The organism is Paraburkholderia fungorum (assembly GCF_902833645.1).
Taxonomy (GTDB): Bacteria; Pseudomonadota; Gammaproteobacteria; order Burkholderiales; family Burkholderiaceae; genus Paraburkholderia; species Paraburkholderia fungorum.
On record NZ_CADFGE010000013.1, the window covers coordinates 170,623 to 282,208 of the forward strand.

General features: G+C 61.1%; 116 protein-coding genes (2 of these 116 running past the window's edge). 57 read left to right on the forward strand and 59 right to left on the reverse strand.

The window, feature by feature from the left end:
• Together HWX91_RS31975 and HWX91_RS31980 are read right to left on the reverse strand one after the other, a co-directional pair.
• Positions 1-1,395: the 5' portion of a heavy metal translocating P-type ATPase gene (locus HWX91_RS31975; RefSeq protein WP_025496314.1), read on the reverse strand. The gene continues 1,053 nt to the left of window position 1, outside the view; only the first 1,395 of its 2,448 coding nucleotides appear in the window; the start codon lies at positions 1,393-1,395; its stop codon lies off the left edge, out of view.
• 759 nt (positions 1,396-2,154) lie between these two features.
• Positions 2,155-2,358, reverse strand: coding sequence for a hypothetical protein (locus HWX91_RS31980; protein WP_127837895.1), 204 nt, complete (start codon positions 2,356-2,358; stop codon positions 2,155-2,157).
• Positions 2,359-2,517: 159 nt separating this feature from the next.
• Between HWX91_RS31980 and petA the strand changes: the two genes are divergently transcribed.
• On the forward strand, positions 2,518-3,138 hold the full coding sequence (petA, locus tag HWX91_RS31985) for a ubiquinol-cytochrome c reductase iron-sulfur subunit (RefSeq protein WP_025496312.1): 621 nt from the start codon (positions 2,518-2,520) through the stop codon (positions 3,136-3,138).
• A gap of 791 nt (positions 3,139-3,929) precedes the next feature.
• Here petA and ltrA read toward each other — a convergent pair.
• The 8 genes from ltrA to cueR all read right to left on the reverse strand — a co-directional run bounded on the left by ltrA (position 3,930) and on the right by cueR (position 10,716).
• Positions 3,930-5,255, reverse strand: coding sequence for a group II intron reverse transcriptase/maturase (ltrA, locus tag HWX91_RS31990; protein ID WP_042275169.1), 1,326 nt, complete (start codon positions 5,253-5,255; stop codon positions 3,930-3,932).
• A gap of 657 nt (positions 5,256-5,912) precedes the next feature.
• Positions 5,913-6,572, reverse strand: a complete 660-nt coding sequence (locus HWX91_RS31995; protein WP_042275171.1) for a methyltransferase family protein — start codon at positions 6,570-6,572, stop codon at positions 5,913-5,915.
• Positions 6,573-6,895: 323 nt separating this feature from the next.
• Complete coding sequence (locus HWX91_RS32000) at positions 6,896-7,174, reverse strand: glutaredoxin family protein (RefSeq protein WP_028197097.1); 279 nt, start codon at positions 7,172-7,174, stop codon at positions 6,896-6,898.
• Positions 7,175-7,183: 9 nt separating this feature from the next.
• Entirely contained in the window at positions 7,184-7,864 is a 681-nt protein-coding gene (locus tag HWX91_RS32005; protein ID WP_042275173.1) for a peroxiredoxin family protein, read from the reverse strand.
• A gap of 11 nt (positions 7,865-7,875) precedes the next feature.
• Positions 7,876-8,784, reverse strand: coding sequence for a cytochrome c biogenesis CcdA family protein (locus HWX91_RS32010; RefSeq protein ID WP_042275176.1), 909 nt, complete (start codon positions 8,782-8,784; stop codon positions 7,876-7,878).
• Between the two features lie 277 nt (positions 8,785-9,061).
• Positions 9,062-9,313, reverse strand: coding sequence for a DUF2933 domain-containing protein (locus HWX91_RS32015; protein ID WP_028197098.1), 252 nt, complete (start codon positions 9,311-9,313; stop codon positions 9,062-9,064).
• A 58-nt stretch (positions 9,314-9,371) separates the two neighbouring features.
• Positions 9,372-9,659 carry a hypothetical protein gene (locus HWX91_RS32020; RefSeq protein WP_028197099.1) on the reverse strand — a complete coding sequence of 96 codons (288 nt, stop codon included), beginning with the start codon at positions 9,657-9,659 and terminating at the stop codon, positions 9,372-9,374.
• Between the two features lie 610 nt (positions 9,660-10,269).
• Entirely contained in the window at positions 10,270-10,716 is a 447-nt protein-coding gene (gene cueR / locus HWX91_RS32025; RefSeq protein WP_042275178.1) for a Cu(I)-responsive transcriptional regulator, read from the reverse strand.
• Between the two features lie 550 nt (positions 10,717-11,266).
• Between cueR and HWX91_RS32030 the strand changes: the two genes are divergently transcribed.
• From HWX91_RS32030 to HWX91_RS32060, 7 genes are all read left to right on the forward strand, one after another.
• A complete protein-coding gene (locus tag HWX91_RS32030; RefSeq protein ID WP_045707114.1) occupies positions 11,267-11,656 on the forward strand; it encodes a hypothetical protein in 390 nt (129 codons plus the stop codon).
• Between the two features lie 341 nt (positions 11,657-11,997).
• Positions 11,998-12,432 (forward strand): DUF4148 domain-containing protein, encoded by a 435-nt coding sequence (locus tag HWX91_RS40970; RefSeq protein ID WP_052660737.1) that lies wholly within the window; start codon positions 11,998-12,000, stop codon positions 12,430-12,432.
• Between the two features lie 145 nt (positions 12,433-12,577).
• Entirely contained in the window at positions 12,578-13,006 is a 429-nt protein-coding gene (locus HWX91_RS32040; protein ID WP_052660738.1) for a DUF4148 domain-containing protein, read from the forward strand.
• Between the two features lie 179 nt (positions 13,007-13,185).
• Positions 13,186-13,617, forward strand: coding sequence for a DUF4148 domain-containing protein (locus tag HWX91_RS32045; RefSeq protein WP_052660739.1), 432 nt, complete (start codon positions 13,186-13,188; stop codon positions 13,615-13,617).
• Between the two features lie 1,224 nt (positions 13,618-14,841).
• Complete coding sequence (locus tag HWX91_RS32050; protein WP_081833093.1) at positions 14,842-15,522, forward strand: cytochrome b/b6 domain-containing protein; 681 nt, start codon at positions 14,842-14,844, stop codon at positions 15,520-15,522.
• 9 nt (positions 15,523-15,531) lie between these two features.
• Positions 15,532-16,305 carry a molybdopterin-dependent oxidoreductase gene (locus HWX91_RS32055; RefSeq protein ID WP_028197101.1) on the forward strand — a complete coding sequence of 258 codons (774 nt, stop codon included), beginning with the start codon at positions 15,532-15,534 and terminating at the stop codon, positions 16,303-16,305.
• An 86-nt stretch (positions 16,306-16,391) separates the two neighbouring features.
• Positions 16,392-16,628: a hypothetical protein gene (locus HWX91_RS32060; RefSeq protein ID WP_028197102.1), complete on the forward strand. Its 237-nt coding sequence runs from the start codon at positions 16,392-16,394 to the stop codon at positions 16,626-16,628.
• A gap of 98 nt (positions 16,629-16,726) precedes the next feature.
• On the opposite strand, the gene HWX91_RS41165 is transcribed toward HWX91_RS32060, so the two are convergent.
• Complete coding sequence (locus tag HWX91_RS41165) at positions 16,727-16,861, reverse strand: hypothetical protein (protein ID WP_255246785.1); 135 nt, start codon at positions 16,859-16,861, stop codon at positions 16,727-16,729.
• Between the two features lie 99 nt (positions 16,862-16,960).
• Here HWX91_RS41165 and HWX91_RS32065 point away from each other — a divergent pair, with 99 nt between their 5' ends.
• Both HWX91_RS32065 and HWX91_RS32070 read left to right on the forward strand, forming a co-directional pair.
• Positions 16,961-17,326, forward strand: a complete 366-nt coding sequence (locus tag HWX91_RS32065; RefSeq protein ID WP_028197103.1) for a copper resistance CopC family protein — start codon at positions 16,961-16,963, stop codon at positions 17,324-17,326.
• Complete coding sequence (locus HWX91_RS32070; protein ID WP_028197104.1) at positions 17,326-18,276, forward strand: CopD family protein; 951 nt, start codon at positions 17,326-17,328, stop codon at positions 18,274-18,276. The genes HWX91_RS32065 and HWX91_RS32070 overlap by 1 nt, the downstream gene beginning before the upstream one ends.
• 278 nt (positions 18,277-18,554) lie before the next feature.
• On the opposite strand, the gene HWX91_RS32075 is transcribed toward HWX91_RS32070, so the two are convergent.
• The 18 genes from HWX91_RS32075 to HWX91_RS32160 form a co-directional block, all read right to left on the reverse strand.
• Complete coding sequence (locus tag HWX91_RS32075) at positions 18,555-19,079, reverse strand: TlpA family protein disulfide reductase (RefSeq protein ID WP_235429544.1); 525 nt, start codon at positions 19,077-19,079, stop codon at positions 18,555-18,557.
• A gap of 98 nt (positions 19,080-19,177) precedes the next feature.
• On the reverse strand, positions 19,178-19,843 hold the full coding sequence (locus tag HWX91_RS32080; protein ID WP_028197105.1) for a c-type cytochrome: 666 nt from the start codon (positions 19,841-19,843) through the stop codon (positions 19,178-19,180).
• A 444-nt stretch (positions 19,844-20,287) separates the two neighbouring features.
• Positions 20,288-20,812, reverse strand: a complete 525-nt coding sequence (locus HWX91_RS32085; protein WP_028197106.1) for a TlpA disulfide reductase family protein — start codon at positions 20,810-20,812, stop codon at positions 20,288-20,290.
• Positions 20,813-21,099: 287 nt separating this feature from the next.
• Positions 21,100-21,747 carry a thiol:disulfide interchange protein DsbA/DsbL gene (locus tag HWX91_RS32090; RefSeq protein ID WP_028197107.1) on the reverse strand — a complete coding sequence of 216 codons (648 nt, stop codon included), beginning with the start codon at positions 21,745-21,747 and terminating at the stop codon, positions 21,100-21,102.
• 261 nt (positions 21,748-22,008) lie between these two features.
• Complete coding sequence (locus HWX91_RS32095) at positions 22,009-22,320, reverse strand: high-potential iron-sulfur protein (RefSeq protein WP_028197108.1); 312 nt, start codon at positions 22,318-22,320, stop codon at positions 22,009-22,011.
• A gap of 80 nt (positions 22,321-22,400) precedes the next feature.
• A complete protein-coding gene (locus HWX91_RS32100; RefSeq protein WP_028197109.1) occupies positions 22,401-24,029 on the reverse strand; it encodes a multicopper oxidase family protein in 1,629 nt (542 codons plus the stop codon).
• Between the two features lie 93 nt (positions 24,030-24,122).
• Positions 24,123-24,440, reverse strand: a complete 318-nt coding sequence (locus HWX91_RS32105; RefSeq protein WP_028197110.1) for a P-II family nitrogen regulator — start codon at positions 24,438-24,440, stop codon at positions 24,123-24,125.
• A 62-nt stretch (positions 24,441-24,502) separates the two neighbouring features.
• Entirely contained in the window at positions 24,503-25,093 is a 591-nt protein-coding gene (locus HWX91_RS40975; RefSeq protein WP_042275180.1) for a PCYCGC motif-containing (lipo)protein, read from the reverse strand.
• A 279-nt stretch (positions 25,094-25,372) separates the two neighbouring features.
• Positions 25,373-25,576, reverse strand: coding sequence for a DUF2933 domain-containing protein (locus HWX91_RS32115; protein ID WP_042275182.1), 204 nt, complete (start codon positions 25,574-25,576; stop codon positions 25,373-25,375).
• A 53-nt stretch (positions 25,577-25,629) separates the two neighbouring features.
• Positions 25,630-25,953 carry a hypothetical protein gene (locus tag HWX91_RS40980; RefSeq protein WP_028197111.1) on the reverse strand — a complete coding sequence of 108 codons (324 nt, stop codon included), beginning with the start codon at positions 25,951-25,953 and terminating at the stop codon, positions 25,630-25,632.
• A 197-nt stretch (positions 25,954-26,150) separates the two neighbouring features.
• Positions 26,151-26,507, reverse strand: a complete 357-nt coding sequence (locus HWX91_RS32125) for a hypothetical protein (RefSeq protein WP_028197112.1) — start codon at positions 26,505-26,507, stop codon at positions 26,151-26,153.
• Between the two features lie 70 nt (positions 26,508-26,577).
• Entirely contained in the window at positions 26,578-28,437 is a 1,860-nt protein-coding gene (gene dsbD, locus HWX91_RS32130; protein WP_028197113.1) for a protein-disulfide reductase DsbD, read from the reverse strand.
• Between the two features lie 90 nt (positions 28,438-28,527).
• Entirely contained in the window at positions 28,528-28,884 is a 357-nt protein-coding gene (locus HWX91_RS32135) for a copper-binding protein (RefSeq protein WP_028197114.1), read from the reverse strand.
• Positions 28,881-32,087: an efflux RND transporter permease subunit gene (locus tag HWX91_RS32140; RefSeq protein WP_028197115.1), complete on the reverse strand. Its 3,207-nt coding sequence runs from the start codon at positions 32,085-32,087 to the stop codon at positions 28,881-28,883. Before HWX91_RS32140 ends, HWX91_RS32135 begins: the two co-directional genes overlap by 4 nt.
• Positions 32,084-33,640 carry an efflux RND transporter periplasmic adaptor subunit gene (locus tag HWX91_RS32145; protein ID WP_028197116.1) on the reverse strand — a complete coding sequence of 519 codons (1,557 nt, stop codon included), beginning with the start codon at positions 33,638-33,640 and terminating at the stop codon, positions 32,084-32,086. Before HWX91_RS32145 ends, HWX91_RS32140 begins: the two co-directional genes overlap by 4 nt.
• An 11-nt stretch (positions 33,641-33,651) precedes the next feature.
• The gene (locus tag HWX91_RS32150; RefSeq protein ID WP_028197117.1) at positions 33,652-34,947 is read right to left on the reverse strand and encodes a TolC family protein; all 1,296 of its coding nucleotides are present in this window, start codon (positions 34,945-34,947) and stop codon (positions 33,652-33,654) included.
• Positions 34,948-35,035: 88 nt separating this feature from the next.
• Positions 35,036-35,398, reverse strand: a complete 363-nt coding sequence (locus HWX91_RS32155; RefSeq protein ID WP_028197118.1) for a hypothetical protein — start codon at positions 35,396-35,398, stop codon at positions 35,036-35,038.
• Positions 35,399-35,564: 166 nt separating this feature from the next.
• A complete protein-coding gene (locus tag HWX91_RS32160) occupies positions 35,565-36,185 on the reverse strand; it encodes an SCO family protein (RefSeq protein ID WP_028197119.1) in 621 nt (206 codons plus the stop codon).
• Between the two features lie 751 nt (positions 36,186-36,936).
• On the opposite strand from HWX91_RS32160, the gene HWX91_RS32165 reads away from it, so the two are divergent.
• From HWX91_RS32165 to HWX91_RS32175, 3 genes are all read left to right on the forward strand, one after another.
• Positions 36,937-37,134, forward strand: a complete 198-nt coding sequence (locus HWX91_RS32165; protein ID WP_028197120.1) for a hypothetical protein — start codon at positions 36,937-36,939, stop codon at positions 37,132-37,134.
• Positions 37,135-37,338: 204 nt separating this feature from the next.
• Positions 37,339-37,740 (forward strand): phasin family protein, encoded by a 402-nt coding sequence (locus HWX91_RS32170; RefSeq protein ID WP_255246786.1) that lies wholly within the window; start codon positions 37,339-37,341, stop codon positions 37,738-37,740.
• Complete coding sequence (locus HWX91_RS32175; protein ID WP_052660743.1) at positions 37,737-37,928, forward strand: hypothetical protein; 192 nt, start codon at positions 37,737-37,739, stop codon at positions 37,926-37,928. The genes HWX91_RS32170 and HWX91_RS32175 overlap by 4 nt, the downstream gene beginning before the upstream one ends.
• A 133-nt stretch (positions 37,929-38,061) precedes the next feature.
• On the opposite strand, the gene HWX91_RS32180 is transcribed toward HWX91_RS32175, so the two are convergent.
• Positions 38,062-38,268: a hypothetical protein gene (locus HWX91_RS32180; protein ID WP_235429543.1), complete on the reverse strand. Its 207-nt coding sequence runs from the start codon at positions 38,266-38,268 to the stop codon at positions 38,062-38,064.
• A gap of 377 nt (positions 38,269-38,645) precedes the next feature.
• On the opposite strand from HWX91_RS32180, the gene HWX91_RS32185 reads away from it, so the two are divergent.
• Positions 38,646-38,921, forward strand: coding sequence for a DUF4148 domain-containing protein (locus tag HWX91_RS32185; protein WP_028197122.1), 276 nt, complete (start codon positions 38,646-38,648; stop codon positions 38,919-38,921).
• Between the two features lie 203 nt (positions 38,922-39,124).
• Entirely contained in the window at positions 39,125-39,397 is a 273-nt protein-coding gene (locus HWX91_RS32190; RefSeq protein ID WP_028197123.1) for a DUF4148 domain-containing protein, read from the forward strand.
• A 98-nt stretch (positions 39,398-39,495) separates the two neighbouring features.
• On the opposite strand, the gene HWX91_RS32195 is transcribed toward HWX91_RS32190, so the two are convergent.
• The 5 genes from HWX91_RS32195 to HWX91_RS32215 form a co-directional block, all read right to left on the reverse strand.
• Positions 39,496-40,890, reverse strand: a complete 1,395-nt coding sequence (locus HWX91_RS32195; RefSeq protein ID WP_028197124.1) for a heavy metal sensor histidine kinase — start codon at positions 40,888-40,890, stop codon at positions 39,496-39,498.
• Positions 40,887-41,570 (reverse strand): heavy metal response regulator transcription factor IrlR, encoded by a 684-nt coding sequence (gene irlR, locus HWX91_RS32200; protein WP_028197125.1) that lies wholly within the window; start codon positions 41,568-41,570, stop codon positions 40,887-40,889. The genes HWX91_RS32195 and irlR overlap by 4 nt, the downstream gene beginning before the upstream one ends.
• 6 nt (positions 41,571-41,576) lie before the next feature.
• Positions 41,577-44,798 carry an efflux RND transporter permease subunit gene (locus HWX91_RS32205; RefSeq protein WP_028197126.1) on the reverse strand — a complete coding sequence of 1,074 codons (3,222 nt, stop codon included), beginning with the start codon at positions 44,796-44,798 and terminating at the stop codon, positions 41,577-41,579.
• Between the two features lie 75 nt (positions 44,799-44,873).
• Positions 44,874-46,349 carry an efflux RND transporter periplasmic adaptor subunit gene (locus HWX91_RS32210; protein WP_028197127.1) on the reverse strand — a complete coding sequence of 492 codons (1,476 nt, stop codon included), beginning with the start codon at positions 46,347-46,349 and terminating at the stop codon, positions 44,874-44,876.
• Between the two features lie 10 nt (positions 46,350-46,359).
• Positions 46,360-47,691, reverse strand: a complete 1,332-nt coding sequence (locus HWX91_RS32215; protein ID WP_028197128.1) for a TolC family protein — start codon at positions 47,689-47,691, stop codon at positions 46,360-46,362.
• A gap of 349 nt (positions 47,692-48,040) precedes the next feature.
• Between HWX91_RS32215 and HWX91_RS32220 the strand changes: the two genes are divergently transcribed.
• Entirely contained in the window at positions 48,041-48,544 is a 504-nt protein-coding gene (locus tag HWX91_RS32220; protein ID WP_028197129.1) for a hypothetical protein, read from the forward strand.
• A gap of 499 nt (positions 48,545-49,043) precedes the next feature.
• Here HWX91_RS32220 and HWX91_RS32230 read toward each other — a convergent pair whose 3' ends face one another.
• The 3 genes from HWX91_RS32230 to HWX91_RS32240 form a co-directional block, all read right to left on the reverse strand.
• Positions 49,044-49,769 carry a ZIP family metal transporter gene (locus HWX91_RS32230; RefSeq protein WP_028197130.1) on the reverse strand — a complete coding sequence of 242 codons (726 nt, stop codon included), beginning with the start codon at positions 49,767-49,769 and terminating at the stop codon, positions 49,044-49,046.
• 135 nt (positions 49,770-49,904) lie between these two features.
• Positions 49,905-50,240, reverse strand: a complete 336-nt coding sequence (locus HWX91_RS41170) for a double zinc ribbon domain-containing protein (RefSeq protein WP_042275188.1) — start codon at positions 50,238-50,240, stop codon at positions 49,905-49,907.
• A 43-nt stretch (positions 50,241-50,283) separates the two neighbouring features.
• Entirely contained in the window at positions 50,284-53,055 is a 2,772-nt protein-coding gene (locus tag HWX91_RS32240) for a heavy metal translocating P-type ATPase (RefSeq protein WP_081833086.1), read from the reverse strand.
• A gap of 76 nt (positions 53,056-53,131) precedes the next feature.
• Between HWX91_RS32240 and HWX91_RS32245 the strand changes: the two genes are divergently transcribed.
• Positions 53,132-53,278: a hypothetical protein gene (locus tag HWX91_RS32245; protein WP_156034524.1), complete on the forward strand. Its 147-nt coding sequence runs from the start codon at positions 53,132-53,134 to the stop codon at positions 53,276-53,278.
• Positions 53,279-53,618: 340 nt separating this feature from the next.
• Here HWX91_RS32245 and HWX91_RS32250 read toward each other — a convergent pair whose 3' ends face one another.
• The gene (locus tag HWX91_RS32250) at positions 53,619-53,969 is read right to left on the reverse strand and encodes a hypothetical protein (protein WP_028197132.1); all 351 of its coding nucleotides are present in this window, start codon (positions 53,967-53,969) and stop codon (positions 53,619-53,621) included.
• A 165-nt stretch (positions 53,970-54,134) separates the two neighbouring features.
• Here HWX91_RS32250 and cadR point away from each other — a divergent pair, with 165 nt between their 5' ends.
• On the forward strand, positions 54,135-54,566 hold the full coding sequence (gene cadR, locus HWX91_RS32255) for a Cd(II)/Pb(II)-responsive transcriptional regulator (RefSeq protein ID WP_028197133.1): 432 nt from the start codon (positions 54,135-54,137) through the stop codon (positions 54,564-54,566).
• A 67-nt stretch (positions 54,567-54,633) separates the two neighbouring features.
• Positions 54,634-55,593: a cation diffusion facilitator family transporter gene (locus tag HWX91_RS32260; RefSeq protein ID WP_028197134.1), complete on the forward strand. Its 960-nt coding sequence runs from the start codon at positions 54,634-54,636 to the stop codon at positions 55,591-55,593.
• Positions 55,594-55,859: 266 nt separating this feature from the next.
• On the opposite strand, the gene HWX91_RS32265 is transcribed toward HWX91_RS32260, so the two are convergent.
• Complete coding sequence (locus HWX91_RS32265) at positions 55,860-56,231, reverse strand: hypothetical protein (RefSeq protein ID WP_028197135.1); 372 nt, start codon at positions 56,229-56,231, stop codon at positions 55,860-55,862.
• Positions 56,232-57,088: 857 nt separating this feature from the next.
• Here HWX91_RS32265 and HWX91_RS32270 point away from each other — a divergent pair.
• The 4 genes from HWX91_RS32270 to HWX91_RS32285 all read left to right on the forward strand — a co-directional run bounded on the left by HWX91_RS32270 (position 57,089) and on the right by HWX91_RS32285 (position 59,883).
• The gene (locus tag HWX91_RS32270; RefSeq protein WP_028197136.1) at positions 57,089-57,748 is read left to right on the forward strand and encodes a hypothetical protein; all 660 of its coding nucleotides are present in this window, start codon (positions 57,089-57,091) and stop codon (positions 57,746-57,748) included.
• Positions 57,745-58,251 carry a hypothetical protein gene (locus tag HWX91_RS32275; RefSeq protein WP_127837894.1) on the forward strand — a complete coding sequence of 169 codons (507 nt, stop codon included), beginning with the start codon at positions 57,745-57,747 and terminating at the stop codon, positions 58,249-58,251. The genes HWX91_RS32270 and HWX91_RS32275 overlap by 4 nt, the downstream gene beginning before the upstream one ends.
• Entirely contained in the window at positions 58,248-59,483 is a 1,236-nt protein-coding gene (locus HWX91_RS32280) for a tyrosine-type recombinase/integrase (RefSeq protein WP_028197138.1), read from the forward strand. The genes HWX91_RS32275 and HWX91_RS32280 overlap by 4 nt, the downstream gene beginning before the upstream one ends.
• Before the next feature lie 223 nt (positions 59,484-59,706).
• Positions 59,707-59,883 (forward strand): hypothetical protein, encoded by a 177-nt coding sequence (locus HWX91_RS32285; protein ID WP_156034525.1) that lies wholly within the window; start codon positions 59,707-59,709, stop codon positions 59,881-59,883.
• 526 nt (positions 59,884-60,409) lie between these two features.
• Here the strand turns inward: HWX91_RS32285 and HWX91_RS32290 are convergent.
• On the reverse strand, positions 60,410-61,384 hold the full coding sequence (locus HWX91_RS32290) for a ParB/RepB/Spo0J family partition protein (protein WP_028197139.1): 975 nt from the start codon (positions 61,382-61,384) through the stop codon (positions 60,410-60,412).
• Positions 61,381-62,592: a ParA family protein gene (locus HWX91_RS32295; RefSeq protein ID WP_028197140.1), complete on the reverse strand. Its 1,212-nt coding sequence runs from the start codon at positions 62,590-62,592 to the stop codon at positions 61,381-61,383. Before HWX91_RS32295 ends, HWX91_RS32290 begins: the two co-directional genes overlap by 4 nt.
• A 659-nt stretch (positions 62,593-63,251) precedes the next feature.
• On the opposite strand from HWX91_RS32295, the gene HWX91_RS32300 reads away from it, so the two are divergent.
• The 12 genes from HWX91_RS32300 (at position 63,252) to HWX91_RS32355 (ending at position 76,575) form a co-directional block, all read left to right on the forward strand.
• Positions 63,252-64,658, forward strand: a complete 1,407-nt coding sequence (locus HWX91_RS32300; protein ID WP_028197141.1) for a replication initiation protein — start codon at positions 63,252-63,254, stop codon at positions 64,656-64,658.
• A gap of 473 nt (positions 64,659-65,131) precedes the next feature.
• Positions 65,132-65,413 carry a CppA family protein gene (locus HWX91_RS32305; protein ID WP_045707103.1) on the forward strand — a complete coding sequence of 94 codons (282 nt, stop codon included), beginning with the start codon at positions 65,132-65,134 and terminating at the stop codon, positions 65,411-65,413.
• 867 nt (positions 65,414-66,280) lie between these two features.
• Positions 66,281-67,426, forward strand: coding sequence for a TcpQ domain-containing protein (locus tag HWX91_RS32310; RefSeq protein ID WP_081833087.1), 1,146 nt, complete (start codon positions 66,281-66,283; stop codon positions 67,424-67,426).
• A 158-nt stretch (positions 67,427-67,584) separates the two neighbouring features.
• Positions 67,585-69,153 carry a pilus assembly protein PilN gene (locus tag HWX91_RS32315; RefSeq protein WP_127837893.1) on the forward strand — a complete coding sequence of 523 codons (1,569 nt, stop codon included), beginning with the start codon at positions 67,585-67,587 and terminating at the stop codon, positions 69,151-69,153.
• 11 nt (positions 69,154-69,164) lie between these two features.
• The gene (locus HWX91_RS32320) at positions 69,165-69,668 is read left to right on the forward strand and encodes a hypothetical protein (RefSeq protein WP_028197144.1); all 504 of its coding nucleotides are present in this window, start codon (positions 69,165-69,167) and stop codon (positions 69,666-69,668) included.
• Between the two features lies 1 nt (position 69,669).
• Positions 69,670-70,977: a type 4b pilus protein PilO2 gene (gene pilO2 / locus HWX91_RS32325; RefSeq protein ID WP_028197145.1), complete on the forward strand. Its 1,308-nt coding sequence runs from the start codon at positions 69,670-69,672 to the stop codon at positions 70,975-70,977.
• Positions 70,964-72,787 (forward strand): ATPase, T2SS/T4P/T4SS family, encoded by a 1,824-nt coding sequence (locus HWX91_RS32330; protein ID WP_052660745.1) that lies wholly within the window; start codon positions 70,964-70,966, stop codon positions 72,785-72,787. The genes pilO2 and HWX91_RS32330 overlap by 14 nt, the downstream gene beginning before the upstream one ends.
• Positions 72,784-73,836, forward strand: coding sequence for a type II secretion system F family protein (locus HWX91_RS32335; protein ID WP_042275195.1), 1,053 nt, complete (start codon positions 72,784-72,786; stop codon positions 73,834-73,836). Before HWX91_RS32330 ends, HWX91_RS32335 begins: the two co-directional genes overlap by 4 nt.
• A 37-nt stretch (positions 73,837-73,873) precedes the next feature.
• Entirely contained in the window at positions 73,874-74,374 is a 501-nt protein-coding gene (locus tag HWX91_RS32340; protein WP_028197147.1) for a type 4 pilus major pilin, read from the forward strand.
• Positions 74,375-74,404: 30 nt separating this feature from the next.
• Entirely contained in the window at positions 74,405-74,884 is a 480-nt protein-coding gene (locus HWX91_RS32345; RefSeq protein WP_028197148.1) for a hypothetical protein, read from the forward strand.
• Positions 74,885-74,916: 32 nt separating this feature from the next.
• Positions 74,917-76,188 (forward strand): shufflon system plasmid conjugative transfer pilus tip adhesin PilV, encoded by a 1,272-nt coding sequence (pilV, locus tag HWX91_RS32350; protein ID WP_244144172.1) that lies wholly within the window; start codon positions 74,917-74,919, stop codon positions 76,186-76,188.
• 186 nt (positions 76,189-76,374) lie between these two features.
• Positions 76,375-76,575, forward strand: a complete 201-nt coding sequence (locus tag HWX91_RS32355; protein ID WP_127837892.1) for a hypothetical protein — start codon at positions 76,375-76,377, stop codon at positions 76,573-76,575.
• A gap of 1,162 nt (positions 76,576-77,737) precedes the next feature.
• Here the strand turns inward: HWX91_RS32355 and HWX91_RS32360 are convergent.
• Positions 77,738-78,613, reverse strand: a complete 876-nt coding sequence (locus tag HWX91_RS32360) for a spore germination YkwD domain-containing protein (RefSeq protein WP_221306572.1) — start codon at positions 78,611-78,613, stop codon at positions 77,738-77,740.
• On the opposite strand from HWX91_RS32360, the gene HWX91_RS40990 reads away from it, so the two are divergent.
• Positions 78,588-78,980 (forward strand): hypothetical protein, encoded by a 393-nt coding sequence (locus HWX91_RS40990; RefSeq protein ID WP_062859110.1) that lies wholly within the window; start codon positions 78,588-78,590, stop codon positions 78,978-78,980. The two genes, HWX91_RS32360 and HWX91_RS40990, sit on opposite strands and share 26 nt — an antisense overlap.
• A gap of 55 nt (positions 78,981-79,035) precedes the next feature.
• Here the strand turns inward: HWX91_RS40990 and HWX91_RS32365 are convergent, their stop codons facing one another.
• The 4 genes from HWX91_RS32365 to HWX91_RS32380 all read right to left on the reverse strand — a co-directional run bounded on the left by HWX91_RS32365 (position 79,036) and on the right by HWX91_RS32380 (position 82,138).
• Positions 79,036-80,274, reverse strand: a complete 1,239-nt coding sequence (locus tag HWX91_RS32365; RefSeq protein WP_028197152.1) for a TcpQ domain-containing protein — start codon at positions 80,272-80,274, stop codon at positions 79,036-79,038.
• A gap of 147 nt (positions 80,275-80,421) precedes the next feature.
• On the reverse strand, positions 80,422-80,994 hold the full coding sequence (locus tag HWX91_RS32370; protein WP_028197153.1) for a DUF6817 domain-containing protein: 573 nt from the start codon (positions 80,992-80,994) through the stop codon (positions 80,422-80,424).
• The gene (locus HWX91_RS32375) at positions 80,991-81,569 is read right to left on the reverse strand and encodes a 2OG-Fe(II) oxygenase (protein ID WP_052660746.1); all 579 of its coding nucleotides are present in this window, start codon (positions 81,567-81,569) and stop codon (positions 80,991-80,993) included. The genes HWX91_RS32370 and HWX91_RS32375 overlap by 4 nt, the downstream gene beginning before the upstream one ends.
• The gene (locus tag HWX91_RS32380) at positions 81,566-82,138 is read right to left on the reverse strand and encodes a hypothetical protein (RefSeq protein ID WP_045707096.1); all 573 of its coding nucleotides are present in this window, start codon (positions 82,136-82,138) and stop codon (positions 81,566-81,568) included. The genes HWX91_RS32375 and HWX91_RS32380 overlap by 4 nt, the downstream gene beginning before the upstream one ends.
• Positions 82,139-82,303: 165 nt before the next feature.
• Here HWX91_RS32380 and HWX91_RS32385 point away from each other — a divergent pair, with 165 nt between their 5' ends.
• Positions 82,304-82,996 carry a hypothetical protein gene (locus HWX91_RS32385; RefSeq protein ID WP_028197155.1) on the forward strand — a complete coding sequence of 231 codons (693 nt, stop codon included), beginning with the start codon at positions 82,304-82,306 and terminating at the stop codon, positions 82,994-82,996.
• Positions 82,997-83,192: 196 nt separating this feature from the next.
• Here the strand turns inward: HWX91_RS32385 and HWX91_RS32390 are convergent, their stop codons facing one another.
• The gene (locus tag HWX91_RS32390; protein WP_028197156.1) at positions 83,193-84,080 is read right to left on the reverse strand and encodes a hypothetical protein; all 888 of its coding nucleotides are present in this window, start codon (positions 84,078-84,080) and stop codon (positions 83,193-83,195) included.
• A gap of 379 nt (positions 84,081-84,459) precedes the next feature.
• On the opposite strand from HWX91_RS32390, the gene HWX91_RS32395 reads away from it, so the two are divergent.
• Both HWX91_RS32395 and HWX91_RS32400 read left to right on the forward strand, forming a co-directional pair.
• Positions 84,460-84,810: a hypothetical protein gene (locus HWX91_RS32395; RefSeq protein WP_027693564.1), complete on the forward strand. Its 351-nt coding sequence runs from the start codon at positions 84,460-84,462 to the stop codon at positions 84,808-84,810.
• 475 nt (positions 84,811-85,285) lie between these two features.
• The gene (locus HWX91_RS32400) at positions 85,286-86,380 is read left to right on the forward strand and encodes a hypothetical protein (RefSeq protein WP_027693563.1); all 1,095 of its coding nucleotides are present in this window, start codon (positions 85,286-85,288) and stop codon (positions 86,378-86,380) included.
• A gap of 147 nt (positions 86,381-86,527) precedes the next feature.
• Here HWX91_RS32400 and HWX91_RS32405 read toward each other — a convergent pair whose 3' ends face one another.
• From HWX91_RS32405 to HWX91_RS32425, 5 genes are all read right to left on the reverse strand, one after another.
• Complete coding sequence (locus HWX91_RS32405) at positions 86,528-88,264, reverse strand: vWA domain-containing protein (RefSeq protein ID WP_162181298.1); 1,737 nt, start codon at positions 88,262-88,264, stop codon at positions 86,528-86,530.
• A gap of 91 nt (positions 88,265-88,355) precedes the next feature.
• Entirely contained in the window at positions 88,356-88,610 is a 255-nt protein-coding gene (locus HWX91_RS32410) for a hypothetical protein (RefSeq protein ID WP_037022946.1), read from the reverse strand.
• 83 nt (positions 88,611-88,693) lie between these two features.
• Positions 88,694-89,290 (reverse strand): hypothetical protein, encoded by a 597-nt coding sequence (locus HWX91_RS32415; RefSeq protein WP_127837891.1) that lies wholly within the window; start codon positions 89,288-89,290, stop codon positions 88,694-88,696.
• A 106-nt stretch (positions 89,291-89,396) separates the two neighbouring features.
• Positions 89,397-89,897 (reverse strand): hypothetical protein, encoded by a 501-nt coding sequence (locus HWX91_RS32420; RefSeq protein WP_027693489.1) that lies wholly within the window; start codon positions 89,895-89,897, stop codon positions 89,397-89,399.
• Positions 89,898-90,051: 154 nt separating this feature from the next.
• Positions 90,052-90,690 carry a class I SAM-dependent methyltransferase gene (locus HWX91_RS32425; protein WP_127837890.1) on the reverse strand — a complete coding sequence of 213 codons (639 nt, stop codon included), beginning with the start codon at positions 90,688-90,690 and terminating at the stop codon, positions 90,052-90,054.
• A 573-nt stretch (positions 90,691-91,263) separates the two neighbouring features.
• Here HWX91_RS32425 and HWX91_RS32430 point away from each other — a divergent pair.
• From HWX91_RS32430 to HWX91_RS32455, 6 genes are all read left to right on the forward strand, one after another.
• Positions 91,264-92,067 (forward strand): hypothetical protein, encoded by an 804-nt coding sequence (locus HWX91_RS32430; RefSeq protein WP_127837889.1) that lies wholly within the window; start codon positions 91,264-91,266, stop codon positions 92,065-92,067.
• A gap of 60 nt (positions 92,068-92,127) precedes the next feature.
• Entirely contained in the window at positions 92,128-92,373 is a 246-nt protein-coding gene (locus HWX91_RS32435; RefSeq protein ID WP_028197160.1) for a hypothetical protein, read from the forward strand.
• Positions 92,374-92,387: 14 nt separating this feature from the next.
• Positions 92,388-92,786 carry a hypothetical protein gene (locus HWX91_RS32440; protein ID WP_028197161.1) on the forward strand — a complete coding sequence of 133 codons (399 nt, stop codon included), beginning with the start codon at positions 92,388-92,390 and terminating at the stop codon, positions 92,784-92,786.
• A 40-nt stretch (positions 92,787-92,826) separates the two neighbouring features.
• Entirely contained in the window at positions 92,827-93,402 is a 576-nt protein-coding gene (locus HWX91_RS32445) for a hypothetical protein (RefSeq protein WP_028197162.1), read from the forward strand.
• Between the two features lie 86 nt (positions 93,403-93,488).
• Entirely contained in the window at positions 93,489-94,388 is a 900-nt protein-coding gene (locus HWX91_RS32450) for a site-specific integrase (RefSeq protein ID WP_127837888.1), read from the forward strand.
• 69 nt (positions 94,389-94,457) lie between these two features.
• Positions 94,458-94,691, forward strand: a complete 234-nt coding sequence (locus tag HWX91_RS32455) for a helix-turn-helix domain-containing protein (RefSeq protein ID WP_028197164.1) — start codon at positions 94,458-94,460, stop codon at positions 94,689-94,691.
• Between the two features lie 46 nt (positions 94,692-94,737).
• Here the strand turns inward: HWX91_RS32455 and HWX91_RS32460 are convergent, their stop codons facing one another.
• Both HWX91_RS32460 and HWX91_RS32465 read right to left on the reverse strand, forming a co-directional pair.
• Positions 94,738-95,463 (reverse strand): hypothetical protein, encoded by a 726-nt coding sequence (locus HWX91_RS32460; protein ID WP_028197165.1) that lies wholly within the window; start codon positions 95,461-95,463, stop codon positions 94,738-94,740.
• 190 nt (positions 95,464-95,653) lie between these two features.
• A complete protein-coding gene (locus tag HWX91_RS32465; protein ID WP_127837887.1) occupies positions 95,654-96,340 on the reverse strand; it encodes a hypothetical protein in 687 nt (228 codons plus the stop codon).
• Positions 96,341-96,454: 114 nt separating this feature from the next.
• On the opposite strand from HWX91_RS32465, the gene HWX91_RS32470 reads away from it, so the two are divergent.
• From HWX91_RS32470 to HWX91_RS32500, 7 genes are all read left to right on the forward strand, one after another.
• Entirely contained in the window at positions 96,455-96,775 is a 321-nt protein-coding gene (locus tag HWX91_RS32470; RefSeq protein ID WP_102857308.1) for a hypothetical protein, read from the forward strand.
• A gap of 318 nt (positions 96,776-97,093) precedes the next feature.
• The gene (locus HWX91_RS32475) at positions 97,094-97,369 is read left to right on the forward strand and encodes a hypothetical protein (protein ID WP_028197168.1); all 276 of its coding nucleotides are present in this window, start codon (positions 97,094-97,096) and stop codon (positions 97,367-97,369) included.
• Positions 97,370-97,644: 275 nt separating this feature from the next.
• The gene (locus tag HWX91_RS32480; RefSeq protein ID WP_052660747.1) at positions 97,645-98,001 is read left to right on the forward strand and encodes a hypothetical protein; all 357 of its coding nucleotides are present in this window, start codon (positions 97,645-97,647) and stop codon (positions 97,999-98,001) included.
• 163 nt (positions 98,002-98,164) lie between these two features.
• The gene (locus tag HWX91_RS32485; RefSeq protein WP_028197169.1) at positions 98,165-99,118 is read left to right on the forward strand and encodes a YqaJ viral recombinase family protein; all 954 of its coding nucleotides are present in this window, start codon (positions 98,165-98,167) and stop codon (positions 99,116-99,118) included.
• Between the two features lie 85 nt (positions 99,119-99,203).
• The gene (locus HWX91_RS32490; RefSeq protein WP_052660748.1) at positions 99,204-100,211 is read left to right on the forward strand and encodes an AAA family ATPase; all 1,008 of its coding nucleotides are present in this window, start codon (positions 99,204-99,206) and stop codon (positions 100,209-100,211) included.
• Positions 100,212-100,356: 145 nt separating this feature from the next.
• Positions 100,357-101,205 (forward strand): ArdC-like ssDNA-binding domain-containing protein, encoded by an 849-nt coding sequence (locus HWX91_RS32495; RefSeq protein ID WP_081833090.1) that lies wholly within the window; start codon positions 100,357-100,359, stop codon positions 101,203-101,205.
• A gap of 271 nt (positions 101,206-101,476) precedes the next feature.
• Positions 101,477-101,692, forward strand: a complete 216-nt coding sequence (locus HWX91_RS32500) for a hypothetical protein (RefSeq protein ID WP_028197171.1) — start codon at positions 101,477-101,479, stop codon at positions 101,690-101,692.
• 135 nt (positions 101,693-101,827) lie between these two features.
• On the opposite strand, the gene HWX91_RS32505 is transcribed toward HWX91_RS32500, so the two are convergent.
• The 4 genes from HWX91_RS32505 to HWX91_RS32520 all read right to left on the reverse strand — a co-directional run bounded on the left by HWX91_RS32505 (position 101,828) and on the right by HWX91_RS32520 (position 108,551).
• Positions 101,828-105,073, reverse strand: a complete 3,246-nt coding sequence (locus tag HWX91_RS32505; RefSeq protein WP_028197172.1) for a conjugal transfer protein TraG N-terminal domain-containing protein — start codon at positions 105,071-105,073, stop codon at positions 101,828-101,830.
• Between the two features lie 224 nt (positions 105,074-105,297).
• A complete protein-coding gene (locus HWX91_RS32510; protein WP_029673802.1) occupies positions 105,298-105,813 on the reverse strand; it encodes a hypothetical protein in 516 nt (171 codons plus the stop codon).
• 17 nt (positions 105,814-105,830) lie between these two features.
• Entirely contained in the window at positions 105,831-106,826 is a 996-nt protein-coding gene (locus tag HWX91_RS32515; protein WP_102857307.1) for a ParM/StbA family protein, read from the reverse strand.
• A gap of 1,065 nt (positions 106,827-107,891) precedes the next feature.
• The gene (locus HWX91_RS32520; RefSeq protein WP_028197174.1) at positions 107,892-108,551 is read right to left on the reverse strand and encodes a hypothetical protein; all 660 of its coding nucleotides are present in this window, start codon (positions 108,549-108,551) and stop codon (positions 107,892-107,894) included.
• Between the two features lie 160 nt (positions 108,552-108,711).
• Here HWX91_RS32520 and HWX91_RS32525 point away from each other — a divergent pair, with 160 nt between their 5' ends.
• The 5 genes from HWX91_RS32525 to HWX91_RS32545 form a co-directional block, all read left to right on the forward strand.
• The gene (locus HWX91_RS32525; protein WP_127837885.1) at positions 108,712-109,080 is read left to right on the forward strand and encodes a hypothetical protein; all 369 of its coding nucleotides are present in this window, start codon (positions 108,712-108,714) and stop codon (positions 109,078-109,080) included.
• Entirely contained in the window at positions 109,077-109,808 is a 732-nt protein-coding gene (locus HWX91_RS32530; RefSeq protein ID WP_028197176.1) for a DsbC family protein, read from the forward strand. Before HWX91_RS32525 ends, HWX91_RS32530 begins: the two co-directional genes overlap by 4 nt.
• Before the next feature lie 91 nt (positions 109,809-109,899).
• Positions 109,900-110,622 (forward strand): DUF7168 domain-containing protein, encoded by a 723-nt coding sequence (locus tag HWX91_RS32535; protein WP_042275206.1) that lies wholly within the window; start codon positions 109,900-109,902, stop codon positions 110,620-110,622.
• 297 nt (positions 110,623-110,919) lie between these two features.
• On the forward strand, positions 110,920-111,390 hold the full coding sequence (locus tag HWX91_RS32540) for a hypothetical protein (RefSeq protein WP_028197177.1): 471 nt from the start codon (positions 110,920-110,922) through the stop codon (positions 111,388-111,390).
• Positions 111,383-111,586: the 5' portion of a type IV pilus biogenesis protein PilI gene (locus HWX91_RS32545; protein WP_049814032.1), read on the forward strand. 138 nt of this gene lie beyond the right edge of the window; 204 of the gene's 342 nt are visible here — the first part of the coding sequence; the start codon lies at positions 111,383-111,385; the stop codon falls past the right edge of the window. Before HWX91_RS32540 ends, HWX91_RS32545 begins: the two co-directional genes overlap by 8 nt.

A 111,586-nucleotide genomic window follows, 5' to 3' on the forward strand; every position in this document is an offset into this window, starting at 1 on the left:
CATGATCGCGGTTGGCGTGGCCAGTCCGAGTGAACATGGGCAGGCGATGATCAGGACCGTTACCGCATTGATGATCGCGACCTCGATACCGCGGCCGCCAAGCCACCAGCCCAGCAGCGTGACGGCGGCAACGCCCAGCACGATCGGTACGAAAACAGCCGCGACGCGATCGACCTGACGTTGAATGGGCGCCTTGACCGCCTGGGCGTTTTCAACGAGCCGGATGATCCGCGCCAGGGTCGTTTCAGCGCCGATTGCCGTTGTCTCGACCCGCAACAGTCCATCGCCATTGATGGCGCCGCCGATGACCTTTTCACCGGGCGTCTTGACGACGGGCAGACTCTCACCCGTCAGCAGCGATTCATCGAGATAACTGGTACCGGATAGGACCACGCCGTCGATGGGCACCCGCTCGCCAGGACGCACGACAACCACGTCCCCCACCTTGACGGCCGCGACGCGGATAGCGTATTCATCGCCCTCACGCAGGACCCGGGCGGTTTCCGGTCGCAACGCATTGAGAGCCCGGATCGCACTGGTGGTCTGGTGCTTCGCCCTCGCTTCGAGCCATTTCCCAAGCAGGATCAACGTGATCACCACGGCGGCGGCGTCGAAATACAGATCGGGGGCGGTACCGCCCGCGCGGGTCAGCCATAGCCAGGTACTTAGTCCATAGGCCGCCGAGGTCCCGACAGCCACCAGCACGTCCATATTGGCCGCACCGGCCTTCAGCGCTTTCCACCCGGCCCGATAGAAGCGCGCACCGAGCCAGAACTGGACCGGCGTCGCCAGCAGCCATTGCAGCCAGATCGGCAACACGATGTCCATACCAAGAAAGCCGGCCACGGTCGGGATTACTAGTGGCAGCGATAACGCGGCAGCGACCATTACTGGCCATGCTTCTACCCAGGCGCCCCGCTCCACCTCTTCGTGGATTTCCTGCGCGACTGCGGCCTGATAGCCAGCCCGTTCAATTGCCGCGACGAGCTCGTCGGCGGTGACGGCATCCTGCAGTATCCGGATGTGCGCACGCTCGGTGGCAAGATTGACGCTGGCGGCTTCGACGCCCGGTATCCGAACGAGCGCTTTCTCGATACGCGCGACGCACGACGCACAGGTCATGCCGCTGACGTTCAGTTCGATTTCAGCCTCTGCGGCGTGATACCCCGCCCTGTCGATCGCTGCGTTGAGTGCCTGTGCCGCGAGATCGGACCGCGCGTTGATAACGGCCGATCCGGTGGCAAGACTCACACTTGCACGTTTGACGCCCGGGACGTTCTGAAGCGCCTTTTCCAGGCGCACCACGCACGATGCGCAGGTCATGCCCTGAATTGCGACCGTCCAGTCGCGGGTGTCGACACCCACGTCCGTCTCCAATGTCGCTGGTTGACTCATGACTTTCTCCATCACTCCGATTTAAAGTCATCCTAGACGTTGCCGTGGTAGGAAGGTCAAGCGCTATTTCCATCCACTCACGGCAGCGCCCCTCCGACCGCTCTGGCCTCGCCCCCCCCAACATGCATGACATGGATCGCGCCGATACCCGTCCGGCGGAACCTCCAGACACGGTGGTGCCCGAACCTCCTTTGGCAAGGGCTCCGGATCGGCGCAGACCGTGCCGCTGCGGGTTCAGCCGGGCATGATTGCCGCCGGCCAGGTGGTTTGCCCACGCTGATTGGCCCACGCGGCCAGCGTGTGCTTTTGCCGATCCAGCATCCGCGTCCATCCGGTCATCTGCTGTTCTTCCGCGCTTCTGCGATGCCATCCAGTTTCGCCAGTAACACGGATGCCTGCGCGGCAGTGGACCCGCAAATGCCCGGCGTAGCCAGCAATCTATGGATCCGGTTGCGCCAGTATTCGGGTTGCGTAACGGAAGTGTCCCGGCGAACGATAGTGCCACTGCGTGCTAGCCGTTCGAGCTCCAGGACCATCGTCCGGATATGCGGGAGTTCCTGCTGCTTATGCTCATCCGTCATTTCCCGGCCGCCTCCAGCCGATTCTTCCATGATTTTTGCATCCGGCATCTCTTACGGGATCCCGCGCGGGTAGACACTGAAACAACCTGAGACGTCGGTATTGGAGCGCACCGCACAGCGCCGGATATCAAGGCCCCGACATCAATTGACCGGGATGCCGATCGACGGGACACGCCGGTCAATTAGATTGCTGGCGCAGTGCGGCCGAAGCGACCATCGCTAACAGCGCGATAGATCTTTTGCAGGTGTTGTACGAGCCGATCGACTCCAAATATTGACCCGGTGTCCGGAGTGCCATGCGGAAAAGCAGGACATCAAAATTATCTTCACGCTGATTGACGCGGCGACGAACATCTGACACCACGCGGCAGGCCAGGTGCACCTGGGCGGCTCCCGCTCGGGACGGACAGAGTCGTACTCGATCGCGCAAAGAAACATGGTGGCCGGGGCCGTCCGGGCATGGGATGTCGAGTTCCGGACAGAACGGCCCGACAGCATCAGGATCAAAGAACCATGGACAGCGACAGCATGGGGGCGTGCCGTGACAGCAGATCACCGGGAAAGTGTGGACGACAACCGTCGCAGGTGGCTGATCGCAACGTCGGTTGCGGGGGGCATTGCGGGGGTGGCTACTCTTGTGCCTTTTGTCGATTCGTTCGCGCCGTCCGAGCGGGCCAAGGCAGCAGGCGCACCGGTCAACGCAGATATCAGCAATCTGCGTAGCGGCGAAATGATGACGGTCGCCTGGCGCGGCATGCCGGTGTTTCTCGTCAACCGGACCGACAGAATGCTGGCAGATGTGGTCACGGCGGATCCGATGGTCGCAGACCCGGCCACACGACATCCGTTCTCGATGCCCCTGCCGAACTACTGCAGGAACGAGTACCGGTCGCGTTCCGATCATAGGAATCTCCTCGTTGTCGTCGGCGTCTGCACGCATCTGGGCTGCACACCCGGGGCACGATTCCAGGAAGGCCCGCAGTCCAGTCTCCCTGACAACTGGCCAGGCGGTTTTCTCTGCCCGTGCCATGGCTCTACCTACGACCTCGCTGGCCGCGTTTTCAGGAACAAGCCAGCGCCGCAAAACCTCGACGTGCCACGCTTCATCTTTACATCGCCCACAAGCGTTTCGATCGGGCGAGACGAGCAGGGAGAAGCTTGATCCGGCTCGTGCGCTCCGGCTGCGAACCGCGCCGTGCGAAGGGCACCCAATCGGTGTCACTTGCGCGGTCGACTTCCGCGAAAGCGGGTCATCCGCGGCGAACTTCACGGGAGCGCCGCAGGAAGATCGCATCAGATCGCTGAGCATCGCTATGCCTGGCTCCATGCCTGCCGTCTCGACTTCTCACTCGATCTGGGTGTCGCGCTTGAATCCACGCAGGGCTCCTTAAGGTTGTCTTCAGCCTGATCTGCAGGCGAAGGCTTCAACGTCTGGACGACTCATTTCGAAATACTGTGTAGTTGCCGATGAGGACGATTGGAGCATTCAAGCTCGTCTCGGTGTCGTGCCGCGGACAATCGCATCACCTCGCTCGTTGACGGCATCGACTGGCGAGTGGCACAGTACTGTAGCGGCAACTCTTCCGGTTCCGATCGGTGCCATGTCCTGGCGGCAATCTTTCATCGCTGTGTAATCGAAGACGGCTTCCTTTGCGCGTATTCCGTAATCGCGGTCTGCGCGAGGGAGCAGGCCCACCAATGGACACGCGCGAAAACATGTTCCCTGCTGGACAGTCGCCCACGCGACAAGGCCACGCGGGCGGTGTTCGCGGCCACGAATCTGGCAGTAGAGTCGAGATGTGGCGCGGTAGCAGTAGGTTCGGCTTGTCTGTTGCCGCCTCTTTCGTCTGGCGGTGCCCGAATATCCTCGCCTTAACCCCGTTTCCACATCCCGCTCATCGAACCCAGCGTGCAGATCTCCCGCACTGGGCTCTCGGACAAGACATCACGCCTTCACACACGCCAGGCTACGCCCCCACGGGAGCTCAGACGTACGAGACCGAAGTACCCGTAGAGGTGCGAGGACGGATAGGTCCCGCCCCTGCGACGTCTGAGCTTGTACTTGTTGCGTAACCACCGGCGCAACCGCGCAGCGGTGTAGCTGTCGAGCGCACGGTATGCCCGGCTAACGCTCCCTACCTGGAAGTAGTTCGCCCAGCCGCGTAACGTGCGGTTTAACCTGCCCACCAGTTCCGTGGTTTCTTGCCATGCCGTCTTGAGGGCGGTCATTGCATAAATCTTCTCGACCATGCGCCGGATACTCTTCTTCGACGGGCGCATGCCCATACGGGCCTGACCAGTTGTCGCTGAGTACATCCGCCCAAACGTAAAACCCCGGAAGTCGAATTCGCCTTCCGGCACCTTGCAGATTCGTGTCTTCTCCTCGTTCACCGTCAGCTTCAGCTTGCTCATGATCTCACGCAGTCGTAACAAGGCTTCCTCAGCCTTGCCCCGTTTGCACAGGATCACCAGATCGTCCGCGTAGGTCACGATTCGACTGCCAAGACTTCGCTGAAGTCCGAGCCTCTTCCATGCCAGCACAAACCGGCGCATATAAATATTTGCCAGTAGTGGTGAGATAGGTGAACCCTGCGGAATGCCGCGTCTGCTGTCCCTGGCCTCCGTCGTACGTTTCTTCCGCCCTCGGTTATCGGTTTCTTCAACGGGGCATTCCAGCCACATCTTGATCAGATGAAGCACGCGCCGATCCACGATGCGTCGCTCGAGCGACAACATCAATTCGGCGTGTGGAATACTTCCGAAGTAGTCCGCAAGGTCAGCATCAACAACGTCCGTTTGCCCGCGATGCAGCCGTTCCTCCACCTCGATCACCGCTTGCTGGGCGTTTCGCCCCGCGCGGTAAGCGTATTGCTCTTGTGGAAGGTCCGCTTCAAAGATCGGTTCGAGCACCAGCATCGCTGCTGTCATGCACACCCGGTCTCGCAGGGTCGAGATGCCCAAGGGCCTCAGCTTGCCATTGGCCTTCGGGATAAACACTCTTCTGATAGGGTCCGGCCGGTAAGTCTCCTGCCTGAGCGCAAGCGCCAGTTCGCCGAGCCACTTCGACACCCCATACGCTTCGACCTCCGCGAAGTCCTGCCGGTCGACACCCGGCGCGCCCTTGTTCGAGCGACACTGAGCGTACGCATGCGCCAGCACGTCTTCACGATAGATCTTGTCGTACAGCGCGTAGAAGCGATACCCGGCTTCTGCCTTCGCTTTCGCGTGTAACGCCGTCTGCAGCTTCTGAACACTGATCGGAGTTGATAGGTTTCCCAATCTCCAGGTCCCTCACTACGTGTTGCGTTGGTCTTGAACTGAGGCCCCTTCCCTCCACCGGCATTGCCCGGCTTCATCGGTACTACGGGCCTCTCCGTCATCCCAAGGCGCCCGGCCTGTCCCTCACGGGCGTCCGGTTGGTCATCCCTGACCACGCCAAGGGACTTCCCGTGTTGCGTACGCTTTCCTTGTGTACATGCTGTCGCCACTACCCCGGCGCAGCGACTGGGCGTCCAGCCTGCTCATTCACCCAGTCGTATCAGCCTTCCCCGATAGGGTTGTCGGGTCGGCCTGCGCATCGTCCTTTTCGAGGTTTGCTCAGCGTTCACTCGCGTTACGGCCTGCACACTCGCGCTGTCACCAATTCGTGACACGCTTACCCGAAGGCTTCAGCCACTTCGTTACCTCCATGACTGCTCCGGTTGCTTCCGGCTGGAGCGGTTGCCGGGCGGGGCTTACACCCGCTGGAAAGCGCCACCTTTTCACGGCGCACACCCGGAGCGGTCTTTCGGCGCGCAAGGTCGTCCCGATCATCGCCCACTTCGACCCGGTTCACGCCGGGTCTTTTTTTGTGGGTCAGGCCTATCGCGCGGCGCGAAGTAGTCTTCGCCAGACGAGCCTCCGAGAAAAACAACGGGACCAACCACCCCGAACTCGTTACCACTCGAGCGGATTGAGAAATTGTCCCCATTGCCCCCAGTGTGGGAAGAACATCGGTACCCGATGCAGGTAGGCCTCATACTCCGCGCCGAACCGGCGGATCATTTCCCGTTCCTCTTTCCGTGCAAGCCGCACGTAGGCCAGCACGATGACCGGAAACAGCGCGAGCGTGACGACCGTCGGCCAATGCACGATCTGGCCGAAGACGGCCAGCATGATTCCGCTGTACTGCGGATGGCGCACCACGCCATACAGACCGTCGACCTCCATGCGCCCCTCGCGGGTGCTCAGATAAACTGCGCGCCAGCCCACGACAAGAAGTGAAATGCCGAACAGGACAAATACCCCTCCGAGCAACATCTCCAACATCGCACCCGTTTCGCCGTAACCGAGCAGCGTGGCCCAGAGATGACCCGTGAAAGCAGTGCGGGGAATGTCGATGCCAAAGAATCCGGTCAACAGGTAGATGGTGAGCGGAAACCCGTACATCTCGGCGTAGAGCGCAATGATGAACGCCTGGACCAGACCGGCGCCGGTCCATTGACGCCACCCTTTTGGCGCCGCGAAGCGGTATAGAATCCAGCTCGCCAGTACGATCATGATCGCTACCAGCCCCCAGTGCCCGTAGTGTTCGGCAAAGCCAGTCATATCATTCATGTCGGGACTCCCTCTCACGAGATGGCGAGCGAGGCAGCATCATCTCGATAGCCTCTCTCACGGCCGGCGTCTGCTGCTCGCCCGGTTCTCGCGGTTATGCCAGCTTCGGATCGACCGCAATCTGTCACCGCCCGTCGTGCCCGGCTATCCACTTTGCCGGTCGCACTTTCCGATACGCTCTACCTGTCGCCAGAGGCCGCGAAGAGTCGATTCACACGACCGGTCAGGCACCGCCCGAACCGTGAACGGACGCGGCGGTCACAACCTAACCGGCAACCCCGGCACGCAGCACCGCAACCTGGATCCGATCGCCCGCGCGCTCATCAACGTGTGATAGCCACCATCGACAATCTCTGTTCGAACGCCCGTCGAAGCTTTCTCTCGGACGGTCGGCCATAACACAGTGGCTCGTCATCAAGCACAATGCCCGGCGGAAAGAGAATGCCGCACCGGACCGCGAGTGCCTGCCCCTCCGCCGAGTTGGCGGAAAGCGTGGATATCACCAGCGGATACTCTGCCGACAACCTGTTGAGCATGGCCATCGCGATATCGCAGAACATGCAGTCGGCCTTCGTAACCACAACAACGTTCAGTGATTTCATGGGCGCCTCTCAGCTGGTTTTCTGCAAACCGCGTCGCATATCGGCAAGCAGGTTAGCGACCGGCAGGTACATCGTATAGGCGGGTGCGCCGCCGTAGTCCGCCCGCCACTTTATCCGGCCATCCGCACCTATCAGCACAAAGGTATGACCGTCCCGGCTTTGGCCCATCATGCCGTAGTCGTTGGCGTGATATGCCCTCGACACAACAAGATCAGGGTCCGACAGGACCGGCATTGAGAGCCCCGCATCGCTCGCCTTCCGTTTCAGAAGATCGACGGGGTCACTGGCAATCGTGACGATCTGATCAACGCCGAGTGCGTGAAACTCCTGAAACTTGAGTCCGACATCTTTGGCCTGATCCCAGCACGGCTGGCAGGTGACGCCCTCCTGAAAATACAGAAGGACCGTCTTGCCCCGAAAACTGGCCAGATCGAAAGCGCTGCCAGCAGTACTCATCAGCTGGATCGGCGGTGCAATCTGGCCTGGACCAGGATCCCCCACCTGGAAACTGTATTTGCCGGCCAGTTCGTCGCTGGCCGACGCTCCACCATGATCCGGCGCATTTGATCTGGATAGCAGAACGATAGCTGTCACCAGGCCAATGAGTATCGCGGTGGCCACCCCAAGGATGAGTTTTGTCCGAAGATCGATTCGTTGACCATCGAATGGTTTCGCCTGTACCTGTTTCATGTTGTCCTCCGTTATTCCTGCCGGGTTTTTTGAAGGTCGACGTCTTTGTCGTCATGCCGTGCCGGACGCCATTGTGTGCGCGCCCGCAATACGAGCGCCGTCACGGCAACCAGCAGTAGTACCGCAGCCAGCCAGTTCGGAATGACTGAAAGCGCATTGGTCACGAGCTGCCCGATATGCTGAAGCCAGACCGAGACCACCAGCGCCCAGTGACTGGAGGTTGGCATTGAGTGATAGGCAAGTCCGGTCCACAATGTTGCAATGCCTATCACGGCAAGCAGCAGTCCGCTCGCCAGCATCGACGCAGAAAGCGTGCGCTGCAGCGGACCGATACGCCACGTCAAGCTTCTGCTCCGGAAGAGTCGACTTGATCGCCAGTCGTATCGCTCCCAGAGCAGCGAGATCACAAAAAGCGGTGCCACCATGCCGAAGACGTATGCGCCACCCAGACCGGCCGCGAGTACGGCAGACGGCGCCACGCTCGACAACGCGATGACGCCGGCAAGCACAGGGGCGCAGCACGAACTGGCGACGCCCGAGAACATGCCGAGAGAATAGATGCTGATCGGACCGGCGCCGCCGGTGGCGGATCGCCCCGGCATGGGGAGCTGAAGTTTGCCGCCGAGCAACGTGAACGCCGCCATTCCCATCATCAGTGAACCGCCGATCAGGTAGAGCGGTGTGTGCTGCGTGACGAACAGTTCGCGCAGCACCACCGCGCCCATGACCAGCGGCAGGATCACTGTCGCGACACCCGCCGCGAAGATAAAGCTCATCGCTACCAGCTTGCTGCGGTTCTGGAAGGAACTGGCGAAGTACGCCGGCAGCATGACCGAAATGCAACACGGTGCGAACAGCGCGATCATGCCGGCAATGAACGCGGCGATTACAGATCCCCCGAAAAAAATACTGGTCCCCATCTTTTCCTCCTTTGTTGGATCATCGCCAGCGGATTATTCGGACTGCCGACGTGATGCGTTTTCTTGCTGAGGCTCAGCCATGCAACTCACTACCTCGGCTTCTTCGTCCCAGTGCGTGCCTGTCCTGCGTGTGCCTGCTGCACATCTGCTGCATCGTCATCAAGGTTCAGGCGACGACATGCCTCCTGCGATCATGGGAGCAATCGCATGGATGTCGCCTGTCGGGACGATCGCGCACGATGGCGCGTTCGCCCACCATGGCAGCCGTTGCGAATCGCTACTTGTTGATACGCGATTGCGGCTGCGGATCCTGCGATGTGTCACTCCGGGGCGCGCGTTGATCGCCCTTGTTGGAGTTGTTCATGCCTTTCATCATGAAGATCATGGACAACGGGCACAGCAGGAACAGCAGGGACGGTCCGAGGCTCAATACGAGTGTTCGGAACTGAGGTAACGCTGCATAAGCTCCAGCCAGCACGACGAGCAGGACGAGCCCTGTGGTGACCATCGTTTTCATATTGCATTTCATGGTGTTGCTCCTATCTCAAAGTCGGGAAATTGCCCGGGTTGAACAGGCAACGAGCGTGTTATTTCGCCGGTGGCGTCTGGATCTTGTCGGCGTACTTGAGCATGATGTCGCCCATCGCCTTCATCATTTCGCCGTGCATCTGCATGGCGAGTTTTTCATTCCCCGGAGGAAGTTGTCCCATCATCGGACAGTGACCCATCATCCCGCCACTCATCATTCCTCCGCCCATCATCGAGCTGCCGCCATCGTGCGTTGCCGGTTGCGATGGGCCTGCTGCCACGCTCCATCCACTCGCGCCAGAAAGCGCCAGGGCCAGCGACACAGCAGCTAAGCGTCTGGTGTTCATTTCAATCTCCTTTGCCAGTCCCGGAATCCGGAGCTGAAGGTTGTCTGTTGTTCATGGGGCGCCACGGGAAAATCGCTCGACGCAATGATTCAACCGAATCATCGGCGTGCTGACGCAAAGCCGTGGTGGCGAGCTGGTACAGCCCGCATACGACTGATGCCTCGAACGGTGTTACAGAACTTCTGGTGGGCGCTGCGGAAGGTCGGGAACGAATTGCGGAGAGAGCGTCGCGTCGAGTGACGCGTAGACGGGTGCGGAAGGGGTAGCGACAATCGCGACCGGAATTGCGGGGATCGCCGCAAGACTGCAGCCAAGGCTACCGATGCTGCCGTGGCAATCGGCCTGATGCATCGTCGATACGGCAGTGTGCGGGTGCATTGTTGCACCCGCGGGTGTTGCTGCATGCTGCATTGCCGAATGATGTCGTGCAGTATGCGATCCGGTCATCGAGGACGAAACCTGCGGGCAAACCAGTACCGGCGCGGCGAACCCTGTCAAAGGCAGCCAGGCGATCAGGAAGCACAGTACTAATTTAGCGGCGTATCTCACGGCATCGCTCAAACATGGAATGGAGCACTTCGGCCAGTATTTGTTACGTTTCTGGTGCAAATCACGAAGCAAGCGCCGCAGTGCGGCTTCCCCCCTTGTGATTCGGCAACTGTCGGCTAACAGGATGGCTGATCCCCTCCAGAATCGGACACCGCGGCCGCTTGTCGCCTGCGCAGTGCCGCGCCAGGTAGCTCAGAGTGTCACGCATCGTGACCAGTTCCGCGATCCGGGTATCCAGCTCGCGTATGTGCTGGGTGGCGATCGCCTTGACTTCAGCGCTCGCCCGGTCCTGGTTCTCCCACAACGAAAGCAGCTGTCTGATCTGGTCGATTGAAAATCCCAACGTACGCGCCTGCCGGATGAACCGCAGCACGTGGATATCATTGTCGCCATAAATCCGGTAGCCACCTTCGGTCCGCCCGGCAGCCTGCACCAGGTCGATCGTCTCATAGTAGCGGATCATTTTGGCCGTGACGCCCGAGGCGCTCGCCGCTTGTCCGATGTTCATCCTGCACCTCATACGTTAAGTCACGGCGATTTGACCAGGGCCATGGTCGTGCGCGTCAAAACGCCGCATCACGTGGTCCGGACTCGAGCCCGGGAAACCCTCAACAGCCGGCTCCGTGCGCCTATCTTCGGGCCTGCATTTACTCTAGACCTTCCCGTTGCGGGAATGTCAAGGTCTTTTTTTTGCGCGGTGCCGCATCCGGAACGCACGCAGCCCCTTGACACTCCAGTCATGGGAGTGCCTAGACTCCGGTCTATTGTCTGATATGGGACTGCGCAGTACTGCGCGATGGCGAACGCCCGGGGTCACGCTCGAACGACGGCGCCACTTTCCGTGCGCGATCCGAACGGCAAAACCGGCGGCGATCAGGAAAACCAACCTCTAGAGGCGACAGAAATGCGGTGCACAACAACGAAGGCGACGACACGACTGGGGTACCGGACGGACGGCGCGACCGCATACGCCGCATGGGCTACTGGATGTGCGAGGTCGACGCTCGGAGATCCGTCGTGCATTTCCCTTGTCGTCCATCAGGCAGCCTGACCGGATCATGCGCCGCCAGACAAGACGTACGCTTACCGTTATCACGCTACTCGTTGCGCTGTTCTTCAGCCAGCTGTGGGTGGCGGCGTACGCCTGCGCCACGACGCAACATCTTCCCTCGACAGGTCCTGCGGCAGCGGCCATGGTCGCCGATGGCCATAGCGATCTGCGCGATCACCATGCTGCCGCGGTCTGCCACGCGCATTGCGACAATTCGGCCCAGCCCGACCATGCCGAGCAACCCGCTCCCGCGCCGCTCGCCTGGATACCGCTGATCTGGGGCAACTCCACGATCCCTGAACTCGCGATCAAGCCGCGCCTGCCGACGCGGTCCGAGCCTGTTCTGCTTTCCGCTGCTCCCCCTCCCCGCATCCTCTTCCAGGTTTTTCGCATTTGATCTCTGGCGATTGACTTCGGTCGTGCCTGGCGAAAGCTGGCGCCCGATCCCGCTCATTCGCGAAGAGGTTTCCAGACTTCTCCCAACGTGTGCCCGTTCGCTGCGTGCAGGCGCGGGCGTCGTATCGCGCGCTGTGCTGTCCTCATCAGCCCGCGCGCGTGACGCCCATGCCTCCGGCCCCGGATAGTCGCACCCGTTGGATCAAGCCGAAGCACTTCGCAAATCCCGTAAGCCGCCGAAGTTCTGGTCGCGGACCAGTCGTTCGCGCTTTGGCACTCCGGTTGTTCATGTCGTCGATGCGTATTGCGCATCGCGCTTTTTTCTCATCAAGGAAATCAACAATGAAACGTCTCACCCTGCTCAAACACTCCGCCTTCGCAACCCTGCTCCTGTCGACGGCCATCACGGCGTTCGCGGGCGGGGGTGGAGGTGGTCCCTCAGGACCGAGGAACAACCCATCCATGAATGCGTATGCGGTTGCTGGTGCACAGCCGGTAGCGCCGACGCTTGTTGCGGCCGCCAGCCCATCAGCAGATGCAGCCGGGTTGCCCCCCGCGGCTCAGGGAGCGCCCGTGGTGGACCCCGGCGCGAGCCATGGCAAGACACGGGAGGAGGTCGCTGCCGAGCTACTGCAGGCGCAGCGGATGGGCCTCATCCCGGCTGGCCATACCGGGTATCCGCCCGACGCGACGACCATCGCGCGCAATCAGGCCCGGTTCCAGCAGGCTGAGCCTTACTGGCGCGCACATGGCTACATTCCAGCGCAGGCTCAATAAATACCGGGTAGCGAAGCGGGACGGACGCCTCATTTCCACTGTCGGATAGCCGCAGCGTGACGCCGCCCCGCCGCCCTTGGCCCTGATCTGTCGCGATGGAATGCACCTTAGCGACAGACGATCTTTTCATTTCAAGGAATCAACCATGAAACGCACCACTTTGTTCAAGCAGTCAGTCTTTGCAACGTTGTTCCTGTCCGCAACCGTCACGGCGTTCGCCGCGGGAGGCCAGGCCAATGGACCGGGACGGAATCCCAATCCATACGCGGTTTCGGCCGCGGGTTCGTCGTCCCGCTCGCAGGAGACAGCGCTGGCCTGCAATCCAAATCCTGGGGCGATGGCCCCAGGAACGGGCGCAGACGGCCCCGCCAACGTGACAGGAAGCGCGGGCTACGGGAAGACGCGGGCAGAGGTCCGCGCAGAGCTATTGCAGGCGCAGCGTGCGGGCCTCGCACCGGTTCACAAGAATGATTACCCGCCCAGTGCCGAAACCATTGCCCGCAACCGGGTGCGGTTCCAGCAGATCGAGCAGGCCTGGCACACGGGCGATCAGGTCACCGCGAGCGAACAGTAAGTCCGCGGGCGAGGCGTTGAACAACGGTCACGCGACGCGGCGCCCTACTGCCGCGCCGCTGATCTGACAACGCGGGCACACATTAACTGCATTGCATTGCTGCTCTTCTTCAGATTTCTGAGCAGCGCAGTCGACGCGCATGCGCGCGTCACAAAACTCTCGACATAAGGAAATCAACCATGCAACGTCGTACTCTCCTGAATCAATCCCTCGTCGCAACCCTGCTGCTGTCCGCGGCCGCAGCGGCATTCGCCGGTGGCGGGGGTGGTTCCAACGGATCGGGGCGCAACCAGTACCCGCGCCCCGCCGCGGCTTCCAGTGCGCAACCGGTCGCACAGCTTGCTGCCTCTTCCGGCGCGAAGGATACCGGATCGGGGCCTTCGGCGGCCGTGAACGGCTGGACGCCGGCGACTGATGGAAGCGCGGGCACAGGCAAGACGCGGGCACAGGTGCGCGCCGAGTTGCTGCAGGCGGAAAAGGCTGGGCTGATCCCGACGCTGAACGCCGAGTATCCACCCAGCGCGGATACCATCGCCCGCAATCAGGCGCAGTTCCAGCAGAGGGGGCAGGCGTGGGGAGCAGACGACCTGACCGGCGTGGCGGCAAGATAGCCGAGGCGTACCAGGTGATGAACAATCACCGCAGTTTGGCCTGACGCGCGCCGCTAGTTCGGTGAAACGGCAAGCGCAACAGCCGATACTGCGCCCGCCTGCTTGACTCCGGGTCCAACGTTGGGCCCGGAGTCAAGCAGTGCCTCCGTTAATCCCACCCCCGCGCTACATAGTCGATCGCTGCAGTTTCTCTGCCCACGCGGTGAGCCAGCGGGAGTGCACGTTAAGTAACGCGATGGCCCTTAACTTCCGACGGTTTCGTCCACCCTCGATCATCGTGATGCGTTGACCAGTCAGTCCGAACACCATCGCGAGTGACCAGGCAGGCACCACCCCGTAAAAACCGTTCCGCCGCAACCGGCAATAGCCGGCCGGGCAGCGTGACTTGAACGTGATCGGCAACGCCCTCCAGAAGGCTGCATGGTCGAGCCCAAAGAAGTGGCCACCGCGCCGACCTACCTGAAGGCGCCGAGGATGGTTGCGGCGCGAACAGCAAGCAGAAGAAGCCCGCGCCGTTATATGGGGCACTCACTATCCGGACGAAAACGTGCCAGCTATCCGCCTGAGGATCGGTCGCTGCGCAAGGACAAGCGCTCGGCTGGCACAGCGCCCGATCGGTTCCGATCGCACTGCGCGTCGATGACTGGAATAACCCCGGATGGACTGATCGTTTCTCCCGACATATGGTTTACAAGGAGGCAGCGGTAACTGACCGCGAGTGCCCGCGTCAGGCGCGATGTACGTGCAGTAGGTGTTCGTCAACGGATGCGGGCAGCGCCGTCGGGACCTGCCAAACGCCTTCAATGACGCGGTTGCTCCGATTGACCCGCAGAGCCGGCAGCCGTCGTCGTCGCGCCAACGCTGACACACGGTTGACAACGGTCGCGCCCGTTTGCGATCGTCGAAACATGTGCGCGGCGCGCCGTTGCGAACACCTTTCGGACGGCACACGGGAACTGGCTGGTCCGCCCGTCGCGCGGGTGAATACGCCGGGGCGACTGTCGACCATGACCGCGCGGTATGTCGCTGGATCGGACCGCTGAAGCGCGAAGGCCGTGCGCTCTATGAAAATGAAAGGTCCGCGTCGAATCGCTCGTAGACGACGTGCGCGCCGACCACCCTGGCGTGGCCGCGTTTGTCGAGGATGCGGGCAGCGATGAATTCCTGGATGCGGCCGGGCTGCTGGTCACGCACACCCGGGCGACGGTCGAATCGGAGAGGACCATGAAAGCATCGATACAGGTACAAACCGACGCGCAGGCGAGGCGCGAGAACGCGGGAGACGGGGCGCAGCCGGGCACGAGTGCGGGTGCGGGCAACGGTCTCGTCCATCCGCTCTGGCTGCGGATCACGCACTGGCTCAACGCACTGGCGGCGATCGTGATGGTGCTCTCGGGCTGGCGCATCTACGACGCGTCGCCTGTCTTCAAAGGGTTCATGATCCCGTTGCATCTCACCCTTGGCGGCTGGCTCGCCGGGGCGTTGCAATGGCACTTCGCGGCGATGTGGCTCCTGATGGTCAACGGGCTCATCTATCTCGGCCTGAACCTGATGACCGGCCGCGTGTTCACCAGGTTTTTCCCGCTGACGCCACGCGCCGTCTTCGCCGATCTGTCTGCGGCGCTAACCGGGCGGCTGCATCACGATGACCTGCGCCGCTACAACGCGGTGCAGAAGCTCGCCTATCTGGTCGTGATCGTCGACCTGGTCGTGCTCGTGCTGTCGGGACTGGCAATCTGGAAGTCCGTGCAGTTTCCGTCGCTGCGCTGGCTGATGGGCGGCTATGACACCGCGCGGATCGTGCATTTCTGCGCGATGGCGATCCTGGTCGCTTTCTTTGTGGTGCACGTGGTGATGGTTGCAATCGTGCCGCGCTCGCTTCTGGCAATGCTGCGCGGGCGCTAGGAGAAGACCATGTCTGATGCGAAAATGCCCGCGCCGCTCGATCGCGCGTCGATCCTGACCGACGTGCGCCGGGAACTGGCGATGCCGTCGCGGCGGCTCTTCACGCAGCGAGTGCTGACGCTCGGCGGCCTGTCGCTGCTGACCGGCTGCTCGCTGACCGACGACGCCTCGGTGAACCGCTTCCTGATGAGCGTGTCGCACTTTAACGACCGCGTGCAGGCCTGGCTGTTCGATCCGAAGCGTCCCGCGGCAACGTACACCGAAGCGCAACTCACGCGACCGTTCCCGTTCAATGCGTACTATGAGATCGGCGAGGTGCCCGAGGTGGACGCGAGCGATTTCGTGCTCGAGCTATCCGGCCTCGTGACCGGCAAGAAACGCTGGACGCTGCCCGAGCTGTACGCGTTGCCGCACGCGGAGCAGATCACGCGACACATCTGCGTCGAGGGCTGGAGCGCGATCGGGCGCTGGGGCGGCACGCCGTTTGCGGAATTCCTGCGTCGCGTCGGCGCGGATACGAGCGCGAAATATGTCGGCTTCAAGTGCGCGGACGACTATTACGAGAGCATCGACATGGCAACCGCGCTGCATCCGCAGACGCTCCTGACGTTCCAGTACGATGGCAAAACCTTGCCCGCGCAATACGGTTTCCCGATGAAGCTGCGGATGCCGACCAAGCTCGGCTACAAGAATCCAAAGCACATCATGGCCATCTTCGTCACCAATACTTTCCCTGGTGGCTACTGGCCAGATCAGGGCTACAGCTGGTTTGGCGGATCCTGATGCGGCAATGGTCCTGGTCGCCTCGTGCAAACCGAAAGCGACCGATACCGTTAGCCGGAATCTTCCCGTGACACAGGAGTGAGCAGATGAAACGGATGCTGATGGCGACGTGCTCGTCGGTGCTGCTGCTGTCGAACGGCGCCGCTTTTCCTCAGGCAGGCGGCACCGTGAGCGCGAGCGGCTCGATGGGCATGAGGGACTCCGGCATGGCCAGCGATGCGATGGCGAGCGGCGCGATGGGCGTCAAGCAGCACATCAGCAAGCATGCGAAAAAGCAAGGTATGAATGCGGATCGGGCCGCCTCAGGAGGCACAGGCGAATAGCGCTGGATAATGCTGGATCGTGGCGACGCCGCGACAGCGGTCTGACGATGCCGGCCCCCGATGTCGCCATGCCCGATAGCACTCCGATCGCCGCCGCGCTACGCGTGATCGATGTAGACCGGCGTTGAAGCGCGCTTCAACACCATCAACCTGCCGCAGTCGCTATCGCGGCGATGGGCCATCAGCAAGTACGACTTCGTATGACGACGCGTCGTGAGGCCGGAGAATCTCATGGAGCGCTGATGCGGTTTCGTCCTTGCGATGTTATCCAGCAACGCTCACCATCTCGACAACATGCTTCCTGACTCCCTTCGCAAACCGCTGATCCGCTCATGAAAACTTCCCGCATCGCCCGTGCTCTTCTCGCCGCATTCGCGCTTCTGCTTGCGCAGTTCGCCCATGCGCACGCCGCGCCGAAACATCAGACGCCGGCGGCGGGCGCTACTGTGTCGGCAGCGACGAGAAAGGTGGCGATCGAGTTCGACGACGCGCTCGAACCGGCCTTCAGTTCGATCGTCGTCACTGACGCACACGGCAAGCCGGTTACCGACTGCAAATCGGCTGTCGATACCGGCAACCGGAAACTGATGAAGGTGGCGCTCGCCAGTCTCGCGCCGGGCATCTACACGGTCGCCTGGATCGCCGTCGCAGACGACGGACACCGGACACACGGCCACTACACATTCACCGTCCGGTAATGGCCGAACCCGTCATCGTGGTGCTGGTGGGCGTCGCGGCGCTGCAGGATGTGCTGCTTGCCCTTGCGATCGGCTCACTGGCGTGCGACGCCGCGCTCGCACCGCCGCACGGCCTGTCGCGCGAGCCGGTACTCGAGCGTCGACTTGCGTCGGTGCGTCTGGCATCGCTGTTCGCGCTTGTGGCTGCGCACAGCGTTTATCTGTGGCTGCAGGCAGCTGCGATGAGCGGCCTGCCGCTCGTCGCGGCACGTTCCGAGTTGACGGCTGTCGTTACCCAGTCCCACTTTGGCAGCGTCTGGCTGATCGCACTGGGCGGCCTGCTGATTGCCGCGCTCGGTGCTGCCTCGCGCGCCGTCGCGGGACGCGCAGCGGTCGTGCTCGGCCTTGGCCTCTACCTGGCAGGCAAGGTCGGGGCAAGCCACGCCGCCGATACCGGGAATTTCAGCGTCCCGGAATTCGTGCACTGGCTGCATATGTATGCGACGGCCTGGTGGGCCGGCAGCGTGATAATGGCCATGCCCATATTGCACCTTATTGCAACTGCGCCGCACGACAGCGAGTCACGGCACCTGGCGTTCGCCGAACACCTGTCTTCGAGTGCGACCGTCGCGTTGGCGTGTGTCATTGCAACCGGCATCTATAACGCCACGCACGTTGTGGCACGCACGTCGACACCGCTCCTGGATACGACGTATGGTCGTTTGCTCGGCATCAAGATCGCACTGGTCACGCTCGCCGCAATGCTCGGCGCGCTCAATCGCATGGTCAGGTTGCCGCGCCTTCGAAGCGCGCGAACGTTTGCCGCAAACGCCTCGGCCGGGCGCTTTGATCACGCGTATCTGGCGATAGCCCGCGCATTCGATCGAACGATCGCCCTCGAAGCCCTGACGCTGCTACTCGTCCTGGTTGTCGCTGCTGTGCTCGCACACACGTCGCCGTTCGAAGGCTGACGCCGGAGCATGCACGCCATGTTCAACTGACTGTCGGTTTCGCCGTCGCTGACAGGACACACGCTCAGTAGGCGATAACAAAGCGAGCTTCGTTCCGACTCGTAAGCATGAGTGGTGTCGCCGAGGAAAAGCGTCATCGTCTTCCCCCTGATGTCGGCAATGCTGCGCGGTCATCGCCGACGAGCAAGCCAGCCAGTACGACGAAAAGAAAGAACGTCTCTGGCGATGTACAGGGAGTGGTCTGCCGGCCACTTACTCACCAACTCCTCTTCTGCGGTCTACGCGGGCAAGTAGCGTCGTATCAGCCGTACTATTTGCGCATCGTCCCACGCTGCAGGCCCCAGCTTGCGGCCCGCCTCCTGGCCGTTACGGTCGACAAGCAGCGTGATCGGAATGCCAGTCTCTATCAGGGCAGCTGCGTCGTGGAAGGCGTCCAGATACGGATGCAGGTGCGTAACGCCAGTGTCGCGAAAGAACGCCTGAATCACCGGCATGCCACCCGCGTCGACTGACACCGCGACGACTTCGAAGTGCGGTCCGCCCAGCGTTGCCTGCAGCCGGTCCAGCGCTGGCATCTCCTCACGACACGGAGGGCACCAGGTAGCCCACACGTTGAGCAGCACGACCCGGTCGCGAAAAGCGGTGAGGCTCGTCGCTTCGCCGCTCCCGCCCGTAAATCGCAGCGACGGCAACTCGCGCGCACGTGCATGGACCAAGACGCCGCCCACTATCTCGTCGGAGCCGAGACGCCAGTACGCTGTCGCGGCGGCGGCCAGACCCGCGGCTCCGAGCCCTGCAAGCAAGGCTCTTCTCGTCGTGCGCCGGACGCGCCCCCCTCCATGCTCCGCGGCGACGTCACCTGGAGGCATTGGCGCATCGGAGTGGCGGGGAGTCTCGTTGTTCATGCGCACTGTCTCCGGATGAACCCCGAGATTTCCTCGGGGCGCGAAAAAACCACCGCGGCGCGATCGCCACGCATGCCGGTACCGACGAGCACAGGCTTGCCGGCGGACGGACCCTCAGCACTGCCGTCCGTTTTGAATCGCAGGTTGAACTCCCAGAAGGCGTGGGCCTTCCCATCGGCCGTGGTGAGGCGGTAAGTATCGCCGCAGTAGCGGATCGCAGTGACCTGCGAAGCCGAGTCCACCTCTTTCAGGTTCGGCAGGCGCTGATCGGGCGCGGACATGCGACCGCTGGAAACCGCCTTGAGGTAAGCAAGCAGATCTGCTCGAGTGCGCGCGTCGGCAATACCAGCAAAGTCCATCGCATTGCCTGGAACCACCGCCGCAGGGTTCGTGAGCCACGCATCCAGGTGCCGTTCGTCCCACACCAGACCGGATCGTTTCAGCGCATCCGAATAGCGCGCGAAACCGGCAGCTGTACCCGCTTTGCGACCCCATATGTCGGCCAGACTCGGCCCTGTCATGTGCCGCCCCGGCGCAAACGAATGACACTCCATGCAGGCGCGGGCGGCTTGCGCGCCGCGCACGAGGTCGCCTTCGCCGTGAGCCGGCGTACCAAAGGCAAGCGCGGCGAAGATCGCGCATCGTTGAAGTGGCCAATTCATTGGACAGATCCTGTTGTGTACGAAGCCAAGCGTTGACCGTGATGTGTGCTTACCCGCGCAATGGCATACCGAATCGCCGCGGCGGACGCCGGAACCGCCGGCGCGAGTGCAAACAGCCCGGCGGGGATCGTAGCCTGTAGCCATATCATGTTCTTGCTCCTTCCGTCGGTTCTGACAGGCGGATCCGTCCAACCTCGGGCTCAGGTGTTACTGGCGCCCCGCTCACAGCGTTTGACCTGCCCTTGCAATCTGCGTCCAGGTCCTGCCCCGATCTTTCGGTATGTAGACGTTTCAGCCAGCCATGGCGCTGCGGCACTTGAGTCCACGCACCGTGCCGAACAGGCCGTCGGTCTCGATACAGCGATTACGGTGCGAGCAGGAGACCCCACGCAACCCCCAGTCACTGCATTACGTGACCGAACTTCACGCCGTTACCGAGCCCCTTTACTTCGACTCTGAGAGTGCGTCCTCAATCATCCGGTGCAGCTCGTGAAAATCGGCCTCGCCAAGAATTCGCTTGAGTATTCTTCCCTTCCCGTCGATCACATACGTCGTTGGGGTGAGCTGCACGTTATGAAACTGCCGGGCAAGACTGCCGTCCGTGTCCATTACGACTCTGAACGGTAAATGATGGGCTTCGGTGTAGTTGGTGACGTATATCGGTGGGTCGTAGCTCATCGCCACCGCGACGAAGTCAAAATGTTCGCCCCTGAACCGGTTGTAGGTCTGGACCATCTGCGGCATTTCCTTGATGCAGGTCGCGCAACTCGTGGCCCAGAAATGGACCAGATATACCTTGCCGCGCAGTCCGGCGGTCGTCAGCTTCTGACCTGACATCAGCGTGAACGTCGCGTCGGGAACCGTTTCTGTCCTGCCGAAAGTCATGTAGGCCATCGCAGCAAGGACGGCAATCACCAGAGCCGCCAGCGCCCAGCCAATTGAAAACCTGAAACGTCGAACGTTTGGCATGGTAAAGCTCCCAATCAGGAACATACCGGTCTGCGTTGCAGGCCTCAAATCGCGGGAGACCGGGCCCGACCAACCAGATGCGAGGCATTCATCCCGGTTACCAATCTCCTTTTCCAGCCGCCAGCGATGTAACGGGAAGCCGTCACGACCCCGGCGCCTGATCACTGCACCACACCACCTGGTCCGACAGGTCTCAGCACGCCCTGGTCTTCACCATTGCACCCAGCACCCTGGCCTGGTCGTGCAGCGACAATATCCGGAAGCACACATGGTCGGGGCGCTTTGGCTTATAGCTTCTTCGCGCGCACTTGCGTCACCAGGTAATCGAGCACCTGCAACACACCTTGCAGGCTGCCGGTCTGCGCCGGGCCCGTCACGTACTTACCCTGCACGGCGAGCGTCGGCACGCCATTGACCCTGTAGCCGCTCATCAATGCCGTCGCGCGTTTCAGGTTGCCGGCAACCGTGAAGGAATTGTAAACGCCGAGGTACGTCTTCCTGTCCACACCTTGCGTCGCGAGGAAGTCGGCCTGTTTGTCAGGCGTCAGCAGATCGTTCCTGTTGACATGGATTTCGCGGAAGACCACCGGCGTCAGCTTGTCGGCAAGACCCATCGCATCGAGCGCAAGCAGCATCTTCGAATGCGGAATGAAGTCGTCGCGAAAGGCCACCGGGACGCGCCTGAAGACAACGTCCGGGCCTTGCTGCCTGACCCACGCTTCGAGATACGGATCAAATTCGTTGCAGTGAGGACAGCCGTACCACATGAATTCGATGATCTGAATCTTGCCGGCCGGCACATCGACCGGCTGGGCGGCGGACAGCACGGTGTAATCAGTGCCGGCGAGCGGAGCAGCGGGTGTCGCATGCGCGAACTGCATCGCGCCAGCAATGAGACCGAAGGAAACCAGTAACGCGCCAAGGACTTTTTTCATGTTGAACCCGTGTTGAATGTCGAGACTCTCATTACAGAAGCAGCCCTGCTCGACCACCACCTGACGATTGCCGGCCACAGTGAGGAGCGTCAATCCGGGGATCCTGCAGGTCCCCAGCGGCGCTGCAGAGCACATTCGCGCAGGCGACGTCCCGCACCGCGCAACTCGCTGGTTGCCACGCAGCGATCAAGATCCGATTGCGGGACCAGGCCGTCATCACAACAGTGAGAGGCCAAACCGCAGACCCTGAGGATGACCCTCTCATGCTTTTTTTACATACGCGCTGCACCAGCCTTTCGCATTCACCAGCTTGCCCGCGAAGATCGTGCAGGGCGCGGTCGCATCACCGGCTTTGCCCTGGAAAAACTGGCAGTTCGCACAGGCCTGGCCTGCCTGAAATTTAGGGTACTTCGCGCGGTCAACCTTGCTCGCATCAGTTTTGTAGCCCAGCGCCTGCGCATTCGTGTCGGATTCCAGGACCGGGGCAGCGTCTGCCCTCGCTTCGAGCGGCAGGCCGAACGTTGACGCAACCCCCACAACGCTGACCATAAAGCTACGGCGGGACGATTTCATGGCTTCACTCCAGATTACCTTCCACTGTTTGCGCTTCGCGACCGCGTAGCGCGTGTACCGGATAGCAGACGTACCCTCCTTTACGCTTCGATCAGATAGTTGCGCATCAAGCCGGAATCCTCGTGCTCCAGCATGTGACAATGGTAGAGAAACATGCCTGTGTAGTGCTCGAACCGGAGCAGCAACCGGATGCGCTCGCCGGGCATCAGCAGCACGGTGTCTTTCCACCCGTCGTCGACCAATCCCGCTGCCACGGTGCGGTGCGCAGCAACGAAATCTGGCAGAACGGTACGGCCGAGCACGCGGAACTGCAGGCCGTGAATGTGCATCGAATGCGCCATCAGCATCATCGAATTCTCGTTACGGAATTCCCAGATTTCTGCGCTGTTGCGCCTCACGGTCTCCGTCTTCGTTACATTGTTCATGTCGAATCGGCGCCCGTTGACCCCCCAGACCATCATGCCCATCGTGATGTTGAACACCTTCGGATGTTGCACATTGATGGCGCTCTGGGGCTGCGGCACCGGTAGCGATGCGAGCCGCTTCGGCAGATCGGCCTTTGCATTCGCGTGCTGTTCGACCGTGACCTTCAGAATGGGGAACGACGCGCCGTTAGGTAGTGGCACATTTCCCATCATGCCGCCCATCGCCATCGCGCCATCGAATGCCAGGCTTTGCAGCGTGAGCTCCGTTCCGACCGGCCGGCCGCTGAAGTCCACCCAGATGTCCACGCGCTCCGCCGGTGCCAACGTGACATACGGACGCGTCACCGGCCGGTCCAGCAGCCCACCGTCGGTACCGATGACCGCAAGCGGTGACCGGTCGCCCCACGCTATCTTGTAAATACGGGAATTCGAACCATTCAGCAGGCGCAGGCGATATGTCCGGGTCGCCACCGGCAACACGAAATCGGGCTTGCCGTTGACCAGAATCCGGTCGCCCAGGAAACCCATCATCCGCGCCATCATCTGCCCCATACCCCCACCACCCATCATGCCCTGCCCCATCATCCCGCCACCGCCCATCATGCTGCGCCCCATCATTCCACCATCGCTTTCGTCCAGATACCTGAACTGGTTCTGGTCATCCAGCACGCGGTCCTGAATCACCAGCGGCACATCGTAAGCATCACTGGGCAACCCCAATGCCGCCTCCTCATCGTCGGCGACAATCAGCAGCCCGGCCAGGCCGAAGTAGATCTGCGCACCGGTACGACCGTCCGGGTGCGCATGGAACCAGTAAGTCCCCGCCCGGTTGAGAACCTCAAACTCGTACACATAATGCTGGCCGTTGGAAATCGCATTGCCCGGATGCCCATCCATTGCCGCTGGCACGTACAGGCCATGCCAGTGGATGATGGTCGGTTCAGGCAATTCGTTGACGAGATCGATTCGCAATTTCTGTCCGCGTCGTACGCGCAACACGGGCAGGTAGCCGTTCGACAGGAAACCGAGACCGCCTGGATCGCCCTTCAGGACCTTGCCGTCGTAACGCCAGACGCGAGTGGGTGGTCCAGCCACGATCGACGCTTGGTCCTCCCTCGCGCTCAACTGGATTTCGAGGTCCGGAACGAACTGCGGATTCCCGGCGCGCGGTTGCGCTCGCGCGGGACGCAACGTCAGTAGCCCGGACGCACCGGCCGCGACAAGACATGACAGTACGGACGAACGCAGGAAAGCACGCCGTGTCAAATCCTCTAACCGTGACATATCGCTCTCCCTGGCCACCGTCGACGCGAGGCCTTCTGCATCGTTGCCTAAGCGATCCGCTCAGCTTGTCTAACGGCGTGTCCGGGCTTCGGCTCAAGGCATCGCTTCGGACGAGGTGCTGATACGGAAAAACCTTTCGACCGGAAACACCGCGATGACTCCGTCCCCGCCCGCGCCCGTATGCGCGATCGCCGTGATCTCCCTGATGAGAGCGTCGACATTCGCGGCCTGGGTAAAAACTTCGATCTTGATGTGATCGGTCGTCCAGTCATCGGAAAAGTAGTTTGGGTGTTCGCCGAACCCTTTGACCTTGCAAACCGTGACACCGTGGATGTGTATCGCACCGAGCCGCTTTTCGAGCTTCTGCAGCACGTCGGACCTGACAATGGCGACAACGGATCTGATTTCCATGATCTCCTCCTGAGTAGTGGATGAGTGAAGCGTTATTCATACTGCCTGGATAAGCCTTGGGGTCACCCTTTCGGCGCCCATTTCGCATCGACGGCTGCCTGGATTTTCCCGGCGTCCCGAACCCCGTTCTGTGTCATCTGATAAGCAATTTCCGCAGTCCCCTGGCACACCGCGCAGTCGACCGCCATCTTGTCTTCAAAGCATTGGAGATTGGAGCGGTGCACACCGCGATTTTCGCAGCCGCACCAGCAGTAGAGCCTGTTCAGCACGGCCGGAATCTGCGTCGCCACCCAGTACGAGTGCCTGACGGCCTTGTCGGAGAATTGAGCCGGATCGAGAACGTGGGACGCGTCCGATCGTCCGCTTGGAATGATGCGCAATCCGTCCGGGCGCAGCATGCCCACCTGCCACGCTGGTTGACGATCGGGCGTTCCGGACAGGTCCGGTTTCGCGGTGGCGAGCCTGAGCAGCCGGTGCCTCGAAATGAGAGGCAGCAAAGCGTACAGCGCCGGGAAGACGGCGAACACCAGGATGAACAGTGCCAGCAGATGCCATCTTTTGCGATCGGGGCGGTGTGTGGTTACCGGCGTGGCTACGGGAGTGTGCGTCCCGTGCGGATTCGCGGCCTTCCGGTTGTAGTATCGACGTTTCATTACACCTTTCCTCCTGTCAGTAGACCGACACTACGGCCTGACATGCATGGCCGTGCTACAGAACCGCGTCCCATGCATCATGCTTACGTGAACAGCGGCCATCCCCTCGATGCCAAGGACAGCAATGAGCCCGATGACTGCGAAGATCGCAATCACTACGTTCAGGATTCCCGATCTGTCAAACATGGCCGCCTCCTTGCAGCTACTGCGCCGGTGCGCCGCTCCCCGCGGCGCAAAGACTGCTGCGCAGACCCGGCATGACTTGCGCTCCGTGACGGATCAGTCATGACGATCCTGTTTGTCCCGATCCGGCTGTTTGCCACGCATCATGAACAGCATCGAAAGCGGGCAGATCAGCACGCAGGCAAGGATGATGAAGTTCAGCAAGGATCCCCGGAACTGGGGCAGTGCCCAGTATCCCAGAGCAGCCAGGGCCACGAGACCCGTCGCCATCGTGACCATCACTTTCGCATTGCGTGTCATGGAGTGTTCTCCCTGATACGGGGTGTGTCCTTCAAAACCGGAACGCCGCCGCATCACTTCGATGGCGAAGTGTCGAGCTTGTCGGCGTACCTGAGCATGATGTCGCCCATCGCCTTCATCATTTCGCCGTGCATCTGCATGGAGGTTCTGGCGTCCATATGTGAGCCTGCGCCCATCATCGGGCAGCTACCCATCATGTCGCCGCCCTTTGCACCGGGCCCCATCATGCCGCCCATCCCGGAGCCTCCCTTGTGCTGCATTTGAGGTGGCGCTTTCGAGTCGCTGTTCTCTCCCCCTCCTGCGGCAGCCATGCTCAATCCGCTCGCGCTCAACAGGAGCGCCGAGAGCGGGACGACCAGCAGCAATTTCGTGTTCATATTGTTCTCCCGAACCCGTGGATGGGTTCACATTGCGTCTTAAGGACGTGTCTATCCGATTGCTCGTACCGGCAGGAGCCGCGTCAGCGCCAGCGTGATAGACGATGGGCATGCGAGTCCCCGGTCAGGGCCGCCTGCGGCACGCGCGTGTGCGCACCACCGCGCAGGCAGTTGGATCGGGACTCGACGATGGAGGACTACAGGGTCCGGGGAGGAGGCTGAAGCGGTTCGGGGATGAACTCGCCGGCAAGCAGAGGAATCGTCGCGCGGTACACGCGCGACGACGGTATGTCGAGCATCACGCGCGTGGCCGGGAGGGCAGCCATACCGCACGAAAGGCTGCCAGGATGAGCATGGCACCCTGACACCGCCCGGGCGGCATGCGCGGCAGCCTTCTGTGCACCGGGCGCCGTGCCGGTAATCGGCGAGGCGCTCATTGGTCGTTGCGTGGCGGACGATGACATCTCCGGGCACGCGGTCGCCTGCGTGGCATAGCCGGCAAGCGGCAGCCACGCGACAAGAAAAAAGGCGACGAATCGGGTCCAGAATTTCATGGCTTCAGTATAGGCGCTGTGGCTGCGCGTCGCCACACCGTGGAAAGAATCGGGACAGCAGTTTCATCACTTACCGTTCCCATCGTTTGAGGTGCGCCAGGAACGCGTCGGCGCCGACGAATCCCACCAGCCGCGCATCATCCTGCTGCTGACCGTTACGGTCGTAGAAAATCATCGCGGGTGGTCCGAACAGCCCGTAGCGCCGCAGCATCGCGGCGTCTGCAGGGCTGTTCTTCGTCACATCAATTCTCAGCAGTTTCCAGTGCGCGAACTCGCTCACGACACGCGGGTCGGAGAACGTGAAGCGTTCGAGTTCCTTGCACGTAATGCACCAGTCAGCGTAGAAATCCACCATGACGGGCTGGCCGTGTGCCGCTTCTAGCGCCCGGTCGAGTTCGTCGGTTGACTGTATCGGTTCGAACCGCGCAACGCTGGCCTTCGCGGTCGTTGCTCCGCTCGTGATACTGCGAAGCGGCTGGAGCACGTCAAGGTTCCCCGACCCCACACCCACCACTTCGGCGATTGCGGCAACCAGCAGCAATACGCCGAGTGCCTTGCCTGTGCGGAGAACACCAGAAGCCTCTGGCGGCAACGGGTCGATGGCGCGCAGCATCATCCCACAACCGGCCAGCAGCAACGCGACCAGCACCATCAGCAGCCAGTCTGGCAGTAACGAATAAACGAACCACAGGGCCGCGGTCAGCAGCATGACGCCCAACGTGTTCTGGACCGCGACCATCCAGCGGCCCGACCTGGGCAGGACGTGTGCGCCGAACGTACCGACCAGCAACAGCGGAAGACCCATTCCAGCGCCCATCACGTACAGGGCCAGCGTTCCACCTGTCACATCGCGGCTATTGGCGATATACAGCAGCGCGCCAGCCAGCGCAGGGGTTGAACACGGCCCGACAATCAGCGCGGAGAGCATGCCCATCACAAACGCCGGAACAATCCGGCCACCGGGCAGACGGCGGCTCCATTCAGCCAGGCGCGTCTGCGCGCTTGCGGGTAACTGCAGCCTGAACACACCGAACATGGCAAGGGCAAATAGCACCATGAGCACGCCGAAGCTGGCCAGTAGCCAGGGCTTCTGCGTCAGGGCCACCAGCGGGATGCCGGCAAGCGCCGCAACGGTGCCCGCCATCGCATAGGTCAGCGCGAGCCCTTGTACATAGGCGAGCGACAGCACGAAGCCTCGCCACCGGTGCGGCGGCTCCCGGCCGCCGCCGATCACAGCGGTCACGATCGGGATCAGCGGATACATGCACACCGTGCCTGCCATCAATAGACCGGCCAGAAGGAAGCCGAGTAATTCCGGCACGCCAAGACCGTTCACCGGTCTCAGATTCAGACTGAAAGCCGCGAACCACCGATTTTCACCGGTGACTGTGCTTTCACCGGAACCGGTCGTTGCTGCTGCGTTCCCGTCATGCGCGATAGCGGTGACGGTCCCGTCGGCCGCGATCCGGTAGGTTCGCGTCAGCGGCGGGTAGCACACGCCCAGATCCGCGCAGCCCTGCGCCGTGACGGACAGCACGATGCCTGACGCGATGACACGAGGCAAAGGAAGCTGGAGTTGCACCGGCCGGTGATAGACCTGCACCACTCCGAAGGTCGGGTCGTTCTTCGATTCTGACGGCGGCATCCCGGTCGGCTTTACAGGCGCGCCATCCACAGCGAAGCTGAAGCGGTCCCGGTACAGGTAGTACCCCGGCTTGGTACCGAAGTCGAGCGTCACCTGCTGCGGCCCACTAAGGCTCACGATCAGCGGAAAGGCATCGGCCGGTGACAGCAGATCGGATTCATTCACTGCATGCGCTGCGAATGCAGTGAACACAAATAGAAGAGCGAGCACCATGCGCAACGCCGGGTTCAGCGTTTCCGCGAGACAGCGCGTGCCGCGGCGTGTGCTGGATGATGTCATTCGCATGGCAATGCTCCTGCTCACAGGATGTGAGCGAAAACGCGCCCCCAGACCCGCCGTTATGCGACGGGCCTGGGAGACGGCGTCAGTGCCCCATCACTGCTGTTTTTCCAGTTTCACGATGGTCAGCGTGCCATTGACGCTTTCAACGCGAACCTTGACCTTCTCGCCTTCCTTCGCCCGCTTGACCATCGACGCGTCCTTGGCCTTGTACGCCATCGTCATCGCCGACATGCCGATGTTCTTCAGGTCGCCGTGCTGCAGCGTCACCATGCCGGTCGACGGGTCGACCTTCCTGACCACCGCGTCCGTGAGGGCGGTGTCTGTCGATGAAGCTGCGTCCATGGCACCTGTCTTCATTTTCGTACCCGCCATCTCGTCGGCGGCCAGCGCGGCGCCGGCAAACGCAGTAGCGGTACAGAACATAGCGGATACGATTAGCAACTTCTTCATTGATTTTCTCCAGGGAGGGTTTGCGGCACGGGTGTGCCAATAGGTACTGCATGAGGTTGAGTTGTTTCTTCGGCACGGATAACGCGTCGGCGCTGCAGCAGAAACCACGCGGCCGGAATGATGAGCATCGACAGGAGTGGCGCTGTCACCATCCCGCCCACCATCGGCGCGGCGATGCGCTTCATCACTTCGGATCCCGACCCGTGGCCCAGCATGATCGGGATCAAACCCGCCAGCACCACGGCGACCGTCATGGCCTTCGGTCTGACCCGCAGCACGGCGCCCTCACGGATGGCGTCAATGAGTGTCGCCTCCGTGAACGGCGCGCCTTGCTCGAGCCGGCTGTTGAGCGCCCCTTTCAGGTACAGGAGCATCACCACCCCGAACTCGGCCGCGACCCCTGAGAGCGCGATGAATCCCACCGCCGTGGCGACAGACACGGCGTGACCGAGAATCCAGATCAGCCAGAAGCCGCCGACCAGCGCGAACGGCACGGTCGACATCAGCAGCAGCGCGTCACCCGCCGAATTGAACGTCAGGAAGAGCAGCACGAAGATGACCACGAGCGTGACCGGAATCACGGTGCGTAACTTGGCTGCCGCGCGTTCGAGGTACTCGAACTGGCCGGACCAGGCGATCGAATAACCCGGCGGCAATACGACGTTCTGCGATACGGCCTGCTGCATCGCCTTCACGGCTGATTGCAGGTCCGTATCGCGAATGTCGACGTAGACATAGCCCGACAGCCGCGCATTTTCGCTACGGATCATGGGTGGGCCATCGGCAATCCTGATGGCAGCGACGTCGCCCAGCGTGATCTGTGCGCCCCGGTCCGTGACAACCGGCAACTGGCGCAGATTGTCGACCGAGTCCCGGACCTCGCGTGGATAGCGGATATTGATCGGGAAACGCTCCCGACCCGCGATGACTTCGCCGACGTTGTCGCCACCGACCGCCGACGACACGACCGACTGGATGTCAGCGACCGACAGGCCGTAGCGTGCGGCCGCCAGCCGGTCGATGTCGACGTCGATGTAGTGTCCACCGTTCAGCCGTTCCGCCAGCGCCGACGTGACGCCTGGAACGTTCTTCACCGCCGCCTCGACCTGCGTGGCGATCCTGTCGATCTGCCCGAGATCCGCGCCGGAAATCTTGACCCCAACGGGCGTCTTGATGCCGGTCGACAGCATGTCCAGCCGGTTGCGGATCGGCGGCACCCAGACGTTCGACAGGCCTGGAATTTTCACGCGCGCATCGAGTTCATCGACCAGCTTCTCAGGCGTCATACCGGGACGCCATTCGCTGCGCGGCTTGAACTGGATGGTGGTCTCGAACATCTCGAACGGCGCAGGATCGGTCGCCGTATCCGCACGGCCTGATTTGCCGAACACGGTTGCCACTTCCGGCACCGTCTTGATCAGGCGATCCGTCTGCTGCAGCAGTTCGGCCGCCTTGTCTGCCGAGATACCCGGTAGCGCGGTCGGCATATAAAGCAGGTCGCCCTCGTCGAGCGGCGGCATGAACTCACCGCCGAGCCGCGACACGGGAATCAGCGTGATGGCGAGCGCGACGACCGCCAGCCCGATCGCCACCCACGGCCGGCGCAGCGTCGCTTCGAGCAGCGGGCGGTATAGACGGATCAGCACGCGGTTGATCGGGTTGGCGTTCTCGTGCGGAATGCGACCGCGAATGAGGTAGCCCATCAGTACCGGCACCAACGTTACCGACAGGCCAGCCGCTGCGGCGATCGTGTACGTCTTGGTGAACGCAAGCGGCGAAAAGAGCTTCCCCTCCTGACCTTCGAGCGAAAACACCGGGATGAACGACAGCGTGATGATCAGCAGCGAAAAAAACAACGCAGGCCCCACCTCGGCTGCGGACTGCGCGATCAGATCCCATCGCTGTGCCGTCGTGATTGGCATATCCGGGTGCCTGTGGTCGTACGCCTCCAGATGCTTGTGGGCGTTCTCAATCATCACGATGGCCGCATCAATCATCGCGCCGATCGCGATCGCAATGCCGCCCAGCGACATCAGATTTGCGTTGACACCCTGATAACGCATCACGATAAACGCAGCCAGCACACCCAACGGCAGCGACAGGATCGCGACGAGAGCACTGCGCAGGTGGAACAGGAACACCGCGCAGACGAGCCCGACGATGATGAACTCCTCGATCAGCTTGTCCTTCAGGTTGTCGACCGCGCGTTCGATGAGCTGGGAGCGGTCGTAGGTCGTCACAACCTCGACACCGGCCGGCAGTGAACGCTTCAGGTCGGCCAGTTTCGCTTTCACCGCGTCGATTGTCGTCAGCGCGTTCTTGCCGGAACGCATGACGATCACCCCACCCGCGACTTCACCTTCGCCGTTCAGTTCAGCAATGCCGCGGCGCATCTCCGGCCCGATCTGGATGCGCGCGACATCCCCAAGCAGCACCGGCGTCCCGGCATCGTTGGTGCGCAGCACGACGTTGCGGAAGTCATCCAGTGAATGCAGATACCCGGACGACCTGACCATGTACTCGGACTCGGCCAGCTCGACCACCGAACCACCCGACTCCTGGTTCGCCTTGCTGAGCGCGTCCGCGACGGTGGCCTGCGTCAGGTTGTAGGCACGCAGCTTGTCCGGGTCCAGGACGACCTGGTACTGGCGAACCATGCCGCCGATGGATGCCACTTCCGAGACGTCCGGCACTGACTTCAGCTCGAACTTCAGGAACCAGTCGTTCAGTGCGCGCAGTTGTCCGAGGTCGTGCTTGCCGGTACGGTCAACCAGCGCGTACTCGTACACCCAGCCCACACCGGTCGCATCCGGCCCGAGCGACACGGTCGCGCCCTGCGGCAGGCGGCTCTGCACCTGGTTCAGGTATTCGAGTACGCGTGAGCGTGCCCAGTACTGGTCGGTCTTGTCGTCGAACAGCACGTAGACAAAAGCATCGCCGAACGACGAGTACGCGCGGATGGTTTTCGCGCCGGGCACGCCGAGCAGCGTCGTCGTGAGCGGATAGGTCACCTGATCCTCGATGACCTGCGGCGCCTTGCCGGGATACGACGCCTTGATGATGACCTGCGTGTCCGAGAGGTCGGGCAACGCATCGAGCGGGGTCTCCGTCACTGAATACACGCCCCAGGCAGTGACGAGCAGGGTCGCGAGCAGCACCAGAAACCGGTTGTGGATCGACCAGCGAATCAGGCGGGCAATCATTTGGCACCTCCGACTGGTTCGACCTTCGTCAGCATGTATCCGTCATCCGACTGCCTGAAAACGAAATGCACGGCCTCGCCAGCCTTCACGTCCGGAAAAGCCGTCGGCGACGGCTTGCCGAAGGTCATCGTCATTGCACCCCAGCCCAGTGCCGGCACGGGTTGGTGCGAGAACGTGATGTCACCAGGTGTGACCTTTTCAACCTTGCCGGTCGTTTCGTAGGTCTGGGCAGCGGGGGCAGTGGTCGCCGCAGCGCCGGAGGCAGGCACCACTGCGGACGTTGCAGACGCGCCGGCGCCAGGCGCGGCGGCGCCTACCAGCTTCGGCAGCACCGATTTCAGGCTGGCTTCGGAGTCGATCAGGAACTGGCCCGAAGCGACGACCTGCTGGCCTTCCGTCAATCCGCCTGTCACTTCCGTGTTGTCGCCGGCATCGTTGCCGACCGTGACCTCGACGGGTTGCAGCCGCCCGTCGCTATTCCGGGCGATCACGACGGACCGCTTACCGGTGGTAATCACCGCTTCCGAAGGGACGAGAAGGCGCGACACAGGTTTCGCTGCACCGATCCGCGCGCGCATCAGCATCCCCGGGGTCAGCTTCAGCCCGGCATTGTCGATTTCGAGACGCGCCTGCAGTGTGCGGCTGCTCGTGCTGATGCCGGGCAGGATTTCGCGGATGTGTCCCGTGAAATGCTGAGTCGGGTCACCGGCAAATACCGCGTCGACAGTCATCCCGGGTCGGACCTGAAGCGCCAGCGCTTCTGGCACTTCGACGATGAGCCATAGTCTGCTCAGCCCGGCGACCTTGGCCAGCGTCTGCCCGGGCGACACCATCGCGCCGTCGCGCACATTGAGTTCGGTCAGCACGCCGGTTTCCGGCGCGGACAGCGTGACGTGTGTCTGCGCCTTGCCGGTCCGGTCGAGACTGGAAATGACACCCTCCGGAATCGACATTGCCCGCATGCGCGCGCGGGAAGCGGCCAGCATGCTGTCATCCATGCCACCGCGCTTCAGCGCCAGATATTCCTCCTGCGGCGCCAGCCAGTCTGGAACGAAGAGCGACGCAATAGGCGCGCCCTTCGCCACACGCTGCATCGGGGCGCTTGCGTACAACTGATCGATGTAGCCCGTCACCCGCGACTGGACGACGTCCGCCATCGACTCATCGAACTGCGTCGTGCCCACCGCGTCGAAACTCTCGGCCGTGTCCTGCCGCCGTACCGTCGCGTATCGAATGCCCAGATTCTGCTGCAGTCCTGCGTCAATCCTGATACCGCTCGACCCGCCTTCGTCCGCATAGACCGGCTCGAGCTGCATGTTCATGAAAGGCGATTTGCCGGGCTTGTCGAAGTGCTGGTTCGGCACCATCGGGTCGTGCCAGTACAGCACCTTGCGACCTGTTTTCGCATCGATTTTGTCGCTGGACGGTGTAGCCGCGACAGCGCTTGCGCCCCCCATCGCCTCGCGATGCGTGCCTGCAACATACCCTGCACCCAGCAGCGCGGCAGCGGCGAACACAGCCAGAACCGCACGCACCAGTTGTTTCTTTTGCATAGTTTTCTCCTTTACTGAGCGGCGGACATGGTGGCGGGCACGACCTGGTATTCCAGCTGCGCCCACGTCTGGGATACATCGCGCTGGAGGTCGAGCACCTGCAATTGGGCGTCGAGTTGCCCCCGTCTGGCAGCAAATGTGTCGGCGAGCGAGCCCGTGCCGGCCTTGTACGCGGCCGTCGCCAGTTGCACGCGCTGGTCGGCCGCCGGCAACAGCGCCTGATTGAGAGTGGCAATGCGCTCACGGCCGTTGGCCAATGTGGCTGACAGCGTCCGGACATCCGCTTCGACCTGGCGCTGCGCGTCCTCGTACATCAGTCGCGCCTTGGTCCCGAGTTCCGCTTTTTCGGCCGCATCCCGGTCCTGGTAGTTCTTGCGATGGATGGGCAACGGGATGCTGACGCCAACCGACACCATGTTCGAGTAGGCTCCGCCGCGCTGCTGGTAGGAGACTTCCCACGTCCAGTTGGGGCTGCGGTTGCTGTTCGCGACGGCCGTGTCGGCATCCGCGACGGCAATCTCTGCAGAAGCCGCGATGAGCGCCGGCTCCACGTGCTGCAGTTCCTCGGGCGGCAGGGAAGTCACGAACGACTGGGGCGCCGGCGGCTCGCCGGCTACGTCAGTGACCGGTGCTGCAGTCCATCGCGACAGCGCAATCAGTGAGGTCTGCAACGTCTGTTGCGACTTGAGCAACTGGTCCTGCGTCTGCGCCAGCATGAGCTGGGCTTGCGTGACGTCGGCCGCAGACGCTTTTGCACCCCGGTAGGAGGCCTGCGTGGCCGCAAGCTCATGCGTCATGTGCATGATCAGCTCCTGCTGCAACGCCACCGTTTTTTTGGCGTAGGCCGCGTTCAGCCACGCGGTCGCGGTTTGCTGACGCGTGTTGGTGAATTGCGTGAGATAGCCCGACCGCTCGCGGTCGACGACCTGGTTGGCCAGCGCCGACCGTAACCGGCGCTTTTCAGGTGAAACCCACTCCTGTTCGATGCCGATACGGCGCATCGTCATGAAATCCTGGCCAATCGTGAACCGTTGCGGTCCGTTCACCGGCAGATTGTCGACCCCGGCCTTGAGCATCGGGTCCGGCAACTGGCCGGCACTGATGACCGCCTCTGAACTGGCTCGCACGGATGACTGGGCGGCCTGCATCGCAGCGGATCGGTCCGTCGCGGATTGCAATGCGGCATCAAGTGTGAGTGGTGCCTGCTGGGCGTGCGCTGCCGCACTCGCAAAGGCGAGCAACGCGAAAAGCGTGTGCGCGTGCACCGTTGCACGCCGTAACGACGGCGTGCCGAATGTTAAAGACATGTTCTAACCCCAAACGGTCGAATTCCATAAGGAATCACGTCCTGGACGCAGGACGACCTCACCGCGTACGCGGCGAACTTCAAGGGGATTAGATAGCGCGGGGCGGTCGCCAGAAACCGCCCGGCTCACGGACGGGCAGCGATTGTGCGTAGTGGAAAACGACGGGGCTGGAGTGCCCGGCGGGATGGGTCACCTCGGTGCTCGAGACCGGGTGATAGAGACTGCCGACCTGGCATTGCGCCGTCACCTTGCAGGAAAAACCTTTGGCCTTCCCGGCCGGTGCAGACTTCATGTTTTCGCAGCCGGCCATGTCAGACGACATCGCACCGCTTTCACCGGCGCCCATGCTCATCTGCATCGGACACGCGCCCGTCAGCCCGCTCGCAGCCAGCCCGCTGACGGGTAGCGCGACGCAGAGCAGCAACAGGAACAGTGTCCGGAGGAATTTCATGGCGGGGATTATAGCGTGAAAAATATAGCCGGTTTGTGGCGTCGTCTACTGGTCGTGCCGCCCACCTCGACTTGATGGTGCAGTTGGCCAGAGCGGGTATTCTGCTGCAGTGGGACGGTCACCGGAATTGCGCCGGCACGCAGTCTTGCGCTTTTCATCCTGGGCTTCAGTTGGTCGCGACCAGATTCTGGTACGTGTGTAACAGGTCGTCTGCGGTAGCGAGGCCATCGATCCGCAGCCAGGGTTTTCCGGGCGCCGCGCGCAGCAGTACCACCGGGTTATGGTCCATCTTGTCCTCGTGATACACATTGAACGCCTTCTGGGTTGCAATGCTCGCAGCGACGGTACCGGTATAGTGCTGCCACTCGGGACCCGCCCCAAATCTCATCGCGTATTCCCTCAGGCGGGGCGGCGTATCGTGCTCCGGATCGATCGAGATCGAAGCGATGTGTACCCTGTCCCGGTCCCGGCCGAGTTCGCTCTGCAATTGCGAGAGCGTCTGGCTTGTCACTGGGCAGATCGTCGTGCAGGACGTGTAGATAAAAGTCAGGACCACCGGGCGGCCGTCGTCCAGCTCATTCTTCAGGGAAACGGGCTGGCCGTCATCGCGCACCAGCATCACGGACGGGAGCGTGTAGTCCGCCGTTGATGTAATCGTGTCCGGCTTCATGTGATGGTGGGCATGCGGATCGGCGCCCTGCGCGAATGCATAAGGGGCAGCCGTAGCGATCGTGCTCACGGCCGCGATCGCCAACGCCCTGCCCCATGCTTTTGTGAACGTTCTCATTGCCCCCTCCAGCAACAATCGACAGGCCGACGCAACTAAACCGTTTCCGATTGTGCGTTCTCACTTCTGCCCGCGTTTGTATTTTGCAGGCGGCCGATGGAACCTGGCATGGGGCAACACCCTACTGACGCGGGAGGGCAATCCATCGAAGTTTCCGTGGCCAGGCGGGCGTCAGACTTGAGGCCAACGCATGGTTTTGTTAAGGCGGCGGAGAGGGGCAACAGGCATCGGCAGGCAGGTGATGACCTTCCGGTGATTCTTGTTGTGCAGCGTGGTAAAGGGCTTGCACCGGATCGCTGCCGCGGATGGTCTCGCTCGCTGACCATGCGGCGAAACCTTTCTGGTACCACCAGTAGGTCAGGGGTGCAACGACAAGCTAAAGCCCTGCGCGATATCGGCGACATTCCTTTACAGCAGAGCCGTAGCGCCCTGTCCGTACCCGCAACGCAAAACTGGCGCTGCCCTGGTAGGCTTCCCATGGTCGCAGGCGTTTGCGCCGGGCTTTGCTCAGCAACAGTGACGATGGGCGTTTACCCGATCACGGCTCCGGCGAGCAAGGTCACATCAAAAAGTTTATCCCACATATTGATCATTGATGGGAGACGGCATAAAGTGACTTCCTCTGCGCGCAGCATGCCCCCAGTCAGCACAAACGTTTCGCATCCGCGATCGAGGGGTGATCCGGATCGCAGCGGGACGGCAACAGATCAAGTTCCCAGCGAATGCAGCCCCTCTAAGCCAGGAGACGAAGATGCTGAGTCCACATGAATTCGCAACCCTGATGCTGCTCAAGGACGCTCCAGATTCACTCGACCTGGACCGTGCGGATCTCGAAGTCCTGCTTGAACGCCAACTCGTCACGCTGGAACAGCTCGACCACGGGCAACAGCGACCTCTCATCACCATCAATGGTCACTCGGTTCTCAAGGCGGCTGCACGGGTCCGGTAAGCGACATCAGCATCAAACGCGTTGCAGCCCGGTCCCTCTATGACGCGCGGTTGGATCGACGCCTGACCGAGGTTCACGTTGCGAAAATCAGGGAAATTCCTGTTCAATTCGTTCTACATATATTTCCAAAACGGCGGGCCTTGATGCGACACATCGGGGCCACTCGCCCCAAAGCCTTCTTGCCGCGCGAACCTGTTTATCCACTTGTCTGTCGAGCGTTGCGGCGATTCTCAGGAGCATGTCAATGAATCTGTTATTACCCGAACAACTCGCGTCGACTCAAAAGCCCCTCTCGATTCAATGTTTATCCTGGCCAGCAAGACGCTCGAGGGATGGCAGAAGTTGATCGGGCTGAATCTCCAGGCCACCCGATTGACGCCGACGGATGCTCAGGAACGCATACTGGAGGCGCTCCCGTTCAACGACCCGCGAGCGGCGCTTGTGTTGCAGATGAGCCTCATCGGGCCTCTGGCTGAAAAGATCCAGACCTACGAGCGTGATCTGTATGGCATCGTCGCATCTACGCAGGCGGAGTTGGCCGCGGCCCCGGGCACGCAATCGAAACGCACAATTGGGACGTCCAGACCGCTATCCACAGTTTCATGAAGAGGACGCCGGCGCGTTCGGAGGCGGCGGTCGCTGCAGTGAAGTCGACCATCAGTTCCGCCAATAGGCTTTACGAAACCGTGCCCAACACCGTCCAGCAAGCAGCCGAAGTCACGGGAAGCAGCATCGAAGCTACGCTGAACGGCGCATCGGAAGCCGGCAGGAAGCTGGCGGCTCGGCACCGCTGACCGCGAAGACATGAAGATCACTGCGGGGGCGAACGATCCGAGTTTCGGCGATGGGAGCAATCACGCTCGAACTATGGCATGCGCGCGCACGGCCATTCAGGCTGCACTACTGAAAGAACGCGCCCCCGAAAATTCATCGGCGCGGAAAGAGACACAGATGTGTTTTGACATGCAGGTTCGGATTGCCGCAGCGATGTCCGGCGTAGTCCACCTGTTCGCCAGGCGCCAGATCCGTCGGCGGCGTCGCCTTATGCGCAGTCGACGGCGTGTTGCTCGCAACGACCGGCTTGCTGGCAGTCTGGGCGCATCCGGCGAAGCTCGCGACAACGGAGGCCGCCATAAGAAAACTCAATAAATTGCGCATTTCTCACCTGAAAGTTGACGGGACCTTTTTCCCTCAGGTCGACGGGCCGGGTGGAGCGCGAGGTTTGGCCATCGACGCGATGGCAAAGGTAATAGCCAGCACGGCGCCTGAGAGAGCGATGCCCGTGGTCGAGTGACCACAGCGACATCGAGCGGACATCTTGCTCCGCAGTCCTCAACGCAAACATGACGCGAACATTACAAGACGCTCATGCGTGGCGGATCGCAATCCATTGCTTCCCGGGTACGCGTGAAACATGACTGTTTTGTCATCTTGCGATCACCGTAGCGCACCGTCCGCTATGCAAAGTAAAGCCACCTGCCACACGGCAGATTTGACTTAAGGAGGCAACTATGAGGATCGCAAGACTTTCTGTTTTCTTCGTCGCGACATCAATGTCAGCGTTGACATTTGCGCAGACTGCGCCGTCGCAGGGAAAAACACGCGCGGAGGTCGTCCAGGCCCTGGTACAGGCGCAACACGAAGGAACGGTGCCAGCGAACAAGCACAACTATCCGCCGAGCGCCGACCTCGTCGCGCGCAACAAGGAACTGCATACGCTGTCCGTGCATGCCGGTGAGAGCGGTCACGAGCTCGATGCCCACGATAGCCGGTTGGCTTCGCGCTAGTCGAACGGCAGGGCAACGCACGGACTCTTCACACGCCGTCGCGCAAAGCCATAGAAGGGCCGATCATGCTGTGCAGCAGTATCCGGCCTGCTACGGACGCGGTACCTGACCTTTTTATCATCAAGTGATCACGGTGAGGCGTCGTCCGCCGCTCAAACCTGGGCGTGACGTGCCAACCGGTAGTCGTCACCAAGGAGATTCAAATGAACGCTGTAAAGCTCTCTGCACTTTTCGTAGCTGCAACGTTGTCTGCTGGCGCCGTCTCCCAGGCGGCACAGGCGCAAGCCAGGACCCGCGAGCAGGTACAACAGGAACTGATTCAGGCACGACATGATGGCATGATGCCGCTCAGCAAAACGAAATACCCACCGACGGCCGATCTGATCGCACGGAACAGGGAAGTCCATGCTGCGACGATGCACCGGGGAGAGGGCTCCCCCGCAGCAGACCATCATGACAGCATCGCGGCCCGCTAATACGCGACCGCCGGAACGGCAACGCCATTCCGGCGGGTATTCCAGATCCGGCCGAAGGTCATTCGACGCTGCCAGGCGTTGCCGCAATCGGCGACGTGTCAGACAGTCCTTCGTGGAAAGCGCAGCCAGAACGTCGTCCGGACGTGAGGCTCGCTTTCGACGCCACACTCCCCAGCGTGGTTCTGCATGATCGACCTCACGATCGCAAGGCCCAGCCCTGTGCCGGATGCCGAATTGTGTCGCGCCGGATCGACCCGGTAGAAGCGCTCAAAGATGCGCTCGCGGTGCTGTTCACCGATCCCCGGTCCCAGATCGGAGACGGTTATCGTGGTCGCCTCATCGGTCTGCGTGCATTCAACGATGATTTTCGAGTTGCGTGGCGCATGAGACAGTGCATTGGTGATCAGGTTACTAAGCGCTCTCTGGTAAAGAAGCAGATCTGCTTCAACCGTTCCTCGGCCACGCACCTCGATAGCGACCATCGCATCTTCGGCCATCGGCTCGTAGTAACCGGCTACGCGTCCGGCTTCCTGAACAGCGTCCAGCGAACGCACCGTCAGATGGCTCTTTGCGCTATCTGAGCGGGCAAGAAAGAGCATGTCTTCGATCATGCGCGAAAGACGCTGGTACTCGTCGATGCTCGACTCGATCACGCTCCGGTATTCGGCCGCGGTGCGCGGCTTCGACAGGGCGACCTGTGCCTCTGCGAGAAGGTTGGTCAGCGGGGTCCGCATGTCATGCGCCAGATTTGACGAGAACTGACTGAGGCGGGTGAATGAATCGTCGAGCCGCGCGAGCATGCCGTTAAATGCGTGACCCAGTTCCTTCAGTTCGCCCGCCGTGTCCAGCTCAGGCAGTGGATGTGCAAGACGGCTTGTCGACATCTCCTCGGCGCGAGCGACGAGCCGGCGCAGTGGACTCAGCCCCAGCATGGCGATGCCATATGCGAGGCCCGCAGCCAGCATCACGCCAAGCACCTCGATCAGTACGATTGTGTAGGCATAGGCCCTGAGCAGCGCCCGGTCATTGGCCCCATCGTACTGCACGACGACCCGGACAGAAGGGCCAGTGGGGCCATCGAGCGCAACGGTCGTCGCGAGATAGCGAAGCGTCGATTTTGCAGGCATGAAGCCTGACTGTGTATGCGCCATCCGATCCGCGAGCGTCGGCGCGTACGGCACAAATCCTGGTGTGCCGAGCAGCCGGCTACCCGCAGTGTCGAAGATCGCGAGTTCCAGGTTCGGGTGACCGTGTAACTGGTCAACCCACATCTCCGCATTCCGGGCAATGTCGGCGGTAGCCTGGACTTCGGTCAGATGAGCCTGCAACGCGGAAAGCGTGACCGACATTTCCTGGGACGCACCGCTCTCGATCCGGTTGCGCAGCGTTCCATACAGAGCCAGCCCGCTAAGCGCAAGAATGACTGACGTAGATACGACGATCAGTACGGTCAGGCGCAGGCGAAGCGTGCCGGGCAAAACGCGTTTCATCATTGATTGCCAGCGCTCCTTACTTCGAGCACATACCCCATGCCCCTTACCGTATGAACCAGCTTCGGCTCGTACGCGTCGTCAATCTTGGAGCGTAGTCGCCGTATCGCCGCGTCCACGACGTTCGTGTCGCTACTGAAGTTCATGTCCCAAATCTGGGATGCTATCGTCGCACGAGGCAGGATTTCGCCTTCACGGCGCATGAGCAGCCACAACAGCGCGAACTCCTTGGCCGTTAGCAGGATCGTATCGCCCTGACGCGTTGCCTTGCGTCGTGTGAGATCCAGTTCAAGGTCGGCCACCTTGAGCGTCGTTGATTCTTTCGGTTGTCCGCGGCGCAGGATGGAGCGCACGCGCGCAACCAGTTCAACGAAATCGAACGGTTTGGCAAGATAGTCGTCCGCACCCAGTTCCAGTCCTTTTACACGGTCACCGACATCGTCCCGTGCGGTCAGGAACAGCACCGGCGTCGAACGGCTGCGGCGAAGATTCTCGATGACCGTCCATCCATCCTTACCGGGCAGCATGACGTCCAGGATAATGAGGTCATAGTCCTCGGTCGTCGCCTGATGTAGCCCGGTCACACCATCTTCGACCCAATCGACGACGTACCCCGCCTCTGTCAGCCCCTTGCGCAGGTAGGTACCTGTCTTGGGCTCGTCTTCCACTATTAAAATTCGCATCCCGTATCACCTTGAAGAGTTGCCAAAGCGGCGCAGCACGGCTCCAGGCGCCCACTTTGAGAGTCTTGCGCTGATGACTGAGCGCAGCGACACCGAATGGGAGACCCGATACAGCACTGGTAGTACCAGCAGCGTGAGTGCTGTCGAGGATAGAATGCCACCGATTACGACGGTCGCAAGCGGGCGCTGAACCTCGGCGCCGGTGCCAGTCGCAAACGCCATGGGCAAAAAACCCAGCGAAGCAACGAGCGCTGTCATCAGCACGGGACGAAGTCGGGTCAACGCACCGTCGCGCACTGCGGCATTCAACTCAACCCCTTCGTCGCGAAGGTTGCGGATGAAAGAGATCATCACAAGGCCGTTCAGCACGGCGACACCCGATAGCGCAATAAACCCGACCGCCGCCGTGATGGAAAGCGGGATACCCCGCATCCACAACGATACGACGCCTCCGCTCAGCGCGAAGGGGATACCGGTAAAGACCAGCAGACCATCCTTGACGTTGTTGAACATCACAAAGAGCAGAACGAACACCATCAGCAAGGCTACCGGCACAACGATCTTCAAACGTTCGCTCGCGCTTTGTAGCTGTTCGAACTGGCCGCCCCATGACAGCCAGTAGCCTGAAGGCACCTGTACATCCTGACGAAGCTGATCCCTAGCATCCGCCACGAACGATCCTACATCACGACCGCGAACGTTCGCGCTAACTACCACCCGGCGCTTGCCGTCTTCCCGGCTGATCTGGTTGGGTCCCGGGGCGACATCAACGGTGGCCAGTTCCGCGAGCGGCACGTAGGGCGCCTGCACGACCGGGCCACTCGCACCTGTTGCTGCGGAGAACGGCAGCGCGATCGGCAACCGCTTGATGGCTTCGATGTCCGAACGCAATTCGTCCGGTAAGCGCACCACAATGTCAAAGCGTCGGTCACCCTGGAACAGGGTACCAGCCTTCTGTCCGCCTACCGCCGCCGCGACCGTATCCTGTACGTCACCGACGCTCACCCCATAGCGGGCGAGCTTTTCGCGATCAAGATTGATCGTCAGCACCGGCAGCCCCGTGGTCTGCTCGACTTTCACCTCCGACGCACCTGGCACCTTCTGGAGGGCTGCAGCAATCTGGTTTCCCGTATCGTTCAGGACGGTCATGTCGTCGCCGAAGATCTTGACCGCAACATCACTGCGCACGCCGGAAATCAATTCGTTGAACCGCAACTGGATCGGCTGGGAGAATTCGTAGGCGTTGCCCGGCAGTTCCGCAAGCGCAGTCTCGATCTCCCGGATCAGTTCATCGCGCGACTTCTCCGGATTTGGCCACTGTTCGACCGGCTTGAGCATGATGTAGCCGTCCGACAGATTCGGCGGCATCGGGTCTGCCGCGATCTCCGCCGTGCCGGTACGCGCGAATACGCGGCCTATCTCGGGGAATCGCTGTTTCAGGGTCTTCTCGATCGACTGCTGCATGGCGACCGACTGCGAGAGGCTGGTTCCCGGAATTCGCAGGGCGGACACGGCAAGGTCGCCTTCGTTAAGGTTCGGAATGAATTCGCTCCCCAGCCGGGTAGCCATCAGCATCGTGACAGCCACGATGCTGATGGCTCCGGTCAGAACCCGCTTCGGTCGTGTCATGAACGCGCCGAGCACCGGTTCATACAGGCGTTTAGCCCAGACCATAAGCCGGTTCTCTTTTTCCTCGACGCGTTCTCCGATGAAAAGTGCGACCGCCGCAGGAATAAAGGTGACCGTCAACACCATTGCCGCAGCAAGTGCCATGACGACCGTGATCGCCATCGGGTGAAACATCTTGCCTTCGACGCCCGTCAACGCAAAGATCGGCAGGTAAACCACCATGATGATGAGCTGGCCGAAGATCAGTGCCCGTCTCGCCTCCTGCGAGGCAGCAAATACCCCGGCAAACCGTTCGTCGCGTGTCAAAGGCCTGCCCGCGGTTGCCTGTGCGTGCGATAGACGTCTGATACAGTTTTCGACGATCACGACCGCACCGTCGACGATGATACCGAAGTCCAGCGCCCCGAGACTCATGAGGTTCGCGCTGACCTTGGCATTTACCATCCCAGTGAACGTCATCAACATGGACAGGGGGATCACCAGTGCGGTAATGAGTGCGGCCCGGATATTTCCGAGAAAGAGGAAAAGCACGGCGATGACGAGCACCGCACCTTCGAACAGATTCTTCCTGACCGTCTGAACCGCCTTTTCCACCAGCACGGTACGGTCGTAAACAGGGACGGCGCGCACGCCGGGCGGCAGCGACCGGTTGACATCGTCCATCTTCGCCGATACCGCTTTGGCTACGGTGCGGCTGTTCTCGCCCATCAGCATGAACACCGTGCCCAGCACCACCTCTTCGCCGTTGGCCGTGGCGGCGCCCGTGCGCAATTCCCGGCCGATGTCGACCTGGCCAACATCCTTCATGCGCACAGGAACGCCGCCAACATTTGTCAGTACAACGTTGGCGATGTCGTCGACCGAGCGCGCCTGACCCGGCACCCGCACGAGATATTGCTCGCCACGCTTCTCGATGTACCCTGCTCCGACATTGTCGTTGTTCCGTTCGAGAGCGCGAACCACATTGGCGAGCGTCAGGCCGTACGACATCAATTTTGTCGGATTCGGTGCAACGCGAAACTCCTTCACGAAGCCGCCTATCGAGTTGACTTCGGTGACGCCTGGCACATTGCGCAGCTGCGGCTTGATCACCCAGTCCTGCAACTCGCGAAGATCGACGGGCGTGTAGGGTTTGCCATCCGGCTTGCGCGCGGTGGAATCAGCCTCCACCGTCCAGAGAAATATCTCCCCGAGCCCGGTCGAGGTCGGCCCCATGGCTGGCATGGCGCCCGGCGGCAACTTGTCCTTCGCCTCCTGAATCCGCTCGTTGACCAGCTGGCGCGCAAAGTAGATGTCGGTGCCATCCTTGAAGATGACCGTTACCTGAGACAGCCCGTAGCGCGAGATCGAGCGCGTCTGCTGGAGATCAGGAAGACCGGCCATCGCGGTCTCGACCGGATAGGTAATCCGCTGCTCCGCCTCGAGCGGCGAATAGCCAGGCGCAGCCGTATTGATCTGGACCTGGACATTAGTGATATCGGGCACTGCGTCGATGGGCAGCTTCTGGTAGCTGTAGACACCCAGCGCCGCGACTGCGGCGATCGCAAGCATTACCAGCCAGCGATGCGCAATCGCGAAGCGAATCAAGCGCTCAAACATTGGGAGAATCCTTTAAGGCCGGGGAGATTGTGTGCGCGCCCGTGGTCAGGGGCGCAATGAATCGCATCGACGGGATCAGTCCTCCCCGGCGCTGCCCTTGCCGAGTTCGGCCTTAAGCACAAAACTGTTCGCCGCGACGTACTGCTGGCCAGGCGTCAACCCGCTCACGATTTCGACGACCTGACTGTCCCGTCGGCCTGTCTGGATCGTCTGGGCAACGAAGCCCTTAGGTGACTGGACGAAAACGGCCTGCGAACCGTCGATGTCCTGCAGCGCATCGCTTTTCACCGCAACTGGAACGTCCTGTCTGCCTGCGTCGACGGCGACATTGACGAACATGCCTGGCCGCCACGCACCGTCGGGGTTCGGCAATACGACCCGGGCCGGCGCCGTACGCGTCTGTTCGCCGAGCAAAGAGCCGACGTAGGCAATGGGGCCGCTGGACTTCGATTCGAATGCCGCGGCGCTGACGGTCGCCTCCCGCCCCACGCGCACGTCATTCAGACGCTGGGCCGGGACTGCCATCTCGGCCCAGACAGAAGACAGGTCTGAGATGATGAGCACGTTCGCGTCCGCGGCGATGGATTCGCCGGGCGTGACGTGCTTTTCAACAATGGTGCCCGCGAACGGCGCCCGCAGTTCATACAGGTTGAGCGCGGCCGCCGAGGGCGGCGCATTGAGCGCCGCCAGTTTTTGCCGGGCGTTCTGCGTCGCGATCTCCGCTTCGCGCAATTGCACCTGCGCCTGCAGGTAATCCTGTTCGGCAGAAATGCGCTCCAGCCACAGCGTCTTCTCCCGCTCGTACGATGTCCGTGCTGCAGACAGACGACGCTCAGCGCTCAGCAGTTCGCTGCGCCGATCCGCCAGATCGGTACTCGCAATAACGGCCAGCAGTTGGCCTTTCTCGACGCGTTGACCGACCGATACCGTTACCCGTTCGGCGATGCCGGCCACCCGGGGGACGACGTGTGCAGTACGGTCCTCGTTAAATTTTATTTCTCCAGGTAGCTGGAAGCTCGTCACCACCTGGGCAGGCCCGACACTGGCGATACCGATCTCAGCCGCCTTCACCTGCTCCGCACTCAGTGCAATCGCGCCATCTGTCCGCGAAAATCTGAATTCCGCAACGCGTCCGTCCACTTTGAGATTGATTGACGCGTCAAACACGTGCGGCTTCGGGATTGGCTGCGTCGTGGTGAACTTCGCTCCCGCAACGGAGAACTGCAACTCCCGACGCGAACCGTCGTAGCGGGTGAGTGCGCCGGACACAGACACGTCCCCTTGCGCGGGCTTTCCGTCGACTAAGGGATAGACCACGAAACGTGCATCGCCGGGTTTCTCGGAGAGCACGATCTCCACCGCGACCCGGCCGCTGGTGAGTACCGTGCCGCCGTGCTGGCCGGCGGTGGTGCCTGAGGCCGGCGACGTCGCGGCAGCGCCTGATGCGATTGCACGCGTCAACGGTTCCCGCGTCAAGGCGAACGCGCCCAGCGCGACGGTCAGCACGCCGATGGTGGCCGCCGAGGCGATAATCAGTTTTTTGCGCGGCATGGGGAGTCCTTCAAGGTAAATTGGCCGTTGTGCGGAGATCACTGCGCAATGGCGAGCCACTCAGACGGCTGAGGTCTGCGTACGCCCGATGCGCATCCGTGAGCGCCTGAACGTATTGCGACTGGCCCTGAAACAGCGTGCGTTGCGCATCCAGAACATCGAGGAAGCTGAATTTGCCCAACTGGTAGCCGCGCGACATGGCGTCGAGCGATTCACGGGCCGCAGGCAGGACGTCCGCCTTCAGCCGGCGCGCTTCCTGGGTAGAGTTCTCGTAATTTGCGTAGGTCTGCGTCAGTTCGAGCTGCAGACGGGCCCGTTCACCGTCGAAATCAGCATCTGCCTTCGCCGCTTTATGGACCGCCTCGAGAATCGCGCCTTTGTTGGTATCAAAGACTGGCAGAGGGATGGATACACCGACGACAGCCTGGTTATCAGGTCTTCCGCCCGTAATGACACGCTTCATCCCGGCGCTGAAGGTGACATCGGGGACTCGTTTTGCTTTTTCCACGGACACAAGCGCGTTTGATCGAAGCATCTCGGCCCGCGCAGCACGGGCAACCGGTGAGGTATCAAGTCGCTGCAGAAATTGAGATAGCGGTTCTGCCTCAGGAATATCGTCCAGGTTTCCTGTCGCGACACGATCACGCGCAGCAGCGCTTCCGGTCACGTTCACCAGCTTTTCCAGCGCGGTCGTGACGCGCGTTCTCGCGCCCGCAAGTGCGATCTGGACGCCGGTGGCGGCTACACGCGCTTTTGTCGCTTCGACAGGCGACACCTTGCCGGCGCGGGCACGCTTGTCCGCCATGTCAGCGGAGCGCGCGGCAATGTCTGCCGACTCTTCGGCGACTTTCAACTGACGTTGCGCAGCGAGCAGGCCATAAAACGCGTCGGCCACATCCGCTCGCAACGCTGCTGCACGACCGTCCAGGGACGCGAGCGCGATTTCGCGACCGTACGATGCGACATCGAGCCGCGTTCGGCGCTTTCCGCCAAGTTCGATCGTCTGATTGACCAGCACGGTCGTCGTCCGCTCCTGCCCTCCAAATCCTTCCTGAAGGAACGAGATGCTCGGATTGGGCCGCGCTCCAGCCTGAATGAATGTGCCGACTGACGCGTCCGCATCGGACCTCGCGGCTCGCAGTAGCGGGTTGCTTTCCGCCGCAATGCCGAGTGCGTCCTCGAGCGACAGCGGCCCGGCAGCGTTCCCGGTCGGAGTGAGCGCGTTGATGGCCGGAGCAGGAGCGGGGACGGGTGTACCGTCATCGGCAGTCGGCGACGGCTGTGCCCGTGCTGAGATTGCTGCTGCGACCAGCAGCGATAAGGCGAATGTGCGCTTGAACATGGACGATCGCGTAGTGAATAGACACGAGCGATGCTACGTTCCTGCTGCAGTGCAAAGATGAGCTGAAGATGATATTTCTGTCATGTTCGCCCCCCAAAGACGATCACCGACTCCGGCCAGGCAACGTGACGCATTCGTCATGTCCGCGTCATCGTCACGCACCGTCCTGTTCCTAGCATGAGATTTCCGAATCGGATACGTTCGCATGCGCACGCCTGCTCACCGCTCTTTTCTGCTGCAGCGGCGACCGGTGCCAACCTGCGCAAGGCGGCATGGAGATCCGCCCTGCACATAAGAGAGGCAGGCGCGGCGTCGTGGTCCGGTCTTCATGTGAAAAAAGGAGGTGGGGATGAAAACAGCATCGGGACTGGCCATCGCTGCAACGATGTTCGTTTCGAGCGGCGTGATAGCCGGCCAGCTGTCGGCGTTGGTACTGAAGCCGATAACCAGTAGCGCTTCTGACGAGGTCAGGATTGAACGCACTGCCTGCCAGTTCGCCCGGACAGACCAGGGATCGCGCAGCGCGCAATTCAATACTGGAATCTGCGGGATTCAGGGCGGTGCATTGACCCTCGTGCTTCTGGACGATCAGCTTCGACCAGTCGGGGCAGAGAGGCGTTTTGAGCTGCGTGACATCCGTTCAGTGTCACTGCAATCCCGGTTACTCAAGGAACAACTGCAGTTACCTGTCGGAGACTCCGTCATCGCGCTCAACATTCTTTCTGACGATGGGCAGCGCAAATCCCGTGAACGGGCTCTCGTATTCTTCTCGGCACTTCGCGAGGCAGGCGTCAGGCCGGCCAACGGATACCGCATGGTCGACGAGTACCCGACGGGTGCAAGCACCCGGTAGGCGCAATCGCGCGACGAGGAAACTCTGGCCGCTGCGCTCACTTGCCTTGAACGATCCCCGGTCAACCACGGCATTCCCTTCACAGCGGCCATGTGCCCAAGCTGGTCCGGATCGGCGGCCAAGGGCGTGGCCGGCGGCAACGTCCTCAGGATGACGGATCCCATAGAGCTCCTTGTTCCTGCGGATGGTTTCGGCACCAGGCGGGTTGTCATGCCGCCTGTACGGTAGCAATCCGTCCGGTCGCGCCTGGACCACCTCGTCACGAACCTGTTCACGTGTCTTGCCAGCAGACTGCTTGCGCTATTTGCCCGGACTGTCAGGCATGCCGTGCGCCGACGCGGAACCTGCCGCTACGAGCATTGCTGTGGCTGCTACAAGTATTGGCCGCTTCATGTTGCTGCGCCCAAACTGGGTTCGCCGGTACGGCGGATACCGTAGCCTGGCAAAAAGACGGTGCGCAAAGATGATCGCTGGATGACAAAGCCGTCAGAAATAGCCCTCAGGTTGTCTTGACGGACGCCTCGATGACGAAAAACACGACGAAGCCTACAAAAAACGCGGACGTTGCAAGCGGCGTTTCCGCTACCTCGTGCGCTTCAACCAGAAGCTCTTCAGTGACCAGGTAGAGAAGTGCTACTGTTCCAAGCCCGAGCAGGGCCGCATAGATCGTTGCGGGCAGTTCCGCAAATGCTGCATGCCCTCCGATGGCCGCCAGACTCAGCAGCGCTGCCAGCATTACCGGAATCGCCATGGAGAGCGTCCGGCCCACCCGCGCCGCATTCAATGCAGCACTGACAGACAGCGCGAGAAAGAGCACTTCAAGCGTCAGTGCGATGGTCAGAATCAGGCCCGTCTCTTCTCCGGCGGAGAACGCTATGCCAAGGACAAGCCCGTCGATCACAAGGTCAATGGCGGTCACGATGACCAGTCCCGTTGGCAACCGCGCGTTCTCGAAACGCGCCTCCAGCGTCTCCGAGAGTTTTCGGATGCCCAGCATCAGGATCAGCCCCAGCACGAAGCCAATTACCACGGGCGTGATCGCGTGCGTCCGGTCCTGTGGCAGGAGCTCAAGCGCCGCCGCGGCAAATACGATTCCGCCTGTAAAGTGCTGAATAACACTCGATGTTTGTGGACCAGGGGCCCGCATTGATGCGGCTAACGACCCGACGCCAGCCGCGACAAGAGGTGGGACCGTAAACAGCGCCAGCTTCATGGACGGAGTCACAATATGGCTTCCGATCAATATTCAGCTTCGTTGGACCGACTCATCCCGCGATAGCGGAATGCAAGCAGCGCGACCCGCTGTCGACGATCAACGCGACACATATCCCGACGGTCGCAGTCGCACGCGCACCGGCAATCAGCCAACAGGATTGCCGCATTGGCTGCAGAACCTGGCTCCGGCGGGTACTGCGCCATTACACTTCCCGCACGAAGCCGGCACCAGCGACGTTGCGCACTGGCTGCAAAACCGGGCACCCTGGGCGTTCATCGCCTTGCATTGCGGACAGGCGACGCCCCCGCTCGCTTGCGGCGTCGGCGCGCTGCGTCCCCAGCCCTGGTCATCCTGACGCGGATAGCCATTGCCATGATCGTTTCTGTGTCCGTGACCCTGACCATACGAATTTCCATGCCCGCCACCATGACCACCCCGACTACCGTGATGGCCGCCAAGCATCTTTTCCCAGAATCCCATTTTCAGTTACTCCCGGTTCGTTGATTGGTCGGTGTACTGACGTTCACTTACGCAGCAGACGCAGACCGTTTCCGACGACGAGCAGACTTGCGCCAACGTCAGCAAATACCGCCATCCACATCGTCCCGAACCCGGCCAGCGTCAGGGCCAGAAAGACGACCTTGATTGCGAGCGCAAGCGTGATGTTCTGAACAAGGATCGAGCGCGTAGCCTTCGACAGGCGGATGAACGTCGGAATCTTGCGCAGATCGTCATCCATCAGCGCAACATCCGCTGTTTCGATTGCCGTATCCGTTCCCATGGCGCCCATCGCAAACCCGATGTCAGCCCTTGCAAGCGCAGGCGCGTCGTTGATGCCATCGCCTACCATCCCAACCATCGTGGAATTGGCCGACAGAGCCTCGACCGCGCGCAACTTGTCCTCGGGCAACTGATTTCCTTCGGCGCGGTCGATACCAACCTGTCTGGCGATCGCCTCCGCAGTATGGGGGTTGTCGCCAGTGAGCATCGCCGTGCGCACGCCAAGCTTGTGCAGCTCGGAGATCGCCTCCCGGCTGCTCTCCTTGACGGTGTCCGCGACTGCGAAAAGTGCGAGCACCTTTTCGGCATTCATCAACATCACGACCGTCTTGCCCTGACGCTCGAGCGCGCCGAGGCGGTCTTCGAGTTCGGGTGAACAGAGTCCCTGTTCTTCAACGAGACGATGATTGCCCAGCAGGTACGGGGTGCTATCGATGCTGCCGCTCACGCCACGGCCCGGAATCGCCTCGAAGCTGTTGACGGTCATCTGATTCACGCCGTCGGCATTTGCAGCGCTTGCGATCGCGAGAGAAACAGGGTGATCCGAGCGCCCCGCCAGACTTGCCGCGAGCGCGCGGACCCGGGTCGGTTCAATACCGTCGGCACGCAGTTCAAATTCGGTCTGCACCGGCTTGCCGTGAGTGATGGTGCCGGTCTTGTCGAGCGCGAGCCACGCGAGATTGCGACCCTGCTCAAGGTATGTACCGCCCTTGACCAGAATGCCGTGTCGGGCCGCTGCAGCAAGGCCACTGACAATTGTTACCGGTGTGGAAATAACAAGCGCGCAGGGGCACGCGATGACGAGCAGCACCAGCGCCTTGTAGATCCACTCAAACCACGTCCCGCCGAACGCCAGCGGCGGCACAACCGCTACAGCAAGTGCCGCAGCAAAGACTATCGGCGTATAGACACGGGCAAACTGGTCGACAAAGCGTTGCGTTGGCGCTTTGGCGCCCTGCGCCTCTTCCACCGCATGGATGATACGCGCCAACGTGGTGTTGTTCGCCGCCGCGCTCACCCGATACTCAAAGGAGCCGGATTGGTTGATCGTGCCGGCGAATACGGGGTCGCCTTCAGCCTTCTCCACAGGCAGGCTTTCGCCCGTGATGGGGGCCTGGTTGATCGTGGACCGGCCGGTTGTGATCTCACCATCGAGACCAATGCGCTCGCCGGGTTTAACGCGAACAACCGTGCCCACCGTGACTCCACTGGCGTTCACCTCTGCCCAGGAACCGTCGGGTTGCCTGACGGTTGCCGTCTCCGGCGCGAGGCGCATGAGTCCCTGAATTGCGTTGCGTGCGCGGTCCAGCGACTTCGCTTCGATGAGCTCGGCAATCGTGAACAGGACCATGACCATCGCCGCTTCTGGCCACTGACGCAGCAACAATGCCCCGGTCACGGCAATGCTCATCAGCGCATTGATATTGAGGTTGCCATTGCGGATTGCGATCCAGCCCTTCCTGTACGTCGTCAAACCGCAGGCGATCACCGCCAGCAGCGCAAGTGCTGCGGTGAGCCAGGCAGGTTGGCCGAGCCAGCTGCTTGCTTCGGACGCAACTGCCGCGACACCCGCGAGGGCCAGCGGCCACCACGGCTTCCTGATCGGCTCCGAAGGGGCAGCAAGTTGCCCGTCTGCCTGCGGGACTTCGGGCGTGAAACCCAGCGTCCGGATCGCGCTCAGTACCGCCTCGAGCGACTCCGGCGCATGAATGACCGTGAGGATGCGCTGCATCAGGTTGAAATCGAGGCCCTTCACGCCCGGCATTCCTGCCAGCTTCTTGCGGATCAACGCTTCTTCGGTCGGGCAGTCCATCTGCAGAATGCGAATCTGGGTTCGAACGCCACCTTCGACTACCGTCGGGCCGGCCAGCACGCTGAGCGAGGTCGCCGCACGCGTACAGCAACTGTCGGCACCCGGGTGGGCATGCTTATGGTCGTGTTTGTCCCCATGGCCGTGGGCGTGAGCGCCGTGATCGTGACTGCGCCCATTGTCGTGACTGTGTTCACGTTTCAGACCGGGCGCCGCGTGGTCGTGCGCGCAGCACCCGCTGTCTCCCCGAGCCGGCGCGCTGAGCGCGGTCGCGACGGGCGTACAGCAGTTATCAACGCCCGCAGCGGCATGCTCATGGTCGTGTTTATCCTCATGGCCGTGCACGTGAGCGCCAGTATCGTGACTGTGCGCATTGTCGTGACCGTGTTCATGTTTCGGACCGTGCGCCGCGTGGTCGTGCGCACAGCACCCGCCGTCTTTTCGGGCCGGCCCGCTGAGCGCGGTCGCCACGGACGTAGGGCTGTCATCGGCGCAGGACTGCGCATGATCATGTTTGTCCCGATGATCGTCCGCGTGAGCACTGTGATCGTGGTTGCGTGCCGCGTCGTGCTCGTGTTCCTCAGCGTGTGCAGCGTGACGATGCCCGTGCGCGCAACACTGGTCGTCTTCCTGATCGTGAGCAGCCACGGCGGCGCTGCCGACGCGGGCATGTTTGCGGTCGATTTCGGACTTATTTTCAGGCATAGCGGACCCCTTCCTTGGTTTACACCTAGTAAACACCTTGGAGTGGCTTCAAGGTCAAGAGGAAATGGGGCAATAGATGAAAATCGTCGAATTGGTTCGACCGGTTGTAGTCCGAGGCCATCCCGAGTTTATGGAAAGAGCAACCGGCTTCCTGGACGCCGACCAAACACAGCCTGGTGCCGCAACAGCAATGCGCGTCAGGCCCGACGGCAACATTTTGTGAGGAATTCCGCGCGGCAGATGACGCACGGTGTCCGTGCCGCAGCGCGATGCAGCGGACGGCCCAGCGCCCGGCGTGTTGGCGTGCAGGCACTCGTGGACGCGCAATCGGGCACGTCGCGACACGGGTCATGGAATTGCTTCGGCTTGAGACGCCGATATCGATTTGAGAGAGCGTTGCGTGCTCGAACTTCCTGTCAAGGCGTTCAGCTTGCGCTAGCGCCCTTTCGCAAACAGAAGCGCCATTAAGCCATTAATGGCGCTGCTTACGGCAGCGACTGTTACCACGCTTCCACCAGCGCCAGCATAAAGTGTGATTCGAACTCAGACCGGTGACAAAACAGTTAATCGAGATCCGGGTCGATCAACTCGGGGTGCAACCGGACGTGCAACAGGACAAACCATCGCCGGGAGCAGGTCTGGGAAATGGAGACGAGTTGCGGTGGCAAACCTGCCAAAATCACCTTACGGTTCCTCGTTGCTTCCTCGAACGCATTCGCCGCGTCGACAATCACCCATCGCTGGGCTAGGGCGAGAGTAACGCATGCAAACACAGCGAACGGCATGGGCGGGACCTTCGTCCCTTCCAGACCGACCAGAATAGAAATGGTAAGCACGGTGATTTCAGTGACGAGTAACCCGATCAGTAGCACGATCAGGCGCGCTTTGAACCGGATTTTGCTGGCAGCTTTCATCGTGCGTTAGATGCTCCGTGAGGTCTGAAGCACGAGCGCGACATGCGCAGCAATCCCTGCTCCATGGGCGGCCCGTTCGTAGGACATGCTGGATTCCCAGCGTGACTTGTGGTGTAGTAGACACCTTGGAGTCACTCCAAGGTCAAGTTTTCCGCAGGAGAAGATATGAAAATTGGCGAATTGGCGAAAGCGGCCGGCTGCACGACCGATACGATCCGTTTTTACGAAAAGGAAGGGCTCCTGCCTGAGGCGGATCGCACCGAGGCGAATTATCGGAATTACCGCGAGGCCCATATCGACCGGCTACGCTTCATCCGGAACTGCCGGGCGCTGGACATGGCCCACGAGGAAATTCGCACCTTACTGGACGCGGCCGACGGCCCCGCCAACGGATGCGGGACAATCAATTCGCTGGTGGATGAACACCTCGGGCATGTCAATGCGCGCATCCATGAACTGATACAGCTGAAAACCCAGCTTACCGCGCTGCGGGCGCGATGCCCGGCCGAACGGCCCGTCGAGGACTGCGGCATCATGCATGGCCTCGTCGAGATGGAAGCGGGAAACCTGAGGTCCAGGCCGTCACACGTCGGTTGAGCGACGTGCCGGTCCGCGCAAGCGATGGCAACGTGCCATCGCGCGTTCCGGCAGAACGGGAGCCACCATGCCTCATGTCGACCAACACAGCCACGACGACCATGACCATGGCGCCGGTGGCCACCACCACCCGGCTCCGCCTGCAGGTTTTGATGGCGCTTTCGCGATCGGCTCGGCGCTCAACGCCGGGTTTGTCGTGGCGGAGGTCATCTTCGGTCTGACGGCGCATTCTGTCGCGCTATTGGCGGACGCTGCGCACAACCTCGGGGACGTGCTGGGTCTGTTGCTGGCATGGTGGGCGATGTGGCTCGGCCGGCGTCATCCTACCCCTAGCCGCACCTACGGCTATGGGCGCAGCTCCATCCTTGCCTCACTGACCAATGCCGTGGTGCTGCTGGTTGGGGTTGGCGGCATATCGGTCGAAGCGATCCGCCGTCTGACTGAAGGCCTCCCTGCGGGCGAGGTAGGCGGCAAAACCGTGATGATCGTGGCGGCCGCAGGTATCGTTGTCAATGGAGTCACCGCGTTAATGTTCGCCCATGGTCGCAAGGGAGACCTGAACGTGAAGGGCGCGTTCCTGCACATGGCGGCCGACGCAGCCGTGTCGGCGGGCGTTGTTATCTCCGGCCTAATCATTCTGATGACGGGCTGGTCCTGGCTCGACCCCGTTGTCAGCTTGATGATCGCGGCTTTAATCCTGGTTTCGACGTGGGGCCTGTTACGCGACAGTCTCAATCTGGCGCTCGACAAGGTCCCGGAAGGGGTCGACGTGGAGAAAGTGCGCGCCTTTCTCTCAACGCTACCCGGCGTGGAGGAAGTCCATGACCTTCACGTCTGGCCGCTGAGCACGACTGAAGTGGCTCTGACCGCGCACCTGGTTCGACCGAAAGCTGGCAGCGACGATGCCTTTCTGAACAGCGCTTGTGAGGAACTGAAGGAGCATTTCGGCATAGGTCACGCCACCTTCCAGATCGAGGACGGCGACCCGGCTCACCCATGTCAGCTTGCCCCCGCGCACGTTGTCTAGCGGCATAGGAGCAAGAGCATGAGGACGGACAGCGCTCAGTCGTAGAACGCATTGAAGATGTCAACGTTGCGCCGATAGACTTGTCAATTCGACGCGCGGGCAATCTGGAGTGGCAGAACTAATGCGCTCTCCGCGAGCACGAGCACGTCGCGAGGGCGACCGCCGCGATCCCGAGTGTGGCGCGCTCGACCAGTTGCTGCAGAAAGGCGGGCGCGCTTTTCGCTCCCTGCCGACCGTCGCCGGCACTGCCGGGGGCCGGCGCAAGGTCAGCGCGATCGCGAGCCCTTGAAGCCACGCCGTTCACAATCCGCAATCAATGCGTTAAGCACTGCGACCGGCATAGCCGTGCGCAAGACTGGTTCGAGAGTCGGCAGGCTGCGATCCACCACGTCCGTCACCTGCGCAATCGTCTCGCCGTTCAGGCACGCGACAAACTGCGCTTGGGACTGTCGGAAAAGAAGGCGGTCTGTATCCAGCACACCTGCCACATAAGACTGCCGCTCGTTGACCGGCAACTTGGGGTACAGGTCGGGCGAGATTGCCTGCACCCGTGGACTCAGTTCAGGCGGCGTCTGCGCGAACGATGCGGCCACAAAGATGAGGGCCGCGAGGCCCGGGACTGCTGACATCAGTTGCATGGGTGGACTTTGGTGATGATCCAGTCCGACATAACGGCACAGCGGTCCGTGGCCTTGAGTCCTGTTTTCGGGCGCCCTGGTTTAGGGCGCGGCAACAACTTTCATAAAAAATCCACCCTTTTCCACCCCGACAGAAAATCGCTACATCTGATAACTGGAGTATCACGGTAGCGTTTTCGCGCCTGCGCCAGACGAGGGCGCGTGTGACCTCCCCATCCCGAATGCCTGACTCAAGCTTCTCCCGCCAGCGCCCTGAATCCGCCCGCGTCAAGCCATTCCTGTTCTGTTGACGCAATCCTGGGCGATGCCGTCTGACGCCGAAGCCTAGAGCGCGTCGGCCCATGTCGTAGCGATTGATACGTTTTGCATTCTGATCAATACAAACCGGCAGGCGTGCGTGGTGAACACCGTCCGCCAGATGGAAAACGCGTTGCCAAAACGCGTCTGTTCAAAAGTGGCCCCATTTTTCGTGAAACATTCCGGTCCGAATTGCTGCAATGCCCTGCCAGGTACGGATTTCCGTCCGCCCCCCTTTAACTTCCGAGTGTTTCACGGTCGGGCATCCGGAGCAGATCTTCGTCATGCCGCAGCCAGTGCGTCGCCGACCGGCGCGGCTGGCGGCCACCTCACGCACGCCTCCACGGAATGGCGGCCGGTTGCGGGCCGTCGTGCCCATCCTGGCCGGCGTGTCCGGTGCCCTGACCTCGCGGTTGTGCGACGGCTGGCCGCCGTAAGCAGGAGTGCGCTGCGTCAGCACATCCGGACATTACCGCCATAATGTCTGCTAACTTGTATGGGGGTTTATACAGCCCTCACTCAAATTAATCGAGGGTTTACCCTTATATTTCGCAGCATCCATGGCCACCGTTCACCGCGGCTTCGACGGCGTGCGCATCGAAGGCACGCAGTATTCCGTCTGGGTTCACCCACTCAGCGAGTGGCGTGAACCGGGCGACGCCACGCTTTCGATCGGCGTCGACGCGAAGTCACCGGCGTGGGACGACTGGGCACGCCTGACGCACGATGTGCCCCATTACTTCGCGGCCAGCGACGTCGATCTGGCCACCACTGCCGCCGGCGACGAGCTGCGCTGCCTGCGTGCCAGTTCCGCCGACACGCCCGCTTACCGGCCGGGCTTCGTCCTCACGCTGGAACCCGGCATGCGCGTCTTCCTCGAAACCGAGCTGCCGCGTGTCGAACAGGTCACGCATGTCGCCGCGACCCTGCGGGCGGCCGTCGAACCACACTTGGGCCGCACCCTCGCGCAGTACGCGAGCACGACGGTGCAACCGCACGAGCGGTCCGCACTCGTGGCGGTCGCCTCGCGCGTGGTGCTGCTCGGCAATTCGCCGGCCGAGGCGATCGCCTACGCGGTGCTGCTGCACGACCACCGGTGGGCATTTTCCGACGCTTGGGACGACCCGCAGTACGCCGAACTCGGCGCCGCGTTGCGCCGGCCGGAGGTGCTCGCGTTGCTGGCTGAATCCGCCACTGCATCGGCCAGCCACGCGGTATGAGCGTCCCGCCCTCCCCGCAACCGTCGGCTGGCATGCTCCGGGCACTGCTCAACGCGCTCGTGGACCAGCTGCCGGCCGGGCCGGTGTACGCGTCGACCGGTGCCAGCCAGCTGCCCGGCTGGAAACCGGTGCCGGCAGACTGCCACGGCAACGCCGATCGCTGGGTGGCGGCGCACCCGGGCGATGTGGCCGTGCGCGGCTGGCTGCATGAGCCGTTCGCGGACCTGCCCCACCGGTTCGTCGCACATTCGCTGGTGTGCACCGCGGCCGGCGCGCTCATCGACGTGACGCTGTCCGCGCGCCCGCAGTCGCTCCGGTTTCTGGAACATCCGGGGTCAGACGCTGATTTTTTCTCATTCCTCCGCTGCCCTCGGCCCTTCCCCGTTCTGGCCCCCCCGGTCGCTGTCGTGGACGAATTCCTCATCGTCCCGCGCGATGATTCACCCAACGCAGAAGCCGCTACCGCGCCCTATGCCACGGGCTTTCCGGAGGACATGGCATGAGCGCGCGCGATACCTCGCCGATTCAGCGTGAAGGCGGCGGCGCTGGTGCGGTGACGTCGCCCGCGGCGGTGCCTGCGAATCGGCAGGAGAGCCCGGTCCTCCCGCCAGGCATGACCGACGAGGAGATCGTCGCCCGTTGGCTGACCGCCAAGGCAACCGGCCGCGGGCGGCTGGCCGCCACCACGCTGGCGCAGTACAGGATCGAGGCGGAGCGCCTCTTCTGGTACGCCCGGCAGACGGGCGTGCCGATTTCCGCGTGGACCCTGGACGACTTTGCCGGCTTCATCGCCTTCCTGCAAGCGCCGGCACCGTGGGCCATCCGCACGCGCGCCGTCCGGCGCGGTTCGCCGGACTGGCGGCCGTTCCTCGGGCCGCTCACTGACCGCTCGGCCGGCCAGACCCAGAAAATCGTCACGTCCCTGTTCGAGTGGCTGCGCGACGTCGGCTACCTGAAGATCATTCCCTCCGTGGGCCTGCCGACCGTCGGCCGGCGCACGCCAGGAAAGCAGGGCCGATTCGTCCCGCCCGACTTGTGCGCCCTGCTGTGCGAGGCAATCGACAGCCGCCCAGACGGCACCCGCCAAGGGCAACTGCTCAAGGCCCGCGACCGGTTTCTGGTGGAACTGTTTTCGCGCACGGGGCTGCGCACCACCGAAGCGGTGAAGTGCCGGATGCACAATGTCGAGATCCATCGGGTTCCCGGAGCGTTGCGCCGGGAGTTCCCGGACGCGCCGGAGTTCCAGTGGCTGCTTCATGTGGAGAGCGGCAAGGGTGGCAAGGAGCGCTGGGTGCCGTGCAACGAGGTCGCCCTGTCGCTGCAGGCGTACCGGCTCGCCTTCGGTCTGCCTCCCGTGCCGGCGCCGGACGACCCGCTGCCGCTGGTGCTCTCGGCCCGTCGTACCCGCTTTGGCCAGTGGAAAGGAATCCGGCACCGCCAGGCGATCTGGGACGTGGTCACCGGCCTGCGGGATGAAGCCATCGCGTATGCCCGTGCCGCCGGGCGCGACGTCGACGAACAGGAGCTGAAGCGGTTTGCCGGTGCCTCTACCCACTGGCTGCGGCATACCTATGCGAAAGGGCTGGCGGAGGCTCTCCGGCACGGGCTAGACGCCCGGTCGGCGCTCGACAACATGGGCCACGCCGATCAACGGACCTTCAACCAGTATGTCGACGACGAACCGCTGAAGCGCGCGCTGGTGACGCACCTGGCGCGCGCACGCGCGACACGCTAACAGTCGACATCTCACGGCTACCGAGCACCGCCGTGTCACGAAGGTCTTCTGGTCGGCGCGATCGGCACGGCGAACATTGCCGACACGTAGGGCTTCCACGTGGTCGGGTCATCGCTGCTCCGCCGCAACGCGGCGTTAGCTTCACGGCAGTCACGCACCGTCATAGACGCAGCGTCCCTCGCCGCTCCCGCGCCGGCGCTTACCCCTTTGCACCGAAAAGACGTTGCTCGCGCAACTCGCCGGTGCGGGTGCGAACCTTGATGGCCTCACGCTGCTGGCGCTCTGGCAGTTAGGCAGCCGCCCGCATAGTCAGTACCAGATGACTGAAATCGACGGTGTGTCGCAAGAGCGTCTTAAGGTAGTTGATCGGCACATCGGCCTGCTTGGGGTGCTGCCGTGACGTCGGCGGTGGCGGGAAGTAGGGAAGCCCAATCGCGAGGCCTCGTGAGCACGTAGAGACGAACTCGACACTATACGAATCACGGCAATCACGCCTGTCCGGTCAGCGGAGATCGAGGTCAGATCCGCGGGATATCATTACCTATGAAGAAAATGACCGGTCAAGCCGCTATTGCACCAACAGTCCTCGCCGCGGTCCCTGCCGACGCGTCCGCTTGATAAGCCCAGAGGCATCGGAGTCCCCCGACGATATGAGGTCTCGCGTCGGAGTTTCCCAGCGTCTTCGCTGGAGCCTCCAAGACGGGGGAAAGAGAAGTGTTCTAATTAGGACACTTTTCTACGCGCTTCCCGTGCTCGAGCAGCACGTCATGGCGGGCACCTAATCTAGATCTTTGCGGCTGCCCCGGGGCAGGGGCAGAAAAGTGTTCTAATTAGGACACTCTCTACGCGCTCGCGGAGTGGCGACTCGCGCTAACCTCCCGTGATTCGGTCACAAAAAAACCCGCCATTGGCGGGTTTCGATGCAGTCACTCGGACCGAATGGAGAACATCTTCCCTATGTGCTCCCGAAGCTCGCTTTCCTGCTCCTCGGTCACCACGCCCGCCTTAAATTTGAACGTCAACCCTTTGACGTCCTTTGTGATGCTGCCGGCTTGAACCTTCCCTGAAAAAATCTTCAAGATGCTTCGCCCACCGGCATCAGCTATCGACAGTCCGCGTGAGACTTGCGCGTTGATAGACGCAGCCACCTTAGTCTGGACGAGGTCTCCGGACACAACGAGGGGCCACAATTCCCTAACAGCTTTCAAGCCGGCCTCTCCTGTCTTCTTTAAAGCATTGACAATATCTTGAGCCGAGTTTGCCGCCAGCAACGAAGGATTCAGGTCAAGGTCACGCTTGATGAAGTCCGGTAAATCATCGAACGCCAAGAGCTTGTAGAGGTCAGCGCGCGTCACGCCCATGACTTCGGCGAGCCGGGTGCGCTTCGGAAACTCAGTCTCCGCACGACGAACCGCAATCGCAATCTCGTAGTCGGTCAGGCCGTCGCGAGTGACGTTTTCCATTAACGCCAACGCCGCCATATCCTGATCGGTGCATTCAATAACGACTGCCCGGATGTGGTCCAAGTTGAGCAGCTTGTGCGCACGCCACCGTCGCTCCCCTGCAACCAATTGGAATGAGTCGCCAACCCTGCGAACGGTCACAGCCTGCAACAAGCCCACCTCGGAAATCGCCCGAGCCAGTTCCGACAGTTTCGCCTCATTGAATTGGCGGCGGGGCTGCCACGGGTTAGGAGCGATGAGACTGACATCAATCGCTGTTGCTAACCCTTTCGACTCAAGCTCTTGAATCCGTAGCTGGGCTGCGGCCAGGGCACTCGTGATGCCCGGCATCGTCTGTGGACCGCGCGCCCCCTTCTCCTTTTTGCTGTCGCCCTTGAAATCGGCGGGCGTCGGCAGGTTGGCGGTCTTGGCCATTAGCTGCTCTCGGATATTGCTCATGCCGACTCCTTCCACGATTTGACAAACATGTCGTCCAGCCATTTAGCGTACTGAATCATCGGCTGCTTGACGCGCTGCAACGATTTTGCCGTCGAGTGGGTACTGACGACATCCAGTGCTGTCGACAGTGAAAGTGCGCCACCGCTCATTACCGAACTTGCTGGAATTTCAAAAGGGTCGAGCCATCGACCGTAGGCACTTTGTGCCCACTGCCGAACCACTGGCGCCGACGAGGTCTTCCCATAATCGACCTTGGACAACAGGATTGAAATGCACTCGTAGACCTTGTCCTCTTCGTAAGGAAGGAAGTCCTCCGCCACGTCCGAAAACAAACGCCAGAATGCCAGTGAGCTGATGAAGTCCAAGTTTTCGGGAATCATAGGCATGACCAGAGCATCCGCCGCGAGGAGCGCGTTCAGGTTCATGTACGACAGCGAGGGCGAGGTGTCTATCAGGATGTAATCATATTGCGCCCTCAGCGGCTCCAGCCCCTGACGCAAGACCGCCCAGAAACGATACCCCTGAATTGTCTTCTGACGTGCGGGAAGGAGGAACTCAGCCCCGTACAGAAACGTGTGGCCGGGGATGATGTCGAGACCGTCCCAGTACGTCGACTGAACCTTGGCGCTGAGGCCCCCCTCCACGTTCTGGTCGTAGATATACGGGAGGACGGTATCTTCACCAGACACTTCCTTCTCTGCGTACAGACCGCAAAGCTCGGACGCTGAAGCTTGCGGGTCGAGGTCGATGAGCAGCACCTTCCGGCCAAGGAGGGTCAACGCCTGTGCCAGGCAGACTGTCGTGGTGGTCTTCGCTGATCCGCCCTTGAGCTGAGCCGTGGTCAGGACTTTGCCCTTGAACTCGCCATCATTGTCGCCAAGCGGGGTCTGGTAGATGTCCGAGGCCATCTTTACCCACAAGCGCACCTCGGGCAGTGTGAATGTTCGGCTGCGGCCGTTACCGTTCAAGGTTCCCGTGGGGAGCCCGGAGTCACCCTTCGTCACCAAATACTGAATCTGCTGTCGAGTCAGATTGCACATCTCGGCCAGCTCGCTGATTGTGTAGAAGGGGGCGACTTTGCGCGGCCGCGGTGCGAGAATCAGCTCGCGGAGGTTGTCCGCGAAGGGTTCGAGACCGTCTGCAAAGTCCGCCACCTCCCGAAGCGTAACCTTCCTGTCTTCCATTGGTAGGGTGCCTACGTTAGCCATTCCGCGCTTTCTCCGTGTTTTGACGTTGAAGCGCAGAATACACGAATATGCGTAAACAAGGTTGTATTGAGGGCAGTTTTTATACCCTACCTGAAGACATGCACCTAAATTGCTGATTTGTTGTCTGTTTGCGGGACACCTCGACCGCAGGCTGCCAGCACATTTCCCGATGTCCAGAACTCCGGCCTTGCCGACTCAACCGACGATTTCGCTCCACCCGCACAAAAAGCACCCCCGGGACGGTTTTTGTGCTGAAGGGTATTTCCTCTAGATTTCTCTGCATTTTCAACATGTTAGATGGCCATAACAGGCTGAAACGTTTCTCTGCTCTCGATTTACGGTACGTTGGGTTTGTTTGGTTTTTGTAAACATAAACCCACCCACCAACAAACAGGCAACAGAAAACCCTTTTAAATCAAAGGCTACCCCTGTGGATAGGGACGGTTTTTGTGAAGCCGGGGGCGGTTTTTGTGCGCACAGGTGCGTAAATTGGGCGGTATCAGGCGGAAATTGTGAAGACGGGGGTGAAAGTTGTGATGCGCCGAGAGGGCACGGGGTGCTTTTTGTGCAGCGTGCCCTCTCAGAATTCGGGGTGGTTTTTGTGTTGACACACCTTGCTCGACTGATAGAGTGCCGGGGATTGGAGTCGAATTCAACGAATGGAAAACCAAACCCTAACCGTTACGCCGCATCAGCTCGCCTTGGACATTTACGATGACATGTCCGCACAAGGCGCGGCCATCAGCGAGTCGACGAGGGACATTGGTTTCCTGAGAAACAACATCTTCACGCGGGTGGGCGGATTGGGCATTGCCGCACGCCGCGTGCTGGACGCCGCGTACTTCATCGTCGCAACCAAGGCGCCGGATGAGCTGTTAGACGACAAGGTCTACACCTTCACGGCCGACGTGAACTACTTCAAATGGCTGATGCGTTACGACAGTCGGAACCACAGCCATCTCATTGCCCAGATGAGCGCAGCCGCCAAGGCGCGCGTTGAAATCATGACGGCGCCGTCCATCGAGGAGATAACCGAGAAAGATTCATGGGGGACTATCAGTCTTCTTGGTGACTGCTACATAGAGCGCAGTGTAGTCTACGTCCTGCTCTCCGGGCGGGTCATCAAATACCTCATCAGCCCTTACAAGGCGCATTGGCTGAGCCTACGCGCCTCGACTTCTTTCTCCCTCTCCCTTTCGCGCGCTATCTACGACCGGCTCATTCCGTGCGAGGGGCACGGAGTAACGGAATGGTTTGCCTACGAAGACGTCTTGGAGTGGCCGGGCAAGGTCGGGGAGTCGCGCAAGGAGGTCAAGGAATTCAAAAAGCGATTCCTCGAGCCCGCCATTGAACAGCTCAACGACCTCTCGGATTTCGATGTGAGCTGGGAGCCCAACGCCGAACGCATCGCGCCAGAGAAACTGAAAATCCGCTTCAGGTTTACGAAGAAGCAGGGGGCCGACGCAGCGCGTGCTGGCATCCAAGATTCGATGTATCTGGTCCTTCATAACGAATTTGCCTTTGACACGCCTGAGTTCGAGCGGCTCGCAAAAAATCGGGAAGTCTGGACTGACGAGCGCCTCGAACAAGCAATCGAATACACACGGTTCAAGCTCAACGAAGGGAAGGTCACGGTCAGTCCGAAGGGCTATCTGTTCAAGGCCCTTGAAGGGAACTACCGCATCGGCGAAGCGGACCGAAAAATGGCGTCCATCAAGGCCAGGCAGCTCGAAGACAACACGAAGGAAAGCCGCAGCCGGGACGCCGCGCAAGCAAAGATGGAAGCCAACATCCAGGCCCAGAATGAGATCGCTAAGGCCAAGATGAGCGAAGAAATCAAGGTCGGCCGACAGTTCTTCGAGTCCGCTGATGACCACGCGCAAAAGGAGCTATGCCACTCGTTCGTAAGTCAACTCATTCCGCAGCGGCTCATCGAAAAGCAGGGCGTGTCCCGCGATACGTTGCGCCCCGACAATATCCTCACGGTGAATCGCGTAGTTGCAGACGCATTCTGTTCGCACGTGTTCGCGAAGATGAAGAAAGCGCGGGCAGGCAACCGGTCCTGACTGCGATAACCTACCTGCCTAGTTGCGTTCCTTGTAGACCTGCTCCAGCGACAGTAACCCTGTACGTACGGTCGGCGGCCTTCGAGCAAGACTCCTTGGCTTCTTGCGAACCTAGAAAAGCCATACGTGTGCAACGCAAGTAGAAGCAAAGGCGCGCTGCCACCCCAGCTGCGGTGAGTCATCGACGACGAGCTGCTTGCACATCACTTGAACGCCCCGCCACAGCCGCGCTTTCATTCCGGTCGCGGTCTCTCGCCATAGCAGCTCGAGTGCCTCCGATTGTGCGTCCGACGCCTGGATCGATGCAGACCTAGCGCAGCTCAAGTCAAAGGACCTGCCGAGGGCGAAGGGGCGGGGCAGCCGTTGCCGCGCGTCAACGGAAGGCAGTGAAGACGCTCACCAGACTGCTTGAAAAGTGTGCAACTACTGTATATATTAACAGTATGTTCATTCATACAGCAGCGAGGGCCAGCATGGAACATCTGGTGCGTGTGCAGAACGAATATGACCGACGGACCCTGGCGTGGCTGCGTGAACGGGTCGGTGATAGCGCAATTGCGAAAGCGGCGCAGGACTGGACCGGATCCGGCAAGCCCTGGCTGTCCGTGGTTTGCCGTCAGCTTGGCGTGACTCCGCCACGCGCCGCGGTCTGGCGAGCGCCTGGCGCCCCAGGCAGAGGCGAGGTGGGCGAGCAACACCTCGCGGCCATCCGACAAATTCTGGCGCAACCCCGTCAGCACGCGGTCCGTTCATAAACGCCTCCAGATCTTTAGTGGCCGAACGACGAGCCCAGTCGCGATAACGAGCAGCGATTGACCACGACTCTATGCGGGCGTCGGGCAGGCTGGCCGTAATCCTGCATTTCTGTCACTGGGTTTTCAGGTTGTGTGTTGACGAAAAACCGTTCGCACATCAGCAACCGTTAGCGGGAAAGCGCTCGCACCTCAGGAATTGATGAGCAGCCACTGTATTGCAGGTTGCGGCGTTATCGGCTGTCTGGCCGCAGCTCGCAGGTGTCCGAAGGGCACGTCTCTTATCCGAGACTGGCCATGCGCCGTCGGCTTACGAGCGCGCGCAGCGTGGCAGCATCCCGGCGAACCCATTCGATAGCGGTCCTGCAACTGCCCGGTGTCGCGAATCTGCTCACGCACATGTTGCCAACCGCTGTAACGGCAAGTCATCGTGGCGGGGCTCGCAACTTCCAGTCGCGTGCCTAAGGCGACGGCCAGCACCACACTACATCGTTTCAACATCGCGGATCACACCGGCTGACGGATCAAAGTCCCGCGGCGATTGCACCGTCCGGGACCACACGACGCCGTAATTGATCAGAACCACTCAAAACGATCGCGACCGTAGTGGTGCTCCTTTGCTCTCCAACGACCGACACGCGCGCCGGCGTTTGGCTCGGACCACCGGGACGCTGCAAACATGATCGCCCTCAAAGTTCTCCATCGGGAACCCTCAACCGGGCATCCCCGACCGCGTGCAAAAACCTCGTGATGAAATAATTTACCTTTTGGCGATTCCTCTATGATCGACACGAACACCTGATCTGCCCACGTGAGCTCGCGTCGTGCGAGCACTTCAGGGCGAATCCCCTTCTCGTTCCGGAGTCATCGATGGGCAACAAAGCGGCCATCTCACGCAGGTCCTGGAGGCATCCGCTCGCGGCCTGCACATGCGTCGCGATTTTCATCGCTCCCGCGGCGGCTGAATCTGCAGGGGCGATGCCGCTCATTGCGTCAACGCAGGCTGGATCGTCATCGGCAACCCGCGCAGTGAACGCCACGCTCTCGGCCGACGCGATGTTTCGTTTCGGTTCGTCTACGCTGTCGGCAGCCGGTACGTCGAGCCTGTCGACACTCTTCGATTCTCTCGGTGGCACAAGCCGCATTACCCATCTGAGCGTTGTGGGTCACACAGACGCGATCGGAACCGCAACGTATAACGAGCGGCTTTCCGTGGCGCGTGCGAATTCGGTTCGTGGATTTTTTATCCAGCAGGGTGTTCCGGCAGACTCGATCGACACAAGCGGAGTAGGGGATACCTCGCCCGTCACGACGAACTGTCCTCGCGCCCAAACGGCCGAGGCGATCAGGTGCCGTGCTCCGGATCGCAGGGTCGAGCTCCGGGCGATTGTGCGAGGGGAGTCCCCCGCACTCTCGTCAGATGCAGGCTTCATCGATCTGCATGCCGGCACCCCGATGCCTCAAGGCGCAGCATCTGGCGCAATCCAGATCGCTGCAATTCATCCGACATCGCCAAACCTGGAACCATCAACACCCGCTGTCGCCCACGCTCCATCTGTGCAGATATCTCCGGCACCAGCCGCCGAAAAACTGCAACCCATCTCGCAGCGTCTACCGGATACAGCAACTGCGAAGGATCACGTCGACCACCCTGCAGACCTTGGGTCCAGCGTGCATGACGCCAACCCCCAACCCATACAGATTGCTCCAGCCATGCCGGTCGCGACGCCTGCTGTCGTCCCGGAGAACCTTCAGCCGTTTGAGCTGAAAGCCGGCTTGCCGCTCGAGGACCAGATCCTGGAATGGGCACGGCGCTCGCACTGGGCGGTGCTGTGGAACATTCCCGGTAACTGGACGGCCCCAAACAACGCCTCTTTCGGCGGGAGCTTCGAACAGGCCGCCATCCAGGTATTTGACCAGATGGGCGACAACGGCGCTGATATCTGGGTCGACGTATGGGAGGGGAACAACACCATCATCGTCACGCCGACCGGCTCACAAGGAGCGCAGCAATGAGACTTTCGTCCGCCTACCTCATGGCAACGAGTGCGATCGCTCTCGCGTGTTCGCAGTTCGCTGGCTGTGCCATCCGTGACGTACACGACCAGCAGGCGTCGATCGCCGCAGCCACACAAGCCAAAATCGACGCGCCGCAGAACGGGCGCCCCGTTGTCGTGATTCACAAGGGTTCCTGGCTGCTTGGCGAGCAGGTCCCCGCAAGCAAGCCGCAACCGTCGATCTACAACAAGACCGTTTCCTACAACAGCAGCAGTGACTCGGGTGATCCAACGTTGTCGGATATCGCCAACTGGATTGCGAAAAAGGTTGGTGTTCGCGTTGAGATCGATGAGTCGGTCAGCGCCGGAGTGCCGGGCAACTCGGTGTCTCAGGGAGCTAGCGCCCGCCTGATCGGAACGATTCCTGCTCCAGGTGTGCAGGGCAGAGGGGTTCCGGATCTGACAGCTGCGCTGCCCGGTTCAACGTCCGCTTCGCATGAAGCCGTCAGTTCCGGCCCTTGGAAATTCACCGGCGAATTCGGGGACTTCCTGAATGTCGTCGACACACGCTATAAGGTCTGGTCGCGATACAAAGACGCCACACTCACGTTTTTCCGGCGCGAAACCCGAACGTTCACCATCGCGAGCCTACCCAAGGCCAGCAGCATGACCGGGTCGATCTCGACCGGCGACTCGAGCAACTCGGGGGGCGCGCCGACGATCATGGGGGGCACCGGATCCTCGTCATCGACGAGCGGCGGCTCGGGTTCCACTGTGTCTGCCCAATCGGGCAGCGGCGGTCAAACCTCCGCGGAGACGCTCATCATCGATCCATGGCAAACCTTTCAGGAGTCCGCACAGGCTGTTGCCGGCCCCGGGGCAGTGGTACATGCCGATCGAAATCTCAGTCTCCTCACGGTAACGGGTAGCCCGCCTCAATGCGATCGTCTGGCAGCCTGGGTGAAGAACGACATTAACGCGACCTTCGGCAAGAATATCGCGATCGAAGTGCGCCTGTATCAGGTGCAACGCACGAGAGAAGACAACTACGGCTGGAATCTCTCGCTCGCGTATAAAAGTGGAAGCGGCCACACCGGCGTAACCGTCACCGGCGCTCCGGCACCTTCGGTTCTCGGTACAACTTCCCCGATGACCTTTGGCGCAAGCATTGTTGGAGGCTCGCTGAGCGGCACGCAGGGTGCCGTACAGGCACTGTCCACACTCGGTAACGTAGCGGCTGTCTTCGGGACTGGAGGCGTCACGCAGAACGGCCGTTCAATCGCCTTGCAGGACGCGGAGCAGCAGGATCACGTCACTTCGAATCAGTCCACGCTTGTTGCTTCGGTTGGTGCGACCAACAGCACGCAGGTGAGCACGATGGTCTCGGGCTTCACGGGTACGTTTACCCCCAAGATCATCGACGGCCGGATCGTGATTTCATTCCAGCTGACCCTCACGGACAAACCGACCTTCACGGTGTTTCCGCCGCAATCGGCATCCAGCAGCAGCTCCAGTGGCGCGACTACTTCGTCGGTTCAGCTGGCAGACCGCCATATCGATACCCTCCATCAGGATGTCAACCTTAAACCCGGCGAATCCCTGGTGCTGACCGGTCTTCGCCAGCAGACCCTCACGTCGACGAATAACGGCGTCGGCTCCCCCTCGTTACCCTTTCTCGGCGGCGGCGTTGATGCGCAAAACAACGACACCATGCTCGCCGTTGTCATTACGGCGCGTCTGATGTGAGGCAAACGACGATGAAATTGTCACCGAAGCTGTTTGTGATCCTCATGGCATGCCTGCCACTTGTGACATTCGCCGCACCGGACTCTGGAGCTTCGGAGTCCGGTGTTTCCGAATCTGATGAGTCGACCACTCTGCAGAAGGAAGCAGTCCGCTGGAAGAAGCTGGCGGAAATCGCGAAGTACAAAGCCGACGCTGCTGCGGCCGATGAACGAGCGCGCAAGGCCCTGACTGACGGGCCGCCGCAAGGATTGACTGCGGCGCCGACGCCGGCTCCATCGCCGGCGTTGCCGCCGGTCCAGACAATTTCCCACAGCGATGGGTTCGAGCTGCACTTCACCGGCGCCTTCAATGGTCGCTGGGAGGCCGATATGACCGTCGATGGCCGCCGGCTCCCGAATGTCGAGGTTGGCGATGTTGTGGGAAATGGCTGGAAGGTCAGTGCCATCACTGACAGTAACGTAGCACTCGCGAAGGGTTCCGGTGCGAGCAGGCAAACTCGGGTCGTGGGGTTCTAGCATGGCCCAGACGCTGGCGATACCTGGCATCAAGGGCGAGTTTGCGGCCGGACTCTCATGGCGTACAGAGACACGTTGGCCGAAGCCCGAGGCGCTTCGCGCCTGGTCGGTGCGGGGGGGACGGTGGGGGCTGGTCTACAAGACTGGCGAAGGTCGCACACAGGTGGGACTCTGCGCGCCCATCGCCGGCTTCGACAGGCCAGGCAAACTGCGCTCGCTCGCCGCTTCTGTCGCAAGTCAACGTGTAGCTCCATGGCGCGCCGTCTATGACCTGGGCGACGGTCGCTTCTGGTACATCGCCGTACGCGACCGCAAGGCGATCATCCCCGATGGTGACCAGATTGGCACGAAAAGCGATATCGATCGTGTCTGGAATTCTCACAGCAAGCTTGGCAACTGGAATGAGGTTTCGGAGGGGACGGTTGAGGACATCGTGGACATGGTGCTGGCAGCGTCAACCATTCCCAGTCTTCGAGACCTCCAGTCCAGGCCATGGTTCTCCGCAGTCAAGCTTGCCATTGCCGGAGCAACTGCCGCGTTGCTGGTAGTTGCCGCCGTGTGGGGAGTGCGTCAGGGACTGGGATACATCCGTCACTCAGGTCAGGCTACAAAGCACGCTGCGGTGATCGTCCCGCCGCGTCCCGCGATTTCAGACGCGCTCGCGCGTCCGTGGGCTCACGAGCCGGCACCATCAGCAGTGTTTGATGCATGCCATCGTGCGTGGAGCACACAGGCGCTTGTTCACGCCGGGTGGTCACTAACCTCATGGAGCTGCGCGGTCACGCACGACGGCATATCGGTAGCGGCTGGTTGGCAAAGGGAGGATGGCCTCGCTACGGATACACCGGGTGTACCTGCCCAGGATGGCCAGTCCGCGAGCGCGTCGACGGTCACAGCGGTCCGTTTTGAGGGAGCGTCAGGTCTGCTTGACGCGATGCGCGTCGCGAGCCGGAAGATGTCGGCCTTTGCCCAGACGCGTGGGTTTCCCATCACATTCAATGGCGCCGGCCAACCAGCGCTTCCCGGCACTTCACCGTCCGTATCCACCAGCTCTGCATGGACGTCATCGAATGTCACTCTCGATGTCCCGTGGGCGCCGTGGCTCGATCTCAAACAAGCCTTCGATGGCGTCGACGGCTTGCGTATCAGATCCGTCTCGTGGCAATCCGCGACAGAAACGTGGACTGTCGCTGGCACGCTCTATGGACTGAACAGCGCGCCTCCATCTGTCGACGGCGATATCCGTCCGGGAGCAGGGCGCTCGCAGCAGCTGACCATTCAGGCACAGGCACACCATGGCAATCCTTGAAGCTCTGCGTATGCGCATCACGCGCGGGATTACGTTCGTATCCGACGGCCACGTACCAACGGACGCTGAGTCTGCAACGGGCGCAGCGAACCGCGTCACCCTGCCGGCACCGCCAGACGTGGTGGAAAAGCATGTGATCTATCCGTCGACGATCGGGCGGCCGTTTGGTGAAATCGCCGTAGGTCTTGGGCTGCTCACCCAGGCGCAGGTCAACGAGCTACTGAGAACGCAGGAAAAGTATCTGGTCCGCGGCGAGCAAAAGCACATTGGGGATGTGGCGGTCGAGTCGACGATGCTTCGCAGGGAAGATGTGGAGCGAGTGCTGGCCGAGCAGGCGGCGGTGATCTACGTCGACGTCCGATCGGAAGGCTCTCCGGATTTTCTGACCTGGATGAGCGATGTCCGTGCCCAGATTCCGACCGCGAAGGTTGTTCCACTTCCCGCACAGCAGCTGCAGGAAATGCGGCAGGAGCGCAGCCAGTTTGTTCGCAAGGACGCGACAGACCAGCCGAACCTCAATATTGCACATAACCTCTACGAGAATTGCGCGAAGGCACGGGGTACCGACCTCCACCTGCTGATTCACGAGAACCACGCCGAGGTCCAGCTTCGCATCAACGGCGATCTGTGGAAAATCCAGAACCTTAGCATGACGAATGAAGATGGAGTGGCGCTTGCCCGCGCCATGTACATCGGCGCGGCAAAAACCAATGAAGGCAGTTTCATCCCTCACGAGTTTCAGGACGCGCAGATCAAGGGAGACTGGCTGCCGGGTACAGGTGTGACGAGTATCCGTATCATTCGCGGTCCGGCCTACCCGGTCGACGCCGACGCCGGCTTTCTGGTAGCGCGGCTGCAGTATTCAGATCTGCAGCCGACCGGCAAGGCGCCCGAACACAATCTGATCCTGACCGTGCCCGCACGTCCTGAGGGAGAAGTCAGGTTTAGCGGTTTCACTGACAGGCAGGTTGAGTTGCTGAACCGGATCGTCAGACTGCCCGGTGGCATTTTCATCAGCACAGGTCCTGTCAACACGGGCAAGAGCACGACACAGTATCTGCTGATGATGCTTCATGCCCAGCTCTTTCCTCACAAGCGGCAGGTCACCTTCGAGAATCCGCCCGAGTATCCGAAACCGTGGGCACTGGTTCTAGACGCCAAGGGACACCCATTTTCCTATCTGCTTGAAGAGTCTCTCCGGATGGACCCGGACCTGCTTCTCATCGGCGAGTGGCGCAACGCAGAGGAATGCATGATGACGATCCAGGCCTCCCTTGCGGGGCGCTTGTGCCTGACTACAGCACACGTCGAAGATCCGTACGAAACGTTTCTGCGAATGGAAACGCTTGATCACGAGAGACTGAACAAGGCAGTCATCTGCAACCACAACATTGTGCGGGCACTCATGGCACAGCGTCTTGTTCAGCAGCTCTGCCCCGATTGCAGACAGCCAATGGACCGATCCGATCGCGAGGTTCCCAGGTATATCCGGGATGCGATCGGATCGTGGCAAAGCCATTCGAGAGGGCGCTTGAGCGAGGTGTGCGTTCGAGGCAAGGGCTGCCCGACATGCAATAACACGGGCATCGTTGGACGTTTACCGGTCGCGGAGATCGTGATGACGTCCGAGGAGCTGATGACGGACCTTAAGGACCGTGGAACGGGGACGGCCCGCCGCAATCACCGCCTGAAACCGGACTCCGACCGTTCGATGCTCGCACATGCCATGGAGCGCGTACTGGCAGGGGAGGTCGATCCGATCGACGCTCACGTGGCCGTCGGGATGCAAGACTGGGCGGAGGGCGCATGAAGACGGGCATGGACTGGCTCCTGCGCAAGCAGCTCTACGAGCAGGCAGCGAACGATCTTGAAAACAAGCGCGGCATCGCGGAGAGTCTGTTCGACTTTCACACGCGACTCGTGCAGAAGAAGAAGGTGGAAGAGGCAGAGATCGTAGAAAAGGTCTACAGGATGGTCGACGACGGCACCATGCTGGCCAATGCGTTCGACCAGTCTGGCACCACACTGACCGACATCGAGCGCGGGTTACTCGCCGGTGGGGAGAAAGCGGGGCGACTGGCTGTCGCCATGCGACTCATCCTTGATGTGCGGGGTGTGACTTCCAACCTGCAGCTCAAGCTGTTTGCCGCGATGTTTACTCCGGCCGTCTATGTCGTCGGTCTCTACTTGACGCTGTTTATCGTCGGCTTCTGGGTTACGCCCGCCTTCGAAGGATCCCTTCCCGGCTCAAGGTGGACTGGATGGGCCTACGTGCTCTATCTGATGGGTCAGCTTGCAGTCGGCCCGATCGCGCCTGTTTTTGCGGTCGCGTCAGCCATTACCGCGACGATCACGGCCAAGGCGTTGCCCCGGTGGACTGGTAGTCGGCGGGAGTTTTTCGACAGGCATATTTTTCCCTTCAATGTATACCGGCAGGTCGAGGGGCTCGCATGGGTTCTCGCGTTTGCTGCGATGAGAACGGCAAATATCGGGGAGAGGGAAGCGCTCTCGAATCAGATCCAGTATGCGTCGCCGTGGCTGGCATCACGGCTTCGCCCTATCCGGGCGGGTCTCACCGGGCACGGCGTGGATCTGGCCAAGGCCATGAGCCGCAGTGGCCATCAGTTCCCGTCGATCGACATGATTGGCGAAATCGCCGCATACGTTCGTTATGCAAATTTCGCCGAAGTGATCGACAAGACCGCACGCGCATACATCAAGAGACTTGAGCGCGTCCTGATCGTCAAGGCGGTGGCCTACGGCCTTCTGTTTCAACTTCTGACGTTCGCCGTCGGCGTGGTCATCCAGCTCGGCAGCACCTCGGTTACCGAGCAGCTTGCAACCGGCCTGCACCTTTAAAACACAATTTACCTTCCAATAGAAAAGGGATATCTCCATGGATTCAATTCTCGGATTTTTCGCTGGTCGCGGGATGCAGCTGGCAGCAATGGCCGGTGTCGCGTTGCTGATTGCTGCCGTGGTCATCATCATGGGTAGTGGCAACATGGTCTCAGATCTGACGTTCATCATGACGCAGGCGCGTGCGCAATTGGCGCAGGGTAACAACGGCTACACGAACTTCACCAACGCAAACGCGTCCGGGCTGATCAATGCCGGCGTGTTCCCGAGCACGTGGAACAAAAGCGGAACACTGTATGACCGCTGGGGTAACACGGTTACGTTGGGCAGCACGGCCAATGGCGTTCAGGGGCAGGTGACCTTCGGCGGTGGGGGCACCGAAACCACGAGTTCGTGCTCGTCCGTGGCCTCGAACCTGAACGGCTATTCGAGCCTCCAGATCGGCGGAAAGACGTTTACGCCTTCCAGCATGCCCGACGCCGCGACGGCCGGCACCGCATGTGCTGGCCAGCCGACGCTGACCCTGACCTTCCAGTAACGCCACAAGCGCGCAACAGGAGATCGCCGCATGGGGTCGATCCTGCCGGTCCTTCTGGCCGTGGTGTTCGCGGGCCTGATCGCACAGGGAATGCAGCTCGCTCAGGCGCTTCCCGGCGGCAGCTCGCAGTCCGGGCAATCACAGAACGCCGCGGCGGCCGCGGCGGTGCAGGCTGAACTCTATGGTGCTGCCTGCATCAGCGCGGCCCTCGCATCTTCCGGGACGATCAGCTCGAGCATCAGCGTGACCATGCCTGCGGGGGTTCCGGCGCCGGCGCAAGCGTTGTGCCAGACAGTCGCAGACCCGGTTGCGGGGCGCGACGTCTACAGCTACACGCCCGGCGTCCCGGGCGAGGCCACCAGCATCGAGTCTGATACGGAGGGTAACGCCAGCTGGTTCCGGTCCGTCGCGAAGGGGCAGGCGGCGTCGCTTTCCGGGGGCCAGACACTGCAGATACCGGCAACGATCCCGGTTGGCGTGATGCTCGAGGTCGTACAGGTTAATCCTTGAGGGTATAGCGGATGGATGCAGTTCTCGGCGTCATGGCCGCCACGGTGATTTCGCTCCTGAACGTGGCGGCCCTGACGATATGGGCGATGGTCGGTGCGGCCAACGTGCAGAGCGCGGTTACGGCTGCGCATATGCGCGTTTGGGACGCTGGTGCCCTCCAGTACGTGAAGGACTTTGCCTCGACGATCGCGGCCACCGCCACAGCGACCACGCCCGTTACGGTGACGACTGCGATGATGGCGGCCGCCGGCAACTATCTGCCGCTGGGCTATTCCGGCGTCAATCCGTTTGGGCAAACACTTGAACTCCAGGTACTGCAACCGACAGCTGGTCAGCTGCAGGCTATCGTGACGAGTCAGGGCGGTCGCTCGATAAGTGACCCTAAGCAACTGGTGCAGATCGCCGCGCAGGCACAGGCGGGCTTCGTTCCGTACAACAACCAGAACGGCGACGCCACGATGAACGCCGGCAACGCATACGGTGCTTTCGGGGCATGGGGGCCCGTTGCGCTGTCGAACTACACCAATCCAGGCAGTGGCCATCTCGCAGCCTTGCTGGCGTTCTCGGGTTCCAGCACACAGGCAAACAACACCTATCTCTATCGTGTGTCCGTACCGAATCAGCCGCAGCTCAATCACATGCAAACGGATCTGGGGTTGACCGATGCTGGCGGGACCGCGCACAACATCACCGGGGTCAACACCATCACGGCGACGACCTTCCAGAACTCGGGAGGTGGCCAGTTCAGCAGCGATCAGGGAGGGTCGCTGGAACTCGGCGGAAACAATAGCCAGGCAGGAACCGGTCAGCCTTATATCGATTTCCATCAGGGCGGCCAGGGTGTTCAGGACTTTAACGCGCGAATCCAGAACGACTCCAACAACCATGTCGAGATCAGTGCTGCCAATGGACAGGCCACCCTGGGCGTGCAGGGGGCACTCGAACTGGGCAATATCGCGACGCCCAACGGAACATGTTTGCGCAATGGCGCGATCGCTGGCGATATCGATGGTTCAGGCCTGACCTTTAACTGCCTGTACGGCAGGTGGGTACCGATCGGCGGGCACGGGTTGCGCTTCGCGTACTACCTGGTATCCAACGGGTCGACGGTGCCCTCACCGACCTGTCCAGGCGGGGGTACGCCGGAGATCGTTCTGGCTGTACAGAACTTCTATGTCGATCCGACCGCCACCGTGAACCTCAGTCCGATCAGCGGGACGGGCCCATGGACCGTCAACATCACGGATGGCAGTGGCTCGGGAATCCCAGGTGAAGCGATTGCCGAGACGTACTGCACTTATTGAGCGGGTTACTGAAATGCGATGCGCAAACCTGTCGCCAAAGGCGTTGTTGCTGCTATATCTGGTGCTAGCCGCCGCGACCGGGGGAGCGGCTCCCGTGCGATGTTCATGGGGTTATCAGGACTCGACCTGTACGGCCGGGCTGGCGAGAGCTCCTGCGCCGGCGCCAACCTGTTCAACGGACCCAGGATGGACGACCGTTTCGTCAGCACGCTGGATCGGGTCGCAGTACTCGGCGCCACAATGCAACTATCAGGCGCCGCCATCGTGCCCGACCGGATACACGCAAACCGCTGCGCCGAGCTGGAACGGATCGAGCTGGGTCGGGCTCGAATGCGCTGTGCCGCCGCCGGCGTCATCCACACCAATAGACCTGGCAACATCATGTAACACGTACGCGGCAGGTCTGGGTTTCTCTCCTTACCCCTATGCCCACAGTTCAACCGGAGACTCGTCCCCCATCTTTCTCGCGAGCGACAAAACAGGAGGCGGAGCGTATGTCAGTAACGCACTCGGGCCAGCTATCACGAACACAGCAATGTACCAGGGATCGTCGATATACACGGTTCAATGCAACGTTACGTCGAGCGGAACAGTGACGCAATTCCTCTATAACGCCCTGTCAGGCTACGACGGCGGTTAAAGCCGAATCCGGCCGATCACCGGGACGGGCTCATGGACCGTCAACATCACGGATGGCAGTGGCTCGGGGATCCCCGGCGAAGCGATTGCCGAAACGTATTGCACTTATTGAGCGAGGTACTGAAATGCGATGCGCAAAGCTGTCGCCAAAGGCGTTGTTGCTACTGTGGCTGGCGCTAGCCGCCGCGACCGGGGGAGCGGCTCCCGTGCGATGCTCATGGGGTTATCAGGACTCGACCTGTACGGCCGGGCTTGCGAGAGCTCCTGCGCCGGCGCCAACCTGTTCAACCGATCCGGGATGGACGACCGTTTCGTCAGCGCGCTGGATCGGGTCGCAGTACTCGGCGCCACAGTGCAACTATCAGGCGCCGCCATCATGCCCGACCGGATACACGCAAACCGCCGCGCCGAGCTGGAACGGATCGAACTGGGTCGGAATCGGGTGTGCCGTGCCGCCGCCTGCCGGTGGCATCCCGGTGGGCACTCCGGAGTCCCAGGTATGTCTCGGCGCGGTGGCAACTGTTGACCCGTGGGGTACGCCGGACAATGGGTTTATGCACTGGTCGAGTGATCTCGCGGCGGGACAGGCCATATTTGGGTCGTTGGGCGGTCCGACGTACGGGACCGTTAACGACACCTACGCGGCTTGGTTCAGTTCGTTCCCTTGGGCAAACATTGCACAAATCAACTACCAAGCGGGAGGGGAGCCTGACCCTGCGGCGATCGCCGACATGTGGGTTGGCGGCGACAGCTATGGCGGAACGGCGGCATGCTGGGTGACTCCGGGCACAACCAATGTGCTGGGTGTCGAATACTACAACTTTCAATACGAGACCAATGGAGGTTGAGTAGAGGGCGAAAAAAAGAGGGGACCGAAGTCCCCTCTGTCGTTTAGCAGCCTGACTCCTGCCTAGCTACCCGTTGTGAACGTCCACGTCGTGCTGATGGGCGTTCCGTCACGCTGTCCGCTGAATGCCACGGTGTACGTGGTGTTCGCAGCAAGAGCCGCTTGCGGCAGCAGGAATGCTACGCCGACTGCCATCGCGTTATTCACATCGGCCGTCGCGCTCGAGGTGGAGCCCGTGAGCGCGGCTGACGGCACAATGATCCGCGCCGGTACAACCGTACCACCTGACGACGTCAGCGTGAAGCTGGTCACTGTGAGTACATCACCCGCATTCGCGGCAGTGACCCGGATCATGATCGGCCGACCGGGAGAAGCGAGATCCGGTGCCGGATTCGGGCTTTCTGCAGTCATTGCGCGCGCAACACCGGTTTCGTTGGCGAGCGGCGAGTGTGCGATCGCCGTCGTTGCCATCTGCTGACCAGCGGACGTCAGATAACCGTTCGCTACTGGGGTACCACTGACACCCGTTGTCTGGCCGAAGTCCAACACGCAGGAATAAGTCCCTTGCGTGGTGTTCTGCTGGAAACCGATACCGATTGTTTCCTGAACTTCGGTTGCGTCCTGCAAGTGGTAGACCGTGTTCAGAAACTGGCCCACGCAATCCGATGCATAGGCGGAGCTGCTTGCCTGGCTCAGACCGACCGCGGCGTTCTCGCTGATCCACTCCGTTGCAGGCGCGCCCGCCTTTTGGGCGCGGCTGAGCGGCGTTGCTGCGTAGTAGTCCGCGTTCGTCGAAACCTCGTTGTGCGTCACGGCGGTGATGCTGCCGTTGGCGAAGTTAGTGTTGAGGTAAAGGGCATGCGCCTGCCCCGACGTATCCAGGATCGTGTCCTGAGACAGCTCGCCGACACCCATGGCCAAGCGGTATGCATTCAGCATCGAAAATGCCGAGGCCTGCATCGAGGAGCTTGCGTACGTCGGCGTTGCGACGCTGGTCTTTGGCGACGTCGAACTTTGCGCAGCCGTCGTGCTGCCACTGCCGCTCGACGTGGTGCCAGAGCTGCTACCACTGCTTCCGCCTCCACCACCACCGCATGCGGCAAGGATGGTGGAAGCAGCAATCACACCGTACACGGCAAATTTTTTAATTTCGAAGTTTTTTTTCATGATGTTGTATTCCTTGGTGTACTCCAATGTGCAAAGCGATGACGTGGCGCAACCTGCGCTCCACGCACCCACTTTGGTTATCGGACTGGAAGGGGAATTTCTTGAAAGATCAAGTAATGTGAATCACCCGGATCCGTGAATTGAGGCGAAGGACTGCCTCAAGGACCTGGCGAAGAGCTATGGCAGGTCAAAAATTATGTCTTCGCCTTGTGCTCACCAGCATCGGTCACAAGGATCTCGTGCGTCTGGGGATTGACCGCGATGGCGAGTTGCGGCACGAGGCTTTCGACGGTGCGTAGCGCGTCGAGAAAGCCACCCGTAAGCGGGCCGCCCTGAGTAATGTTGTAAGGATCTGAAGCTCTCCATTCAGGAACCTTCCAGCCCGCTGAGCGTGCCCAGTCGGCAAGGCTTTCCTTGAGCGTGTGGTTTGCGTTAAGCATCCAGACCTTCTGCACGGGGGCGATGGAGACTTCCGCCGGCGGCGCCGTCACCTGTTGTATTACCGGTCCCGGCGCTGTTGCGGCGACAGACGCCGCGGGCTGCTGCGCCGAGGCATATAACCGCGTGGAGTCATAGGGCATCGGCTCGGGCCGGTACACCGCGGGGATCACGTGATTCGGTGTTCGCGCCGCAGGTGCGTCGCCACCCGTGGTCCCGCGCGCGGCTGGCTTCACATCCTGTCCGCGCGTGGTCGACGGCGACGACGTTGCGCCCGTGGTGTCATCCTTCATCAGCAGCGACAGCAACTCGGCCGCATCCTCCGGCGGAATCTCGTGGCGCGACACGAGGTCCATGATGTCGCGCACCAGAGTCGTGCGTTTCACGTCGCCTTCACGAGCGCCTGTTGCCGTTCCTGGTCCGCCCGCGACGGTATCCATCCGGCTACCCGTCGTGACCCGCTGCACAGCCACCGGCGCGGCCGCGGCAGCATCGACTGGCAGATCATGGGCTCCAGTGTCGGACTCGGCCGGGTAACCCGTTGTCTGCGTAGTCGCGAAGGGCGGTACTGTTGCAGAGACGACACGGCCGGGTGACGAGCTCGTCACGATGACTGCGCAGTCAAACAGACGGCCGCGCCGGAGCACGCTGGCATCAGTATCGGTTGCGATCGCAACAGTTTGCCCATCGACGCCGTTGTTCACGAGCCATGAGCGGATCTGTGTCGCGCGTTGGTACGGGATCGAGGTCCGCGATGCGCCCGGATCGCCGCAGCCGGCGATCGTGATTGCCTGCGCGGCCGAGGTGCGCTCGAGAACCGCGTCGAGCGCGGACGTAGCCTGTTTCGAAAGGCGACTCTTGCGGGCGGTGAATGGTACGCGGTAAACAGACTCCACCAGCGCGGGTCGCTTTCCGTCTGCCGGGCTTTGCTGTGCATGGGCATAAGTCGCGGGCACCAAGGCAATGCCCACCATCAAAGCAAGGCTCGAACGCATGGTTTTCTCCGGGGAAAGGTGTTGATCGGCCGATGAGGCTGGATCGCCTGATATTTAAAATCGCCTGGAAGGAATTATAAGCGCATGGCGATTGATCTAAATATCGGCTGAACCTGTTCCTGGAGCCGGTATATGAGGCGGCCAACGCTAGTGGACGGCAGGATCGTCCTGCAGCAGTTCCGCCTCGGTTCTGGTGGCAAGGAGCCGGAATCCGTGCGGCCCGATCATGCCCCAGTCCCGGGCGCAGCGCGCGAGGACAGGCGCGTTGGCCAGCGCGTTCTGCTCGAGCAGGTTCGCGGTTTCGATCCAGGCGAGTCCAACCACTTCTACCGGAGCGAGGGTCAACGGTTCGCGCGTAATACGGTCGATCGCCGACGGCCGACATCCGCTGATCAACTCGCTGATCGTGGCGATCCGGCGGTCCAGCCGGCAAAAGAGCCACGCGATTCTCGCCGCCTGCGGACCGACCAGCTCCGCGATCATGGAGGCTTCGTTCCACGGGCAGATGGTGTGCTCGAATGCGGCCGTCCCATGCACCGAATGGACGAGGCCGGCGAGCGCTATCGGCGCTGGCGCGCCCACCTGCGCGAGGATGTCGTATGTGCCGATGAGGTGCCGTAGAAGGTTCGCGCCGCTGTGCTGCAGGCCGTCGGCACCCCTTGCCCGCAGAAAAGCGATCGCCCGGGCAACTGGTACCGCAAGTTCGAAGTCGACGGTCATCGTGGGGCTCGGGTCTTCAGAACAATGCAGACCCGCAACTGGTGGCAGTCGCGATCGACCGCGCGTGCCGCGTGCATCACGTTGGCCGGGAATACGATCGCGCGGTTCGGACGGGGCAGGCATGACCAGGTGATGTCACCGGTATGGTCCAGAAAAACCGTCTCGCCGCACCATTGCGACCGCCACTCTGGCACCGCGTAGTACACGAGAGACCAGTAGCCATCGTCGCGCCGGTCCATATGCGCATTGCCACCAATGCCGTAAGTGTGGGCGTTGGCATAGGCGCGCACGAGTGTGTGTCCGCGCATCGGCCCAGCCGCAGCTGCGACCCAGAGCGTGCGCGCGAGCTCATGGGTGAGCAACTGTTCCACTTCGGCGTCGTTGTCGGTGCGGGTGCCACCGTCGAGGTCGACATGCCAGTGGCCACCTGCCATGTTCGCGTTTGATTTCCAGCCGAACTGCCAGGGCAGGGTTCGGGCGGCGTTTGCCAGCGCCTGGGCTTGCGGGTCCGGCAGAAAATCGTCGAAACGCAGCAACTGGTAGCTTTGCGCTCGCGGTATCCGTGTAACTGTCATTTCGATGTATCCAGCCTGGCAAGCTCGATGCCGGTCTCGGCACGCGAAATCTCGTCATAAAGGACCTCGACCTCTTCGAGGATCTGGGTCGCGGCCACCACCACCGGGATGCCTCGCACGCGCGCCCGGGCGGTGATGATCGGATGGACCGACGGATCTTCGCCCCGCAGTGCGGCCAGCGCCTGCGCGCAACGCAGGTGCGCTGCGATCTCGCGGTACCCCTGTGTCGTGCGCGTGAGCAGTGGCGCCAGCAGGTCCCTGGCCCCGGCCTTGGGCTCATGCGTCGCCCGGATCGGTACGGGCGGCTCGAGGCGGAGCGTTGCCAGCGCGCTGTATTCGACGTCGCTCTTCGTCATCCGATCACAGTATCGATATTGCGCACAGTTGAGAGCGTGCATCTCTGCGGGTAACTCGTCATCCGGCACGTCGATGACCCGCAGCTCTGAAGGGACAAGCGCGCGTTTCCCGTCTTCGGAAATGACGACCTGCTCGGTCGGTACCGGACCGGATCCGCAGCGGTGGACATACACGATCCGGGATGACAGGGGATCAAGGAAGAGGGTAGCCATCGGTCCAGCATAGCAGCGCGAGCCAGCGTCAAATTATCGACGTCGTTAGTGCACAGGCGGGCTTTGCGACGACGGCCAGCGAGCTATTTTTCTGCGGAACCTCTCCCTTGCTCAGCTCTTCTCCCGCACATCGCGGGCTTACACGCAAACAAGGAGATTCGCATCATGAATGGGAAAATGCCGCAGCACACTGACAGTAGGTCAATCGAAGATCTGCTGGCCAGCACCGGTTGTCTGCCGGTCGAGTACGGCGGTCTGACAGCCCTCGGTCGGGCTGATGACCGGGGCGAAGATGCGGTGGCGCACTTCACTCCGGATCAGGCTGAGTCGCAGGTAGAGACTTTGGCGGCGTCAGGAGTCAACGCATCAGTTCGCCCCACGGCGCTGCCTGGAAAATATGTAGTCGTTTTCGATCCAAATCAGCGAAAGATTCATGAGAACGGCGTTGTACATCGTATCGAAGCCGTAGGGCAGAGGGTCGACGGACTCACGCGGGCGCTCATGCAGGTGTTGGAACTGATCGCGGCGGGCTCCGCGACGGACGCAAAGGTCCTTGCCGTGACCACGCTTCGCAAATCGGGACTCTGGCGGCCGCCGGCAGCGAAAGCCGGGACTGTGGCAGTCGACGTTGTTCCGGTCCCCTCGGGAGTACTGGCCGCGCTAATCGAGATGGCGAATGCGCACATCGAAGACATCGAAACAGGTCTCGAGGACGGGACATATGTCCGATCGGAAAACGGCGATCTTCCCGACAAGCAGGCCGCCGTTAAAGTAGCGGAACAGCTTTACCAGTCTGCAAACCCGCAAACCGGAAGCCCTCAGGACGGGGGCAGTCCGGAACCACTCATGGGCACGTAACTGCCCAAATACACGGCCCGCCAGTCCTCTACGGACGGCGGGTTTTTTCGTCATGACATCCTCTGCGTTCAGTCCATCGCGCGCCCGCTGCGGGCCACGAGAAAACGTGTGGACGAAAAAAAGCCCGCCGCATCCGAAGATGGGCGGGCTTTGGGTTGGGGGTTGATTGAATTCCGATGCGCGGACGCTGGCTTTCTTACTCCGTCGGCTGAACCACCATTTCCACAATGGTGTCGATTCCCTCGACACCATTTACTATCTCAATATGTCGTGGCGTATTGGCATCATCCATCTGATCGCGTACGTAATCGTCGTGTTCGTCCTCCGGGATTTCCGGTGGTACTTCAATTTCAAAGGTCTCGCGCTCCCAAACCGCCTGATCGCGCGTAACGCGATAGACGACAGAAGCCCCGCCCTCCGTCAGTTTTCCAGCTTCCTGCTGAGGCGCTACGATGGGCAACCCACCTTCCTGGCTTTGAACCTCGACACACACGCACTCGCTTTCGTACTCGCCGCACTCAGGGCAGTGGCTTTCGATATGGCTGCCATCGTACTGACCGGTAGCGACCGGTTGACCTCCTGCCGTCCGTGAATCCGACGGATCCCCAGCTTCTGCCGGGCACTCGAGCGCACCAAGGCTCACCCAGCCAACACTGTCGCAGAAATGGCCGATACCGCCGGCCTCGACAACAATGTCGCCCACGCTTGTCGAACGACATCCTTCGCCCTGAAATCTGGGCGTCGCCCCCGGATTGATCCACCACTGCCTGTCAATTGTGTTGGTCAGCTCAAAGACAGCGTCCAGACCTGACGCCGTGACCTCAGCCACCAGTCGGTAAGCGCAGCCTGTTGTGGGCGTCCGGAACAGCTTGATTGCCTTTTCCACATCTTTTCGGACATCCAGCAACCCATAGTTATGCGAAAGTTCCTGGTCCACTCTGTCTCGCGTATCAGTAAGGTGGTGGACCCGAAATAGGGCAGAGCTATGCAATTCACGGACCTGTGCTGTTCGCTCGCGTGCAGAGTCCTGATTTGCATTGTGGTCCGCGTTGATCCGGTCGATGACATTCATATTGCCTTGCATTGCGAAATCTCCTGTGTAAGTAAGTCCGCTGCTGAAGCGGGCGATGAACTGAGCACAGGGGATGTCTCACCGGAAATACGTTCTATACGAGAGGCATTACAGTGCCGCGATGCCGATCTGGCCGAGATTCCTGGTCGGGCGATCGTATGCGATGTGTCGCACGATCCCGATTGGCCGCCGTACCTCTACGAGGTCGACGGCGCCCCCTAGGACTAGAACCGCATTCACAGCCTGAGCAATCCGTCATCCGGATGCGCCGGCGACTCTCGTCCAACACACGCCCGCGCCTTTCGAGTTGCGGGATTTTTTTTGCAGCGTCATCTCCCGTGCTTGGCTACTGCTCGTGTGCAACGGGCTCACTTACACAGGAGATTTGAATATGGAAGAAACAACACACGACAACGTACCCGATCGCGTGCGCAGTGCCGTCTCGTTCGCATTGAGCCGATTGGTGGAGATAAGCGAAGGCATAAGCAGAGCAGCGGATCTGGAGCGGCGGTTTGGGCAGGCAGGGCGCTATCAGGCTGACGCGTTTCTCAATCGCAGCCGGGATATTGAAAGTGCCCGTGCGACGCTGGCGGAGTTCCGCAGGCTCGCGCCGGCGAATGGGGTGGATCCGGACGCCTTGATACGCAGGTTTGGCGGAGAGCCAGATCTGACGCCGTCTCCCGAGGCGCAGGCGTGGTTAGACGATCCGCGTGGCCCGGTGATCGGCCACGTGGTTACCTGACCATTCCCGATGATGACCTTTAACAACTGCACGCTTCCTATGCCCAACATTCTCATGGTATTGATTGTCGCGATGGCCGGCTCCTCCCTGTGTGCTTGTTCCGTGTCCTCTCAAACGCGGAGTCCGGACTTCCGATCGAAAATTGTTGTTCACGAGCCGGCAGCAAGCCAGGGCGATTTCGTCCTCTGCAAGGACGGTCGGGTTCTGGTTTTCCCGGTATCGCATCCGATGACCTGTTCCTGATCGAACATTCCCATTTCCCACACGCCCGCGCTCTTTCGAGACGCGGGTTTTTCTTTGACAGCCACTATCGCGATTTTTCGAAGATTGCGGGTTGTCGTGTAGTGGCCGTTGCTGGCGCAAAGATTGGAGCTCGCGTTGGCGAATCGATCGAGAGGATATTTTCCGGAGCGACATCCCCTGTGCTCAGTCACCGCCCGCATACAGCGGGCTTACTTACACAGGAGATTTCACGATGAAAAAGGAAATGGGTGTTCACGCGTTTGAGCTGACGCTGGCCGGCTTCGACCGCGGCAGCGATGCAACGGATCAGCTGATCATTGCTGTGGGCACGTCGTTCAGTCACGGAGAGCTGTCCGGACATCTAAGAGAAAGGGGACTTTATCCCGGCAAGATCAAGACCATTGCAGCACTGCCCGATGCGTATTTACGTGACTTCGAGGTGCCATCTCAAATGGAAGCGTTGATCGAAAGGGTAGACAACGTGGTCGCTGCTGAGCCGGCAACGACGGCAAACCGGCTCATTGAGGCGGACCGGCGAGTAACACTCAGTCAGTCGCTTGAACCTCGATTTCGTATCGAGCACTGTCCGAACTCCAGCGGTCTGAGTTGGTTTCTGGATCACTGGATTGAATATGACGTGGGCGCTGGATGGAAGAACATCACGAGCTTTCGAACGAAGGTTGAGGCTGAGACGGCGCGCGATGGTATGACAGCGGCGGCCGTGGCAGGCGCGAACGGCAATCCGTTGGTTATACCCGTCGCGAGTGAGGCCGGCGAATCCCGGCAAGATGCTGAGCGTCTCTACGTAATATCCGGACGAGTGCCGGGCGACGATGACGATTCGGTTGAGGTGCTTGTCGCTTGTAGTGTCGAGGAAGCCACGACAAGGTTCAGGGAGCATATGACCGCGGATCTTGACGAGGACGGGCGGGCTGCACTGATTGCCCGGCATGACAGCGATTGTTTCGTGGTCTCGACAACGTTGATCGGTGAATACATTGGTGCGACCCGTTTGCACGTTGCCGATGAGTTCAAACTCGACAACTTGCAACGTGTCGGTGCCGAACCTGCTGCGCAGTTCATGCAGGAGTTGTTGGCTTCGGTTGAAACGCTGTCGGACGTCGTGGAAACCTATGGCGCGCGCACGTTGGCCGATCTGATGTATCTGCAGAATGCTGTGGTGAACGGAAGCTACATTGACCACCATCCGGATGAGTCGGCTGTTGTCGATGTTTTGAAGGCGCTACCGTCTTGTGAGCGCTGGCTGGCGTTTGTGAAAGTCGTGCCGGGGGAGGAGCATTCGCCGAACCCGTCCCCGGGTATGTAATTGGTCTGCAACTCACGGTCCGCCACTCCTCTCGGATGGCGGGCTTTTTTTCGCCTGCTCGGCTCGCAATTCTCGCTGCGCTGAAATTCGCACCTGCGAATTTTCCGAGGGTGCGAGATCGGTAGCTCGGTCTGACCCACGCCTCGCTCAAATTAGCGAACGCACCTCATCAATGATGGTCTTTGCGAGCGTATCCATCGAATGCGTCAGCGAAGGCTTTCGGCCGAACTTGCGTAGCATTTCGGCGTACGGCGCGACATAGCGATCCGCGGCCTTTGCGATCAGCACGGTCGCAATTTCGATGTCGATCTCGACCGCGTCCGCGTACAAGGCCGCCACCTGTTCCATATCCGGAGTCCGACCGTCCAGCACCACAATAACAAGGCGTCTCGCCTCATCGCGATCGGCCATCCCCATCAGCACCGATCGTAACGCCGGGGCGAGTGCCGTTGTGCCGCCGAGGACGGGGATCGACTGCGCGCGATGTGACACGCGTTTCCAGGTTTCGTCGAACTGTTTGATCGTACAGACGCGAGCGTTGAAGACAGCCGCCGCGAAGGGAATGTCGTGCAGCTCGAGTACCTCAGCCAACGCAACGAGCGTCCCGCCAGCTGCCTCGAGCGGAACGAAGCCGGCTGGGGATTTGACTCCCATGCTGCCCGACACGTCGATTAGCAGACTGACGCACGCATTGATTTCGTCCTCGACACGCCGGCGCCGGAACACCCGGCCGTCAAGCACCGCAAGTCGATGAAGGCGGTTCGATTGCAGACGACGTCCAACGAGGCCGACATGGCGATTCGCGTCCCTGCGCGACTCGAGGAGCGCCTCGAGGTCCCGCCCGAGCCCCCCACGAATCCGGCCAGCCGTGGCGATCCAGGTCGGCGGCAGTGGCAATTTGCGCGTTCCGGGAGCCTTCATAGCGATACGGGTGTCCGCCGGCAGCGCGCTGACAGCGCCCCCGAGAGCTTCGCCGACCATATCGCCGATGTCCGCCTGCCGTACGTTTTGCTGCACCAGTACCGAGAGTGCGAACCGCTGTTCCTGTGTCGTCACCGTCCCATTACTGGGCGACTGGGCGGCAGCTTCACCTGGTGCCTCCGTGGCGGCCGGTGCGTCGTCTTCCCCCTGAATGGCGGACGTAGGACCGCCTTGTCCGACAGGTCCACCGTCTTTGTCGTCTGCGACCCCGCTCGAGGATCCTGAAGAAGCTGCGGGCGTCGCATCGCGCGCTACGGTGTCGCCAGTGGCGAGATCTCCGAGCAGCTGCATGGCCTCGTCGACAAGCGAGACGACTTCGCCGGTTGATGAGGCATTCCACGCCTGCTGCATGATGTCGATCATGTGCAGCCACAGCGTGGGGCACTGTGTGCGGGCCCACGCATCATATGCACGAGCAAGGTCCTTCAGCGGGGCGTCCTGGCCACGCAACAGCGTCGCACGCCCCACGCAGAGCATCGCCTCGACAAGCGCCTGGGCGGGGCGAGCGTTGCCGATGTTCCGGACCTGGCCGAAGAAGCCCATTGGAATCAACAGCTCCACAGTCCTCGCGAGATTCCTCGCGATGCCCGGGTAGACTTCTGCCGCCAGTCTTTCTACGCGTAGGTCTTCAAAAATACCCAGGATCGAGATCTTCAGCGGACCAGCGTGCTTCATACAGGCGTCGTAGGCATCGAAATCCGTGTGACGGGCGTGTCCTGCGGCCAGGTGATCAATGACCCCCTCGAGAAGCTCGGTGATCTGAGGGTCGCCGGTCGGCAAAACCGCGTCGACCCAGATTCCCGGTAGCGTGAGCTTTTTCCGGGTGATGCTTGCGTTAGCCGCTTTCAGATCAATCTCGACCTCGAGGTTGTGCCGGTTCGCAAGCATCCGGGCGAGGAGCATGAGGTTACGCATCGGACTGGAGTTTCAAAAAAATAATCCCGTCCGCACAGGGTGCGGGACGGGATTGGTGTATTGGGAGCGACTTGCGTGTTCAGGCATCGCCATCGATACCGCAGTGAAGGCAATAGCAGCGGCCTTCGCCGAAGTAACTTGTATCGTCACCTCCATAGACCGTTCCGGTATATGCCCACTGGTGTGCACAGGTGTATTGCTCCATGTCGGCTAACGAGCCGCGGTCGCGGATATAGGCGAGCGCATCGATCGCGCGATACTGAAGGTTCCCGCGTGCCTCGCGATAGGCCACGTTCGTCACTGCAAATTCGAGTAACTGATGGGGTGTACGCATGATTTTTCTCCGTCGTGAAGATTGGGAAGAAAGGGACTTGGTCCACGACATGTCACGGAGAAAAATAAGCACTGTGCCGATGGCTACCTGGCGGCTGCAAGGTGCTTTTGCATCGCCCCGACCAGCATTCCCGCGGCGCCTGTAACGACCCATGTTGCACCGATGAGACCGTAGTTTTTCTTGCGGGCGAGGGGGTACCACAGTATGGCAACACCGCCCGCGCTGCCGGCATTGAACGCTGCCTGGGCGAGGTGACTCGCCGGCGTTGCTCCGACATCCCGCCCGAATGCGAGTGTTGTGGGACCAAAGAACTTGTGAGTTAGCGTCACGGCCCGTACTGACTTGATCTCGACGACAAACCTGATGCTGCCCGTCGATACGATGGCGTCGCAGTCACCAGAAGCGGTCATCACGTTGTTTGTGATTGTCCAGCCGGAAGGCAATCGCGCGCGAAGTGCGGCGAGTGCTTTCCCCTCGGTGTGTTTTCCATGCCAGCGGTAGTATCCGCGTTCCGCGCGCCAGTAGCCGAAGACAGTCAGCAGCACTGCGAACGGACCGTAGCGCAGGGGGCTGGCTATCCCGGTATGGATGAGAATGGCGAGTGTGCTGACACCAATGATCATCATTGCGCCCCCGACGTGAAGATCGCGACGCCATGGGTTGAATGGTTTGCTTGCCATCAGGGATCCCTCTGGATGTGGTCGAAGTTGTAAAGGGCTCGGAAAAAAGAAAAGCCACACCGGGGAGGTGTGGCTGTGGATTACCGTTGCTGGAACGGATAGTGTGTCAGAAAGGGATCTCGTCGTCTTCGGGCGCACCTGCCGGAACCGGGATTCCAGGTACGCCGCCTTCTGCCCCTTCTGCGCCTGCAGCTGCCGGATCACCTTCCTTCGCCAGGAATTCCGATACGCTGACCGACAGATATCGACCGGCGCGATCGCTGTTCTTGAGCCACGCAGCGAGACGCAGACGCTCGTTGCCGTCGCGATCGAGGTCGATCGAGCCGGTGTAGTCCGGCTGCTTTTCGCCGTCCTTCTTCTCATTCAGGAAGAGGGCCGCGTTGTGGTACTCGTTGTCGAGACCATTGCGATCGATGAAGACCAGGCGGATGTACTGCTTGCCGCCTTGCGAGAGTGCCTTGATGCCGATGATCTGGATCTTCTCGGCGCCGTCGCGTTCGCTGCCGTTACCGTTGTAGTCCGCGCGCACCTTTTCGTCCTTCGACTTGTTGAAGGTGATGCCATCCACGGTGTTCTTGAAAAGCGAGAAGTTGAAAGCCTTTTTCATGATCGGTTCTCCGGAGAATCAGCACTAGGGGAGCTGAGTGGGTTGGGTTGACCTAGTGCCCGATATGGTTTTCCAAAAAATATACGTGGCCGTGGTTGCGCCACCCTGCTACCTGCTCACTGCGTTCTGCGTAAATCTGCGGCTCCGGTGCCGGCTAGCACTCGAATATCCATCCGTCCCACAACATCGTTGGCATGTCGAGGCGCAGTGAGTAGCCCAAACCCCGGATGGCCTCCACTGCGCTGCGTATGCTCTGTTCCCCCTCGAGATCCGGGCGCAGCCGCGCGATCAGCGTGCGTGGGCGGTCATGCCGGACACTCGCGATCGCCATGGCAATCTCGCAAGCCATCCCGGACGTTTCGACGAACACCGCGTCCGGGCGTATCCGGCGCACGAGGCGCTCGGCGGACTCGAGCCACGGAACGGGCACGACATCGGGGTCGCCAGCGCGCGGGTAACGTTCTACACAGGCCGCGTCATAACCGTGTCCGGGCAATGCCAGATTGACTGGTCCGCCCTGGTGACTGGGCACTACGGCCCAACGCGAATGAAACTCAACGGGAAGACACCGGTTCGCATCCAGATTGGCCTGCGCGACAGGGCAGAGGAGGGGGGAAGGTTCGAACGTTTCGACGCGTGCCCCAAGACTTGCCACCCATAGGGACCATGCGGCGGAGCCGGCGCCAATGTCGACCACCGTTTGTCCTGGCCGGATGATCTCTGCAGCAAGACCGTATTCGGTTTGCTCGAGCGGCCGCATGCCAAGCAGCGTCTCCGCCGTGTGCCTGTCCATGTGTGGTGACACCCTCAGCTCGAGATGTTCCAGCTTCACGACCTGATCAGTCAGGGCATGCTGGCCAATCGGTCGTGTTGCGTCGTCTCGCGTGGGGGATGCGCTCATGAATGCCATTTGTGACGTTTCTGAGTGAATTTTCATCGTAAGATTATTATTCATCCTAGCTGATTTCATTGGCGAGAAATTATCGGCCGAGATGACATCAGTTGATGCGGGGACGAGCGGCAGGGCGACGCCAGCTCCGAGGACGACGAGCGTGGTGTTGGTGCCGATAATTTAGTCAGAAGAATCGATGCTATAAACGATTGACCGATCACTTTTCCCTGAGAATTTCTCATGCATGAGAGTCGAAAGGTTTTCGAAATGTTTGGTGATTCGCTCGGAATGTGATCGGATGGAAATCGGCTCAAGAATTACGTCGTCCTGATTCGGGCATCAGGGGGCTAAATTTCTCCGGGAAAGTGTCGATATAAACGGTGGCGAGTATTGTTTTCCCAGCTTGCTCAAGTCAGATCGGACTCCTCGGGTCAGGTCGCGGCTCGCATACGCTGTGGCCGCCGACGCTGATAAATGCCAAAGAAAAAAACAGTAGTGACTATGACCACCAGAGCACTCCTCCCAGTTGTAGCTACACGCGGTATCAAACGTGAAACGCCGTCCGTCCAGGCTACCCTCGTCTTCACGCATGTGCAGCCGGACAGTCGCGCAAAGATGCGCCCCGTCCACCTCTATTCGTCTGCTGGCGCAGAAGTGATTTATGCATTGGTGGACGGTGTCGCCGGCGCGCTCCGTGCGCTCGAGGCGCAGCGGCTGGACACCGCGCGGGCGGCGATCGACATCCGTGATCTTTTCTGTACGGCAGCTCGAGCACACACACACGTGGATGACGCGTCGATCCTTGTGTCGTCCCTTCCCGATCCCCTCGATGCGATGCTGGATCTCTATGGACCCGTCGGGCAGGGCGTGTATGTTTTCAGTGGTGGTGGAATGCTGATCGCAAGACGCTCAAGTGTGAGCCCTTTCGACAACGCCCCTCTGGGTGACACGGACCTGCTCGCGATCAGCGCGCACCCGGGTCTTACGGATCGCTTTCTCGACGTCCGGCAGAACGCCTGTCGAACGACAATCGAGGCACTCACGGCACGGCGCAGGATGTCTGTCGCGACGAGGGAGAAACTGGTGTCCCTGCTGATCGATGCCACCACCCTCGCGTCGCTGAACCCGTCATTCCCGAGCTCGCAATCCCTGACCCGATTGAGTGCTTTCGCTGGAGTTCGGCTGGATCAGGAGATTCATCGAATCCCGAATGGAGTGAAGCCCAGCGGCGGCCGACCTGGCCGGACCAATGTCAGCGCGGTGTCGATGGACTGGTAGGTCGCGACAGGACCCATTCCACCGCCGCGCGGCGGCCGGAAAACAGGATGAAGTCTGGCTATGGATGAAGAAAAGAACGTCGAGCTGTTAGAACTCGGGCACGCTGCGATGCGGGAGGTTGTGCAGCAACTCGGAACAGTGCGACGCCCCGACGCGCGAGCGCTCCTGCAGGCCATCGCCATCTCGTCAATCACTGCGCTGCGGCTAAATTTCGGGGACGCCTACGCGAGTGAGTTTTTGCGCCAGGCTATCGCGGCGATTGAGACCGAAAGCCTCGCGCAACTGCACGCAACCCATTCCCACTAGATTGCAGACCGCCCATGCGTCGCGACATCACACGCAGGCGGCGCTATCGGCCCTTCAGCCTGGTGGCGTTGTACGAGCGTGTAACGGCCCGAGAACTGTCGCTCAAGCCTGAGGAAATCAACCGGCTGGTTGAAGACGAGCTCAGCTTCCTCGCCGACACACACGCCAGTGTGACCTATTCGCTATTTGAGCGAGCGCGGCGTCAGGCGCTTTGTACCCAAATACAGGGAAAACTATCGGCGCCGCAAGACGCGGTCGTCGGGCAGTTCGCGGGGCTGACAAACGCAGAGGCAGGCTTCGTTGCCGGGCTGAAAGCGGAGTTTGAACGCCGCGTCGACATACGGGCGAATGGTCTTTCCGAAGGAGCCGCACGTGGCCGCTCGCACGAGGAATTAAATGACGGCGGTGTTTGAATGCAAAATCGCCGTACCATTCAGAGTTTGATCGCACACCATGCCGAAAGTCGCACTACTGTCGTCCGTCTCGGGCGACATTCCGCATCAGAAGCTGCTGCTGGTACCTGATGGATGCATGGACCCGGAAGCAGAAATTGACCGGATACTCGTCGCGCTGGCAACCGAAGCGCCGCACTTTAGCTGGCAGCAGGCGCGCGAAGCGCTCCGTGCTGCCGGCTATACGCCGCTTGAGGATATCGTTGAGGTCACGCGGCCGTGGGACGAATCACGCTGCAGCCACGCGATGACCTTCGCTGTCTCCTTTCCTCCCGACGCTGAGCACGAGCATGCGGGAAAAACGTTGCGGGCGAGTACATGGCTCGCAGCGGAAGGCGGGGTGATCACCCTGGTCGACGAACACGGTCAATGCCTGATGGCCGATGATCAGCTCTGGAAGCGGGGAGCAGAAGGCTCGGAGCAGGTACCCCTCGGCGTCATTCTCGTGCCCCGCTCGCAGTTTGCTTCGATGGCACAACTTTCGACGGCAATTGCATTGCTAAGCGAATCCGGATTTCGCGTGCAACCGGGCGACCCGGATACCGCTGGCAACGTCCAGGGGCCATCCGCGCGATGACACGGCAAGGTGGCTTCCGCCGTGTCTCTCTCGCGTTGGCGCGCGGCCGAGGTGGGGCTGCACCGGGTGTCGACGAAGCGGCGGCTGTGTCGGCGTGGCTGGGTCGCTATCGTGGACACACGCATACCGCATATAAGCGCGAAAGCTCGCGGTTCGTCGCCTTTGTTTGCTCGTCCGGCATCGCCGGTGGCCTGGCAGGGGCCACACCGGCCGTGTTCGAGCAATATGCGCGTACACGCCCGAGCGAAGACGTGGCGCGATACGGACTGCAGGTGTTGCGTTCCCTGTATGCCACGCTTTGCGAACGTGGCGTTATCAAAGTCAATCCTGTCCGGGTGGTAAAGGGCAGCAGTCGCGCGAAACCCCCAGTTCAGTATAAGCACTTCACGCAGGCCGAGCTCGTTACGATCGGTGGGGTGATTGACGCGCTGGCACATGAGCCGGGCGGTCATCGTCGCTCATATTCCACGCGGCGCTGGATCTTCTGGCTACTCGCCTATACCGGAGCTCAGCGCGAGGAAATCGCGGCCAGCTCGCGACGTCCCGCGCTTACGATGGGCAACCTTCACTGTTTCCGGCAGGTGGAGCACACAACCGCGACCTGTGGTTGGGTCCCGGACGTGCGCGACAGTGCCGGGGTTCTTCGCCACATCCGTCTGTGCGACGCTCTTGTCGCCGAGCTCGTGCGATACCGGCAATCTCTGATGCTGAACTGGCACCCGAGGCCAGACGACGAGACCCCACTCATTGTTGGCAATGGTTGGCGGCCGATGGGCGCGCAAGGCATCTACACCAACGTGCAGGCAATGTTCGCCGCAGTTGCGTCGCATCTGCAGGGTCATGGCCTGGAATCGCGTCTTGTGGCGCGGATCGAAGAGGCGACGCCGTACTGGCTGACGCGCTCTTTCCACGCACTTGACAGGTCGGGAGACAATCGCGAGGCGCCTGATACGTCGAAGGAAGTTACACACGCGGCGTTGGACTGAGCTGAACGCGATTGTGGAGCAGCTCGAATCGCCTGGCTTGCCGATATCGTTTTCACGTGAGTCGATGCCATGACCGTCGCCGGGATACTCAAAGCGAGACGCGAAGAACTTGGCCTGACGTTGCACGAGGTCGCGTCGGCCGCTGGCAGTTCGAAAGGACATCTCCACGGCATTGAGTCGGGGCGCTATCCGAACATCCGCTTTGCAACGGCCGTGCGACTAGCCAGCGTGCTGCAACTCGATCTCCTGATGATGGCGCGTGCTGTGCTGGCCGAGTGCGACAAGCAGGAGGACGTACCGTGATCAGTTACGCGGGTTCGCATGACCCGCGTGCCGCGATCGCTTGATGCTACCGTAGCAGGGTGTCATCGGATAGCAGGGTCACCACGGGGCCGGCCGCCCGTGCAGCCTTCAGCGCAACAATCCGCTCGACAGGGATACTTGCCGCGGCGAGGCGGGCGCCGAACCATTCCCAGAACGCGGGATCGTCCAGACATGCCTTCAGATCCTCACTCTCCGCCGCACCGGGATATTCACGCATGGCGTTGAACTCCTCGCGCAGGATCACATCCGTCTCTGGAGCGCGGTAGTCCACCTTGAAAATCACCATCGCCGGATCCAGCGTGGTGGCTCGCGCGATGGCGTTGGCGCGGCGTGATGCAACCCGCTGCTCCCTGCGGGTAGGGGGCATGTTGGCGACGCGCCAGGCTTGCGCGACCTCTGTCGGAACGACTGGCACCATAGCGCGGTAGAGACAGGCGGGTTCGATCGGTTGACCAAGATCCGCCTCGAAGTGTGCCTGATCGAGGACGGTGATAATCGCTGCGCCGCGCTGGGCATCGTCGATGGCGACGACGACCACAAACCACGCACGGTCGACGTCTGAATACACCAGAATGTGCCCGCGACGTTTGTTATTGCGGCTTGCATTGGTAAGCCAGACCGAGCGGCCAGCATGCAGCAGATCCAGCAGCAGGTCCGCGGTGAGGGCTGTGCGCAGTCCGAGCCGGTCGATCGCGTGGTCGCCAGCAAAGTAAAAGCGTTGGGCGGCACGGGTAGACAGGACGGTGGACATGGTTCATGCGTGAAGAAGTCAGTAGGTCTACGAAGAGTACCGCGCGTGCCATTGCCTGAATAGCGGGTTCAGAGACCGACAGCCGCTTTTTTGGGGATGGGTGCTCAACCTTTATAAGGTGTCCCCTGTTGCCGGCAAAAAAAACGCCGCATCCATGGGATGCGGCGTGTGGGTTGGTGCGATGTTGTGTTCAGGCAGCAAGTGGCTCTGCCGAACGCACATTTTCGAACTTCGGCGCGATCCGGTCACGGTAAAGCGCATGATGGAACTCAATCTTCTTGTTCGCTTTCACCTTGTTCAGCGAAGCGCGATCTGTGATGCCAGCAGCGCTGAGGGTAGTCGCTGCCGCGTCCGCCTGTGCCTGAGCCTCCGCCCAGAGTGATTCGGGTGCCTTGACTTCCTTGCCGTGAGCGTTGCGCAGGCTCAGTGCCTGGTTCGCGAAGAACCGTTCGCCGCGCTTCACCAACTGGGAGAAGGGCAGGAACGTCACCACTTCGCCCGATTGCACACCGAGAAGCTTGTGCGCAAGACGCTGAGCGAGTTCCGACTGCATGTCGAGCGACAGCATGACACCGTCATCGCCTTCGGTGACACCTTCGAAACGCACGCGCACTTTCTGGTACTCGTTCCCGCGACCGTCACGCGTCACGGCGAGCTTGACGGCGGTGACGCGGCCGGTAATGCCTTCCTGCTTGCAGATCCCCTCGAGGGCGAGGCGGGCAACTGCGGTCGGACCGTCTGCGCGCGTGTCCGAAAACCCGCCCTTCCAGGCGGCGTCACCGACCTGCTGCTGGGCAGCCTTGAGGGCGCGATCGACCACCTGGTTTCCAACGGGGACGAGCATGCCTGCGACGGGGTTGTAGGTCATTAGCTTCACTTTTTAGCTCCTTGAATGAATGCCCACCAGTAGGGCTGGGAGATCCTGGTATGGGAGATGGCGTGCAGAAAAAAATGTCGCCGACATTGTTTTTCCCCACGCATGTCGGAGGCCATGACCTTCGCCCGCTGGCACGGGCTTTACCAGGAGAATTCCATGTCTGCTGTCTACACCCCTCCACTGTTCGCGCTGCTCTGGGCTGCCGGCGTATTCATGGTTGGGTTTCCGGCCACCATGATCGCTAACGCGGGAATATCGATCAGGACGTTCCTGCTCATTGCTGTGTTCGGTGTTATTGCGTGGGAATTGCGCGGTCTGGAGGCGCTGCTGCCCGTACTGGTACGTTGGGCGGTGTGGCTCGGCATTATCGTGATGATGTGCGCAGGTGTTCTTGACGGCATGCGCGGTGCGCGTGAGGAAGAGGAGCGCGCGTGATGCAGACACGAACCATTGATATACACACGGTCCGCGTTGTCCTCCATCTTTGCCGGATTTCCCAGAGGGAGGCCAGGCAGGTGTCCCGCCCTTGGCACGCCAGCCTCGGCGCGGTTTCACGCAAAGGCCGGAGCGAAATCGCTGCACTTCGGCCGCGACACATCCCGTGCTAGCCGGTTTGTTGCCAACCCACCACCCCGTTGCCGGTCCTTGAGACTGGCACGGGGTTTTTTCTTGCCCGCCGGCGGCGAATAATTTTTGGCGGGAAATCTCCTGGCACCAAGCCCCCTATCCCCAGATACTCCAGGAGAACCCTTCATGGCGGCTCGTTCACGCCTCGACTTCGACCTTCTCAAGGTAGCCCAATCGCTACTGCCCGACCAACTCGTTTCACAGCTTAACCCCCCCATCCGCCTTGCCAGCGATACCAGCCTTTTCCGGTTCGGTGACGCCCAGGGCGAGAGCCTGCACCTCATTCTCGACGGGTGCGGCACATTCACCGCGGTGTTCCATCCCGACACCGTTCTGCAGCACATCGAGGAGCATCACCTGAACGACTTTCCCGACGCGGGGGAGCGTGTCACCGTTCACTGATCTGCTCTGCTGCCTGCCGCTCCGACCTTGGGGCGGCATTTTTTTTGTTCTGTCTCAGCGTACTCAGACACCCGGCAAAGGGTGTTGCCTTGCCGGCCACAGTTAATTTTGCACGGTCATCTCCCGATGCTTCGCCCTTTACCGGCGCCAATCGCGCCTTTTCTGGAGATAACCATGCAGCAAATCCGCAACAGAAAGTGTTTCAGCCGATACGATCGTGCCCGTGCGGCCGGACCGCACGCGACGATCGCTGTCGTAGTTTGAAGGGGCGACTCATGAACCTTGAACTGATGGTGAAAGCGTACATCGCGGCCGCACTTTGGAGCACGTCGCTGGATGGACTGGAGGCAATGGATAACCAGTATTCAGCCGACGACCTCAGCCCCGAGGCGAAACAGCGTATGAGCGAGGACTGTGAACGCTTCTGGCAGGAGAACGCGGCAGATCTGGCTGTCCTCGGGGAGGCGAGTGCAGGGCACGACTTCTGGCTCACACGAAACCGACATGGCGCTGGATTCTGGGATCGCGGGCTGGGAGAACTGGGAGAGAGGCTCACAAGAGCAGCGCATGCGGTGGGCGGGTGCGATCTCTACGTTGGCGACGACGGAAAACTGCATTTGCAGGTCGGCTGACTGACGTCGTTGACCACCAATCCACAGGCCACTCTTCGGAGTGGCTTTTTTCTTTTTGAGGCGGGCGCGGACCATCGACCAGCGCCGCGGCATTATTTAACCCAGCCGCTTTGCCTTACCCTTTGCGACAGCAGCTGCCTCACTTCCTCACTGTACTTCGACCATGAACATTGTCCAGATAGAACCGTTTTCGCCCGCGTGGCACGCATGGCGCTCGGGACACGATTTGCCGGATGGGCCACGTATCACTGAGACCGCCGCGGTGATCATCGCGGGTCATTCGCGTGGGACCAACATTCAGCGGTTGTGGCAGGAGTTTACGGGCCGAATCACGCCACGCCAGCCGGCAGACGACAATGCGATCCAGGCACGTGTCGGCCGCCAGGAACAGCTACGCGCGCGCTTCGCCGAGGCACGTGGTCTAGTCGTACGGCCGGCGTGCATCGTGTCAACGGAACACCGCTGGGCGGCCGCCACGCTCGACGGGCTCTCCGATGCGATGGACAGCCTCTGCGTACTCACGCTGCTCGATGAGGGCGAGCATCAGCTGGTGCGGGAAGGCCAAGTTCCGGATCGTTTTGCGACACGCATCCAGTGGCAGTTGCTGTGTGCCGACCGGCAGGTGCAGAGAGCCTTCTTCTTCGCCTGTCCTACCGAGGATAGGGCAATGGTTGAAGCAGTCACGTTGGAGATCAGTCCGGACGAAGAGGTGCAACACGATCTCCTCGAGCGCGCGCGGCGCTTTCGCGAAGCCGTCGTAGACAATGTGCCGCCGGCAGGCAGTCGTTTCGAGCAGGCGGCGCACCAGTGGCTGCTTGCACATCGCCAGCTCGAGCGAGCGACCGAAGTCCTCGAGGGGGCAAGGGCCCGTCTTGCCGCACTGTATCCGGCCGGAGTCGACCCGATTACGGCTGGTGGCGTCACGGTCTACCGGGCAAATCGGGCCACCGGCCCGGGCGCCCACGCCCAGGATCTGCAGTCGCTCGTCGTGAAACGCAGTAGCGACGCGTCGGTGGTGCTCGCGCAGCTTGATGCGCAGGGCTTGCCGCTGGCGGATCTGCCAGCACCGGCGCCAGAGGCCGATCATTCCACGACCTCGCTTCAACTGGGGTGGTGAACCGTATGCTGGCGCAGCTCCACGAAAAATTCCCTGGTCGCGACAGTCTGCGCCGTCTGATTTCGGCGGACATCGGGAGACTGCTGTGAGCTACTCCGACACAGGCGCGATGTCGCAACCTGCGGAGTTGGCCGATGCGGCCGCAAACGCCCCCGGGCCGTCCCATGGTTTTGCCGATGAACTCTTTGGGTTCGATGTGCCGCCGAAGATGCGCGAATTTGCTCGCTTTCCGCTTCGGGTCGCCGGGCCGGATACCCCGCCCATCAATCCCAATTTCCTGTTTCGCAAGGACCACGTGAAGATCGGGCAGGCATGGATCAGCGGGTTGTTCGATAACCTGATGCTGAGTGGCCCCACCGGGGCGGGCAAAACCAGCTTCATCGAGCAGTTCGCCGCGCGGCTGGGTTGGGGTGTCATCCGCGTGGCATGTTCGAAGTCGCTGGAGCTGCAGGAGATCGTCGGGAGGGTTTCGATCAATTCCGATGGCAGCACGGGTTGGGTTGATGGGCCAGCAATCCGCGCGATGAAGGAAGGGGCGATCCTGCTGCTCGACGAGATCAATTTTCTCGACCCTGGTCAGGTTGGCGGCATGAACACGATACTCGATGGTGGCTCGTTCCTCATCCCCGAGACAGGCGAGCGTGTGTTGCCCCATTCTGACTTTCGGGTAGCGGCAACCGGCAACGCGCTCGATGGCGAAAATGCAAGTAGCTACCGCGGCATCCAGCGGATGAACGACGCACTGCTCGACCGCTTCCGGGGCGGTATTGAGGTCGGGTATCTGTCGAAGGAGGAGGAGACGCGCATCCTCGTTGCCGATGCACCCAGACTCCATCCGTCGGTGGTCAAGCTCATGGTGGAGCTGGCTGAAACGCTGCGCAAATCCTATGAATCGGGCGACCTCTCTGTGGTGCTTTCGACCCGGATCGTTGTGGCGTGGGGCACGTTACTGCAAAGCTTCTCTACGGTGCTCGATGGCCAGCGGGAAAATCTGCTCGCCACCCTCAGGTCCTCTTTTCTGTTTCGCGTTGGCCGTGCGGACCGGGCTGCGATCGAGGCCGTTCTGGTAGGCGTCCTGAAGCGCTCGAGTTGACCGTCTACCCAGCTTAAGCCCTTACCCGTTCATTTGAGGATGCACGGGTTTTTTTTCGTCTGGCATGTCTTACGCAATGGAATCTAACGCGGAACTGAAAGCATCCGGAGGACAGTTTCGACTCAACTAACGTAGGAGGTATGCCATGGCAGTTAGCAACGACATCCCGGGATTGGTGCAACGGGCGCGAGAGTGGATGCTCGGACGCATCCAGCGCACTCATCCGTGGGCCGGTCTCGGTGGTTTGCCTGTACGCGTAACAGACGGAAAACCTTACGAGGGCACCAATATCCCGCTCTTGTGGATGCAGCAGGAAGCGCTGCGCTCCGAGTCCAACGCCTGGGGTACGTATCAGATGTTTCTGCGCCGCGGTGAGCCTGTGACCGCGAAACAGCAGGAATGCACGGCAATTCGTTTCCATCCCTTCGGCAGGATGAGCGTGGCCGAAGGGGAAGTAGCGGGGCAAGTGCGGGAGGCGGAAGTCCACGCCCGGAATGCCGGTATGACTTTGCCGGTGAGTTTGTACAACCTCGCCCAGACGAGTGCGCGTGGACCGGCCTATATCCCGGTGATGTTTCCTGGCGAAGGCCGTCCTGATGACATCCCAGGGCTCGTGACGGACGTATTGCTGCAACACGACAGCGACGGAGTATCGGTCTTGCCGGGTGAAAGAGCATTCATCGACCGGTTCACGCGCGACGTCGTGCGGATGTTGCACGGATCGGATCCTGCGTCGATCGAAGGCGCTTATCCGGCAGAGGCGGTAGAGTCGTTGGCTGCGCAAACGACCGATCTGAAGAAGCTGTGCGGTATATGCGCGGCGGTGATCAGAAACTGGGGCAGGTTGTCGCAACCGGTTGGGCATTCAGCGATGCCGGACAGCGTTCCCGTGATCGGTGACGGGCGTGCGGCAGAGGAGGCGTTCGACAGGATCCTCGGAATCGTGACATATCAAGGTGTGGTGCAACGACGTGCTGCGGCGATGAGTGTCTAGCGCCAGTTTTCGGTTTGCTTCTGGACACAGGCAATCAGGCGCATAGCGCCTTAACCCCAACCTACACGCCCCGCATGCCTTTTGGTCTGCGGGGCGTTTGCTTTTTGTCGTGCATAACGAGGTGATGCCTTCTTCAGGTCTCCCCTTGAAGAGGATGAGCGCCGTTTTGCAGATTCCGGTGAGCCTTGCCCCGAAGCCCTTGCTATCGAGCGACTAGCGATTAGAATGGAATCGTGATCTCGAAACGACAAAGCGAAGACGGGGTGAAAAAATGGGTGCGTTTCTTCTTATTCTGGCAATTGCATACATCGTCTACCGGCTTATGACGCGCAAAAGCGAAGGCGTGCCGGTCGAGCAATATGCCGCTGACGACGATGATGTTCGGGGTCAGGATGTACAGCCGACCGAGCGCTATCGTTGGGTTGCTCCTCACGACAGCACGAGCATAAACACAAATGCCAGCGACGATGGTCACTGGATGTTGTGACCATGAGGGGTGGGGTCCAGCGTTCTCACCCCCAGCCCAAGACATCGCGCGAAAAGCCGCCTTTTATGGCGGCTTTTTGCTTTGGCGCGCGCCGAAATGGGGCACGGACTTTCGCGCTCACGCCGCTTCCGAGTATCAGTTTTTGCGTGCCGGATGAAGCGGGCGATCATAAATATTGACAGTATCCTGCGTAGCATGTGATGACGGAGACGGGGCACGTGGCGGGAGGCCGTGATCGGCCGGTTCGTTCTTTGCATCAAGGAGCGTGACGTCACCCTTGGGGTCGTACTGTTCTGTGTTGTGCGTGCGCTTGTCGAGACTGATCTGGTCCCTTGCCTGCCCGTGCTCAATCCGACTTGCCTCGGCCATCGCAACATCACGTGAGCCTGCGGGCAGATGCATCTGGTTAGCAGCGTTTGCAATTTCCTGCGAGAGCGGCGGGGTGGATCCCGGTGAGAGAGTGCCACCGCTGCCGCCGAAACCGCCCCCGAAGCCACCGCCGCCGCCCATCCAACTTGATCCGCCACCACCGGGCAATGCGCCCGGTGCTCCGAGTGGTCCGCTTGCCGGGTTGAGCGGCGCGGCGTCGAGGGCCGTCGAGCCCATTGCCACACGATTGAGCGCGGAATTTGTTGGAGATGCCTCAGTCTGGCTAATGAACCGGTCGAGACTGGACTTTTCAAGAATGCTTTCGGCAAGGCCGCTTCTTCCGGCTTGACTCGCGAGGGCGGCAACACCGGCTTGTGCAGCGGTATGCACCCCGGAGTCGCTGCTGAGAACGCCGCGCGAGAGCATAGCCGAAAGATTGTTGGCTTTCGAGAAATCGGCGCCGGCGAGGGCTTGGTTAGTAATCTCCTGCGCCTTGTTCACGACGCTCTCAGCGTTGTCAGCGATCTGTCCGCTTCGAGCCAGACCCTGCGCGGTTTGCACGGCGTCGCTGTATACCGCGCTGCGGACGGCATCGCCGATGCGTGACGGGTCGCTGGTCTGATAGGCCATGGTGGCGAGATCGGCCACGTTGACCGAAGTCTTTGCCCCCGATTGCATCGCACTCTGTGCGTCATGTGCAAATTGCTGGTTACGCTGCAAAGCTTCCTTCTCGGCTTGCTGCGCCTGTGCGAGCGCGGTGCGCGTGTGACTAATCTGATTGTCAAGGGAGTGGCTGTCGGAGAAACGGACACCGTCGGTGGTTGAATACTTATCGTCAGTGGAAACCTTGTTTTGGTTGCCCTGAGTTTTGGAATCCGCTCCGCTCTGTCCGTTGGTCGTACCCTGCCCGCTACTTGCACTTGCGGTGACGCCGCCTCCTATTCCGGCCACCTTCAAGCCGGCAGTGCCACTTACCGAAGCTTGGTTTGCCTTATCAACATGTTCGCCCCTGACATTGGTGAGAGTCTTGTTTTGGCCAGCCGTATTGTCGTTTCCTGTGCTGGTTCCGTGCGTGTGATCTCCACCACCATTCACGTCCAGACCGACGGAATGTCGCTGCGACGTCAGCTGCTGCAACTGGTCGGTGAGAGACTGGACCCGCTGGTGCGCAGTCTCTGCTGACAGTTGCGCGCTTTGTCCTGCCCGGAAGGTATTACTCAGCCCCTGGCCAAACTCGATCGTGGCGGCGGTGGCCACGTCGCCACGGACTATCGCGCCGGCGTTGGCGGTCGCACCGTGAGCAATGGCCGAGGTCATCGCCTGAACGCCGGCACCGTTCTGGTTAGCGAACTCCAGCCCCTGGGACGTAACCTGCTGCCGGGCAGCGTCGGCATTGGCGAGGTTGTACGCATTGCCGTCGTTGCGGTCGGTATCCATGTAGTCGCGACCAGTGCCTGTCGCGCGACCAGCCAGGGAAGTCAAGGTGTATACCGACCCGGTCAGGAGCGAGAGCGTGATGATTGGAGTCGCCCCGATCATGGTTGATCCGGCATAGATGGTGCTGCTCACCTGGGTATAGAAGTTATCGATACTTGCCGGCGACATGGTCGGACTCGATGCAAACGCAAGAAGGCGTGACCAGAACGACGTCTGCACATAGTAGGAAAGCACAGTGGCAACCGGGAGCCATCCCTGGCTCCAGATCCCCATCAGGAACCACGCCGCGTAGATCTTGAACCCGCCGACCCCCATCGTTATCGCGACGATGACGACGATCGGCGTGAGCGCTACAAACAGGAACGAAAAGGCGTTCATCGCATTCGTCATGAAAGACTCGAAAAGCGATGCCTCGCCTGCCGTGTCAATCATCGCCTTGTTACGGGCATTACCCATGAGTGTCGTAAAGGTGTATGCCGCCTGGCTCTGATCGAGCGAGGCCTGCTGCGCAGCCCGGAAGATGGGGCTGAAGACCAGATTCATCATCGTGGCGTCACGCTGCTGTCCATTACCGGTCATCGTCGCGTTTGCACTCTGTGCCGTGGCCGCAATGTTCTGGCTCAGCGTATTAAGCATCGTGTCGGCCGCGGCGACCGTCGATGGGCCATCCGGTTCTGCGGATGACGACCTGGCGAGCACGTCGCTCGTGAATGAATCGCTGTCGATGTAGGTGGCCATCGCCTGGTAGATCTGCGGGCCGGCCTGACTGCATGGCACAGCCGTGGAGGTAATGGTCTGGTTCCCGGAAGAATCGGTGGTAACCTGGTAGAACTGGGTCGTGCCCTGGAGCTGGCCGTTCGGTGTGCCGCCAGGGCTGTTGTTGAGCACGTCGCTGATACCGGTGTTCGACTGCATGGACTGACTGGCCAAAGTCTGGACGGGGCAATACTTCATGTACGCGACGAGGTTGTTGCAAATAGTCGTGTTGCTTTGCGAGCAGTCGTAGACCTCCTGCAGCTTGAGCAGCATTTTGAGCGGGGAGAGCAGGCCTGAGGTGCCCTGCACGCTGACGCCGCCATCGCCGGGTTCGGTAAACCACTGCAGGTAAACGTCGGATACGGCTTTCGTCATTTCGCTTGCGATGCCGGCGGGGTAGGCCACGCCGATCGGCACATGATTCACAACGATGTTCTGCGGCGTGACGGTAGTGCCGTTGTCGCTGAAAAACGGCTTGACGGTGATGGTCGTCTGGCTGCTGAACATCGCCATCGTGACGACCGTGCTGACAAACCATGGGCCGAGCATGAACTGCTGGCGAGTCGCGGAGCTGAAGAGCGCAACGATGAGTCCGGCAAGACTACCCGCGAGCAAGCCGCCAGTCATCACGGCGGAGCTGCTGTTGCCGTTACCAAAGAAGGCCGCCAGTCCCTGAAAGGCATTGGCCACCTGCTGTGGATCACCTGCGACCCAGAAGACCGGGAATGTCGAACTGGCGTTCTGCGCGAAAGCGGTGCCGCAGTACAAGAAGGCCACGAAGCCTGCCAACGTGGCGAAAGCGGTTGATTTCCAGCGCATACGGACTCTCCTTGCCCAATTCCCCAGAGGCGAATGTAGTGGCAAAGTGCCGTATCAGATAATTCCTGCGGAGATTTCGCGCGATATGCGAAGCCGATATACATCGGCATCGCTATCGGTACAAGGTTGCGGGTCGTCTTCTCCGCCGGTCTGGAACACGAACTTCCAAATCGGCAGCTGAAATCGTTCGCTCTGGTCCGGGTGTTCGTGTCCTGCGCGACGGCTTAATCGTCGTTGAAGCGACTGAGAATGCCAGGCGGTCTGCTGGCTGGCACTGCAGCTGGCTCCTCGGTCGGAGGCGTAGGAGGCTCCTGCATCCCCGCCGGGTCCGGTTTCGCCGGCACGCTGGCGAGGCCTGGGTGAGAGGTGGCCGCCGCCACTGGTATTGGCGCCACCGGGGTTGGTGGTTGCGGCTGAACAGCCGGCGCCGCGACGCGCGACTGGCTTGTGCCGGTCCGCGCAGCGGCGGGCCGGGGCGTGCTGTCACTCGTGTTGGCCGCCGCGATCGTGTCGTCTAGAAGGTTGCTCATACCCAACATGGCAACCTCCTTCTGGTAGTTCGGGTCACCAGCACGGTGGCCGGTCTGCTGGATGTGCGTGCGGACGATATCGCGTAGCACGGCGCCGACGTCCCCATCCTTGATAGTATGAAGGAACGTGTGGACATCCGGGTATGATTTGAAATGCACGCGCAGGCCGATGAGAAGCGTTGTTTGCCATTTTGGCCGTGGCTTGGTCATGGAGGTGATCCCTCTGATTAGGGGTTGAACCTCGACAGGCCGTACCTGCAGAAGCCTTCTGCAACCGAGAAGCGCGGCGCGGGTGACATCACGGCATGAGGAAAGACCTCGAGCAGGCCATCGAAAAGAACCGGCGCACCGCCTCCGGCGACGATCACACCGTTGAGCGAGGAGGCCGCTTCGCCGAAGCGCCGCTGTGCTTCGTCACGCACGATATACAGCAACTGCGCGCTCGCCTCCTCGAGCTCGGCGCTGAGGTTAATCTTCTTGCCGTACACAGTCAGCTCCCCTTCACGGATAGCGCGATCCACCGATCCGAGATCGAACGGGAGGTTCTTGCTCTGGAGGATCGCCGTCATGCGCTCATAGACGGCGGCGAAACCGACGCAGGACCCGGATGCCGACTCGATGAAATCGGGGCCGTCGGTCAGGATGAAATCGCTCGTGTGCTGACCGATTTCGATGACGCCCCAGCGTTCCCGGTCGAAATCGTGCGCCGCACTGATACGGCCATCCGCCAGGAAAATCATTTCCTGCAGTGGGCCGTTCGGTTGTGACTGGGCCCGGACGTTGACGGTTTGCCCCACTCGCAACAGGGGCTCAACGAGTTGCGTGACGCGCATTTTCAATTCGCGGCGCTGGGTTTCATACCACGCCTGTGGGAGTCCGACGATCAGCTCGTAATGGTTCGGCGCGTATCCGGTCGTGGTCTCAACAGCCTCCGCGGTACGCCTGAAGGCGCCGATCACGAGGACATCGTGAGTGTCCGTAAAGATCCAGTCCTTCTCCTGCCCCGAGTACGACTGCGCACGACCCTGCTTGACGGCGGTTTCGCCGTAGAAGAAATCCCGGCCGTTCAACGTGACGGTCTCGCGCGCAGCGCGTCGACGCGTGCCTTCATCCGAGAGTGTGATCGCGGGACAAACGACTGTGGGAAAAAAATCCTGTTGATGCTGATGCGGCTCGAGCGTGCTTGCCCAGACGAGTTTGGGGGCCGAGTGGCCGATGTCCATGCCGACGGATACCTTCATGCTGTTCTGATCCCGTGAGTTTGTAGGAGTGAAGTGCTGCTCTTGCGCATGGATAATCTAGCACAGGTTTAAAATACCAAACTAGGATTTTGTTTTGTGACACGTCAGAATGTGAGGCCATACACGTCGAAGGCTGTCGTGTACGACAGCAGATTTTCGATACCGGTAAAGTGTTGTGTTACACACTCTGGATCATTCCGTAGGGCGCGGAGAGGGTGTTGAAGCCGCTGGTGGGTAGCGTCTGAGGCCGGCGCGCAACGGGTTCTAACCCCCGGGGGCAGGGGTGGTCCGCCCGTCGCCGCAGGTGGCCACGCAACGGGTTTTGTAGCCATTCTGGAAGGGGGCGGCGAAGATAACTGTCGGTCCGGAAGCCGAAAGCGCCTTAAACATAATAACTGGACGGTCGTTGCCTTTTTCTGCTTGCGCTGCGCGCCACGCAAAGGGCGAGGACGTTGCCGGTTTGCCACCCGGATAGGCTGAGGCTGGACCTGTTTCCGGCTATGTGCGCGCCACACGGAACCGGTTGTGGGCTAAGCAAGGATTGCCCGCTTTCTCCCAGCGATGGGGGCCGCACGACTCTTTGCGATGGAAAGACAGAGATAGCCTGCTCGCAGCCGGCCAACCGGTAGACGCCGGGTGCCAAATGGGGAGCGGGCGGGGGCTATCGGCTCGATCCAAGCGGAAGCCATTGGGGAAGACACTGTCGCACCATAAGGGTAGACGCCTCGGCTGCACGACCTCGATAAGGCCTGCCCTGAGAAGGGGGTGTTCGCACATGGGCGGGCGGCTGGCAGCTTGCGCTCCACGGATAGGGACCAGAGCGGGGGAAGCGTCAGGATTCTTAAAAAATGCGGATGTTGCGTCGATGGGCCTGAGGGCAAAGCAGGAGGCTCCCCGGAAGGAGGCACCTCGCCCGGCGCCCGCCCAGGCGCTGGTTGCTGGAATTGGCCGGTGAGGGATATCCGGATTCTTAAAAAATGCGGATGTGTGTCGAGCCCTTGCGAGGCGCGTCGCCCCCCGAGGGTGGGTCGCGGTAATAGCGGAGAGTCAGACGTCGTCGCCAGGCTGCCTGTCATCGGCGCGGGCGTAGTCGCGCTCGATAAACCTGGCGTTGAGCTCGTTAAGCGAGCTTTCCATACGCCTCAGCATGTTGTGAGTCGATCCGCAGATCTGGGTGGCGGCCGCCGCGAGCCGCACATAGCAGGCTTCGACCTTGGCGCGCTGCGCCATCAGTTCCTGAAGCATGCGCAGGAGCTGTTTGGTGGCTTCGTCATTTGCGCCCTTGCGCCGTAGCCGCACGTAGCGCTCGCTGCGAGGAATGATCCGATACCGGGTGGCCGGCTGTCCCTTTCTTCCGTGCCAAAGCACAACGGCAGGGACACGGTCACGGGTGGCCTTGTCCCGGTCGAAGCGCTGGAGGCAGAGAAACCGCACACTTATCTTGCCCGCGCGCACGCCCTGAGTGCGATGGAGCATCTGGTTCGTCTCGGAAATCTGCTCGTCGATCTCAACAAGCGTTTCAGCGAGCCGGTCGACATTCTGCTGAAAGCGTGCACGCCAGTTGTCCGGGCGGTCGGGCTTTTCGGCGTCGACTGACAGGGCGCGGTCAATGCGTGCCTGCCGATCGTGATCATGTTGACGGGCAGGGCCGGCATCCGTGCTCGCTGTGAAGGTCTGCCGTTCAGAGGTATCGGGTGGCGTAGTCATGCGGTGATGCTATCCGATAGCCGGTTGGTTAAAGAACCGACGGCCCGGCCCGTGACAAAAAATAAAATCGGCTAGTGGTATAAAACATCATGTCAAGATTGACAAAACAAAAAACGGATACATAATTCGGCGACGTGTACTTAAAAAATGAGTGTTTATCGTGGCCCGCAAACCAGTTATTTCGGAGTACCTGTACCAGGTAGTTGAACGACTGTGTGCCCAGTTGCCCTCTGACGCCCGCTGGGTGACGCTCGACCAGGTGTGCGGGCATCCCGATGTCGTCTCGGCGGGGTACCACACCAAGCAGGTATGGTGCGGCCTGCGATTGCTCAAACAGCACGGACGTCTTGAAGAACTGCGCGACGATCAGAAGGGAGATGCGCGCGGTTACCGTGTGACACAACCGCCGCAGATTTGTCACATCGTGGCCAAGGGGCTGCCGCCGTTACCGAAATCGCTCGGTATCTCGCCAGAAGCGGCGCGCTACTGCCAGTACTCTCACCTGATCTGCGGAAAATTCCAGCAATGAAGCAAGCACACAGGATGTGCCTCCTGTTGTGGGGTGCGGCGTCCCTTTCTCTTTCATTCGCGGTAGCTCAGGCGAAGGAAGATCCTCTCGCTGCGGTGCGTGCGGCGCTTGCCACGAGCGGCATCGCCGCGCAGTCGGTGCAACCCGCACCCGTGAAGGGCCTCTACGAGGTGGTGACCGTCGGTCATGACCTCATGTATGTGAGCGCCGACGGAAAATATCTCGTCGCCGGCGAAATCATTGATGCATCCACGCGCGAGCGGCTGACGCAGGAGCGCATCACCACGCTGCAGCGCGTGGACTTCGCCAGGGATCTTCCTCATAACCTGACGCTGAAGGTCGGGGACGTGCATGCGAAGAGGCACATCCTGGTTGTGGTCGACCCGAACTGTCCGTACTGCCGGGATCTGCAAGCCCGCCTGGCCGGGAGGAAAGACCTGTACGAGGAGATCCTCGTGACCGGGTTGCTGGGTCCCCGCTCGCGCGAGGACGCGCTGACCATCCTTTGTTCATCTGACCCGGTCGCGGCGCTCGAGGCCAGGGAGAAGGGCAATCCTCTGACGCCGACGCAGTGCGCAGCAGGCGATGAGAAGCTCGGCCGCATCGAGGCCTGGATGCAGGACCATCCTGTGCAGGTGACACCGGAGACCTTCTTCATCGACGGCAGCATGGCGAAGGGTGACCTGTCAGATGACGAGCTCGAGCAGCGGCTTTCGAAAGCAAACTGAGTCAGAGAGCGGTCAGCGCTGGCATGCCGGCCTGGTTGCGATTCTCAATCACACGTTGCGCCACCGAGCGCGAACCAGGTGAGGCGCGGCGATGGACAGAAAGACTGCAGTTGCAAAGATCCGCAAGTGCCTGAATCTGGCGCGGTCAGCCGAGGCGCATGAGGCCGCGGCCGCTTTGCGGCAGGCGCAGAAGCTCATGGCCGGGTTTGAGATCGCCGAGTACGAACTTGCGGATGCGGGTGTCGACGAGGCGTGGGTGAAAAGCTCGGCAAGTGCGCGCCCGGCCCGTTTCGAGGTCCGGCTGGCAAGCATGGTAGCCGGGGCATTCGGCTGCGAGATCGTCTTCACCAGGCGGTTGAATGAATCAGGCACAAAAATTATCGGAGGCTATGCCTTCATCGGTGTGGCACCGGCCGAGCAGGTTGCCTCCTACGCATTCACGGTGCTCGCCCGCCAACTACGCGCGGCGCGCGCGCACTATGTCGCCGCAACGCTCCGGCGATGTTTGCCGCGTAACCGGACAGCGCGCGCTGACCTGTTCTGCGAGGGGTGGGTCGCCGCCGCTCGTCGACTTGTTCAACCGGCCGGGGTGAGCGAGCTTGGCGCGATGCGGCTTGAGGGATACATGCGCGCGCACTACGCGGACACGAGCAGCATGACGCCGCGAGCGCGGGCTGTCGCCCGCCACGTTGATCCGCTTGCCGCCCGGATACAGGGATTTGCCAACGGGACAACAGCCAGGCTGCATGGTGGATTGCCGGCGGCACCGGCGCCGCTCGCACTTGAGATGACCGAAACCGGACGGCCAGTTTGAGCGCCCGGATGAAGGCGTCACGGTCGAGGAGCGGCCGAACGGACGGGATGCTTGCCGAGCGACCCCATGAGACGGCTACCGTGGTGCACGCGCTGTGCATCATCGATGCGGTTCACGGCAACTGGCTTCTCCGTTGTGCGCCGGGTAAAGGTCCATCCTCATACGAGGCGGATCCGACCTATGGGCATCCTGAAAAGGCTCACCTTCGCCAGCGTGATCAGGCCTCCAATCCGCGCACGTGCACAGTTGAACACCAGTTCTCCGAGGAGCAGCAATCGATGATTCAGGAGACCGGGCATGCAACAGTTCATTGAGCTGACAAGGGCAAATGTCTCCGTTTATGTCAGGTCCATCGCGGACTTTGTTTCCGCACAAATTGCTTTCGAGCGTGCCGATGAGGACGTACGGGAACGATGTCTTGCCGCGCTGTGCAACGCAGCGGGCCAAGTGCGCATCGATTGCACAACGTATGAAACCATCGCTTCTGTCGAAGCCGGCCTGCGGGCACGGACTCGAAACAGCATGATCTACGAACAGTATGCAGCCGACCTGCTGGATCAGCTATTCCGCACTGCTCGCACGATGCCCCCTCTGGTTGCCGATGCGCTCAGGGTGTGTGCGAATGAGAGCGAGCTCGTCGAGGCCGCCCGTAACGTGCACGAAGCCGTGCGGGAAGCACGCGAAGCGCTATATGGGGAAGCCGGGAGCGACGCAAGCGGGCTGTCAGACGAGGACATCGACTATCCATGGGACGACGACAATGAGTAACTACAACAGCGTCATTTTCGTACGACCGGGTGACCGCCCAAACTCCACGGCCGAAATTCCCGCGGCGATTCAGGTTTGCATCACGAGCAATGGTGGCGTAAGCAGTCTGCAGCGCGCCGAGGACATGGATGATGCGCTCGCGCTGGCGGCTCGGGCCAGAATCACGGAACACCACATGGTGTGCGTCGAAGTGGAC

Excerpts from the sequence above, each read along its gene's own strand:
- pilO2 (WP_028197145.1), top strand. The coding sequence starts at position 69,670 with ATGGCCCAGACGCTGGCGATACCTGGCATCAAGGGCGAGTTTGCGGCC.
- HWX91_RS32330 (WP_052660745.1), top strand. The coding sequence starts at position 70,964 with ATGGCAATCCTTGAAGCTCTGCGTATGCGCATCACGCGCGGGATTACG.
- HWX91_RS31995 (WP_042275171.1), bottom strand. The coding sequence starts at position 6,572 with ATGAATGATATGACTGGCTTTGCCGAACACTACGGGCACTGGGGGCTG.
- HWX91_RS32275 (WP_127837894.1), top strand. The coding sequence starts at position 57,745 with ATGAGCGTCCCGCCCTCCCCGCAACCGTCGGCTGGCATGCTCCGGGCA.
- HWX91_RS32100 (WP_028197109.1), bottom strand. The coding sequence starts at position 24,029 with ATGTCACGGTTAGAGGATTTGACACGGCGTGCTTTCCTGCGTTCGTCC.
- HWX91_RS32395 (WP_027693564.1), top strand. The coding sequence starts at position 84,460 with ATGGAAGAAACAACACACGACAACGTACCCGATCGCGTGCGCAGTGCC.
- HWX91_RS32140 (WP_028197115.1), bottom strand. The coding sequence starts at position 32,087 with ATGATTGCCCGCCTGATTCGCTGGTCGATCCACAACCGGTTTCTGGTG.
- HWX91_RS32535 (WP_042275206.1), top strand. The coding sequence starts at position 109,900 with ATGGACAGAAAGACTGCAGTTGCAAAGATCCGCAAGTGCCTGAATCTG.
- HWX91_RS32245 (WP_156034524.1), top strand. The coding sequence starts at position 53,132 with ATGAAAATCGTCGAATTGGTTCGACCGGTTGTAGTCCGAGGCCATCCC.
- HWX91_RS32400 (WP_027693563.1), top strand. The coding sequence starts at position 85,286 with ATGAAAAAGGAAATGGGTGTTCACGCGTTTGAGCTGACGCTGGCCGGC.
- HWX91_RS32420 (WP_027693489.1), bottom strand. The coding sequence starts at position 89,897 with ATGAAAAAGGCTTTCAACTTCTCGCTTTTCAAGAACACCGTGGATGGC.
- cueR (WP_042275178.1), bottom strand. The coding sequence starts at position 10,716 with ATGAACATCGGACAAGCGGCGAGCGCCTCGGGCGTCACGGCCAAAATG.
- HWX91_RS32430 (WP_127837889.1), top strand. The coding sequence starts at position 91,264 with ATGCCAAAGAAAAAAACAGTAGTGACTATGACCACCAGAGCACTCCTC.
- HWX91_RS32335 (WP_042275195.1), top strand. The coding sequence starts at position 72,784 with ATGAAGACGGGCATGGACTGGCTCCTGCGCAAGCAGCTCTACGAGCAG.
- HWX91_RS32355 (WP_127837892.1), top strand. The coding sequence starts at position 76,375 with ATGGACGACCGTTTCGTCAGCACGCTGGATCGGGTCGCAGTACTCGGC.
- HWX91_RS32250 (WP_028197132.1), bottom strand. The coding sequence starts at position 53,969 with ATGAAAGCTGCCAGCAAAATCCGGTTCAAAGCGCGCCTGATCGTGCTA.
- HWX91_RS32015 (WP_028197098.1), bottom strand. The coding sequence starts at position 9,313 with ATGAAATGCAATATGAAAACGATGGTCACCACAGGGCTCGTCCTGCTC.
- HWX91_RS32365 (WP_028197152.1), bottom strand. The coding sequence starts at position 80,274 with ATGCGTTCGAGCCTTGCTTTGATGGTGGGCATTGCCTTGGTGCCCGCG.
- HWX91_RS32065 (WP_028197103.1), top strand. The coding sequence starts at position 16,961 with ATGAAAACTTCCCGCATCGCCCGTGCTCTTCTCGCCGCATTCGCGCTT.
- irlR (WP_028197125.1), bottom strand. The coding sequence starts at position 41,570 with ATGCGAATTTTAATAGTGGAAGACGAGCCCAAGACAGGTACCTACCTG.
- HWX91_RS32340 (WP_028197147.1), top strand. The coding sequence starts at position 73,874 with ATGGATTCAATTCTCGGATTTTTCGCTGGTCGCGGGATGCAGCTGGCA.
- cadR (WP_028197133.1), top strand. The coding sequence starts at position 54,135 with ATGAAAATTGGCGAATTGGCGAAAGCGGCCGGCTGCACGACCGATACG.
- dsbD (WP_028197113.1), bottom strand. The coding sequence starts at position 28,437 with ATGCGAATGACATCATCCAGCACACGCCGCGGCACGCGCTGTCTCGCG.
- HWX91_RS32160 (WP_028197119.1), bottom strand. The coding sequence starts at position 36,185 with ATGAGAACGTTCACAAAAGCATGGGGCAGGGCGTTGGCGATCGCGGCC.
- HWX91_RS32165 (WP_028197120.1), top strand. The coding sequence starts at position 36,937 with ATGCTGAGTCCACATGAATTCGCAACCCTGATGCTGCTCAAGGACGCT.
- HWX91_RS32305 (WP_045707103.1), top strand. The coding sequence starts at position 65,132 with ATGGAACATCTGGTGCGTGTGCAGAACGAATATGACCGACGGACCCTG.
- HWX91_RS32115 (WP_042275182.1), bottom strand. The coding sequence starts at position 25,576 with ATGACACGCAATGCGAAAGTGATGGTCACGATGGCGACGGGTCTCGTG.
- HWX91_RS32085 (WP_028197106.1), bottom strand. The coding sequence starts at position 20,812 with ATGCCAAACGTTCGACGTTTCAGGTTTTCAATTGGCTGGGCGCTGGCG.
- HWX91_RS32540 (WP_028197177.1), top strand. The coding sequence starts at position 110,920 with ATGCAACAGTTCATTGAGCTGACAAGGGCAAATGTCTCCGTTTATGTC.
- HWX91_RS32045 (WP_052660739.1), top strand. The coding sequence starts at position 13,186 with ATGCAACGTCGTACTCTCCTGAATCAATCCCTCGTCGCAACCCTGCTG.
- HWX91_RS32440 (WP_028197161.1), top strand. The coding sequence starts at position 92,388 with ATGCGTCGCGACATCACACGCAGGCGGCGCTATCGGCCCTTCAGCCTG.
- pilV (WP_244144172.1), top strand. The coding sequence starts at position 74,917 with ATGGCCGCCACGGTGATTTCGCTCCTGAACGTGGCGGCCCTGACGATA.
- HWX91_RS32345 (WP_028197148.1), top strand. The coding sequence starts at position 74,405 with ATGGGGTCGATCCTGCCGGTCCTTCTGGCCGTGGTGTTCGCGGGCCTG.
- HWX91_RS32290 (WP_028197139.1), bottom strand. The coding sequence starts at position 61,384 with ATGAGCAATATCCGAGAGCAGCTAATGGCCAAGACCGCCAACCTGCCG.
- HWX91_RS32505 (WP_028197172.1), bottom strand. The coding sequence starts at position 105,073 with ATGCGCTGGAAATCAACCGCTTTCGCCACGTTGGCAGGCTTCGTGGCC.
- HWX91_RS32080 (WP_028197105.1), bottom strand. The coding sequence starts at position 19,843 with ATGAATTGGCCACTTCAACGATGCGCGATCTTCGCCGCGCTTGCCTTT.
- HWX91_RS32195 (WP_028197124.1), bottom strand. The coding sequence starts at position 40,890 with ATGATGAAACGCGTTTTGCCCGGCACGCTTCGCCTGCGCCTGACCGTA.
- HWX91_RS32020 (WP_028197099.1), bottom strand. The coding sequence starts at position 9,659 with ATGAACACCAGACGCTTAGCTGCTGTGTCGCTGGCCCTGGCGCTTTCT.
- HWX91_RS41170 (WP_042275188.1), bottom strand. The coding sequence starts at position 50,240 with ATGGGATTCTGGGAAAAGATGCTTGGCGGCCATCACGGTAGTCGGGGT.
- HWX91_RS32175 (WP_052660743.1), top strand. The coding sequence starts at position 37,737 with ATGAAGAGGACGCCGGCGCGTTCGGAGGCGGCGGTCGCTGCAGTGAAG.
- HWX91_RS32090 (WP_028197107.1), bottom strand. The coding sequence starts at position 21,747 with ATGAAAAAAGTCCTTGGCGCGTTACTGGTTTCCTTCGGTCTCATTGCT.
- HWX91_RS32185 (WP_028197122.1), top strand. The coding sequence starts at position 38,646 with ATGAGGATCGCAAGACTTTCTGTTTTCTTCGTCGCGACATCAATGTCA.
- HWX91_RS32410 (WP_037022946.1), bottom strand. The coding sequence starts at position 88,610 with ATGCGTACACCCCATCAGTTACTCGAATTTGCAGTGACGAACGTGGCC.
- HWX91_RS32375 (WP_052660746.1), bottom strand. The coding sequence starts at position 81,569 with ATGACAGTTACACGGATACCGCGAGCGCAAAGCTACCAGTTGCTGCGT.
- HWX91_RS32050 (WP_081833093.1), top strand. The coding sequence starts at position 14,842 with ATGAAAGCATCGATACAGGTACAAACCGACGCGCAGGCGAGGCGCGAG.
- HWX91_RS32105 (WP_028197110.1), bottom strand. The coding sequence starts at position 24,440 with ATGGAAATCAGATCCGTTGTCGCCATTGTCAGGTCCGACGTGCTGCAG.
- HWX91_RS32040 (WP_052660738.1), top strand. The coding sequence starts at position 12,578 with ATGAAACGCACCACTTTGTTCAAGCAGTCAGTCTTTGCAACGTTGTTC.
- HWX91_RS32135 (WP_028197114.1), bottom strand. The coding sequence starts at position 28,884 with ATGAAGAAGTTGCTAATCGTATCCGCTATGTTCTGTACCGCTACTGCG.
- HWX91_RS32270 (WP_028197136.1), top strand. The coding sequence starts at position 57,089 with ATGGCCACCGTTCACCGCGGCTTCGACGGCGTGCGCATCGAAGGCACG.
- HWX91_RS32405 (WP_162181298.1), bottom strand. The coding sequence starts at position 88,264 with ATGCTCCTCGCCCGGATGCTTGCGAACCGGCACAACCTCGAGGTCGAG.
- HWX91_RS32095 (WP_028197108.1), bottom strand. The coding sequence starts at position 22,320 with ATGAAATCGTCCCGCCGTAGCTTTATGGTCAGCGTTGTGGGGGTTGCG.
- HWX91_RS32240 (WP_081833086.1), bottom strand. The coding sequence starts at position 53,055 with ATGCCTGAAAATAAGTCCGAAATCGACCGCAAACATGCCCGCGTCGGC.
- HWX91_RS32205 (WP_028197126.1), bottom strand. The coding sequence starts at position 44,798 with ATGTTTGAGCGCTTGATTCGCTTCGCGATTGCGCATCGCTGGCTGGTA.
- HWX91_RS40980 (WP_028197111.1), bottom strand. The coding sequence starts at position 25,953 with ATGAACACGAAATTGCTGCTGGTCGTCCCGCTCTCGGCGCTCCTGTTG.
- HWX91_RS32005 (WP_042275173.1), bottom strand. The coding sequence starts at position 7,864 with ATGAAACAGGTACAGGCGAAACCATTCGATGGTCAACGAATCGATCTT.
- HWX91_RS32150 (WP_028197117.1), bottom strand. The coding sequence starts at position 34,947 with ATGTCTTTAACATTCGGCACGCCGTCGTTACGGCGTGCAACGGTGCAC.
- HWX91_RS32445 (WP_028197162.1), top strand. The coding sequence starts at position 92,827 with ATGCCGAAAGTCGCACTACTGTCGTCCGTCTCGGGCGACATTCCGCAT.
- HWX91_RS32515 (WP_102857307.1), bottom strand. The coding sequence starts at position 106,826 with ATGGACATCGGCCACTCGGCCCCCAAACTCGTCTGGGCAAGCACGCTC.
- HWX91_RS32010 (WP_042275176.1), bottom strand. The coding sequence starts at position 8,784 with ATGGGGACCAGTATTTTTTTCGGGGGATCTGTAATCGCCGCGTTCATT.
- HWX91_RS32470 (WP_102857308.1), top strand. The coding sequence starts at position 96,455 with ATGACCTTCGCCCGCTGGCACGGGCTTTACCAGGAGAATTCCATGTCT.
- HWX91_RS32280 (WP_028197138.1), top strand. The coding sequence starts at position 58,248 with ATGAGCGCGCGCGATACCTCGCCGATTCAGCGTGAAGGCGGCGGCGCT.
- HWX91_RS32510 (WP_029673802.1), bottom strand. The coding sequence starts at position 105,813 with ATGACCAAGCCACGGCCAAAATGGCAAACAACGCTTCTCATCGGCCTG.
- HWX91_RS32070 (WP_028197104.1), top strand. The coding sequence starts at position 17,326 with ATGGCCGAACCCGTCATCGTGGTGCTGGTGGGCGTCGCGGCGCTGCAG.
- HWX91_RS40990 (WP_062859110.1), top strand. The coding sequence starts at position 78,588 with ATGGCCAAGCGGTATGCATTCAGCATCGAAAATGCCGAGGCCTGCATC.
- HWX91_RS32530 (WP_028197176.1), top strand. The coding sequence starts at position 109,077 with ATGAAGCAAGCACACAGGATGTGCCTCCTGTTGTGGGGTGCGGCGTCC.
- HWX91_RS32485 (WP_028197169.1), top strand. The coding sequence starts at position 98,165 with ATGAACATTGTCCAGATAGAACCGTTTTCGCCCGCGTGGCACGCATGG.
- HWX91_RS32215 (WP_028197128.1), bottom strand. The coding sequence starts at position 47,691 with ATGTTCAAGCGCACATTCGCCTTATCGCTGCTGGTCGCAGCAGCAATC.
- HWX91_RS32145 (WP_028197116.1), bottom strand. The coding sequence starts at position 33,640 with ATGCAAAAGAAACAACTGGTGCGTGCGGTTCTGGCTGTGTTCGCCGCT.
- HWX91_RS32435 (WP_028197160.1), top strand. The coding sequence starts at position 92,128 with ATGGATGAAGAAAAGAACGTCGAGCTGTTAGAACTCGGGCACGCTGCG.
- HWX91_RS32460 (WP_028197165.1), bottom strand. The coding sequence starts at position 95,463 with ATGTCCACCGTCCTGTCTACCCGTGCCGCCCAACGCTTTTACTTTGCT.
- HWX91_RS32265 (WP_028197135.1), bottom strand. The coding sequence starts at position 56,231 with ATGCAACTGATGTCAGCAGTCCCGGGCCTCGCGGCCCTCATCTTTGTG.
- HWX91_RS32000 (WP_028197097.1), bottom strand. The coding sequence starts at position 7,174 with ATGAAATCACTGAACGTTGTTGTGGTTACGAAGGCCGACTGCATGTTC.
- HWX91_RS40970 (WP_052660737.1), top strand. The coding sequence starts at position 11,998 with ATGAAACGTCTCACCCTGCTCAAACACTCCGCCTTCGCAACCCTGCTC.
- HWX91_RS32480 (WP_052660747.1), top strand. The coding sequence starts at position 97,645 with ATGAACCTTGAACTGATGGTGAAAGCGTACATCGCGGCCGCACTTTGG.
- HWX91_RS32295 (WP_028197140.1), bottom strand. The coding sequence starts at position 62,592 with ATGGCTAACGTAGGCACCCTACCAATGGAAGACAGGAAGGTTACGCTT.
- HWX91_RS32415 (WP_127837891.1), bottom strand. The coding sequence starts at position 89,290 with ATGGCAAGCAAACCATTCAACCCATGGCGTCGCGATCTTCACGTCGGG.
- HWX91_RS32030 (WP_045707114.1), top strand. The coding sequence starts at position 11,267 with ATGCGCCGCCAGACAAGACGTACGCTTACCGTTATCACGCTACTCGTT.
- HWX91_RS41165 (WP_255246785.1), bottom strand. The coding sequence starts at position 16,861 with ATGAGATTCTCCGGCCTCACGACGCGTCGTCATACGAAGTCGTACTTG.
- HWX91_RS32455 (WP_028197164.1), top strand. The coding sequence starts at position 94,458 with ATGACCGTCGCCGGGATACTCAAAGCGAGACGCGAAGAACTTGGCCTG.
- HWX91_RS32220 (WP_028197129.1), top strand. The coding sequence starts at position 48,041 with ATGAAAACAGCATCGGGACTGGCCATCGCTGCAACGATGTTCGTTTCG.
- HWX91_RS32125 (WP_028197112.1), bottom strand. The coding sequence starts at position 26,507 with ATGAAATTCTGGACCCGATTCGTCGCCTTTTTTCTTGTCGCGTGGCTG.
- HWX91_RS32260 (WP_028197134.1), top strand. The coding sequence starts at position 54,634 with ATGCCTCATGTCGACCAACACAGCCACGACGACCATGACCATGGCGCC.
- HWX91_RS32055 (WP_028197101.1), top strand. The coding sequence starts at position 15,532 with ATGTCTGATGCGAAAATGCCCGCGCCGCTCGATCGCGCGTCGATCCTG.
- HWX91_RS32180 (WP_235429543.1), bottom strand. The coding sequence starts at position 38,268 with ATGGCGGCCTCCGTTGTCGCGAGCTTCGCCGGATGCGCCCAGACTGCC.
- HWX91_RS32390 (WP_028197156.1), bottom strand. The coding sequence starts at position 84,080 with ATGCAAGGCAATATGAATGTCATCGACCGGATCAACGCGGACCACAAT.
- HWX91_RS32425 (WP_127837890.1), bottom strand. The coding sequence starts at position 90,690 with ATGGACAGGCACACGGCGGAGACGCTGCTTGGCATGCGGCCGCTCGAG.
- HWX91_RS32380 (WP_045707096.1), bottom strand. The coding sequence starts at position 82,138 with ATGGCTACCCTCTTCCTTGATCCCCTGTCATCCCGGATCGTGTATGTC.
- HWX91_RS32210 (WP_028197127.1), bottom strand. The coding sequence starts at position 46,349 with ATGCCGCGCAAAAAACTGATTATCGCCTCGGCGGCCACCATCGGCGTG.
- HWX91_RS32475 (WP_028197168.1), top strand. The coding sequence starts at position 97,094 with ATGGCGGCTCGTTCACGCCTCGACTTCGACCTTCTCAAGGTAGCCCAA.
- HWX91_RS32370 (WP_028197153.1), bottom strand. The coding sequence starts at position 80,994 with ATGACCGTCGACTTCGAACTTGCGGTACCAGTTGCCCGGGCGATCGCT.
- HWX91_RS32360 (WP_221306572.1), bottom strand. The coding sequence starts at position 78,613 with ATGCTGAATGCATACCGCTTGGCCATGGGTGTCGGCGAGCTGTCTCAG.
- HWX91_RS32310 (WP_081833087.1), top strand. The coding sequence starts at position 66,281 with ATGGGCAACAAAGCGGCCATCTCACGCAGGTCCTGGAGGCATCCGCTC.
- HWX91_RS40975 (WP_042275180.1), bottom strand. The coding sequence starts at position 25,093 with ATGAAACGTCGATACTACAACCGGAAGGCCGCGAATCCGCACGGGACG.
- HWX91_RS32155 (WP_028197118.1), bottom strand. The coding sequence starts at position 35,398 with ATGAAATTCCTCCGGACACTGTTCCTGTTGCTGCTCTGCGTCGCGCTA.
- HWX91_RS32520 (WP_028197174.1), bottom strand. The coding sequence starts at position 108,551 with ATGACTACGCCACCCGATACCTCTGAACGGCAGACCTTCACAGCGAGC.
- HWX91_RS32300 (WP_028197141.1), top strand. The coding sequence starts at position 63,252 with ATGGAAAACCAAACCCTAACCGTTACGCCGCATCAGCTCGCCTTGGAC.
- HWX91_RS32060 (WP_028197102.1), top strand. The coding sequence starts at position 16,392 with ATGAAACGGATGCTGATGGCGACGTGCTCGTCGGTGCTGCTGCTGTCG.
- HWX91_RS32320 (WP_028197144.1), top strand. The coding sequence starts at position 69,165 with ATGAAATTGTCACCGAAGCTGTTTGTGATCCTCATGGCATGCCTGCCA.
- HWX91_RS32385 (WP_028197155.1), top strand. The coding sequence starts at position 82,304 with ATGAATGGGAAAATGCCGCAGCACACTGACAGTAGGTCAATCGAAGAT.
- HWX91_RS32500 (WP_028197171.1), top strand. The coding sequence starts at position 101,477 with ATGGGTGCGTTTCTTCTTATTCTGGCAATTGCATACATCGTCTACCGG.
- HWX91_RS32190 (WP_028197123.1), top strand. The coding sequence starts at position 39,125 with ATGAACGCTGTAAAGCTCTCTGCACTTTTCGTAGCTGCAACGTTGTCT.
- HWX91_RS32495 (WP_081833090.1), top strand. The coding sequence starts at position 100,357 with ATGGCAGTTAGCAACGACATCCCGGGATTGGTGCAACGGGCGCGAGAG.